This window comes from Bradyrhizobium sp. USDA 4506, from assembly GCF_054058795.1.
The window spans coordinates 802,807-918,149 of sequence record NZ_JBSSBM010000002.1 but is presented as its reverse complement, the minus strand read 5'-3'; the positions used below and the strand labels follow the sequence as shown (position 1 = coordinate 918,149).

97 protein-coding genes and 3 pseudogenes (2 of these 100 only partly in view) are annotated in these 115,343 nt (G+C 65.0%); 41 read left to right on the top strand and 59 right to left on the bottom strand.

Annotated features, from left to right (window positions below):
* From ACVIHF_RS06635 to ACVIHF_RS06625, 3 genes are all read right to left on the bottom strand, one after another.
* On the bottom strand, positions 1-504 hold the 5' portion of the coding sequence (locus ACVIHF_RS06635) for a TetR/AcrR family transcriptional regulator (RefSeq protein ID WP_026192475.1). Its footprint begins 198 nt before the window's first position; the window shows 504 of its 702 coding nt (coding positions 1-504); the start codon lies at positions 502-504; its stop codon lies beyond the left edge, outside the window.
* A gap of 64 nt (positions 505-568) precedes the next feature.
* Complete coding sequence (locus tag ACVIHF_RS06630; protein ID WP_253609675.1) at positions 569-1,159, bottom strand: thiamine pyrophosphate-dependent enzyme; 591 nt, start codon at positions 1,157-1,159, stop codon at positions 569-571.
* Positions 1,156-1,689, bottom strand: coding sequence for a thiamine pyrophosphate-binding protein (locus ACVIHF_RS06625; protein ID WP_018270486.1), 534 nt, complete (start codon positions 1,687-1,689; stop codon positions 1,156-1,158). Before ACVIHF_RS06625 ends, ACVIHF_RS06630 begins: the two co-directional genes overlap by 4 nt.
* 204 nt (positions 1,690-1,893) lie before the next feature.
* Between ACVIHF_RS06625 and ACVIHF_RS06620 the strand changes: the two genes are divergently transcribed.
* Both ACVIHF_RS06620 and rocD read left to right on the top strand, forming a co-directional pair.
* Positions 1,894-3,117: a cytochrome P450 gene (locus tag ACVIHF_RS06620; protein ID WP_253609676.1), complete on the top strand. Its 1,224-nt coding sequence runs from the start codon at positions 1,894-1,896 to the stop codon at positions 3,115-3,117.
* A 125-nt stretch (positions 3,118-3,242) separates the two neighbouring features.
* Positions 3,243-4,457 carry an ornithine--oxo-acid transaminase gene (gene rocD, locus ACVIHF_RS06615; RefSeq protein ID WP_253610069.1) on the top strand — a complete coding sequence of 405 codons (1,215 nt, stop codon included), beginning with the start codon at positions 3,243-3,245 and terminating at the stop codon, positions 4,455-4,457.
* A gap of 522 nt (positions 4,458-4,979) precedes the next feature.
* Here rocD and ACVIHF_RS06610 read toward each other — a convergent pair.
* Complete coding sequence (locus ACVIHF_RS06610) at positions 4,980-5,435, bottom strand: hypothetical protein (RefSeq protein ID WP_253609677.1); 456 nt, start codon at positions 5,433-5,435, stop codon at positions 4,980-4,982.
* 51 nt (positions 5,436-5,486) lie between these two features.
* Here ACVIHF_RS06610 and ACVIHF_RS06605 point away from each other — a divergent pair, with 51 nt between their 5' ends.
* Together ACVIHF_RS06605 and ACVIHF_RS06600 are read left to right on the top strand one after the other, a co-directional pair.
* Positions 5,487-6,413, top strand: coding sequence for a Spy/CpxP family protein refolding chaperone (locus ACVIHF_RS06605; RefSeq protein ID WP_253609678.1), 927 nt, complete (start codon positions 5,487-5,489; stop codon positions 6,411-6,413).
* Positions 6,414-6,542: 129 nt separating this feature from the next.
* The gene (locus ACVIHF_RS06600; RefSeq protein WP_028331847.1) at positions 6,543-7,235 is read left to right on the top strand and encodes a potassium channel family protein; all 693 of its coding nucleotides are present in this window, start codon (positions 6,543-6,545) and stop codon (positions 7,233-7,235) included.
* A gap of 46 nt (positions 7,236-7,281) precedes the next feature.
* Here ACVIHF_RS06600 and ACVIHF_RS06595 read toward each other — a convergent pair whose 3' ends face one another.
* The 9 genes from ACVIHF_RS06595 to ACVIHF_RS06555 form a co-directional block, all read right to left on the bottom strand.
* Positions 7,282-8,145 carry a sugar phosphate isomerase/epimerase family protein gene (locus ACVIHF_RS06595; RefSeq protein WP_253609679.1) on the bottom strand — a complete coding sequence of 288 codons (864 nt, stop codon included), beginning with the start codon at positions 8,143-8,145 and terminating at the stop codon, positions 7,282-7,284.
* Positions 8,145-9,338 carry a dihydrodipicolinate synthase family protein gene (locus ACVIHF_RS06590; protein ID WP_253609680.1) on the bottom strand — a complete coding sequence of 398 codons (1,194 nt, stop codon included), beginning with the start codon at positions 9,336-9,338 and terminating at the stop codon, positions 8,145-8,147. The genes ACVIHF_RS06595 and ACVIHF_RS06590 overlap by 1 nt, the downstream gene beginning before the upstream one ends.
* Positions 9,339-9,352: 14 nt before the next feature.
* The gene (locus ACVIHF_RS06585; RefSeq protein WP_253609681.1) at positions 9,353-10,504 is read right to left on the bottom strand and encodes a Gfo/Idh/MocA family protein; all 1,152 of its coding nucleotides are present in this window, start codon (positions 10,502-10,504) and stop codon (positions 9,353-9,355) included.
* The gene (locus tag ACVIHF_RS06580) at positions 10,501-11,907 is read right to left on the bottom strand and encodes a hypothetical protein (RefSeq protein WP_253609682.1); all 1,407 of its coding nucleotides are present in this window, start codon (positions 11,905-11,907) and stop codon (positions 10,501-10,503) included. The genes ACVIHF_RS06585 and ACVIHF_RS06580 overlap by 4 nt, the downstream gene beginning before the upstream one ends.
* 14 nt (positions 11,908-11,921) lie before the next feature.
* Positions 11,922-12,767, bottom strand: a complete 846-nt coding sequence (locus ACVIHF_RS06575) for an ABC transporter ATP-binding protein (protein ID WP_253609683.1) — start codon at positions 12,765-12,767, stop codon at positions 11,922-11,924.
* A gap of 124 nt (positions 12,768-12,891) precedes the next feature.
* Positions 12,892-13,887 carry an ABC transporter substrate-binding protein gene (locus ACVIHF_RS06570; protein WP_253609684.1) on the bottom strand — a complete coding sequence of 332 codons (996 nt, stop codon included), beginning with the start codon at positions 13,885-13,887 and terminating at the stop codon, positions 12,892-12,894.
* A 173-nt stretch (positions 13,888-14,060) separates the two neighbouring features.
* Positions 14,061-14,870 carry an ABC transporter permease gene (locus ACVIHF_RS06565; protein ID WP_057017593.1) on the bottom strand — a complete coding sequence of 270 codons (810 nt, stop codon included), beginning with the start codon at positions 14,868-14,870 and terminating at the stop codon, positions 14,061-14,063.
* Between the two features lie 264 nt (positions 14,871-15,134).
* Positions 15,135-15,791, bottom strand: coding sequence for a TetR/AcrR family transcriptional regulator (locus ACVIHF_RS06560; RefSeq protein WP_253609685.1), 657 nt, complete (start codon positions 15,789-15,791; stop codon positions 15,135-15,137).
* 254 nt (positions 15,792-16,045) lie between these two features.
* Positions 16,046-16,894, bottom strand: a complete 849-nt coding sequence (locus ACVIHF_RS06555; protein WP_253609686.1) for a VOC family protein — start codon at positions 16,892-16,894, stop codon at positions 16,046-16,048.
* A gap of 226 nt (positions 16,895-17,120) precedes the next feature.
* Between ACVIHF_RS06555 and ACVIHF_RS06550 the strand changes: the two genes are divergently transcribed.
* Positions 17,121-18,014 (top strand): sugar kinase, encoded by an 894-nt coding sequence (locus ACVIHF_RS06550; RefSeq protein ID WP_018270479.1) that lies wholly within the window; start codon positions 17,121-17,123, stop codon positions 18,012-18,014.
* A 22-nt stretch (positions 18,015-18,036) separates the two neighbouring features.
* Entirely contained in the window at positions 18,037-18,996 is a 960-nt protein-coding gene (gene rbsK, locus ACVIHF_RS06545) for a ribokinase (protein WP_253609687.1), read from the top strand.
* Here the strand turns inward: rbsK and ACVIHF_RS06540 are convergent.
* Positions 18,966-19,952 (bottom strand): annotated as a pseudogene (locus ACVIHF_RS06540) (IS30 family transposase); the annotation flags it as partial. The gene rbsK and the pseudogene ACVIHF_RS06540 overlap by 31 nt on opposite strands.
* 160 nt (positions 19,953-20,112) lie before the next feature.
* On the bottom strand, positions 20,113-21,336 hold the full coding sequence (locus tag ACVIHF_RS06535) for an NAD(P)/FAD-dependent oxidoreductase (protein WP_253609688.1): 1,224 nt from the start codon (positions 21,334-21,336) through the stop codon (positions 20,113-20,115).
* Positions 21,337-21,593: 257 nt separating this feature from the next.
* Between ACVIHF_RS06535 and ACVIHF_RS06530 the strand changes: the two genes are divergently transcribed.
* Positions 21,594-22,388: an enoyl-CoA hydratase/isomerase family protein gene (locus ACVIHF_RS06530; protein WP_253609689.1), complete on the top strand. Its 795-nt coding sequence runs from the start codon at positions 21,594-21,596 to the stop codon at positions 22,386-22,388.
* A gap of 8 nt (positions 22,389-22,396) precedes the next feature.
* Here ACVIHF_RS06530 and ACVIHF_RS06525 read toward each other — a convergent pair whose 3' ends face one another.
* The 4 genes from ACVIHF_RS06525 to ACVIHF_RS06510 all read right to left on the bottom strand — a co-directional run bounded on the left by ACVIHF_RS06525 (position 22,397) and on the right by ACVIHF_RS06510 (position 27,208).
* Complete coding sequence (locus ACVIHF_RS06525; RefSeq protein WP_028331861.1) at positions 22,397-23,737, bottom strand: TRAP transporter large permease; 1,341 nt, start codon at positions 23,735-23,737, stop codon at positions 22,397-22,399.
* Positions 23,734-24,318: a TRAP transporter small permease gene (locus ACVIHF_RS06520; protein WP_225160774.1), complete on the bottom strand. Its 585-nt coding sequence runs from the start codon at positions 24,316-24,318 to the stop codon at positions 23,734-23,736. Before ACVIHF_RS06520 ends, ACVIHF_RS06525 begins: the two co-directional genes overlap by 4 nt.
* Positions 24,319-24,342: 24 nt before the next feature.
* Entirely contained in the window at positions 24,343-25,344 is a 1,002-nt protein-coding gene (locus ACVIHF_RS06515) for a TRAP transporter substrate-binding protein (RefSeq protein ID WP_225649176.1), read from the bottom strand.
* Positions 25,345-25,504: 160 nt separating this feature from the next.
* Positions 25,505-27,208 carry an IlvD/Edd family dehydratase gene (locus ACVIHF_RS06510; protein ID WP_253609690.1) on the bottom strand — a complete coding sequence of 568 codons (1,704 nt, stop codon included), beginning with the start codon at positions 27,206-27,208 and terminating at the stop codon, positions 25,505-25,507.
* 172 nt (positions 27,209-27,380) lie between these two features.
* Between ACVIHF_RS06510 and ACVIHF_RS06505 the strand changes: the two genes are divergently transcribed.
* Positions 27,381-28,073, top strand: coding sequence for a GntR family transcriptional regulator (locus tag ACVIHF_RS06505; protein WP_057017495.1), 693 nt, complete (start codon positions 27,381-27,383; stop codon positions 28,071-28,073).
* A gap of 34 nt (positions 28,074-28,107) precedes the next feature.
* Positions 28,108-28,674, top strand: coding sequence for an invasion associated locus B family protein (locus ACVIHF_RS06500; protein WP_253609691.1), 567 nt, complete (start codon positions 28,108-28,110; stop codon positions 28,672-28,674).
* Here the strand turns inward: ACVIHF_RS06500 and ACVIHF_RS06495 are convergent, their stop codons facing one another.
* A complete protein-coding gene (locus tag ACVIHF_RS06495) occupies positions 28,675-29,496 on the bottom strand; it encodes an NAD-dependent epimerase/dehydratase family protein (protein ID WP_050384739.1) in 822 nt (273 codons plus the stop codon). It lies immediately after the preceding gene.
* Positions 29,497-29,609: 113 nt separating this feature from the next.
* On the opposite strand from ACVIHF_RS06495, the gene ACVIHF_RS06490 reads away from it, so the two are divergent.
* Complete coding sequence (locus ACVIHF_RS06490; RefSeq protein ID WP_253609692.1) at positions 29,610-30,572, top strand: SMP-30/gluconolactonase/LRE family protein; 963 nt, start codon at positions 29,610-29,612, stop codon at positions 30,570-30,572.
* A 213-nt stretch (positions 30,573-30,785) separates the two neighbouring features.
* Here the strand turns inward: ACVIHF_RS06490 and ACVIHF_RS06485 are convergent.
* Together ACVIHF_RS06485 and ACVIHF_RS06480 are read right to left on the bottom strand one after the other, a co-directional pair.
* A pseudogene (locus ACVIHF_RS06485) lies at positions 30,786-32,220 on the bottom strand (aldehyde dehydrogenase family protein).
* A gap of 180 nt (positions 32,221-32,400) precedes the next feature.
* Entirely contained in the window at positions 32,401-34,767 is a 2,367-nt protein-coding gene (locus ACVIHF_RS06480) for a transketolase (protein WP_253609693.1), read from the bottom strand.
* Between the two features lie 131 nt (positions 34,768-34,898).
* Between ACVIHF_RS06480 and ACVIHF_RS06475 the strand changes: the two genes are divergently transcribed.
* Positions 34,899-35,360, top strand: coding sequence for an Lrp/AsnC family transcriptional regulator (locus ACVIHF_RS06475; RefSeq protein WP_016841346.1), 462 nt, complete (start codon positions 34,899-34,901; stop codon positions 35,358-35,360).
* A 740-nt stretch (positions 35,361-36,100) separates the two neighbouring features.
* Here ACVIHF_RS06475 and ACVIHF_RS06470 read toward each other — a convergent pair.
* Positions 36,101-37,273 (bottom strand): fumarylacetoacetate hydrolase family protein, encoded by a 1,173-nt coding sequence (locus ACVIHF_RS06470; protein WP_229190791.1) that lies wholly within the window; start codon positions 37,271-37,273, stop codon positions 36,101-36,103.
* Between the two features lie 247 nt (positions 37,274-37,520).
* Between ACVIHF_RS06470 and ppk2 the strand changes: the two genes are divergently transcribed.
* From ppk2 to ACVIHF_RS06455, 3 genes are all read left to right on the top strand, one after another.
* Complete coding sequence (gene ppk2 / locus ACVIHF_RS06465; RefSeq protein WP_253610070.1) at positions 37,521-38,384, top strand: polyphosphate kinase 2; 864 nt, start codon at positions 37,521-37,523, stop codon at positions 38,382-38,384.
* Positions 38,385-38,537: 153 nt separating this feature from the next.
* Positions 38,538-38,960, top strand: coding sequence for a DUF6294 family protein (locus ACVIHF_RS06460; protein WP_028331873.1), 423 nt, complete (start codon positions 38,538-38,540; stop codon positions 38,958-38,960).
* A gap of 173 nt (positions 38,961-39,133) precedes the next feature.
* Positions 39,134-40,012, top strand: coding sequence for a transporter substrate-binding domain-containing protein (locus ACVIHF_RS06455; RefSeq protein ID WP_253609694.1), 879 nt, complete (start codon positions 39,134-39,136; stop codon positions 40,010-40,012).
* A 162-nt stretch (positions 40,013-40,174) separates the two neighbouring features.
* Here the strand turns inward: ACVIHF_RS06455 and ACVIHF_RS06450 are convergent, their stop codons facing one another.
* The 9 genes and pseudogenes from ACVIHF_RS06450 to ACVIHF_RS06410 form a co-directional block, all read right to left on the bottom strand.
* The gene (locus ACVIHF_RS06450; RefSeq protein ID WP_074128493.1) at positions 40,175-40,843 is read right to left on the bottom strand and encodes an amino acid ABC transporter permease; all 669 of its coding nucleotides are present in this window, start codon (positions 40,841-40,843) and stop codon (positions 40,175-40,177) included.
* Between the two features lie 58 nt (positions 40,844-40,901).
* Positions 40,902-42,161: an NAD(P)/FAD-dependent oxidoreductase gene (locus tag ACVIHF_RS06445; protein ID WP_253609695.1), complete on the bottom strand. Its 1,260-nt coding sequence runs from the start codon at positions 42,159-42,161 to the stop codon at positions 40,902-40,904.
* A gap of 4 nt (positions 42,162-42,165) precedes the next feature.
* Entirely contained in the window at positions 42,166-42,924 is a 759-nt protein-coding gene (locus ACVIHF_RS06440; RefSeq protein WP_253609696.1) for an SDR family NAD(P)-dependent oxidoreductase, read from the bottom strand.
* 107 nt (positions 42,925-43,031) lie between these two features.
* Entirely contained in the window at positions 43,032-43,643 is a 612-nt protein-coding gene (locus ACVIHF_RS06435; RefSeq protein WP_456791871.1) for a zinc-binding dehydrogenase, read from the bottom strand.
* Positions 43,644-43,770: 127 nt separating this feature from the next.
* Positions 43,771-44,085: pseudogene (locus ACVIHF_RS06430) on the bottom strand (alcohol dehydrogenase catalytic domain-containing protein); the annotation flags it as partial.
* 147 nt (positions 44,086-44,232) lie between these two features.
* The gene (locus ACVIHF_RS06425) at positions 44,233-48,120 is read right to left on the bottom strand and encodes an autotransporter domain-containing protein (RefSeq protein ID WP_456791870.1); all 3,888 of its coding nucleotides are present in this window, start codon (positions 48,118-48,120) and stop codon (positions 44,233-44,235) included.
* Positions 48,121-48,366: 246 nt separating this feature from the next.
* Entirely contained in the window at positions 48,367-49,311 is a 945-nt protein-coding gene (locus ACVIHF_RS06420) for a DMT family transporter (protein ID WP_253590479.1), read from the bottom strand.
* 276 nt (positions 49,312-49,587) lie between these two features.
* On the bottom strand, positions 49,588-50,427 hold the full coding sequence (locus ACVIHF_RS06415) for an aldo/keto reductase (protein WP_253609699.1): 840 nt from the start codon (positions 50,425-50,427) through the stop codon (positions 49,588-49,590).
* 266 nt (positions 50,428-50,693) lie between these two features.
* Positions 50,694-52,178 (bottom strand): aldehyde dehydrogenase family protein, encoded by a 1,485-nt coding sequence (locus ACVIHF_RS06410; protein ID WP_253610071.1) that lies wholly within the window; start codon positions 52,176-52,178, stop codon positions 50,694-50,696.
* Positions 52,179-52,295: 117 nt separating this feature from the next.
* Here ACVIHF_RS06410 and ACVIHF_RS06405 point away from each other — a divergent pair, with 117 nt between their 5' ends.
* A complete protein-coding gene (locus tag ACVIHF_RS06405) occupies positions 52,296-53,381 on the top strand; it encodes a substrate-binding domain-containing protein (protein WP_225163543.1) in 1,086 nt (361 codons plus the stop codon).
* A 93-nt stretch (positions 53,382-53,474) separates the two neighbouring features.
* Here ACVIHF_RS06405 and ACVIHF_RS06400 read toward each other — a convergent pair whose 3' ends face one another.
* The 6 genes from ACVIHF_RS06400 to ACVIHF_RS06375 all read right to left on the bottom strand — a co-directional run bounded on the left by ACVIHF_RS06400 (position 53,475) and on the right by ACVIHF_RS06375 (position 59,447).
* Positions 53,475-54,374, bottom strand: coding sequence for an SMP-30/gluconolactonase/LRE family protein (locus tag ACVIHF_RS06400; protein ID WP_253609700.1), 900 nt, complete (start codon positions 54,372-54,374; stop codon positions 53,475-53,477).
* A 194-nt stretch (positions 54,375-54,568) separates the two neighbouring features.
* Positions 54,569-54,994 carry a globin family protein gene (locus ACVIHF_RS06395; protein ID WP_076827212.1) on the bottom strand — a complete coding sequence of 142 codons (426 nt, stop codon included), beginning with the start codon at positions 54,992-54,994 and terminating at the stop codon, positions 54,569-54,571.
* A 115-nt stretch (positions 54,995-55,109) separates the two neighbouring features.
* A complete protein-coding gene (locus tag ACVIHF_RS06390) occupies positions 55,110-55,904 on the bottom strand; it encodes an ABC transporter ATP-binding protein (RefSeq protein ID WP_253609701.1) in 795 nt (264 codons plus the stop codon).
* A 10-nt stretch (positions 55,905-55,914) separates the two neighbouring features.
* Positions 55,915-56,817 carry a nitrate ABC transporter permease gene (gene ntrB, locus ACVIHF_RS06385; protein WP_076827017.1) on the bottom strand — a complete coding sequence of 301 codons (903 nt, stop codon included), beginning with the start codon at positions 56,815-56,817 and terminating at the stop codon, positions 55,915-55,917.
* 61 nt (positions 56,818-56,878) lie between these two features.
* Positions 56,879-58,189, bottom strand: a complete 1,311-nt coding sequence (locus ACVIHF_RS06380) for a CmpA/NrtA family ABC transporter substrate-binding protein (RefSeq protein ID WP_253609702.1) — start codon at positions 58,187-58,189, stop codon at positions 56,879-56,881.
* Positions 58,190-58,532: 343 nt separating this feature from the next.
* A complete protein-coding gene (locus ACVIHF_RS06375) occupies positions 58,533-59,447 on the bottom strand; it encodes an intradiol ring-cleavage dioxygenase (RefSeq protein WP_253609703.1) in 915 nt (304 codons plus the stop codon).
* 169 nt (positions 59,448-59,616) lie between these two features.
* Between ACVIHF_RS06375 and ACVIHF_RS06370 the strand changes: the two genes are divergently transcribed.
* The 3 genes from ACVIHF_RS06370 to ACVIHF_RS06360 all read left to right on the top strand — a co-directional run bounded on the left by ACVIHF_RS06370 (position 59,617) and on the right by ACVIHF_RS06360 (position 63,990).
* Positions 59,617-60,891: a serine hydrolase domain-containing protein gene (locus ACVIHF_RS06370; protein ID WP_253609704.1), complete on the top strand. Its 1,275-nt coding sequence runs from the start codon at positions 59,617-59,619 to the stop codon at positions 60,889-60,891.
* A 234-nt stretch (positions 60,892-61,125) separates the two neighbouring features.
* Entirely contained in the window at positions 61,126-62,583 is a 1,458-nt protein-coding gene (locus ACVIHF_RS06365) for a sensor histidine kinase (RefSeq protein WP_253610072.1), read from the top strand.
* An 87-nt stretch (positions 62,584-62,670) separates the two neighbouring features.
* On the top strand, positions 62,671-63,990 hold the full coding sequence (locus tag ACVIHF_RS06360; protein ID WP_253609705.1) for a dicarboxylate/amino acid:cation symporter: 1,320 nt from the start codon (positions 62,671-62,673) through the stop codon (positions 63,988-63,990).
* Between the two features lie 51 nt (positions 63,991-64,041).
* Here ACVIHF_RS06360 and ACVIHF_RS06355 read toward each other — a convergent pair whose 3' ends face one another.
* Positions 64,042-64,356, bottom strand: coding sequence for a hypothetical protein (locus ACVIHF_RS06355; RefSeq protein ID WP_253609706.1), 315 nt, complete (start codon positions 64,354-64,356; stop codon positions 64,042-64,044).
* Positions 64,357-64,921: 565 nt separating this feature from the next.
* On the opposite strand from ACVIHF_RS06355, the gene ACVIHF_RS06350 reads away from it, so the two are divergent.
* Positions 64,922-65,317: a helix-turn-helix domain-containing protein gene (locus ACVIHF_RS06350; protein WP_016844123.1), complete on the top strand. Its 396-nt coding sequence runs from the start codon at positions 64,922-64,924 to the stop codon at positions 65,315-65,317.
* Between the two features lie 522 nt (positions 65,318-65,839).
* Positions 65,840-66,172 carry a hypothetical protein gene (locus ACVIHF_RS06345; protein WP_253609707.1) on the top strand — a complete coding sequence of 111 codons (333 nt, stop codon included), beginning with the start codon at positions 65,840-65,842 and terminating at the stop codon, positions 66,170-66,172.
* Positions 66,173-66,211: 39 nt separating this feature from the next.
* Here the strand turns inward: ACVIHF_RS06345 and ACVIHF_RS06340 are convergent, their stop codons facing one another.
* The 8 genes from ACVIHF_RS06340 to ACVIHF_RS06305 all read right to left on the bottom strand — a co-directional run bounded on the left by ACVIHF_RS06340 (position 66,212) and on the right by ACVIHF_RS06305 (position 75,214).
* Positions 66,212-67,294, bottom strand: a complete 1,083-nt coding sequence (locus ACVIHF_RS06340) for an isocitrate/isopropylmalate dehydrogenase family protein (protein WP_253609708.1) — start codon at positions 67,292-67,294, stop codon at positions 66,212-66,214.
* 109 nt (positions 67,295-67,403) lie between these two features.
* Entirely contained in the window at positions 67,404-68,474 is a 1,071-nt protein-coding gene (locus ACVIHF_RS06335) for an alcohol dehydrogenase (protein WP_028334327.1), read from the bottom strand.
* An 84-nt stretch (positions 68,475-68,558) separates the two neighbouring features.
* On the bottom strand, positions 68,559-69,527 hold the full coding sequence (locus tag ACVIHF_RS06330) for an ABC transporter ATP-binding protein (protein WP_253609709.1): 969 nt from the start codon (positions 69,525-69,527) through the stop codon (positions 68,559-68,561).
* Positions 69,524-70,510 carry an ABC transporter ATP-binding protein gene (locus ACVIHF_RS06325; protein ID WP_253609710.1) on the bottom strand — a complete coding sequence of 329 codons (987 nt, stop codon included), beginning with the start codon at positions 70,508-70,510 and terminating at the stop codon, positions 69,524-69,526. Before ACVIHF_RS06325 ends, ACVIHF_RS06330 begins: the two co-directional genes overlap by 4 nt.
* A complete protein-coding gene (locus ACVIHF_RS06320) occupies positions 70,507-71,379 on the bottom strand; it encodes an ABC transporter permease (RefSeq protein WP_456791869.1) in 873 nt (290 codons plus the stop codon). Before ACVIHF_RS06320 ends, ACVIHF_RS06325 begins: the two co-directional genes overlap by 4 nt.
* Complete coding sequence (locus ACVIHF_RS06315; protein ID WP_253609712.1) at positions 71,366-72,316, bottom strand: ABC transporter permease; 951 nt, start codon at positions 72,314-72,316, stop codon at positions 71,366-71,368. The genes ACVIHF_RS06320 and ACVIHF_RS06315 overlap by 14 nt, the downstream gene beginning before the upstream one ends.
* A 6-nt stretch (positions 72,317-72,322) precedes the next feature.
* Positions 72,323-73,864, bottom strand: a complete 1,542-nt coding sequence (locus ACVIHF_RS06310) for an ABC transporter substrate-binding protein (protein ID WP_456781277.1) — start codon at positions 73,862-73,864, stop codon at positions 72,323-72,325.
* A 117-nt stretch (positions 73,865-73,981) separates the two neighbouring features.
* Positions 73,982-75,214 carry a CaiB/BaiF CoA transferase family protein gene (locus tag ACVIHF_RS06305; protein ID WP_253609714.1) on the bottom strand — a complete coding sequence of 411 codons (1,233 nt, stop codon included), beginning with the start codon at positions 75,212-75,214 and terminating at the stop codon, positions 73,982-73,984.
* 153 nt (positions 75,215-75,367) lie between these two features.
* Here ACVIHF_RS06305 and glgA point away from each other — a divergent pair, with 153 nt between their 5' ends.
* Entirely contained in the window at positions 75,368-76,795 is a 1,428-nt protein-coding gene (gene glgA / locus ACVIHF_RS06300) for a glycogen synthase GlgA (protein ID WP_253609715.1), read from the top strand.
* A 180-nt stretch (positions 76,796-76,975) separates the two neighbouring features.
* Complete coding sequence (locus tag ACVIHF_RS06295; protein ID WP_176936872.1) at positions 76,976-78,034, top strand: class I SAM-dependent methyltransferase; 1,059 nt, start codon at positions 76,976-76,978, stop codon at positions 78,032-78,034.
* Positions 78,035-78,145: 111 nt separating this feature from the next.
* Here ACVIHF_RS06295 and ACVIHF_RS06290 read toward each other — a convergent pair whose 3' ends face one another.
* The 5 genes from ACVIHF_RS06290 to ACVIHF_RS06270 all read right to left on the bottom strand — a co-directional run bounded on the left by ACVIHF_RS06290 (position 78,146) and on the right by ACVIHF_RS06270 (position 86,065).
* Entirely contained in the window at positions 78,146-79,777 is a 1,632-nt protein-coding gene (locus tag ACVIHF_RS06290) for a L,D-transpeptidase (RefSeq protein WP_253609716.1), read from the bottom strand.
* A 264-nt stretch (positions 79,778-80,041) separates the two neighbouring features.
* Positions 80,042-81,280, bottom strand: coding sequence for an MFS transporter (locus ACVIHF_RS06285; RefSeq protein ID WP_253609717.1), 1,239 nt, complete (start codon positions 81,278-81,280; stop codon positions 80,042-80,044).
* 88 nt (positions 81,281-81,368) lie between these two features.
* On the bottom strand, positions 81,369-81,968 hold the full coding sequence (locus tag ACVIHF_RS06280; RefSeq protein WP_253609718.1) for a PRC-barrel domain-containing protein: 600 nt from the start codon (positions 81,966-81,968) through the stop codon (positions 81,369-81,371).
* 47 nt (positions 81,969-82,015) lie between these two features.
* Entirely contained in the window at positions 82,016-84,217 is a 2,202-nt protein-coding gene (locus ACVIHF_RS06275; RefSeq protein ID WP_253609719.1) for an amylo-alpha-1,6-glucosidase, read from the bottom strand.
* 84 nt (positions 84,218-84,301) lie between these two features.
* Entirely contained in the window at positions 84,302-86,065 is a 1,764-nt protein-coding gene (locus ACVIHF_RS06270; RefSeq protein ID WP_076827043.1) for an ABC transporter ATP-binding protein, read from the bottom strand.
* Positions 86,066-86,378: 313 nt separating this feature from the next.
* Here ACVIHF_RS06270 and ACVIHF_RS06265 point away from each other — a divergent pair, with 313 nt between their 5' ends.
* The 6 genes from ACVIHF_RS06265 to ACVIHF_RS06240 all read left to right on the top strand — a co-directional run bounded on the left by ACVIHF_RS06265 (position 86,379) and on the right by ACVIHF_RS06240 (position 92,332).
* A complete protein-coding gene (locus tag ACVIHF_RS06265; RefSeq protein ID WP_057017535.1) occupies positions 86,379-87,446 on the top strand; it encodes a glycosyltransferase family 4 protein in 1,068 nt (355 codons plus the stop codon).
* Positions 87,447-87,749: 303 nt separating this feature from the next.
* Positions 87,750-89,003: an ABC transporter substrate-binding protein gene (locus tag ACVIHF_RS06260; RefSeq protein WP_253609720.1), complete on the top strand. Its 1,254-nt coding sequence runs from the start codon at positions 87,750-87,752 to the stop codon at positions 89,001-89,003.
* A gap of 16 nt (positions 89,004-89,019) precedes the next feature.
* Complete coding sequence (locus tag ACVIHF_RS06255; protein WP_028334343.1) at positions 89,020-89,889, top strand: branched-chain amino acid ABC transporter permease; 870 nt, start codon at positions 89,020-89,022, stop codon at positions 89,887-89,889.
* Positions 89,889-90,875, top strand: a complete 987-nt coding sequence (locus ACVIHF_RS06250; RefSeq protein WP_057017537.1) for a branched-chain amino acid ABC transporter permease — start codon at positions 89,889-89,891, stop codon at positions 90,873-90,875. The genes ACVIHF_RS06255 and ACVIHF_RS06250 overlap by 1 nt, the downstream gene beginning before the upstream one ends.
* Before the next feature lie 10 nt (positions 90,876-90,885).
* Complete coding sequence (locus tag ACVIHF_RS06245; RefSeq protein WP_253609721.1) at positions 90,886-91,635, top strand: ABC transporter ATP-binding protein; 750 nt, start codon at positions 90,886-90,888, stop codon at positions 91,633-91,635.
* Positions 91,628-92,332: an ABC transporter ATP-binding protein gene (locus ACVIHF_RS06240; RefSeq protein WP_253609722.1), complete on the top strand. Its 705-nt coding sequence runs from the start codon at positions 91,628-91,630 to the stop codon at positions 92,330-92,332. The genes ACVIHF_RS06245 and ACVIHF_RS06240 overlap by 8 nt, the downstream gene beginning before the upstream one ends.
* Before the next feature lie 250 nt (positions 92,333-92,582).
* Here ACVIHF_RS06240 and ACVIHF_RS06235 read toward each other — a convergent pair whose 3' ends face one another.
* Both ACVIHF_RS06235 and ACVIHF_RS06230 read right to left on the bottom strand, forming a co-directional pair.
* Positions 92,583-94,526 carry an alkyl/aryl-sulfatase gene (locus tag ACVIHF_RS06235; protein ID WP_456791868.1) on the bottom strand — a complete coding sequence of 648 codons (1,944 nt, stop codon included), beginning with the start codon at positions 94,524-94,526 and terminating at the stop codon, positions 92,583-92,585.
* Between the two features lie 49 nt (positions 94,527-94,575).
* On the bottom strand, positions 94,576-96,390 hold the full coding sequence (locus ACVIHF_RS06230; RefSeq protein ID WP_253609724.1) for a flavin-containing monooxygenase: 1,815 nt from the start codon (positions 96,388-96,390) through the stop codon (positions 94,576-94,578).
* A 123-nt stretch (positions 96,391-96,513) separates the two neighbouring features.
* Here ACVIHF_RS06230 and ACVIHF_RS06225 point away from each other — a divergent pair, with 123 nt between their 5' ends.
* A complete protein-coding gene (locus ACVIHF_RS06225) occupies positions 96,514-97,302 on the top strand; it encodes an IclR family transcriptional regulator (protein WP_253609725.1) in 789 nt (262 codons plus the stop codon).
* A gap of 209 nt (positions 97,303-97,511) precedes the next feature.
* On the opposite strand, the gene ACVIHF_RS06220 is transcribed toward ACVIHF_RS06225, so the two are convergent.
* From ACVIHF_RS06220 to ACVIHF_RS06205, 4 genes are all read right to left on the bottom strand, one after another.
* Entirely contained in the window at positions 97,512-98,615 is a 1,104-nt protein-coding gene (locus ACVIHF_RS06220) for an ABC transporter ATP-binding protein (protein ID WP_253587484.1), read from the bottom strand.
* A gap of 15 nt (positions 98,616-98,630) precedes the next feature.
* Positions 98,631-99,656, bottom strand: a complete 1,026-nt coding sequence (locus tag ACVIHF_RS06215; RefSeq protein ID WP_229162364.1) for an ABC transporter substrate-binding protein — start codon at positions 99,654-99,656, stop codon at positions 98,631-98,633.
* A 23-nt stretch (positions 99,657-99,679) separates the two neighbouring features.
* Positions 99,680-101,422 carry an ABC transporter permease gene (locus ACVIHF_RS06210; RefSeq protein WP_310882136.1) on the bottom strand — a complete coding sequence of 581 codons (1,743 nt, stop codon included), beginning with the start codon at positions 101,420-101,422 and terminating at the stop codon, positions 99,680-99,682.
* Positions 101,423-102,033: 611 nt separating this feature from the next.
* Positions 102,034-102,396 (bottom strand): darcynin family protein, encoded by a 363-nt coding sequence (locus ACVIHF_RS06205; RefSeq protein WP_253609727.1) that lies wholly within the window; start codon positions 102,394-102,396, stop codon positions 102,034-102,036.
* 140 nt (positions 102,397-102,536) lie between these two features.
* On the opposite strand from ACVIHF_RS06205, the gene ACVIHF_RS06200 reads away from it, so the two are divergent.
* The 9 genes from ACVIHF_RS06200 to soxA all read left to right on the top strand — a co-directional run bounded on the left by ACVIHF_RS06200 (position 102,537) and on the right by soxA (position 110,735).
* A complete protein-coding gene (locus ACVIHF_RS06200) occupies positions 102,537-103,097 on the top strand; it encodes a TetR family transcriptional regulator (RefSeq protein ID WP_253609728.1) in 561 nt (186 codons plus the stop codon).
* Positions 103,098-103,198: 101 nt separating this feature from the next.
* A complete protein-coding gene (locus ACVIHF_RS06195; RefSeq protein WP_253609729.1) occupies positions 103,199-104,596 on the top strand; it encodes an MFS transporter in 1,398 nt (465 codons plus the stop codon).
* A gap of 153 nt (positions 104,597-104,749) precedes the next feature.
* Positions 104,750-105,199 (top strand): (2Fe-2S)-binding protein, encoded by a 450-nt coding sequence (locus tag ACVIHF_RS06190; protein ID WP_016846497.1) that lies wholly within the window; start codon positions 104,750-104,752, stop codon positions 105,197-105,199.
* Positions 105,200-105,209: 10 nt separating this feature from the next.
* On the top strand, positions 105,210-107,396 hold the full coding sequence (locus ACVIHF_RS06185; protein ID WP_456791867.1) for a molybdopterin cofactor-binding domain-containing protein: 2,187 nt from the start codon (positions 105,210-105,212) through the stop codon (positions 107,394-107,396).
* 57 nt (positions 107,397-107,453) lie between these two features.
* Positions 107,454-108,725, top strand: a complete 1,272-nt coding sequence (locus ACVIHF_RS06180) for an NAD(P)/FAD-dependent oxidoreductase (RefSeq protein ID WP_456791866.1) — start codon at positions 107,454-107,456, stop codon at positions 108,723-108,725.
* Between the two features lie 13 nt (positions 108,726-108,738).
* A complete protein-coding gene (gene soxX, locus ACVIHF_RS06175) occupies positions 108,739-109,167 on the top strand; it encodes a sulfur oxidation c-type cytochrome SoxX (RefSeq protein ID WP_253610073.1) in 429 nt (142 codons plus the stop codon).
* A 13-nt stretch (positions 109,168-109,180) separates the two neighbouring features.
* Entirely contained in the window at positions 109,181-109,645 is a 465-nt protein-coding gene (locus tag ACVIHF_RS06170) for a SoxY-related AACIE arm protein (protein ID WP_253609732.1), read from the top strand.
* Complete coding sequence (gene soxZ / locus ACVIHF_RS06165) at positions 109,645-109,965, top strand: thiosulfate oxidation carrier complex protein SoxZ (protein ID WP_076827071.1); 321 nt, start codon at positions 109,645-109,647, stop codon at positions 109,963-109,965. Before ACVIHF_RS06170 ends, soxZ begins: the two co-directional genes overlap by 1 nt.
* The gene (gene soxA / locus ACVIHF_RS06160) at positions 109,962-110,735 is read left to right on the top strand and encodes a sulfur oxidation c-type cytochrome SoxA (protein WP_253609733.1); all 774 of its coding nucleotides are present in this window, start codon (positions 109,962-109,964) and stop codon (positions 110,733-110,735) included. Before soxZ ends, soxA begins: the two co-directional genes overlap by 4 nt.
* 120 nt (positions 110,736-110,855) lie before the next feature.
* On the opposite strand, the gene ACVIHF_RS06155 is transcribed toward soxA, so the two are convergent.
* A complete protein-coding gene (locus ACVIHF_RS06155) occupies positions 110,856-111,629 on the bottom strand; it encodes a ferredoxin--NADP reductase (protein WP_141341369.1) in 774 nt (257 codons plus the stop codon).
* A 146-nt stretch (positions 111,630-111,775) separates the two neighbouring features.
* On the opposite strand from ACVIHF_RS06155, the gene ACVIHF_RS06150 reads away from it, so the two are divergent.
* The 3 genes from ACVIHF_RS06150 to ACVIHF_RS06140 all read left to right on the top strand — a co-directional run.
* The gene (locus ACVIHF_RS06150) at positions 111,776-112,972 is read left to right on the top strand and encodes an amidohydrolase family protein (protein ID WP_253609734.1); all 1,197 of its coding nucleotides are present in this window, start codon (positions 111,776-111,778) and stop codon (positions 112,970-112,972) included.
* Positions 112,973-113,358: 386 nt separating this feature from the next.
* A complete protein-coding gene (locus tag ACVIHF_RS06145; RefSeq protein ID WP_168857886.1) occupies positions 113,359-114,759 on the top strand; it encodes a selenium-binding protein SBP56-related protein in 1,401 nt (466 codons plus the stop codon).
* 102 nt (positions 114,760-114,861) lie between these two features.
* On the top strand, positions 114,862-115,343 hold the 5' portion of the coding sequence (locus ACVIHF_RS06140) for a hypothetical protein (RefSeq protein WP_253609735.1). It continues 187 nt past the right edge of the window; 482 of the gene's 669 nt are visible here — the first part of the coding sequence; the start codon lies at positions 114,862-114,864; the stop codon falls past the right edge of the window.

The window sequence follows — 115,343 nt, the reverse complement described above, 5'->3', positions numbered from 1 at the left end:
GTGCGCAAACCAGAATAGGTTGAGCGGCTCGTCGCCGATCTTCGTGGCCTCGCCGGCGGCGATCGCCCGCTCGAGCGAGGCGGCGAAGGTCGGGCCGATCAGCTTGCCGACCTTGTCGTAGAGCAGGCGCGCAAACTCGCCGTCGTCGAGATGGCTCGTCACCATCAGCCGCATGCGCTGCGCCTCTTCCTGGTCCGGCGCATCACGCAGCTGCATGAAGTGACCGACCATGCCTTGCACCAGTTCCACAAGCGTCGCGGTCGAGGGCTCCTGCCCGAGCAGATGCGCGAGATCGGGATCCGCCTCGCACTCCTCGGCAAGGATCTCGGCATAGAGCGCCGCCTTGGACGGGAAGTGCTTGAACAGCAGCCCTTCCGAAATGGCAGCCGCGGCCGCCACGCTCTTTGTCGTGGTGCCGGCAAAGCCGTTGCGGGCGAAGCACCGCTTTGCGGCGCTCAGGATCAACTGACGCCGCAAGTCACTCGTCATGCGTAAGGTAGACATTTGGGTCGTGAGTAATCACTCACTTTACCAAAAGTCAAGGTTCTATTGCACCGCGAAAGCCACTTTAAATAGGAGTGTGGCCGATCGACCCTCTGATGCGGTTCACGAGGTAGGTGCCATCGCGGCTGGACAGCACGCGCTCCAGATTGGCCCCGTCGATCTTCGCGCTGGCGAACCGTGGCCCCGCCGTAACGTCTTGCAAAGACGAGGCAAAAGCCTCGACCTCAGCCATCGTGCTGATCGCCCGGCTTTCCCCGATTCCGCAGGCTTTGGCAACACCCACGAGGTCGGCGGTTCCGCCGGTGTGGCTGGCCTGGCCGCCGGTCTCGCCGTAAGCCTCATTGTCCAGCACAATGATCGAGAGATTTTTGGGCTGCTGCAGGCCGACGGTGGCGAGGCTTCCCATCCCCATCAGCATCTCGCCGTCGCCGGTGATCACGACGACCGGCAGCGTCGGCTGGGCCAGCGCGAGGCCGAGCCCGATCATCACGGCGCCGCCCATGCCACCCCAGAGATAAAAGTTGCGGTCGTGGTCGCCGGCAGCGGCGATGTCATAGGTCGAGGCGCCGAGGCCGCCGACGGCGAACGCGCCCTTGCGATCTTTCAGCAGTTCGGAAACGACGGCACGGCGGTCGAGGAGATTGGCTTTGCTCATTTGGTGAAGACCTTTGCCCCGATCAGGCGCTGCGACAGCAGGACGGCGGTTGGCGTGCAGGCGTTATAGGCCTGCGCTGCGCCGGCCTCGACGACTTCGCGGACCTCTTCAGGGTGCGAGGCGCGCAGCACCTTGATCCCGGACAATTCGAGAATCCCTTGCGTGTTCGAGCCCATCGGCACCTGCCAGGGATTGAACTCGCCCCATTCGCCGCGCATCGTCACCAGCGTGAGGAACGGCAAGCGGAAGATCTGAACCAGCGACAGCATGTTGATGCAATTGCCGACCCCGCTCGACTGCATCAGCAGCACACCGCGCTGGCCGCCGGCCCAGGCGCCCGCGAGCAGCGCCACGCCCTCCTCCTCGGTGGTCAGCGCAATGCCGCGCATCGAGGACGACCCCAGCACCCGCTCGATCAGCTCTGAATGGCCGGCGTCGGGCACGTAGGGCACCTGACGCACCTCGAAGCGCTGCAATATCGAGAAGATCTCCTCGGGCCAGGAGGCCGCAGTGTCGGCACGGGCATGCATTGGCGTTTCCGGTCTTGTTGTTTGGTCGCGACTGTAGAGGGGCGCGCGCGCTTCATCAAAGCGCAAAACCGCATATGGCTCTGCGATTTGCTCGCACCACGCGACGCCCCGGCGCGCTGTTCCCGGCCCCAGCAAATTGTGTTGCGCGGCCGCCGCCCGCGGCTTACGATAGTTGCAAATGAAACTAATTGGGTTGGATGCGCCATGAACGGACACGCGCGCGAGCTGGCTGACGGCTTCGACCTCGAGAAGCTGACGCCGGAGTTCTATGCCGACCCCTACCCGACCTATCGCGCGTTGCGCGAGAGCGCGCCGGTCAAGCGGCTGCCGAACGGCTGCTATTTTCTCACCCGCTACGACGACCTCATCGCCGCCTACAAGAACACCAAGGCATTCTCCTCCGACAAGAAGAAGGAGTTCTTGCCGAAATACGGCAACTCGCTGCTCTACGAGCATCACACGACCAGCCTCGTCTTCAACGATCCGCCGGCGCATACCCGCGTGCGGCGGCTGATCATGGGCGCATTGTCGCCGCGGGCGATCGCCGGCATGGAGCCTGACCTGATCGCGCTGGTCGACAGCCTGCTCGACCGGATCGAGACCCGCGACCGCTTCGAGCTGATCGGCGACTTCGCCTCGGCCATTCCGGTCGAGGTGATCGGCAATCTGCTCGACGTGCCGCACGACGAACGCGAGCCGCTGCGTGACTGGTCGCTGGCGATCCTGGGCGCGCTGGAGCCGGTGATCGGCAAGGAGGCGTTCGACCGCGGCAACAATGCGGTGAAGGATTTCCTCGCCTATCTCGAAACGCTGGTTGAACGCCGCCGCAAGAAGCCGGGCAATCCCGAACGCGACGTGCTGACAAGGCTGATCCAGGGTGAGGACAATGGCGAGCGGCTGACCGCGAAGGAATTGCTGCACAACTGCATCTTCCTGCTCAACGCCGGCCACGAAACCACGACCAATCTGATCGGCAACGGGCTGGTGACGCTCAGCCAAAATCCGGATCAGAAGCAACGGCTGATCGCGCAACCCGAACTCATCAAGACCGCGGTCGAGGAGATGCTGCGCTACGAAAGCTCGAACCAGCTCGGCAACCGCATGATCGTGGAAGAGACCGAGCTCGGCGGCATCAAGCTGCCGGCGGGCACGCTGGTCACGCTGTGCATCGGCGCGGCCAACCGCGACCCCGCGCAATTCCCCAACCCCGAAGCTTTCGACGTCGCGCGCACACCGAACCGCCACCTCGCCTTCGGCACCGGCGCGCATCAATGCGCCGGCATGGCGCTGGCGCGCCTCGAAGGCGCCATCGCGATCTCGCGGTTCCTCAAACGCTTGCCGAACTACGCGCTCGACGGCGCGCCGGTGCGCGGCGGGCGGGTGCGCTTCCGCGGCTTCCTCAGCGTGCCCTGCAGCATCAGCGCATAAGACGACACATTGTCGCCTGCGAATTTGGCTGGCGACACACTTCCCTGTGGAGGAACTGATGCCCAAATCAACTGCAGGCACGATTTGATGTAGTCTCTCGTACGCTGCAGCGGGAGTGACGCATGATGAATGCATCGGTCACTGATTTCCTCGCAACCGAAGCGCAGTTCGGCACCTACAACTATGAGCCGATCGGGGTCGTGCTGTCGCGCGGCGAAGGCGTCTGGGTCTGGGATACCGATGGCAACCGCTATCTCGACTGCCTCTCCGCCTATTCGGCGGTGAGCCAGGGCCACTGTCATCCGAAGATCCTCGCAGCCATGATCGAGCAGGCGCAGCGGCTGACGCTGACCTCGCGCGCCTTCCACAACGACCAGCTTGCTCCCTTCTACCGCGAGCTCGCGGAGCTGACTGGCTCGCACAAGGTGCTGCCGATGAACAGCGGCGCCGAGGCGGTGGAGAGCGCGATCAAGTCGGTGCGCAAATGGGCCTATGAGGTCAAGGACGTGCCGGACGGGCAGGCCGAGATCATCGTCTGCGCCAATAATTTCCACGGACGCACGCTCGGCATCGTCGGCTTCTCGACCGACCCCGGCTCGCGCGATCATTTCGGCCCGTTCGCGCCGGGCTTCAAGATCATCCCGTTCGGCGATGCCGCCGCGCTCGCGCAGGCGATCACGCCGAACACCGCGGCCTTTCTGGTCGAGCCGATCCAAGGCGAAGCCGGCGTCGTGATTCCTCCGCCAGGCTATTTCGCCCGCGTGCGCGAGCTGTGCACCACGCATAATGTGATGCTTGTGCTCGACGAGATTCAGACCGGGCTCGGCCGCACCGGCAAGCTGCTCGCCGAGCAGCACGAAGGGATCGAGGCCGACGTGACGCTGCTCGGCAAGGCGCTGTCGGGCGGCTTCTATCCGGTGTCGGCGGTGCTTTCCAACAACGCCGTGCTCGGCACGCTGCGGCCCGGCCAGCACGGCTCGACCTTCGGCGGCAATCCGCTGGCCTGCGCGGTGGCGCGGGCGGCGCTGCGCGTGCTGATCGACGAGGGAATGATCGAGAACGCCGCGCAACAGGGCGCCCGCTTTCTCGCCGGATTGCAGGACATCCGCGCCAACGTGATCCGCGAGGTGCGCGGGCGCGGGCTGATGTTGGCGATCGAGCTGCATCCCGAAGCCGGCGGCGCCCGTCGCTATTGCCTGGCGCTGCAGGCGCGCGGCATCCTCGCCAAGGACACCCATGAGCACACCATCCGGATCGCTCCGCCGCTGGTGATCACGGGCGATCAGGTCGACTGGGCGACGGAGCGGATCGCGGCGACCCTCACGCAGGACGTTTCCTGACGGTTCCCCTCGCCGGAAGACCGTAACGCCGGCCGTAGCCACAACGAACGAATCCGACGTCGGTGCGTTAAAGTACTGCGGGCGACTGTTGAACGGAGAGCTAAGCTCATGCTTTCCCGCAGCGCTTTGCTTGTTGTCTTTTTGATTGGCAGCTCGATGCTCGTGGCGCACGGCGGCGCGTCCGCCCAGCCACACGGAAAGGGTCCACCGGCGGCAAGGCCGGCTGCACCGGCCGCAATGGCGCGTCCCGCCCCGATGGTACACGCCGCCCCTCCCGCGATGGCCAGGCCGCCCGCAATGGCGAGACCGCCTGCAATGGCGCGGCCACCCGCGATGGCACGGCCGGCAGCACCCGCGTTCCACGCCCCGCAGCGACCGGCGATGGCGCCGCGCCCGACCCCGCATTTCGCCGCCCCGTCTGTGCGCCAGGCCCCCCATATCGCCGCGCCGCGTGTCGCAACGCCACGCCCCGAATTCCGTCGAGGAGCACCGCAGCGCCAGGCTCCGCATATCGCGGCGCCATCACGTCCGAGCCCACCGTCGCGCTTGAGCGAGCGGCCGTCGCCGACGGAGCGCGTTCAACAGCGCGCGCAGCAGCAGCAGCAAATGATCCAGCAACGCCAGCAGGCGGCGCAGCAGCGGCAGCGTGACGCGCTCTCGCGCCAGACCACCGAGCGGCAAACCCGGATCGATCGCCTGCAGCAACGCGTGCAGCAACTGCAGTCGCAAAAGGTCCAAGGCGCACGCGCGCAACGCGTCCATGACCGTGCCCTGCAGGCGCAGAGCCGTCTGTTGCAGCGCGAGCAGCGTGCGCAGCAGGCCGACGTTGCCCGCCAGCAGAGATTGGCGCCGGCAGCAACGGTTGGAGCCGCGGTCGCGACCACAGCCGCGACGCAGGCGGCGCAGCGCGAGCGGTTTGCCGCGCACTTCCGCGAGCAGGCAGGCGCGCAAGGCCAGGCAGGGCTTGCGGCGCGCCAAGGCGGCTGGGCGCCCCGACATGCCTGGCGACGCGGCAGCCACGCGGCCTTCGTGGCGTGGCTTGGGCCGGTGTTCTGGCCCTACGCCTATTCGGACATCTTTGACTACACGTTCTGGTCCTATGCCTACGAGCCCGGCTATTGGGCCTACGCCTATGACGACTTCGTCGACACCGTGTTCTGGGACACCAACAGTCCCTACTCCGCCTATGCCAGCATCAATCCTGGCGACTATCCGGCGACCGCGGGCCGCGATCGGTCCCGTCAGCGCACCGACACGAGCCCGCAGGCAGTCAAGCAGCTCTGCGGCGAACCGGACAAGGGCGTCACGGCCTGGCCGCTTGCCGACATCGCGCGGGCGGTACGGCCGGACCAGCAGCAGCGCGCCCTGCTCGACGAGTTGAAGACATCAGCGGCAAAGGCCGCCGATATCTTCAAGGACTCCTGCACGGACAGCTATGCCATGACGCCCACCGGCCGCTTGCGGTCGATGGAGAACCGCATCAGCGCGACACTCGAGGCGATCAAGATCGTGCGGCCTGCGCTGGAGAATTTCTACAGCTCGCTCAGCGACGAGCAACAGGCCCGCTTCAATGCGCTTGGTCCGCACGTCGGCGAGCGTTCGCCGCAGCAACAGGAGGCGACCGCGCAAGCCGGCAATTGCGGCGATTCGAAATCCGACCTGGCCCACCTGCCGATCAACCGGATCGCGGCCTCGCTTCATCCGGCGGGCAAGCAGAAGGAGGCGCTCGACCGCCTGAGCGATGCGACCACAAAAGCCATCGCGGACCTGCAGGCGGCCTGCCCGAACGACGTGCCGCTGACACCGGTCGGCCGGCTGGAGGCGATGCAGCACCGCCTCGAGGCCATGCAGAAGGCCGCGAAGCTGATCGAGCCTGCACTGGACGAGTTCTATACGATGCTGAGCAGCGAGCAGAAAGCCCGCTTCAACACGCTGCAGCGGGTCGCGAGCCCCTGAGACGGCCGGACAGCGCTCTGGATCGCCGGGCGCGCCACAGAATGCCAGTCCCCCATCTTGCCTTTGCGGCCGGCGCGCAGCAATGTCTGGTACCGGCATCCCGATGCAATGCCGAATGACGGGGCGGGAATGAAGCGCGGCTGGATGAGCACTGGCGAGCTACGCGAGCGCTGGGGCGATTCCTTGTTGACGGTGCTCACTGTCCTGCTCCTGGTCATGATTTTCGTGGTGGCGCCGTTGCAGGCGTTGGGGCTGTTCGAGTTCCAGATTTTTGAGCTCCTGCTCGCGCTGGTCCTGGTCGGCGGCGTCTTCCTGATGTCAGGCAGCACGCTGGCGGTCGTCACGATGCTGGTCGCGCTCGTCATGATCGTCACGGGCGGGATCCTGAGACTACGCTCACCTTCAATTTTCGATCTCAACCTGTTCGCCGCATCCTGGCTGCTCGTCGGCCTCACCATGGCCGTGACGGTGGCGCGCGCGACGTTCGCGCCAGGCCGCGTCACCTATCACCGTGTGATCGGCGCGGTCCTGCTCTATCTCACGGTCGCCGTGATCTTCGCGGCGCTCTACACCTTTGTCGGTACGCTGAGGCCCGATGCATTTCCCGGCATGAAGGTGGAAGACAGCCCGACATTGGCAAGCCGCGTCCTCTATTTCAGCTTCGCCACGCTCACGACGACAGGTTATGGCGACGTCGCTCCGTTGCATCCGATCGCGCGGAGCCTGTGCAATCTCGAGGCGATCTTCGGCCAGCTCTATCCGGCAACGCTGCTGGCGCGCCTCGTCACGCTGGAGATCGAGCACCGCAACGAAGAGTCGTAATGAGGCACGAGGCGCGCATGCGGCGCCGTGCCCACCTGACGGTGTCCTAGACCACCGTCCGGTGCCGCTCGATGCAGGTTCGCAGCACTTCGTCCAGCGGACGGCCCCACCAGGCATTCGAGAAGATCTCGATCTCCGAATAGCCGTCAAAGCCCTGCGCCTCGACGGCGGCGCGCACCGATCTGATGTCGATGACGCCGTCGCCCATCATGCCGCGGTCGTTGAGGATGTCCTTGGTCGGCACCAGCCAGTCGCAGACATGGAACGCGAGCAGGCGACCCTGGCCGGCGCGTGCGATCTGGCTCATCAACTCCGGATCCCACCAGATGTGATAGACGTCGAGCGCGACGCCGATCGCGCCGGTTCTGTCGGGATCGAGCGCGTCGCAGATATCGAGCGCATGCTTCGTGGTGTTCACGCAGGCGCGGTCGGCGGCATAGGCCGGATGCAGCGGCTCGATCGCAAGCGGCAGCTTGGCCTGCTTCGCATAGTCCAGCATCTCGGCGATGCCGTCATGCACCTGCGATCGCGCCAATGCGATATCCTTGGACGCGGCGCTGCCTGGCCGTGAATATTGCGGCAGGCCGCCGACCACCAGCACGATGCAGGAGGCGCCTAGTGCCGCCGCCTCGTCGACAGCACGGCGGTTGTCGTCGCGCGCCTCGCTGCGATGCGCGCCATCTGCCGTGAACATGCCGCCGCGGCAATAACCCGACAGATCGAGCCCGGCATCCCTGACCGCACGGACGGCGCGGTCGAGGCCGACGGCTGCGACCTGGTCGCGCCAGGGATCGATGGCTCGGATGCCATGGCGCGCGCAGGCCTCGACGATGGCGAGGAGATCGCCCTGCTTGCTGACGGTCGCCGTGTTCAGCGACAGCCAGCGATGATCGTTGGAGAAGTCGCGCATCAGGCGTCGATGCCACGGGTGGCCAGGATCGTCGTCATCCGGCGCGTCGCGAGCTCCGGATTGGCGAGCAGACCGGCCTTGTCGGCGAGCCGGAACAGCTCGGCAAGATGCAAGGTCGAGCGCGCGCTCTCCTGCCCGCCGACCATGGTGAAGTGATCCTGGTGCCCGTTGAGATAGGCCATGAACACGATGCCCGTCTTGTAGAAGCGGGTTGGCGCCTTGAAGATGTGGCGCGACAGCGGCACCGTGGGTCCGAGCACGTCGTGGAAGCCGGCCTCATCGTCCGCGGCGAGCCGCGACAGCGCATAGGACGCCGCCGGCGCGATGGCATCGAAAATGCCGAGCAGCGCGTGGGAAAACCCCTTGTCGTCGCCGGCGATCAATTCGGCATAGTTGAAGTCGTCGCCGGTGTACATTTTGACCCGCGGATCGAGCCGGCGCCGCATGTCGATCTCGCGCTGCTTGTCGAGCAGCGAGACCTTGACGCCATCGACATTGGCCGCATTGGCGTTGATGATCGCAACCGCCGTATCCATCGCCTTGTCGAGATCGGCCGTGCCCCAGTAACCTGATAGCGCCGGATCGAACATGTCGCCGAGCCAATGGATGATCACGGGCTCACGAACCTGCGACAGTACACGGTCGTAGACCCTGGCGTAGTCCTCCGCGCTCTTGCCGAGCTTTGCCAATGCGCGCGAGGCCATCAGGATGATGCGGCCACCGGCCTTCTCCACTGCCGCGATCTGCTCCTCATAGGCACGGATCACATCGTCGATCGACCTGGCGTCCTCGACGGTGAGATGGTCGGTGCCGGCGCCGGAGAACACCAGCGCGTTGCCCTTGGCCTTCGCCGCCTTCACCGAGCGCTGGATCAGTTCGAGCGAGGTCGCCCAGTCCAGCCCCATGCCGCGCTGCGCGGTGTCCATGGCTTCGGCGACGCCGAGGCCGAGGTCCCAGACATGCTCACGGAACGCGATCGTCTTGTCCCAGTCGATCGCCGCGGCCAGCCAGGGATCGACGTCGGCGCGCGGATCGGCGACCACATGCGCGGCCGAGAATGCCACGCGGTTCAGCGTACCCTCGAGCTTCGCCGGAAAGGTCCGCGACGCCGCGAGGCGATAGGTCTCGAGCCCGCCGCCAGCGATCGGCAGTTTCAGCGACAACGATGATGGCGGCAGGACTGGCTTGTTCATGGCAAGGTCCTTTCTCAGACTGATATCGGGGCGACGTCGATCCAGCGCCGCTCCTTCCAGCTCTTCAGCGCGCATTCGGCGAGCTGCACGCCCTTGGCGCCTTCGAGCAGGGTGTATTTGTAGGGCGCGTCCTCGCAGACATGGCGGATGAACATCTCCCACTGTTCCTTGAAGCCGTTGTCGTAGACGACGTTCTCAGGCAGCTTCTGCCAGTCGGCATAGAAATCATGCATCCGCTTCTCGTCCGGATTCCACACCGGCCGCGGCGTCGCCTGGCGTGCCTGGATCACGCAGTCGGTCAGGCCCGCCACCGCCGAGCCATGGGTGCCGTCGACCTGGAAGGTGACGAGGTCGTCGCGGTAGACACGCGTCACCCAGCTCATGTTGATGTGCGCAATGACGCCGCCCTTCAGGCGGAAGGTGGCGTAGGCGGAATCATCGGCGGTCGCCTGGTATTTCTTGCCCTTCTCGTCATAGCGTTCGGGGATGTCAGTCGTGCCGAGGCAGGTCACGCTCTCGACTTCGCCGAACAGATTGTCGAGCACGTAGCGCCAGTGGCAGACCATGTCCAAAATAATCCCGCCGCCGTCCTCGGCGCGGTAGTTCCACGACGGCCGCTGCGCTTCCTGCCAGCCGCCCTCGAACACCCAATAGCCGAACTCGCCGCGCACCGAGAGCATGCGGCCGAAGAAGCCGGAATCGCGCAGGAACGCGAGCTTCTTCAGGCCCGGCAGGAACAGCTTGTCCTGCACCGTGCCGTGCTTGAGGCCCCTGGCATTGGCGAGCTTCACGACCGCAACGGCCTCCTCGAGGTTGATCGCGATCGGCTTCTCGCAATAGACATGCTTGCCGGCATTGATCGCCTTGGTCAGCAGCGAGGGCCGCGCCTGCGTGGTCGCGGCGTCGAAGAACACGGTGTCGCCCTTGTCCGCGAGCGCGCGATCGAGATCGGTGGTGTGTCGTTCGATGCTGTAGCGTTTTGCCAACGCGCCGACCTTCTCGGCGTCGCGGCCGACCAGGATCGGATCGGGCATGACGCGGTCGCCGTTCGCAAGCTGCACGCCACCCTGCTCGCGGATCGCGACGATCGAGCGGATCAGATGCTGGTTGAGCCCCATCCGGCCGGTGACGCCGTTCATGATCAGGCCGAGGCGTTTGGTCGTCATACTGCTTGCTCCTGCGAAACGCGTGGTGTTGGCCGTTTGAGCGGCTGCATGGTGGACCAGTCCGGATGGATCGAACTGGCAAAGCCCGGCGCGGCGGCGATCGATCCCGTCAGCAGATCGCCGTCATGGATCGCGAGGCGGACCTTGCTGCCCGCGGGCGTGTAGAGATCGGGATGCGCGGTGAAGAAGGCGTCGGCCTCGTCAGCCGGGGTGTCGGCAAAGCCATCGACATAATGATGTCCGTTGCGCTCGGCGTGGGTGACGCCGATCAGCGCCCCGAGCGCGAGGTCCTGCTGCACGCCGAGCCCGGCCTGGCAGGTCAGGTCCTCGCCGCTGATGAAATACCCGCCGCTCTCAGCGTTCCACGCCGCCGCGCGGGTGGCGTTGATGATGGACTTGTAGATGCCCTTGCAGGATTTCGAGGAGATGCCGCGATAGCCGAGCACGCGGGCCTGCGGGAATGCGTCATAGGAATCGTCGGCTTCGTCGATGATGAAGCCGTACGCCGCCAGTTTCCCGAGCGGCGAGGCTCTTGTGATATCGCGCGGCATCGGCTGCTCGATATAGAGCAGGTTTGCCCTGATCGGCTGCAGCGCCGCGTCATGGTCGAGCCGGTCGACCAGCGCGTTCACCGCGGCAAGGTCGGCATATTGCTCGTTGGCATCGAGCGTGATCCTGGTGGCGTAAGGCAGCTTTGCGAGCTCGCAGCCGATCCGTGCCAGCCGCGCCGCGTCATGCGCCGGATCGCCGTTCAGCTTGAGCTTGAAATAGCGCGCACCGGCGTTCTCGTTGCGGTCGGCGACGCCGCCCTCCCCTTCAACCTTGTCGTCCATTCCGACCGTGTGCCTGACGGCGACACGCTCGAGCCGCTTGCGCGTCGACAGGAACCGCGCGATCGCGGCATCGTCAATATCAGGCGTCAGCCGCGCATCGATGCCGGCGATATTGCCGGCCATGCCGTCGAAGAAATTCGCGCCGGCGGCGCGCAGCAGCGCATCCAGGATCGCCTTGTCAATCTCGGCCGGACCGAAGCCGGCTGCAAGCGGCGGAATGTCTTCGGCAGCGCAGGCCGCAACCTGCGGGCCGATACGTTCGGCATGGAGGCCAAACGCGGTCTCAAACCCCTTGTTCGCCAGATAGAGCTCACGTGCAATCGCAAGCGAGCGGCGAAGTCCGTCGAGCGACTGCGCTTCGGTCAGATGCGGCCGCTTGTCGAACCATTTCGGCGCCAGCATCTCGGCGCTGGCGCCGGTGGCGCGGCCCTTGCCTTCCACCTCGATCTCGACCTGCACGAACAACTGCGTCGACGCGGTGATTGTCACCGCGCCGAAGCGGAACGGCCGGGCGAATACCAGCGGCCGTTCGAAGAACGCGATATCGTTGACTTTGAGGCGAAGCGGCATTGAAGGCTCGGGTGTTAGTCCAGCGACCCTTGTGAGAAGAAATGCTTCCGGATCCGCTGCACCAGTTCGTTGAAGACGGGATCGGACATCGTCTCGAGCGAGCGCGGCCGCGGCATCGGCACGTCGTAGATCGCGGCGATCGCGCCGGGCCGCTCGGTCATCACAAGCACGCGGTCGGCGAGGAACACGGCTTCCGGGATCGAATGCGTGATCAATAGAACCGTCTTGCCGGTCTCGCGCTGGATCCGCATCAATTCGACATTCATCCGCTCGCGCGTCATGGCGTCGAGCGCGCCGAACGGCTCGTCCATCAGCATGATCTTGGGGTCGTGCACCAGCGCGCGGCAGATCGAGGCGCGCTGCTGCATGCCGCCGGAAAGCTGCCAGGGCAGCTTCTTCTCGAAGCCTTCGAGCCCGACCAGCTTCAGCAGGTCCCTGGCGCGGGTGAGATGCTTGTCCCGCGGCAGCTGCTTCATGTCGATCGGCAGCATCACGTTGGAGAGGATGTTGCGCCACGGCAGCAGCAGCGCGTTCTGGAACACGATGCCGACATTGCCGTGCGGCCTGATCACCGGCTCGCCGTCGACCAGCACTTCGCCCGTCGTCGGTGGCAGCAGGCCCGAGATCATCTTGAGCAGCGTGGACTTGCCGCAGCCGGACGGCCCGACCACGACAAAGAACTCGCCGTCGTTGATGGTGAAGTCGAGCGGCCGCAGCGACGGCACATCGCCGTCGCGCGACCGGTAGGTCTTCGACACGCCGGACAGTTTGATACCCGGCGTGGCTCCCGCCGCGCGGTCCGACACCAGGCGAAGATGCGCTGCGGGCAGAACATTGGCTGGTTTGGTTGCGGGATTCATTCTGCCGAATCCACTGGGATGTAGAATGCTGTCATTCCGGGATGGTCCGAAGGACCAGACCCGGAATCTCGAGATTCCGGGGTCGATGCTTTGCATCGCCCCGGAATGACGGTGTTTGTTGCGCTCACGAGTCGCCCTTCGGCAGATAGTCGTTGGTGTAGAACGCCTTCGGATTGGCCTTGGCCTTGGCGTCGAGGCCGCCATACTCGACCATCAAATTGACCGACTCGGTCATGTTCTGGTCGGTGACCTGGAACGGCCGCTTAGTCCTGGTCTCCGGCGTGCGATAGAGCGGGATCGTCAGCTCGAAGCCTTGCGTCAACGTGTCGATCTTGCCGCCCTTCGGGTTGGCGTCGAGGATCGACTGCGCAGCGGCCTTGGGGTCCTTCTCCGCGGCTTCCACCGCCTTTGTCGTCGCCGACATGAAGCGGCGGACCAGGTCCGCATTGGCCCTCACATAGTCGGAGTTCGCGATGATGCCCGACGACACCATGTTGATGCCGTAGTCGGCGAACTTGATCGGATAGACGTCCTTGCCGGTGGCGTCCTTGATCTTCATCGACTGGTCCATGACGTAGCCGAGCAGCAGGTCGGCCTGGCCGTTGATCACGGCGTTGAGCTTGGTCTGGCCGTCGCCAGCGACGGTGTTGAAATCGCTTTCCTTCAGGCCGGTCTTCTTCAGAAACAGCGGCCAGATCTGCGTCATCGAATCCGCCGGCGTGATCGCGACCGTCTTGCCCTTGATGTCCTCCGGCTTCCTGATGTTCTTGTCGGCAAGGCTCATCGCCGACATCGGGCTGGTCTGCAGCAGCACGCCGGTGGCGATCACGGGCGCGCCCTTCACCGCGGCGCGCATCATGGTGGGCACGTCGACATAGCCGAAATCGGCGGTCTTGGCGGCCACCGCCTGCGTGGTCGCGGCCGAGCCGCGGCCTTCCTGGATCTCAAGGTCGATGCCTTCGGCGGCATAGATGCCCTTGGCCTTGCCGTAATAGAACGGCGCGTGCTCGCCATAGACATACCAGTTCAGCATCAGCACGACCTTGTCGGCCGCGGATGCAGGGGCCACCGCAAGCGCGGTCCAGGCCAGCGTGGCAATGACAGCAGTGATCAATCGCATCGGATATTCCTCCCGTCGTCCTCTTTCGTCATTGCGAGCCACCCGGTCGGCGCGAAGCGCCGCCGGATGACAGGCTCCGTGAAGCAATCCATTGTGAAGCAGGTGGAGAAATGGATTGCTTCGTCGCTGTCGCTCCTCGCAATGACGTTTGCTGTTGTTCCTGTACACAAATCTTAGGAAGCAAAAATGATGTCGTCGCGCTGGCTGACGTGCCAGGGGATCACCAGCCGCTCGATGCGGTCGACGATCCAGAACAGGATGACGCCGAGCAGCGCGAGGATCACCAGCGCCGCGAACATTGTCGGCAGATCGAAGGTGCCGATCGAGCGCTGCATCACATAGCCGATGCCGGAATTGGAGCCGACGAACTCGCCGACGACGGCGCCGACCACGGCGAGCGTCACCGAGACTTTCAGGCCGGAAAAGATCGCGGGCATCGCGTGCGGCAGGTTGACCGCGCGGAACACCTGGAAGCGGCTGCCCTGCATCGCGCGCGCCAGATCGACCATATCAGGGTCGACCGACTTGAAGCCCTGCACCGCCGAGACCACCACGGGGAAGAAGCCGAGCAGGAACGCGGAGATCACCTTGGGGATGATGCCGAAGCCGAACCACACCACGAACAGCGGCGCGATCGCGATCTTCGGCACGGATTGGGAGAACACCAGCAGCGGATAGACGTAGCTCTCGATCGTCTTCGAGCCCGCGATCAGCATCGCAACGGGAATGCCGAACAGCGCCGAGAGCAGGAAGCCGCAGATCGTGGCATAGGTGGTCGGCCAGGACTGCCGCAGCAGTTCCGGCCAGTCGCTCCACAGCACCGCGACGACGTCGCCGGGCGAGGGAATTTGGTAGGCGGGAATATGGAACAAGCGGATCGCGAGGTCCCAGGCCGCCACGATGACGACCAAAAACAGGAACGGACGTACCCACGCCGCATTCAGCACCTTCGACAGGCCCGAAGGGCTCTTTGCCTCCGCCACGTCACGCTCCCTTTGCAGTCTCTCTGTTCGTTCAGAAATTAACCCGTTGGATAAATACTGTCCAGCCCCAAGCGCGCGGCAAAATCGCGCCGAAATACGCAACTTTCGTCAGGCGAGAATTTTTGTCGGATGAGACTTCGTAGCTGTGTAGCCCGGATGAAGCGCAGCGAAATCCGGGACCGGACTATCCGGGACTGAGCTGTCCCGGATTGCGCTCCGCTCCATCCGGGCTACGGGCATCAGTAATGAGCGCGAACGTGCGCCTCACACAACCCGGTGTTCCGCCGTGCGCAGCACCGGCATCGCCCCGCCGAATGCCGCGGTGGACTTGCCGGTCAGCGCCGCCAGCACCAGCGCGGTCATGTGCTCGAGGCGCTCGTCGCGGGCGTCCTTCTTCAAGAGGTCGCGGCCGAAGATCACGCTCAGCGTGGCGCTGTTGGAGAGATAGAAGAATGCGAGCCCGGCGATCGAGATGTAGAGCTGCACCGGATCGACCGCGACGCGGAAATCGCCGCTCTCGACCCCGCGCGTCACCACGGTGCGGATCATCTCGACAAAGGGCGAGTGCATCGACTTGACCTTGGTCGAACGCTTCAGGTGTTTTGCCTTGGCGAGGTTTTCCGTGTTCAGCAGTGCCAGGAACTCGGGGTTACGCAGAAAATAGTTCCACGTGAAGTCGATCAGGCGCCCGATCGCCTCGGGCGGATCGAGATGCTCGAGATCGAGGGTGCGCTCCTCGGCGCGGATCTTCTCATAGGCGCCTTCCAGCACCTCAAGATAAAGATCCTCCTTGTTGCCGACGTGATAGTACAGCATGCGCTTGTTGGCGTCGGCGTTGGCCGCGATGCGGTCGACCCGCGCGCCGGCGAGGCCATGGGCGGCGAATTCCTGCTTGGCGGCCTCGAGAATCCGCAGCCGCATCCCCTGGGGGTCGCGCTGCCATCTCTGTATTCGCTTTGCCTTGGCCAAATCGATCGCCCGGTGATGCTGGGTTGGTGAATGTAGCATGACGCGCGACGTTTGAGAACGAATGTTGTCGTGATGCTCGCGCGGGAATATTTGTCGCAGGCGCCCTCTTCGTCATTCCCCGGTGCGCAAACGCGCACCTGAGGGCGTGCCACCGGGTCGCGCGACGCACGCTGCCGGGACGATGCGCGGATGAAACGCGGCCCAGCCTAGTCTGGCTTTCCTTGCGACGGCTGCACCAGCAGCGTCGGCACACCGCACGTGCCGTTCCGCACCGTCATCACGCGCGTGCCGGGCCTGCGGCCGTTACGGACCTCGGAGACGTCGACGCCAGCGGCAATCAGCCGCGCACGTGTGGCATCGATGTCGGCGACGCGCCAACAGATGCCGCGCAGCCGGTCCGGCGCGTCCGTCTCCGATTTGCCCGGCCGGTGCGTGACCTCGACGACGAGGTCGCCGCAGCGAAAGAACATCAGCCGGCCCCACTCCGGATGCGATCGGTCGAGCGCCATGTCGAGCCCGAGCCGCGCGCCATAGAGCGCGGCGGCGCGTTCCGGATCGGCGGTCGAAACCACCACGTGATCCATCGCGGTGATCGAGGCCGGCGTGGTGCGGACCGACAACGGCCGCTCCTGCTCGCGCTCCAGGAAGAACATGCGTACGCCCCGTGTCGCATCGGTCGCGGCCCGCGTGCGCTTCCACGACAGCGTGGCTCCACTGGTGTCGTCGCGGCTCTCCATCTCCGCGACGGGTTCGGGCTTCAGCGTCAGCCGGTCGAGCCGGCGGTGTGTCCTGGCGATATCGCTGGTGCGGAAGCAGAGGCTCGCAAGCCCCTCGCCCTGGGTGGCAAGCGCGCTGCGGACGCGCTGGGCTGCATCGTCGTCGCCGTGCGGCGCCACCAATTCCAGCGTGGTGTTGTCGAGCGTGAACAGCGTGCGGTCCGCGCCGCCGCCGCGGTAGCGCCAGGACGGCGTCCGCGCGAACAGCGTCTCGTAGGCGGCGCTGGCAGCAGCGATGTCGCTGGTCAGGACGACGACGTGATCGAGACCGGTGATCATGGCCGCAACCTCCCCGAATCTGCCGTCATTGTGTTTCTCCCTTAACCCAACCCGGAACCACGGACTGCCGCCGGCCGTTATGCCGCATGCCAGAACGGCCCGGCGCAGCCATCATCTCTACCTGTAAACCAGGCAGGGTTGCGAATATTTTCAGCGATCTCGGCCGACCAGCAATGCTAGTCTGGAACCGCCGGCCGGGACCACACCAAGCCACGACGGAAAGCGAATGCAGGCTCTCTTCATCGGACAGACCTATATCGACGTCACCTTCATCACAGATCACATGCCCGTCGGCGACGAAAAGCACGTCGCCGACGCCTATGCGGTGTCGTTCGGCGGCAACGCCGTGACCGCGGCGTTCTGCTGCGCCAAGCTCGGCGTCCCGCCGGACCTGATCGCCACCATGGCCAATGACTGGCTGGGACGGATGTTCTGGGACATGGCCGACAGGTACGGCATCTCGTTCCACCCCCGCAAGGTCAACTCCTCCTCGCTGTCCTTCATCATGCCGAACGACGGCAAGCGCGCCATCGTCCGCTGCCGCGACGACCAGCACATCCATCCTTTTCCGCTGCTGAACATCAAGGGCTGCCGCGCGCTGCACATCGACGGCCACCAGCCGGACGCCGCGATCCATTATGCGAAGCTGTGCCGCGAGGATGGCATCCTGACCTCGCTCGACGGCGGCGGCCTGCGCACCAACACCCACGAGCTGCTCGCATTCATCGACATTGCGATCGTCGCCGAACGCCTGTGCGAGCAGATGGACAAGACGCCGGAACAGATGCTCGACTATCTCAAGAGCCGGGGCTGCAAGGTCGGCGGCGTCACCATGGGCGAGCGCGGCCTGCTCTGGTATGACGAGGCCGGCACAGTGCGCACGCTGCCGGCCTTCCCGATCCCGCGCGCGCGTGTGATCGATACCAACGGCGCCGGCGACGTCTTCCACGGCGCCTACATCTACTCTTACCTTTCAAACCCGAGCAAAGGCTGGCATGAGCATTTCAAGTTCGCGCGCGCAGCCTCGACCTTCAAGATCCAGAAGCTCGGCAACGAGGCCGGCCTGCCGACGCTGGCGGATATCGCGGCGGTCAAGCAGGAGTTTCGCGCCGAGGCTTGATAGGGGTGAATGGGGCTAGGCCATGGGGCGCGTCTTCGTCGCCGGCAGCATCAATATGGACGTGGTGGCGACCGCCGAGCGCCATCCGCGGATCGGCGAAACCGTGGCAGGCGAGGCCGTGCTCTATTTTCCCGGCGGCAAGGGCGCCAACCAGGCGGTGGCTTCGGCCAAGCTCGGCGTACCGACCACGCTGATCGGCCGGCTCGGCACCGATGCATTCGGCAAGGAGCTGCGAACGTTCCTTGCCGCGCAAGGCGTCGATCTCACCTTCGTCAAGGACACCGACGGCACGCATTCAGGCACGGCGATCATCACGCTCGCCAACGCCGACAACACGATCGTCGTCGTGCCGGGCGCCAACGGGCTGGTCGAGGCCGATGATGTCGCGGCCCCCGTCCTCGCGAGGGGTGACGTCGCGGTCAGCCAGTTCGAGATCCCGCTGCCGGCGATCGCTGCCTTCTTCCGACGCGCCCGCGCCGTCGGCGCCACCACGATCCTCAATCCGGCACCGGCAAAACAGGCCGACAAGGCTCTGCTCGATCTCGTCGACATCCTCGTTCTGAACGAGACCGAACTCGGCTACCTGACCGGCACGGAGCTGCGCGACAGCGACACGCCGGAGCGCTTCTCCGAGGCGGCCCGGGCGTTGGGGCAAGGCAAGATCGTCTGCGTCACGCTCGGAAAGCGCGGCGTGCTGGCGCTGGTCGAGCACCAACCGCTGCTCGTGCCGGGACGCGAGGTCAAGGCCGTCGACACCACGGGAGCCGGCGATTGCTTCGTCGGCGCCCTCGCCTCACAGCTCGCCATCGGCAAGCCGCTCGGCGACGCACTGGCCTACGCCAACGCCGCCGCCTCGATTTGCGTGCAACGGATGGGAGCCGCGCCGTCGATGCCGACGGCGGATGAGGTGGAGGACGCTCTCTCCCCTCGTCGTCCCGGAGAAGGCCGGGAGGTGGATTCACATTCGAAGTGCAACACTTGAGCAAAGGACTCGGCAGGCGTGCGGTAGTCAAGGCATTTGCGCGGGGTGTTGTTGTAGGCGGCGATGAACTGGCGGAACCTGGCGGTCGAGAGGGTGACGAGATCCGTCTTGCGGGGAATAAAGCGGCGCATCCTGCCGATGGCGTTCTCGATGCCACCCTTCTGCCAGGGGGCATGGGGATCGCAGAAGAAGGTCGCGATCGAGAGGCGGTGCAGCGCCAGGTGACCGGCGAACTCGGTGCCGTTGTCGAAGGTAACGCTCTGGCGCAGCTCTTGTGGAAGGGGCGCGAAGAAGCCCACGAGATGGCGGGCGACACCGCGCGCGACCTTGCTGGCAAGGCGGATGCCGAGCAGCAGCCGCGAGGTGCGCTCGTGCACGGCCAGCACGGCCTGACCGTATTTCGAGAACATCATCAGGTCGGCCTCCCAGTGTCCGGGCACGCTGCGGTCGGCCGCTTCGAGCGGCCGATTTGCCAAGGGTACACGGCCTTCGATGAAGCTTGCGGGGCTGCCGCCCCGCTTGCCGCGGCAGCCGCGCTTGCTCTTGGCGCGCGGCAGATAGCGCCGCCAGTTGAAGTCCGTGGTGCGCCTGAGTTGGCCATAGATGAAGCGGTAGATGGTCTCGTGGGAGATCACCTTGCGCCCGTGCTCGCGGGCCAGCCGGCCAGCGACCTGCTCGGGCGACCAGCCGCGGCGAAGGCGTTGCAACACCGCGCGGCGCAGGCCGGGCTCCCGTTCGAGGCGTCCGCCCGTCCAGCGCCGCGCTCGCATCTGGTGCTGGGCATAGCTCGGCGTGTAGCCGACCTGGCTCCCCCGATTGCGCCTCAGTTCCCGAGAGACCGTTGATGGCGAGCGATCCAGAGCTGCCGCGATTTGCCGGACCGAGCTGCCATTGGCCGATAGGCAGGCAATCTCGCATCGGTCGTCCAGAGAGAGCTGCTTGTAAGTCCGCCCCATGGCAACACCTCCTCAAGGAAGTGTTGCACTTCGTTTGTGAACTCAGGGGACCCATAACCACCGGCCACAGTTTGGGGGGCACACGCGTGGCAACTGCGTTCGTCTCCGCCAACGACTGCCGCGGAGTATGGGTCCCGGCTTTCGCCGGGACGACGCTTGCTTATATTTGCGCCAGCGCACTCTTCAGGTCGAAGCTCGCATCCACCGCCTGCTCCGGCGTGATCGAGCCGCCGGCGCCGAGCAGCCGGCGGCCGAACATGTGATCGCCGGCGCGGTTGACCGACTCGATGCCGAGCAGTTTGTCGCCGCGATAGCAGAACGCCGAGAACGCCCCCTGCGCGCGGTCGCCGCGCACCACGACGCGGTCGTAGCCGGTGGTGAGACCCGCCATCTGCAGCTTGTCGGGGCCCTGGTCGCTCCAGAACCACGGCAGGCCGTCGTAGACCTCGGTCTTGCCGGTCAGCCGCGACGCCACGCAGCGCGCATGGTCGGTCGCATTCTGCACCGACTCGAGCCGCAGCGAGCCGCCGAAGCGTTTGCTGGTGTAGAGCGCGCAATCGCCGATCGCGGAGACATTCGGATCGGCGGTCAACAGATGCTCGTCGACGATGATGCCGGATGCCACCGGCAGCCCGGCCTCCGCCGCAAGCTCGACATTCGGCAGCACGCCGACGCCGACCACGACGAGATCGGCCGGGATATGCGTGCCGTTGCTCAGGCTGACACCGGTAACCTTGCCGCCATCGGCCTCGATCGCCGTGACCTGCACCCCGAGGTGAATCCGTATGCCGGCGGCGCTGTGCCGGGATTGCGAGAACTCGGAAATCTCCGCGGTCACCGCCCGCGCCATCACGCGAGAGGCGAGCTCGACCACGTCGACCTCGAGGCCCTTGGCCCGCGCGGTGGCGGCGAATTCGAGCCCGATGAAGCCCGCACCGATCACCACGACGCGCATGCCGGGCGCGATCAAGTCGCGCAGCGCCTGGCTCTCATCCAGGATGCGCAGGTAGCGGACTGCGTCGAGCTTGGCGTTGGGGATATCGAGCAGCCGGTTCCGCGCACCGGTCGCGAACACCAGATGGCCATAGTCGAGCGATGTGCCGGAGGCGAGCGTCACCTTCCGCGCATTGCGGTCGATCGCATGGGCGCGATCGGTGATCAGCTCGATCTTGTTGTCCTGGTAGAACTTGTCGGGCCGGAACATCAGGGTCTCGGGCCCGCCGGTCCCCTTCAGATAGGCCTTCGACAGCGGCGGCCGCTGATACGGCAAATGGCCTTCGTCATTGATCAGGGCGATGCGCTCGGCAAAGCCGGCCTGGCGCAACGACGCCGCGAGCTGGAAGCCGGCGTGTCCGGCGCCGACGATGATGACCGAGCCTGTCATCGGAACAACCCAAATACGCGCGAGCAGGAGCGACCCATGCCGTTTCCTCTTGTCGATGTTAGCTTGCTTGCCCCGTCCCCACAGCGCTCGTGTCTGCGTACCGAAGGCGCGTGCCATTTGGCCTCATGGCTCGCACCGATGCAAGGGGGTCCCAGGCGATTCCGGGCGCACCCGCGGCCCCCGGGCGCCGGGCCGGATTGCCACGGCTCCCGCCAAGGCCTTAAATGTCCGGAACCAACTAGCCCAAGGTCTTCAATATGCCAGCACCCGCCCCCTCCGCCAACGATCCCGCCTTGCTCCGTATCGACGGCGCCATCGCGACCATCACGCTGAACCGGCCGGCCGCGTTCAACGCGATCGACATGACGATCGCCAAGAAGCTCGAGCAGCTCGGCGCCGAGGTCGAAGCCAACAAGAATGTCCGCGTGCTGGTCATCGAGGGCGAAGGCCGCGCCTTCTGCGCCGGCGGCGATCTGCAGACCATCGGCGCAGCGACCGAAGCCAACAATGTCGCCCCCGTGGTCGGCGAGATGCTTCACCACTACCATGCCTTCATCGAGACGGTCCGGCGGATGCCGAAGATCGTTCTATCCAGCGTGCATGGTTCGGCGGCCGGCGCCGGCATGGGCCTCGCGTTCGTGACCGACCTTTGTATCGCCGCGGACGATGCCCGCTTCACGCCCGCCTATGCCAAGATCGGCGTGTCGCCGGATGGCGGCAGCACGGTCGGCATCGTCGGCACGGTCGGGACCCGTCGCGCGCTGCAGATTTTCCTCGCCGAGGATGGCTTCACCGCGCAGCAAGCCTATGAATGGGGTCTCGTCGTCAAGACCGTCCCCGCGGCCGAGCTGAAGGCAGCGACGCGGCAGCTCGCCGAGCGCCTGGCGCAGAATCCGCCCGCCGCAATCGCGGGGACCAAATCACTGGTCTATCAGGCCGCCACCACGCCGACCAATCAGCAGCTCGACGCCGAGGAACACAAGATCATCACGGCGATGCATACCGACGATTTCCGCGTCGCCGTGAAGAAGTTCACCAGCAAGTCGAAGTAGAGGTTTGGCTAGTTCGGGCAAATGTACCCCGTGCCGCCGGGTGCCTTGAAGCAGCCGACCGATTCCGGGATCACCTGCTTGGGCAGCCACAGCACGACCTTCGGAAAATAGATCGTGAAGCAGATCGTGACCAGGAACACGACATAGATCGGCAACGCCGCCCGCAACGCTTTTGCAAAACTGATGCCGACGAATTTCGAGGCCATCAGCAGCACGAGCCCGTAGGGCGGCGTGATCAGGCCGAATGCCAGCGTTGCGATCAGCACCACGCCCATATGCACGCCGTTGATGTCGCCGGCCTGGGTCAAGGCGTTGACCAGCGGCATGAAGATGATGATGGTCGGCACCGGCTCGATGAAGTCGCCGACCACGGTGAACAACAGCACCATCAAGAGCATGATGAGGTGCGGATCGTTACCGGCGATCGAGGTGATCCAGTCGGCGATGTAGATCGCGCCGCGCAGATAGGCCAGCATCCAGCCGAACGCGTTCGCCGCGCCGATCGTGATCAGCGGCAGCGAGAAGATCAGGCCCGCCAGACAGAAATCGTACGGGATCTTCTTCAGGTGCCCGCGGTTCAGCGCCGGAATCACCACGACGATGATGTAGGCGACCGCGACCACCCCGGCCTCGGTCGGCGTGAACCAGCCGGTCAGGATGCCGCCCAGCAGGATCACCGGGATCATCATCGGCAGCGCCGCGTCACCGGCGGCGAACGCAACCTGGCGCAGCGGCGCGCGCGGCTTGCGCAGGCCCGAGGGACCGAAGAAGTAGCAATAAATCATCAGCCCGAAGCCGATCATCAGCCCGGGGACCACACCGGCCATGAACAGCCCGGCGATCGAGACATTGCCGACCGCGCCATAGACCACTGCCGTGATGCTCGGCGGCACCAGCGCTGCGATCGTCGACGCCGAGGCGATGATCGCGGCGATGAAGGCCGGCTCATACCCTTCCCGCCGCATCGGCCCGCCGAGCGCCCGGCTCATGACCGCGACATCGGCGGTGGTCGAGCCCGACATCTCCGAGAAGAACATGCTGAAGACGACGACGACCTGCGACAGCCCGCCCCTGATATGACCGACCAGAGAGACCGACAGATTGGCGATGCGGACCACGACATTTGCCGAGCTCATGAGCTCGCCGACCAGCAGGAAGAACGGGATCGCAAGCAGCGCCTCGGAATCGACGCCGTCGAAGATCTTCTGGATGATCGCCGCCAGCGAGACGTCTGATAGCACTGCGCCGACGAACACGCCGGCCATCAGTGAGAACGGCACCGGCACGCCGAGATAGCCGAAGAACAGGAAGCAGAACGACATCAGCGCAAGCACGACCGGTGCGCTCACGGCTGCACTCCCGTCGTCGCGCGGGTATCGATCGCAGGAATCGGAAGGTCGTCATCCGGCGGCTCCGGATGGTCGAAGCCATTGCGGATCCCGTTGACGAGCTGCTCGACCGTGAACAGGCCGATCAGGATGCCAGACAGCGGAATCACCGCATAGAGCGAGGCGATCGGCGTACCCGACGGCAGGCGGAAGCTGCCGAAGCCTCGCAGGTAATTTTGATAGCCGTACCAGACCAGGCAGAAGGCGACGCCCAGCACCACCAGACGGATGACGATCTCGACGAACAGCCGCGACCTGCCATGCAGCGCTTCGGAGATCGCGGTGAGATAGAGATGGTCGTTGCGCCGTGTCGCGACCGCGGCCCCGATGAAGATCGCGTAGATGAACAGCGTCGAGGTCACCTCCTGCAGCCACAGCCAGGGATGACCGATGGTGCGGGTGACGATATCGGCGGTCACCGACAGCGAGAAGCCGAAGCACAGCAAGCCGCACAGCATCATCAGGATCAGCTCGAGCCGGTCGAGCGCCCGCCATTTCAGATGCCGCTGCCGTTGCAGCACCAGTGTGTCGGCGATGGCCATGCTCGCGCTCCCCGTCGACCCGGGCTAGTTGATCGCGCGGATCAAATTCTTGATCTTCTCCGCATGCGGCCCGAGATCCTTGGCGAGCTTGTCGAGATAGGGATCGGCGATCGCGGTAAAGCTCTTCTTGTCCACATCCTCGACCACCTTGACGCCGAACGATTTCAGTTTCGCAGCCGCGTTCTTCTCCAATTCGAACGCCTTCGCCGGCTCCTTGGCGCTGACCTCGGCGGCCGCCGTCGTCACCCAGGTCTTCTGCTCGGCTGAGAGGCTCTGCCACAGCTTGTCGCTGACGAACAGCAGCGCATTGTTGGCCTCGTGCTCGGTCATCGAGAGCACCGGCGCGACTTCATAGTGCTTATTGACGAGGTAAACGTTCACGCTGTTTTCCGCCGCATCGACGACGCCGGTCTGCAATGACGTGTACACGCTGCCGAACGGCATATGGACGGTTTGCGCCGCGTAAGCCGGGAAGATCGTGTCTTCCGTAGCCGTCGCCTGAACGCGAATCTTTACACCCTTGAGGTCGCCGACGTTGTGGATTTCCTTCCTCGCATAGATGCTTCTCACACCTTGGCTGCCCGTCGCGATGACATGAAGGCCTTGCGACGTGTCGTCGATCATAGCCTTGATCGCATCGATCACCTTCGGATCGGCAAGCGCCTTGACCACGTGGTTGGCGTCGCGGAACAGGAAGTGCAGCGACATCACACCGGCCTGCGGCGAGATGGTTGCAGTGTTCGCCGACGAGATGATGGCGAATTCAATGTCTCCGGATTTCACAAGCTGCAGCAGCTGCGGCTCCTGGCCGAGCTGCGCACCGGGATACTGGTCGACGATCATGGTCCCCTTGCTCAATTCCTTGAGCTTGGCGGAGAACATGTCGTAGGCGACGCTATAACCGGTATTGAGCTGCTGATCGTGCGCGAAGCGGAAGTGCTTTACCTCCTGCGCGCCGGCGCCCGCGGACAGCAGCAGCGCTGCCGCGGCCATGGCAATCCCGACGATCCTGGCTGAATAGCCCATCGCAACGTTCCCCCTGTTCTTGATTGAGGGGATCATCCCACCAGTCGCGCGGGATTGTCAATAAAACAGGAGAAACGAGCCGCCTGCGGGTATCATTGAGTGCCGCAACGCAGAAATTATCGACAATTCGACCGCCGGGCCGAACGACACCGGCGACTTGCTACTTGCCCTTGGCGCGCATGAAGTCGAAATCGCAGCCTTCGTCGGCCTGCAGGATGGTGTCGTTGAAGAGATGCGCGTAGCCGCGCTTGGCCCAATCGGGCGAACCGGCCGGCGCGAGCGCGTCGCGGCGCTTCTGCAATTCGGCCTCGTCGACCAAAAGATCGATGCTGCGCTTGGCGACATCGAGCCGGATCATGTCGCCGTTCCGCACCAGCCCGAGCGGACCGCCGACCGCGGATTCCGGCGTGATGTGCAGCACGATGGTGCCGAACGCGGTGCCGCTCATTCGCGCATCGGAGATGCGGACCATGTCCTTCACGCCGGCGCGCGCCAGTTTCTTCGGGATCGGCAGGTAACCTGCCTCCGGCATGCCCGGCGCGCCCTTCGGGCCGGCATTGCGCAGCACCAACACGTCGTCGGCGGTCACATCGAGCGCGGGATCGTCGACCCGCAGCGTCATGTCCTCGACCGATTCGAACACCACGGCGCGGCCGGTGTGCTGCAATAGTTTCGGGCTCGCCGCCGACTGCTTGATAACGGCGCCGCGCGGCGCGAGATTGCCGTGCAGGATCGCCATCGCGCCTTCGGATTTGATCGGGTTCGCCTTGGAGCGGATCGCGTCCTGCCCCGGCACATCCTCGGCATTGGCGACGACCTCGCGCAAGGTCTGGCCGGTGATGGTTTTGGCATCGAGATCGATGAGGTCGCCGAGCTGCGCCATCAGCTTCGGCACGCCACCGGCGTGATGGAAATGCTCCATGTAGTGTTCGCCCGACGGCTTGAGGTCGACCAGCACGGGGACCTCGCGGCCGAGCTTGTCGAACGCCTCGAGGTCGATCCTGTGCGGCGAGCGGTTGGCGATCGCCGTGAGGTGGATCAGCCCGTTAGTCGAACCGCCGATCGCCTGCATGACGACCTGGGCGTTGCGGAACGAGGATGGCGTCAGGATCTCGCTCGGCTTCGGTCCCTTGGTCTTCGCCATCTCGGCGGCGACGCGGCCGCTGGCCTCGGCGGAACGGAAGCGTTCGGCATGGGGCGCCGGGATCGTCGCGCTCATCGGCAGCGACAGGCCGAGCGCCTCGGTGATGCAGGCCATGGTGGAGGCAGTGCCCATCACCATGCAGGTGCCGACCGAGGGCGCGAGGCGGCCGTTCACCGCCTCGATCTCGTTGTCGTCGATCTCGCCGGCGCGATACTTGCCCCACAGCCGGCGGCAGTCCGTGCAGGCGCCGAGCACCTCGCCCTTGTGATGGCCGACGACCATGGGCCCGACCGGAATCACCACCGTCGGCAGATCGGCGCTGATCGCAGCCATGATCTGCGCCGGCAAGGTCTTGTCGCAACCGCCGATCACGATCACCGCATCCATCGGCTGGGCGCGGATCATTTCCTCGGTATCCATCGCCATCAGGTTGCGCAGATACATCGAGGTCGGGTGCGCAAAGCTCTCCGCGATCGAGATGGTCGGGAACACGAACGGCATCGCGCCCGACAGCATCACGCCGCGCTTCACGGCCTCGATGATCTGCGGCACGTTGCCGTGGCAGGGATTGTAGTCGCTGTAGGTGTTGGTGATGCCGACGATCGGGCGATTGAGCGCATCGTCAGAATAGCCCATCGCCTTGATGAACGCCTTGCGCAGGAACAGCGAGAAGCCGGCGTCACCATAGCTTGTCAGTCCCTTGCGAAGTCCGTCGGCCATTTTCTTCTCGTCCCGTGGTTGTTCGGCCGCACTTAAGGAGCGGCAGGAATTATTGTCAATATGAGATAATCCGGTCGCGGCGGGTGGCTGGTCTGCGGCAAAATCGCCCCCATTATTGACAATAACCGTGGCGCTATGCTGACCTCAGGCACCGATCCAAAGCCGAGAGCGCATGACAGCCGAGCCCACATTGCCCGAACTCCAGGCCCCCTCGCGCGAGGAGGAACAGGCGGAGGTGATCCGCCGGCTGGAGGAGGACATCATCTTCGGCCGCTTCGCACCCGGTTTGCGGCTGGTCGAGGATAACCTGATGCAGCGCTATGGCGCGAGCCGGCATTTCGTCCGCCAGGCGCTGTTCCAGCTCGAGCGCCAGGGCATCGTGCTGCGCGAGAAGAATGTCGGCGCTACGGTACGGTTCTATTCGGCCGAGGAAGTGCGGCAGATCTATGAGGTGCGCGAGATGTTGACGCGCCAGGCCGCGCTGATGATCGCCCTGCCCGCGCCGCAAAGCCTGATCGACCAGTTGAGCGAACTGCAACGGCACTACTGCATCAAGGCCGAGGCGCAGGACATGCGCGGCATTCACGAGACCAACGATGCATTCCACCTCGCGCTGTTCTCCGCCTGTGGCAATCCTTACCTCGTCCGCTCATTGCAGGACTACATGAACCTGACACTGCCGATGCGCGCCAAGAATCTCGCCGACAGCGAGGGCCTCGCATTGTCGCGCCGCCAGCACGAATTGATGATCGAGCTCTTGAAGGGCCGCGACAGCTGGGCGCTGGCGCAGCTTTGCGTCGATCACATGCAGTACAGCAAGGCGGATTATCTCGTCCGCATCTCCAACGACAAAAAGCCGCAATAGCGCGATACGCGGCCTCCTCGTGAAGGAGACCGCGATGCGCTATGTGGCTATATTCCTTGGATCGCTGGCCGTGCAGCTTGCGCTCGGCGGCGTTGGCGAAGCGGCCGATCCGCGCGCGACGCAGCTCACCTACGAGCCCTGGACCAAGACGTGCCTGACAGAGGCGAGCTGCTTCGTCGGCGCAGCCGCGCGCGGTCGGTGCTCGCCATCGGGCGGCACACTCAGCGTCTCGCCGCAGAGCAGCAAGCGCGCGATCGTGAGCGCCAATGTCGGAACGCGGACCATGCTGGAAGGCACGATCAGCCTCCGCATCGATCAGGACGAGCCGATCCAGATCGCGAGGCCGCATTGCTACACGCTCGGCTGCGGCGGCACGCTCGAGGCCGACGGCGAAATGATCGAGCGGCTGAAGCACGCGCAGACGATCGCTGTCGAAGCCAAGAACCTCACCGGGCAGACCATAAGCCTCGCCTTTCCCCTCACGCACTTCGCCGAGACCTTTGACGGGCCCGGCAGCCCGCCCAAGACATCCGGGCAAGGTTCGAAGGAGGCGCAGCAGCACACCGAATCCGTGAAGCAACTGCCGCAATGCGAGGATTGATCACTTCTTCCAGTCGATCACCCTCTCCTTGTCGCCGTCGAACTCCATGCTGCAGAACGCGCCGCCCTGGTAATAGTCGCCGACCGGATCCGGCGGCAGCTTGGCCTGCTCGGCCATCGCGTGCTCGCGGAAATCTTCAGCCCTTCCGGTCGGACGATAGCCGAGATCGTAGGCGCGGTGATTGTCCCACCACGAGCGCTCATTGTAGGACGCGCCGTACAGCACCTCGAAATGGATGTCGGGATGCTCGAGCCCGATGCGGCAGAGCTGGACGAGGTCTTCCGGCTTGAGCCAGATCGAGAGCCTGCGGTGGTCGAGCGGCGCCTCACCGAAATTGCCGATCCGGAGGCACGTGACCTTGATGCCGTGCTTGTCGGCATAGAGCGCGCCGACGCCTTCGCCGAACACCTTGCTCACACCATAACGACTATCCGGCCGCGCGGTGACGTCGGTGCCGATGCGGTGATGACGCGGATAGAACCCGACCGCGTGATTGGACGAGGCGAAGATCACGCGCTTGACGCCCTTTTTGCGCGCCGCCTCGAACAGATTGTAGCAGCCGATGATGTTGGACTGCAGGATCGCGTCCCAGGGTCCTTCCACCGAATAGCCGCCGAAATGCAGGATGCCGTCGACGCCCTCGCAGATCGCCTCGACCTGCGCAAGGTCGGCGAGATCGGCCGCCTTGAACTTTTCGTTGCTGCCGAGATCGGAGGGCTGCTTGATATCGCTCAGCAGGAGATCCGGATAGATCGGCGGCAGCAGCTTGCGCAGGCTCGTTCCGATTCCCCCCGATGCGCCCGTCATCAATATGCGTGGCATGCCGTCCCTCTTCTTTCCTGATTGCTGCGATCGAATTGCGGTCGCAGGCCGACAATGATAGCAAACCAGGCGCTCAAGGAAACACCATCGAAACACAACAACGAGAACAGCAAATGTCCGATGTTCATTCCGCCGGCTGGCGTCCCGCGACCTGCTATCCCGATCCCGCGATCCGCGCGCTCGATCCGCGCTTCGAGAAATACTGGCTGAAACTCTCCGCCGTCGAGCGCATCGCGACCGGCCTGCGCTGGGCCGAAGGTCCGGTGTGGTTCGGCGACGGCCGCTATCTGTTGTGCAGCGACATCCCGAACCAGCGCATCCTCAAATGGGAGGAAGAGACCGGCGCGGTCAGCATCTTCCGCAAGCCGTCGAACTTCGCCAACGGCAACACCCGCGACCGCCAGGGCCGGCTGATCACCTGCGAGCATGGCGGCCGCCGCGTGGTGCGCACCGAATATGACGGGTCGATTACGGTGCTGATCGATTCCTACGGCGGCAAGCGGCTGAACTCGCCGAACGACGTCGTGGTGAAATCCGACGGCTCGATCTGGTTCACCGATCCGATCTTCGGCCTGCTCGGCAACTACGAAGGCTACAAGGCCGATCCCGAGATCGAGCCCAACGTCTACCGGCTCGATCCCGCAACCCGCGAGGCCACCATCGTCGCCGAGGGCGTGCTGGGACCGAACGGGCTGTGCTTCTCGCCGGACGAGAAGATCCTCTACGTCGTGGAATCCCGCGGCGAACCGAACCGCAAGATCCTCGCCTATGACGTCGCAGCCGACGGCAAGACGATCTCCAACAAGCGCGTCTTCATCGACGCCGGCCCGGGCACGCCCGACGGCATGCGCTGCGACATCGACGGCAATCTGTGGTGCGGCTGGGGCATGGGTGATCCCGAACTCGACGGCGTCGTCGTGTTCGCGCCCGACGGCGTCATGATCGGCCGCATCGCGCTGCCGGAGCGCTGCGCCAACCTCTGCTTCGGCGGCGTCAAGCGCAACCGCCTGTTCATGGCGGCGAGCCAGTCGATCTATGCGCTCTACGTCAACACCCAAGGCGCGCTCGGCGGCTAGCCCGGCCGTCATTGCGAGGAGCGAAGCGACGAAGCAATCCATCTGTCCGCCCGTGAGGAGAGATGGATTGCTTCGCTTCGCTCGCAATGACGGCGAGACTGCAACCTTCATCTTCGCAAGATTCGCACTCTGCAAGACCTTGCGCCCCCAAAATGGCTGACGCCGGAGCAGTTGCCTGCCCCGGCGCCAGAATGTTGTCTCTCGTGGCTCGGCTTACGCGGCGTTGTAGCCGGCGACCGCCTTGGCCTCGAGATATTCTTCCAGACCGTAGCGGCCCCACTCGCGGCCGTTGCCGGACTGCTTGTAGCCACCGAACGGTGCGGTGCGCTCGTTCGGCACGCCCTGCAGGTTGACGTTGCCGGCGCGGATCTGGCGGCCGACGCGGCGCGCGGTTTCCACGGTGTCGGCGGAGACGTAACCGGCGAGACCATACGGCGTGTCGTTGGCGATCTTCACCGCGTCGGCTTCGTCCTTGGCGCCGAGGATGGTCAGCACCGGTCCGAAGATCTCTTCGCGGGCGATCGTCATGTCGTTGGTGACGTCGGCGAAGATGGTCGGACGGACATAGAAGCCCTTGTTGACGCCCTCGGGCAGGCCCGGGCCGCCGGCGACGAGCGTTGCGCCCTCGTCGATGCCCTTCTGGATCAGCGCCTGGATCTTGTCCCACTGGCCGCGGTTGACCACCGGACCGATCGTGGTGCCGTCGGCACGCGGATCGCCCGCCTTGGTCTTGTCGGCGACGCCCTTCGCGATGGCGGCCACTTCCTTCATCTTGGAGAGCGGCACGATCATGCGCGACGGCGCGTTGCAGGACTGGCCCGAGTTGTTGAACATGTGCATCACGCCGCCGGTCACCGCCTTGGTCAGGTCGGCACCGTCGAGGATCACGTTCGGCGACTTGCCGCCGAGCTCCTGGCTGACGCGCTTCACGGTCGGGGCCGCACGCTTGGCGACGTCGACGCCGGCGCGGGTCGAACCGGTGAACGAGATCATGTCGATGTCCGGGTGCTCGCTCATCGCCGCACCTACCTCCGGGCCGAGGCCGTTGAGCAGGTTGAACACGCCCTTCGGCACGCCCGGCTTCATGGAGGATTTCCGCGAAGATCAGCGCCGAGGTCGGGGTGAACTCCGACGGCTTCAGGATCATGGTGCAACCGGCGGCGAGCGCGGGCGCGACCTTGCAGGCGATCTGGTTCAGCGGCCAGTTCCAGGGGGTGATCATGCCGACGACGCCGACCGGCTCGCGCACGATCACGGCGGTGCCCATGGTCTCCTCGAACTCGTACTTCTTCAGCACTTCGAGGGTGTTCATGAGGTGGCCAAGGCCGGCGCCGGCCTGCAGCTTCTCGGCCATCGGCAACGGCGCGCCCATTTCGTCGGAGACGGCCGCGCCGATCTCCTTCATGCGGCCCTTGTAGACCTCGACGATCTTGGTGAGCAGCGCGACGCGCTCCTCGCGGCTGGTCCGGGAAAAGGTCTCGAAGGCGCGCTTGGCGGCGGCGACTGCCTTGTCGACATCGGCCTTGGAGCCGAGCGCAATCTCATACATCGCTTCTTCGGTTGCCGGATTGACGACCGGGGTGGACTTGCCTTTGACGACGGGATCGACCCAGGCGCCGTCGATGTAGAATTGCATGCGATTGACCATCGGAAACCTCTTGTACGGGGCGTATGGAATGGGGAACGAAAGCGTTCGGCAGGCATCCTTGCACGAAAGCCCGGCGAATTGAACCCGCCATATGCGGGACGCGGCTCGTGCGCGTCCGCGAGATATAAGGGCCGAGCCGCACGTGTGGCAAGGCTCCTTCGCACTCCCCTTCCGGTGATGCTACACCGCCATCTTGCGATGCCGCACCGGGGCGCCGACCGAGACGCTTTCCGCCGCGTCGATGATGGCGTTGGCGTCGATGCCGTAGTGGCGGTAGAGGTCGCTGATCGTGCCGGTCTGGCCGAAATGCTCGACACCGAGCGCCTCGACACGGTGGCCGCGCACGCTGCCGAGCCAGCCGAGCGTTGCCGGATGGCCGTCGATCACGGTCACAATGCCGCAGTCGCGGCCGAGCGGCGCCAGCATGCGCTCGATATGACTCAAATGCTGCGCGCCGCGGCGGTCGCGGCGCAAATTCCGCGCGGCGGACCAACCCGCGTAGAGCCGGTCGGCGGAGGTGACCGCCAGCAGACCGACGTCGCGGTGGCTCTCGCCGATCAGGCCGACCGCCTCGATCGCCTCCGGCGCGACGGTGCCGGTATACGCAATGACGATGTCGCAGTTCGGGCCCGGCTTGCGCATCCAATAGGCGCCGTCGGTGATGTCGCGCTGCAGGTCCGGGGTCATGATCCGTTGCGGCTGCTCCAGCGTACGGGTCGAGAGTCGCAAGTAAACCGAACCACCCTCGGCACCCTCGCGCTGCATGTGGCCAAAGCCCCAGCCCATGATCACGGCAAGTTCATCGACGAAGGCCGGATCGAACGAGGCGAGCCCGTCCTGCCCGATCCCGATCAAGGGCGTCTTGATCGACTGATGCGCGCCGCCTTCCGGCGCCAGCGAGATGCCCGACGGCGTCGCCGCCACCATGAAGCGGGCATCCTGGTAGCAGGCATAGTTCAGCGCATCGAGGCCGCGTTCGATGAAGGGATCGTACAGCGTGCCGACCGGCAACAGCCGCGCGCCGTTGATCTGGTGCGACAGGCCGAGCGCCGACAGCATGATGAACAGATTCATCTCGGCGATGCCGAGCTCGAGGTGCTGTCCCTTCGGCGAATATTCCCAGGTGTAGGCGGACGGGATCTTCTCCTGCCGGAACAAGTCGTGGTTCTCCGCCTTCGCGAACAGGCCGCGGCGGTTGACCCAGGCGCCGAGATTGGTCGACACGGTGACATCGGGCGATGCGGTGACGATGCGCGAGGCGAGTTCGCTATCGCCGCGCGCCAGTTCGTGCAGCACGAGACCAAAACCCTGTTGCGTCGACATCTGCGCCGAGGCCTTGAAGGCCAGCCGTTCCGGCACGTCGATTTCTGGCGCCGACAGGCGGCGGCGCCCCTCGCGGTTGAACGGCGCCTCGGCCAGGAAGGCCTCGAGCTTCGCAGGCTCCTGCGAAAGGCCCTCGAACTTGTCCCACTCGTGGCCGGGGCGGATATTCTGCGCGGCGCGCCACTTCTCCATCTGGGCGACCGTCATCAGGCCGGCGTGGTTGTCCTTGTGGCCCTGCATCGGCAGGCCGACACCCTTGATGGTATAGGCGATGAAGCAGACCGGCCGATCATGGTCGATCGCCTCGAAGGCCTCGATCATGCTCGCCATATCGTGGCCGCCGAGGTTCGACATCAGCGCCAGCAACTCGTCATCGCTGCGGCGCTCGATCAGCGCCGACACCTCACCCTGGTCGCCAATGTCGTCGCGCAGATGCTTGCGGAACGCGGCGCCGCCCTGAAAGCAGAGCGCGGCGTACATCTGGTTCGGGCAGTTGTCGATCCAGCGCCGCAGCGCCTCGCCGCCGGGCTCGGCGAACGCCTCGAGCATCAGCTTGCCGTACTTCACGATCACCACGTCCCAGCCGAAGTTGCGGAACATGGTCTCGAACTTGGCCCACAGCCCCTCGCGCACCACGGCGTCGAGCGACTGCCTGTTGTAGTCGACCACCCACCAGGTGTTGCGCAGGCCGTGCTTCCAGCCTTCGAGCAACGCCTCGAAGATGTTGCCCTCGTCCATCTCGGCGTCGCCGACCAGCGCGATCATGCGGCCCTCAGGCCGGTCCTGCAGCCAGCCGTGCGCCTTGACGTAATCCTGCACCAGCGAGGCGAACAGCGTCTGCGCGACGCCGAGGCCGACCGAGCCGGTCGAGAAGTCGACGTCGTCGCTGTCCTTGGTGCGCGAGGGGTAGGACTGCGCGCCCTTGTAGCCGCGAAAATTCTCCAGCTTGTCGCGGGTCTGGTGGCCGAACAGATACTGGATGGCGTGGAACACCGGGCTCGCATGCGGCTTCACCGCGACGCGGTCCTGCGGGCGCAACACCGAGAAATAAAGCGCCGACATGATGTTGGCGAGCGAGGCCGACGAGGCCTGGTGGCCGCCGACCTTCAACCCGTCGGTAGAGGGCCGCACGTGATTGGCGTGATGGATGGTCCACGAGGACAGCCACAGCACCTTGCGGGCCAGGGCGGACAGCATGTCGAGGCGTTCAGGCGCGATTCCCATGGCAATGCTCCGGGCGATACGCCGGAATGTTACTGCCGCAGGCGTCGGCGAAAATCTCAATTCCACGCGACAGCACAGGAAAAATTGGGATAAATTCCCACGATCCAACTTCAACTGACGAGTTCATCCCAATGCCTGCCCTCGATGCCATCGACCGCAAGATCCTGAGTCTGCTCCAGACCGACAGCCGCATGACCATGCAGGAACTCGCCGACAAGGTCGGGTTGTCGGTGTCGCCTTGCCACCGCCGGGTCAAGCTGCTCGAGGAGCGCGGCGTGATCTCTCGCTACATCGCAACCGTCGACCAGAAGTCGATCGGGCTGCACGTCTCCGTCTTCATCTCGATCAAGCTGGCGCGGCAGAAGGAGGAAGACCTCAACCGCTTCGCGCGCGCGATCTCGAAATGGGACGAGGTGCTCGAATGCTACCTGATGACCGGCAACCGCGACTATCTGCTGCGCGTCGTCGCCGCCGACCTTTCCTCCTACGAGGCATTCCTGAAGAACAAGCTGACCCGGCTCGACGGCATCGCCTCCATCGAGTCGAGCTTTGCGCTGAGCCAGGTGAAGTATTCGACGGCGTTGCCGGTGTGAGGGCGTTGGTTGGTCACTCGAATGACGCCAACCCCACAGTGTCGTCCCGGCGAAGGCCGGGACCCATACGCCGCAGCAGTTGTTGTGAGAGGGACTCGCCGTTGCAGCATCGCTTAACAATTTGTATTTGGGGTTATGGGTCCCTGCTTTCGCAGGGACGACACTGAGTGTGTGAATCGTCCGAGCTTTGCATCTCGTTCCGTTTTGCAAAAGAGGCTTGCGCCGTCGGGCAACTCAGTGATTGCCGCTGGCGCCCTGCCCGGCTGGACGGCCTCGCCGCGACAACCAGGCTACGGCGCGATCCATATCCCAATCACGATGATGGCCAGTGAGACGGCAATGACCAGCATATCGGTGGTGAGCCAATCGGGCATTCCGTTTGATGGCTGCTCGCTCATGTCCGCGATTCCTTCTGTTCGCGTCGAGCCAATATGCTGGAGCGGACCGGCGCGAACGAGGATGAACTGGTTCACATAAAGCTAGGAAAAAGCGGCAAATTCCGCGTGTTTTAGCGCGCGCAAGTTGCGCCACACGGTCGATCTGCCGCGCAGGTTTCTGAACATGTTCGGCAACGCCGCCGCTTCGGCACAGTCACCATCGTCGTCGTTCAACGCGCTGCGAGAGGCGGCTGAACGTCACCGGATTGTCGGCGCAACCCGGCGCCGACCTGCCGCCACGCGACAGGCCGCACACGGCCGACGAAGCGGCCGAGGTGTGGACTCGCCGCCCCGTCCTGATCCTCACAGCACCTTGCGCTGTGCGAGGTTCTTCATCAGCGCACCGACGCCGAAGGTCCAGGGCTCGCATTCGTCGCTATTGCGCATCCGGTTGACCAGCTTGCCGAGCTGCGGTGCGGCGATGGTCACGATGTCGTCGCGCTTGTGGGTAAAGCCCTCGCCCTTGGCATCGCGATCCTTGACCGGCGCGAACATCGTGCCGAGGAACAGCGCAAATCCATCAGGATATTGATGCACGGGGCCGATGGTCTGGGCGACCAGATCGGTCGGGTCGCGGCTGATCTTGCTGATCGAGGAATGGCCCTCGAGCACGAAGCCGTCTGCGCCAGTCACGGTCAGGCCGACATCCATCTTCCTGACATCGTCGAGCGAGAAGGTCTGGTCGAATAGCCGGAGCAGCGGGCCGATCGCGCAGGAAGCGTTGTTGTCCTTGGCCTTCGACAGCAACAGCGCCGAGCGCCCCTCGAAGTCGCGCAGATTGACGTCGTTGCCCAGCGCGGCGCCGACGATCTTGCCGGCGGCGGAGACAACAAGCACGACCTCCGGCTCCGGATTATTCCAGGTCGACTTCGGATGCAGCCCGGCATCCATGCCTGATCCGACCGAGGACAGCGTCGGCGCCTTGGTGAACACTTCGGCGTCGGGACCGATGCCGACCTCGAGATACTGGCTCCAGGCATTCTGATCGATCAGCACCTGCTTCAGTTTCATCGCCTGCTCGGAGCCGGGCTTCAGCTTGGAGAGATCGTCGCCGACCAGGCGCACCACTTCCTTGCGGATCGCGTCCGCCGAGGACGGATTGCCGCGCGCCCGCTCCTCGATCACGCGCTCCAGCATCGAGATCGCGAAGGTGACGCCGGCGGCCTTCAGCACCTGGAGATCGACCGGCGCCAGCAGATGCGGCCTGGCCTTGTCGCGGCCGTCGGGCGGGGTGTTGGCGAGGATCGCCTCGAAATCGCCGATCCGCTCGCCGCCCGTGGCGCGCAGCGCGGCCGCGGGATCGCTTTCCTCGCAGAGCGCGCTCACCGTCGGGAACCGCGCCGTGACATCGAACACACCGTCTGCCCGCACCGCGACGACGGCCGGCCCGCCGGCCTGCGGCAACCAGACCCGCCCGACCAGCGTGCCGGCGGTGCCGTCCTCCGGCAGGACGTCTTTTGGCGTGAGCGAAATCATCGGCACATCTCCCTTTTTGGTTTTGTCGGCTTGTTAGCACAGTCCGCCCGGCGGCGTGAAACAGCGGTCACGGCATTGTCATAGAGGGGTAACATCGCCCGTCAATGCTGCCGTCCGATCCATCTAACACACTGAAAGACGGACCTTCATGACGACCTCAGCCCTCACCGACGAAGCCTCCCGGGATGAAGCCTTGCGGGACGAAGCCTTGCGGGATGAAGCCTTGCGCGCCCGCATCCATCAGGAGATGGCCGACAGCCTCGACGAGGAACTCGAGCTCGAGCTCGACGACATGAGGCTCGACGAGCTCGACCATGACGGCGCCGCCGGCAGGCCGTCGATCGACCGCAAGTTCTATTTCCGCGAATTGCTGCGGCTGCAGGGCGAACTGGTCAAGCTGCAGGATTGGGTGCAGCACGAGAAGAAGAAGGTCGTCGTGCTGTTCGAGGGCCGCGATTCCGCCGGCAAGGGCGGCGTGATCAAGCGCATCACCCAGCGGCTCAACCCGCGGGTCTGCCGGATCGCGGCGCTGCCGGCGCCGAACGAGCGCGAGCGCACGCAATGGTACTTCCAGCGCTATGTCTCGCATCTGCCGGCCGGCGGCGAGATCGTGCTGTTCGACCGCAGCTGGTACAACCGCGCCGGCGTCGAGAAGGTGATGGGGTTCTGCAGCGACGAGCAGTATGAGGAATTCTTCAACTCGGTGCCGGAATTCGAGCGCATGCTGATCCGCTCCGGCACCGTCCTCCTGAAATACTGGTTCTCGATCACCGACGAGGAACAGGCGTTCCGCTTCTCGATGCGGATCCAGGATCCGCTGAAGCAGTGGAAGCTGAGCCCGATGGACGTCGAGGCGCGGACCCGCTGGGAGCTCTACACCAAGGCCAAGGAAACGATGCTGGAACGCACGCACCTGCAGGACTCGCCGTGGTGGATCGTCGATGCAGTCGACAAGAAGCGCGCCCGGCTCAACTGCATCTCGCATCTCTTGAGCCAGATCCCCTATCAGGCGGTCACCCACCAGCCGGTGGTGCTGCCGCCGCGGGTGCGCAACCCGGACTATCACCGCGGCCCGATCCCGCAGGAGATGTACGTGCCGGGACGATATTGATTCTGGGCACGAGCACGCTCTGTCCTCCCCCGCTTACGGGGGAGGATCACTAAATCGCGATTGCAGATTGTGAGGCAGCTCACTGGTCCTTTTGCGCCCTCCCTTTAAACCAGAGGTTGCTCGCAATTCGCGGGCTAGAAGGAGGCGTACGCTATGTTGAAAGAACATCTTGAAAGCAAAAGCTCGGCGACCGACCAGCCAGAAAGCTATAAGGGTGTTGCGACACATGCTATCCAAACCCTTGACCTTAGTTGGAGCGCGCCTATTCGTTACGGCGATTGCAAGCTGTCCGGCTTCTTGAACGGCACCCTGAACAACGGCCCCACTCTCAGGCTTCGTTCTGACGGAACAGCAGAATTGCTGGCAAAATTTTTCTCGACCGACGACGGTGATGTTTGGGTTATCGATCGTCTCGTTCTTTTGGACATTCACGGGACGGTGCTTTTTCAATTTCCACACCTTTCAAGCCCAGAAACCCAGACAGACAACCAAGTGCTCGATTGGGTAGCCGAACTGAGCTTCCCCGCCGTTTTCTTTTCTTCGGTCACAGGGGCGAACATGACCTATCGTTGCTAACCCCTAAGGGCGCGGTTCGCGGCTTATTCGACCTCCCCCACAAGCGGGAGAGGTGAAGTCCGGCACGTAGGCGACCGCGCCCTCGCCTTGCCTACCAATGGTGCAGACGCGCGCACTTGCTGGCACCGGGTACCGACGCTAGGCTTCCCCCGATCTGGTGCAGGGAGGCCCGCTTGACTCAATCCGACGACATCAAAATCTCCGAAGATCGCCGCGACGCGCTGCGCTATGCGCTCGGGATCGGCGGCGGCGCGGCGCTCGCGGCCGCGATGGCAACGCCGGCCTCGGCGCAGACGCCGGCCGACAACACGCTGGATCGCATCCGGGCCAACAAGGTGCTGCGGATCGCGGTGCTGCCGGGCGAGCTGCCCTATTTCAACAAGGACCTTGCCTCGGGCACCTGGTCCGGCTTCTCGATCGAGATGGCCAACGATCTGGCCAAACTGCTCGACGTCAAGCTGGAATATGTCGAGTCGACCTACGGCAATTCAATCCTCGATCTGCAGGCCAACAAGATCGACCTCGGCTTCGCGCTCAACCCGACGCCGCAGCGCGCGCTGGTGGTCGATTTCACCAATCTGGTGTTCCCGCATCCGTTCGGCGCGATGCTGAAGAAGGGGCTGGAAGCCAAGACCTGGGCCGACATCAACAAGCCCGAGGTCAAGATCGCTGTCGACGTCGGCTCGGCCAACGAGGCGGTGGCGCGCCGCTTTGCGCCGAACGCCACCATCAAGTCGCTGAAGTCGCGCGACGAGGTGATGCTGGAAATGTCGTCGGGTCGCGTCGACTGCGTGGTCAACGCGCTGGTGCTCGGGCTGACCGCGATCGCCAAGAATCCGAACCTCGGCACCTACAAGATCCTGGCCTCGCCGTCGGTGACGATCGCGAGCGGCACGGCGGTACGGCGCGAAGCCGACAAGCGCTGGCGCGATTTTCTCTCGGTTTGGATCGACTACAACCGCGGCATCGGCCAGATGCGCGAATGGTTCGTCAAGGGCCTCGGCCTTGCCGGCGTCAAGCCCGAGGATGTACCGGTGGAGTTGAGTATCTGAGGCGATTGCCGAGACGGCAGTGATCTCCCTCTCCCGCTTGCGGGGAGGGCCGGGGTGGGGGTGTCGCCACAAGCGACACCCTATGTATGGAGAGAGCCCCCACCCGGATCGCATCTAACGATGCGATCCGACCTCCCCCGCAAGCGGGAGAGGTCAAGCAACTCACACCTTGTCGTAGGTCAGCCCGCGCTCCAGCCGCCTGGCCACCAGCGTCGACGGGAACAGGATCGCGAAATAGATCAGCGCCACGATGGTGTAGACCTCGAGCGGCCGGTAGGTGTCGGCGTTGATCAAGGTCGCGTTGTAGACGAGATCGGGTACCGCGATGATCGAGACCAGCGAGGTGTTCTTGAGCTGCGTGACCGACTGGTTGACATAGGGCGCCATCATCGGCTTCAGCGCCTGCGGCAGGATCACGAGCCGCATCAGGCGCCAGCCGCGGAAGCCGAGCGCCTTCGCCGCGTCCCACTGCCCGACCGGCACGCTCTCGATCGAGCCGCGCACGATCTCGGCATAGAACGCGCCGCCATAGAGCGACAGCACGCTGACGGCGGCGACATGCGCCGGGATGTTGACGCCGATCACCACCGGAAACGCATAGTAGAACCAGATGATCTGCACCAGCAGCGGCGTGCAGCGGAATGTCTCGATATAGGCGATCAGGAGCCAGTCGATCACCGGAATGCGCCGCAGCCGCAGCATGCCGACGATCAGGCCGATCAAGGTCCCGAGGATGATGGTGCCGATGGTGTAGGCGATGGTCCAGCCGAGCCCGAGCCAGAACAGATGGCTGTACTTGGCAAGGATGCCGAAATCCCAGACGTAGTTCATCCTGCCCCTCGGTTGCCGCGCGCTTGATCGCCAAACATTGCAGGCGGCCTCGCGCAAGTCACGCGATATACCGGCCGGGCGAAAATGCCTTGACCTCAAACGGCGGCGCATCGCCCGCGATCATCGCCGCAATTGCGGCGCCCGTTCCGGGGCCGGTGGTGAAGCCGATATGCTGGTTGCCGAAGGCGAGCCAGAGTCCGCGATGCCGCGGCGCCTTACCGATCATCGGCAGGCTGTCGGGCAGCGTCGGCCGCGCGCCGCGCCAGCGCTCGCCGACCGCATCGCCGAATTCGACCACGCTGCGCGCCATCGGCACCACCGCCTCGAGCTGCGAAAAATTCGACGGCGCGTCGCGCGCGGTGAGCTCGACGCCGCTGGTGACGCGAACGCCCTGCTCCATCGGCGTCATCAGAAAGCCGCCCTCCGCATCATGGATCGGCCGCAGCAATTTGCGTGCCGGGTTCGGCACGAAATGCTGATGATAGCCGCGCTCGAACGCCAGCGGCACGCGATAGCCGAGCGGCTGCAGCAGCTCGGCCGACCACGGCCCGAGCGCGACCACGACATGGCGCGCGGCGATCTCGCCGTCGGCGAGCTGCACGCGCCAGCCGTCGCCGTGCGGCTCGATCCGCCGGATTCCGGATTGCCTGATCGTGCCCCCGCCAGCGGCGAACATCTGCGCGTAGGCCTTGACCACTGCGCCGGGTGAATCGACCGATGCCGTCTGCGTGTGCAGCAGGCCGACGCTATAGGCAGGAATGATGTTGGGCTCGAGCGCGGAGATCGCCTGCCGATCAAGCACCTCGCTCCGGATGCCGAACTCGGCGAGCGCTGCCTGCTCAGCCTGGGCGGCGGCGAGCCCGTCGCTGCGCCAGGCCTTGAGCCAGCCGGTTTCGCGGATGCGATGGCCGGCGCCGGCCTGCACGATCCAGTCGCGATGCAGCTTCAGCGAGGTCCTGATCAGGCCGTGCAGCGCGGCGGCGCGCGGTTTGGTCTGCGACGGCGTTGCCGCCGCGAGGAAGCGGATCACCCAGCCGGTATTGGCGAGCGCCCACGCAATGTTCCAGCGCAGCGCCGGATGCGCGTTGGTCAGATATTTCGGCAGGTTCTTCAGCAGCGACGGCGTATTGAGCGGCAGGATCGAGCCCGAGGAGATGATGCCGGCATTGCCGTAGGAGGTTTCGCTGCCGGGCTCGCGGCGATCGACGACGACGACGGAGAGCCCGCGCTGTTGCGCGGCGAGGCCCGCCGAGACGCCGACCATGCCGGCACCGAGCACCGCAACATCGACCTGCTCTGTTGGTTCGCCCTCGCTCATGGCGTCACATCAAGGTCAGGCCGCCATCGACCGGCAGCGTCGCGCCAGTGACGTGGCTTGCTTCCGGCGACAGCAGGAAGGCGACGACGGCCGCGACCTCGTCGGCCTCGGCCAGCCGCTGCATCGGATTGGCCTTTGCGACGCTCTCCCAGGTCGCGGTATCAAGCGCGCCGAACAGGCCGGGATCCTTGCGGGTGTAGCCCGGCATCACGGCGTTGGCGGTGGCGCCTGACGCGGCGAGCTCGATCGCGAGCGACTTCACCAGCACCTCGAGCGCGGCCTTCGCGGCGGCCGATGCCGGATAGGTGGCGCCGGGCACGAAGCGATGCGGCCCGAAGCTCGACACCGCGACGACGCGGCCTTGCGCGCTGCGCGTGAGGTCGGACAGCGCCGCCGCCGCGATTTCATGGAAGGCCGCCGCCATCACCGCGAAGGCGCGCTCCAGCGCCTCGCGCGGCAGGCCGGCGAACTCGCGCCGGTCGGCAAAGCCCGCGGCGTGCACGATGCTGTCGATCGGCCCGAACGCGGCCCGCGTTGCCGCGACCAGCGCGGTGCCGGCGCCGGCCTTGGCGAGATCGCCGGTGCTGACCTCGACCCTTGCGCCCTTGCCGCGGCATTCCTCCGCAACCGAATTCAGCCGCGCGAGGCCGACGGCGGTGGTGCCCTGTCCGTGCAGCATCAGGGATTGAGCGGGGCCGGCGAGCCGGCGCGCGACTGCGGCGCCGATGCCGGAGCCGCCTCCGGTGATGATCGAAATTCGCATGAGGTGCGTGCTGTCAGTGCGATACGAGACAGCGAACTATAGGTTCGGCGTCACGAAATGCAAACCGCGCCCCTCGCCGTCAGTTTACCGCCGCGTTCAACGCCAAATCAGCGCCACGGTTCGACCAGGATCTTGGTGTGCGCCTCGGGATTGGCGAGATCGGCAAACGCCTGCGCGACGCCGTCGATGCCGACGCGGCCAGTGACCAGCGAGGCGGCATCCACCTTGCCTTCCGCGATCAGGCGCAGCGAATAGGCAAATTCCTCGGGCGTGTAGCCGAGCACATATTGGACGTTGAGCTCCTTGATGATGCCGAGCATCGGCTCGGACTTGTCGGTCTCCATGCAGACGCCGACCACGACGACACGGGCGCTGCGCGGGGCGCCCTCGAACACCTGCTGCAGCACGCCGGGCACGCCGACGCATTCGAAAATCAGCGCGGGCTTCAGCGGCGGCAGCAGCGCCTGCATCGGCGGCCGCGCCGCCTTCTCCGCGTCGGTCATCTGGGCGTGCTCGGCCCAGCTCGCATAGGGCTGCGTCTTGGCGGGATCGACCACCACATCGGCGCCCATCTTCTCGGCGAGCAGGCGCCGCGCCGGCGAATAATCGGCAGCAACGATCGGTCCAAGCCCCCTGATCTTCAGCGCCGCAATCACCGCCAGCCCGACCGGTCCGCAGCCGATCACCAGCGGCACCTCGCCGCCCTGGATGTTGGCCATCGCCACCCGCATGCACGCCGACCGCAAGCGGCTCGGTGAGCGCGGCGTGCTCGGCCGCAAGCCCGTTCGGCACTTCGAGCAGCAGCGGCTCGCTGAGCAGCATCTGCTCGGCATAGCCGCCGAGATAATCGTTGGAATAGCCGATGCCCTTCGGGCCCTCCGGCGTCAGCAGCGCCGGCAGCGAGCACACTTTCGTCCCGGGCTTCAGCTTGCGCGTCGTGTTCGGGCCGTAGTCGAGGACCTCGCAGCAGAACTCATGGCCGAACACGACGTCGCGCGACAGATCCATCGGCGTGCGACCGGGCAGGAACTTGCTCAGCTCCACCATGCGGTGGGCATGCTTGCGTGCGTGCAGATCGGAACCGCAGATGCCGCAGGCGAGCGATTTGACCAGCACCTGGCCGGCGCCGGGCTTCGGCTCGGGCACCCGGTCGACGACCATCTCGCCGTTCCTGAAGATCGCTGCGCGCATATTCCCTCCCGCGTGGGTTTTGTCCCACTCATTTTGATGCGTATTTCGTCTCGCGAAATGCTGTCGCGGATCAAGTCCGGGACAAGCTTTCGCCGCAGGAGGCTATAGCACGGAGGGTCACCACGTATAGCGCATAACGCCCTTGCCGGCGTAAGACTGTGTCACGTTGGAGAATTCGCCCTCGAAGGTCGCAGCCGCCGACCAGCCGTTGCGCCACTTCAGCTCGGCGGAGGCCGTGGTCAGCGCCGAGTCGCTGGCCTGCGCCGCGCCGTTGACCACGAAGGCCGCGCCGGGCAGCGTCTGGAACACCGCACCAACGGTGCGGTCCGGATTGAAGTCATGCGCCCAGGCGACGCGGCCGCGCAGCGTCACGATGCCGCCGTCGACCGCGAACGACTTGTCGGCGCGCAGGCCGAGTTCGCTCCTGACGTCGGTGACGCTCTTCGCTGCATAATTCAGCGCGAAGGCGCCGCCGCCGGAGGCCACGCTTTCCGCATAGGCCGGCAGCTCGAAGCTCGTGAACTGCGCCGCGGCGTAAGGCGTCAGCCCGATCCACGGCGTGGCAGTGCGATAGCCGCCCTCGAGCCGGCCAGACCAGGCATTGGCATTGAAGTTGGCGCGCAGGTGATCGGCGCCGGCCGCGGTGACGATGCGATCGGTGGTGACATCCTGCCAGCCATAGGCGAGCGCCGCGCTTAAGTACGCGGCGCCGACGCTGTGGCGAACGAATGCGCCGGCCTGGAACAGATCGGAGCGACCCCAGCCGAGACCGTTGACGCTGAAGCTGGTGGCGCCGCCGGCGAGCGCAAAGCCGGCAATGGTGTTCGGCGAGAAGCGGTAGTCGGCGCCAACCGCGGTGCCATAGAGGCTGCTGCTGGTGTTGTTCGAGCCCAGCACCGCATTGCCGCTGGTGGTCTGCGAGCCGCCATAGCCCGCCGCCCATACGCTCCAGCGCTGCTCGAAATCGACCAGCCGCGGCGGCGCCTTGGTGTAGATCGCGGCCAGCGCATCGCGCGGCTCGCTCTGGCGCGCCGCATAGGCGAGCGGCATGCTCTTCTCGGCGAACGGCGTCGCCCCCGCGCCGCCGCCAAACCCACCATCGCGCCCGGCGACGAACGGATCGGTCAGCAGACCGAGGAACAGGCCCATCGCGTTGAACGTCGCCTGCTGCGAACCGGTCGCGCCCTCGCCCGAGGCCTGCGTCAAGCCGGCCGGCGACAGCCCGGCGAACACCGCGTTGATACCGCCATTGGCGTTGAAGAAGTTCTGCAGTGTGGCGGCGACGTTCTGCTGATTGACGTTCAGCTTCGACTTCGCGCCGTAATCGAGCGTGAAGTTCAGATAGGTGTTGCTCGCGTCATAGCCGAGCGTCGCGACGAGGTTCGACGGCAGCCCGGTTGAATCGACACCGGCGAACGTGCCGTTGCGGCCGCCGGCCGCCGACAGGATGGTGTATTGCTTGGCAATCGTACTGCCGGCGGCGACGCTGACGCCGACCGATCCGGCCAGCTTCGCACTGCCGCTCACCTTGGCCAAGGTGGACGCCGTCGAATTGAGCCCGACGAGGTACAGTGCCCCCGACTGGAAGGCGAGGTTGCCCGCCACGTTCAGGGATGTGCCTGGTGTCGCGTTGCCGGGCATCAGGATGCCGCCGCTTGCAATCGTCGTGTTGCCGACGGTGCCGATGCCGGAGAGCGCGCCGCCGGCATTCACCGTGGTGAGGCTCGACGAGGCGATCGAGCCGTCGACCTGCAGAATGCCGCCATTGACGACGGTGGTGCCGGTGTAGGTATTGGTGCCCGACAGGGTCAGCCTGCCGCTGCCGGTCTTTTCAAAATTCGCCGGACCGGTGCGACCGCCGCCGAAACAGCCACAGATATGGAATGGGTTCAACGGATCGAAGTCGGCAAGCACGCCGCTGAGCGTCGTCGAGAGATTATTGCTGCCAACGGCGAGGGTGTTGCCTGAGCCGATATAATAGAAGCCGGAGCCTGCGATCGAACCCGCGGTGATGCGCCCGTCGCCGTTCAGCCCCGTGCTGAGCGAGAAATCGACCAGTCCGGTGCCGTTGGTGATGAACTGTGCGTTGCCGCCGGTCGCGTTGTTGAAGAACTTAATGGTACTGCCGGCTTCAGTGGTAATGGTGGCGTCGCCCGCGGTAGCGAACGCCGTGAAGATGTGTTGGCTGCCGGCCTGGTTGTCGATAATCGCATTGCCCGCGGTGGCATAGGCATCGAACTGGAGAACGCCGCCAGCCCGATTGACGATCGTCGCGTTGGCCGCGGTCGGCGCCTCCACCGGGTTGATACCGACAGATCCGAAATAGAGCACGCCGCTGTTGTCGAAACTGGCGTTCGCCGCCGTGCTGTTCTGAAAAAAGGCGACCTGACCGCCCGCGAGCGTAACGATGGTTGCCGAAGCCGCAGATGAGGACTCGAAAAACTGCGTCGAGCCGCCATTGGTGCCGTTGGTGATGGTGGCCTGCCCTGCATTGGTGTGGCCCAGAAACACCGCGGCGCCGCCGTTGGAGTTGTCGATCACGGCCTTGGCGGCCGTGCTGGTGTCGGAGCCGCCGGGAGGACCAAACGCGTCGCCGAACACCACAGTGCCGCCGTTGGTGTTGGTGAACCTGGCGTTGCTGGCAGAACTGGTGTCGCGGAACACTGTGAGCGCACCATTGGTGTTGCTCACGGTGGCATTGCCAGCGGTGCTGCTGTCGCGAAACTCCGTGATGCCGAAATTCTGGTTGACGATCGTCGCCGTCGACGCCGTGGTGGAATTGTAGAACGTCGTGGTGGCGATCCCGTTGAAGCCGTCGTTGACGATCTTGGTGATGCCCGCGGTGTTGGCATTCACGATGTCGAACTTGCCGTCGACGGCGACCTCGCCGACGATTGAAGCGGTGTGGCTGGCGTCGCCGAGTTGCAATGTCGCGCAATCGCAGATCGTGGTGCCGCCGGTGTAGGTGTTGGTGCCGAGCAGCACCACGCGGCCGAGGCCGCCTGAATTATCCAGCACGGTCAGCTTGCCGGGGCCGTTGCCGTCGGCGATGTTGCCGGCGATCGTGAGCGTGACGCCATTGGCATCGATCGCGCTGCCGATGGCCGACGTATTGATCTTGAAGTTGTTGGCGAAGGTCAGGTTGCTGAGGCCGTCGGCCTGAAACGAGGCATTGTCGAGCGTGACGGTGCCTGACCCGACCGAACTGTTGTTGCTGACGACAACGGTCGTATCGACCACCAGCGTGCCGCCGGAATAGGTGTTGGCGCCGGAGAGCTGCACATTGGAGAATCCGGACGCGGACGAGTCGATCAGGCGCAGAACCCCGGCGCCGACGCCGTCGGCGATCACGCCCTGGAGATTGACCTGGGCGCCGTTCGCATCGACCGTGCCGCCGGCCGCATTGACCGCGATGTTGTTGGCGAAGGCGACGCTCGAGACCGTCGGCGACTGCATCTGGAACGTGCCGCCATTGAGCGTGATGGCGCCGGTGCCGACCGAATCCGCATTCGTCACCTGCACGGTTCCGGCGGAGATCAGCGTGCCGCCGGAATAGGCATTGGTGCCCGCGAGCACCAGCGTGCTGTTGCCGAGCTGCTGCACCATCGCCGGACCGCCAATGCCGTCGGTGAGGTTGGCGTTGATCGTGATGGTCTGGCCGTTGTTGGCCTGGTTGATCAGGCCGCCGGTCGGCCCGGACAGGCTGAAGCCAACCGGGTTGCCATTGATCGTGTAGGATTGCGAATTGGCGGTGAAGGTCCAGGACCCCGGCAGCATCAAGCCGGGCCCGATGGTGACCGTCGCCGATCCCGATGAATCGAAAATGGCTGACTGGTTCGGGAGGATCGGTGGCGCGCCGGCCGACGTGGTCGACCAGTTGGTCGGGAGTTCGTAGACATCGGTGCTCGTCGAGCTGCCCGTGCCGCCCCAGGTGTAGCTTTGCGCTTGTGCCGAGCCGGTCGGCAACGCGATTGCGCTGGTCAGGGCGCAGAGTGCCAAGGCCATCGCAGCGCGAGACGACCGACCGCCTGACAGGAAAAAGAACGAACCAAAATGCACGTACCCGACCCCCAAACGCTCTGCGGCGCTCTTGGGGCTAGGGTTAGCACGCGGCGAACCGTGAGGTTGCCGATCGTTTCCGAAATCCGGTGATTCAGCGATCCGAGATCAAAGATTTCGGCCCGACTGTTGTACCCGCGCAACGCTAGTTGAAGCCGGCTTCGCAACCGACGCACGATTTCGTCCGGACGCTCAGGCGTTCGGCGACGGCTCGCTGGCCACGGTCAGCAGCTGCGACCGTCGGACGCGCTCGCGATGCGCGGTGTAGAGGCCTGAGGCGACGATGAAGCCGGCGCCGAGAATGGTCCAACGGTCGGGCACTTCGCCGAAGATCATGAAGCCGAGGATGCTGACCCACAGCAGCTGCGTGTAGGAGAACGGCGCGAGCACCGAGGCATCGCCATAGCGGAACGCCAGCACCACGATCCACTGTCCGACGGTGGACGCAACGCCGATCAGGATGCCGAACATGATGTCGTGCCAGCTCGGCGTGACCCAGACGAACGGCACCAGCGCGCTGACGATGGCGACGCCGACGATCGACGAATAGGTCATCACGGTGATCGGGCGCTCGCTGCCGCTCATCATGCGCGTCAGGATCAACGTGGCCGCCCACGCCAGCGCCGAGACGATCGGAAAGATCGCGGCGGGATGGAAGGCACTGGTGCCCGGCCGCAGGATGATGAACACGCCGGCGAGGCCGACCGCGGTCGCGATCCAGCGTCGCATGCCGACCCTCTCACCGAGGAAAGCGATCGACAGCGCGGTGACGAACAGCGGCGAGACGAAGCTGGTGGCGGAGGCTTCGGCGATCGGCAGGAAGCCGAGCCCCGTGATGAAGATCAGCGAGGAGCCGAGCAGCGCGGCGCCGCGCAGCACGTGCAGGCCGGGACGGCTGCTGCGCAGCGCGAACAGCGGCGAGCCTGGCAGCATCGCCGGCGTCATGATCATCGCAAACACCAGGAAGCGGATCCAGGCGATCTCGATCGAGGGCAGCGTGGAGGAGAGATATTTTGCCGTGACGTCGGAGGTGCCCAGGAACACGGTCGACAGCAGGATCAGCGCGATGCCCTTGAACGGCCGGTCGGTGCGGGCGGGCGCCTTGCTTGTCGCTGCGGGCGCGGTCTTTGCGGGCAATGAAAGGGGAACGCTGTCCAGCCTGGCGGCCACGGCTGCGGGGGGCGGTGTCACGGCAATCTCGAAGGCAAAATAAGGGGAATCTGCTGCTCGTACAAAACGCCAATTCCGCGGCGAGAACAATGCCCGAAAACGGGACTCCGATATGCACCAGCGCGCGCGACCGCCCGCCGCAGCCTGTGTGCGGCCGCGACTGCAACAGTTTGTTAAGAACTGTGTGGAGCGGAGCAGCGTGAATCCCGCGAATTGCGAGGCCAAGCCACGAAACTTTCCAGTTCAGAGCATCGGCAGCGAGCGTGGCTTCGGCCCGCGCGGGAACGCGGCATCGAGCGCGGCGAGTTCATCGCCGCTCAGCTTCAGAGTTCCCGCCACCGCATTCTCCGCCGCGTGTTCCGCGTTCGATGCCTTCGGAATCGCGAGCACCGACGGCAGCCGCGTGAGGAAGCTGAGCGCCACCTGGCGCGGCGTTGCCTTGTGCGCCTGCGCGATCGATTGCAGCGCCGCGCCGGCCCTGCTCGACGGCGAGGGAAAATCATTGTGACCGAACGGCGAGTAGGCGACGACGGCGACGCCGTGCTGCTCGCACCAGGTAATCACGGCGTGCTCGATGGCGCGCTCCTGCAGATGGTAGAGCACCTGGTTGCACGCGATCTTGCCTTCACCCGCGACATCGAGCAGTTCGTCGAGATCCTCGGTGTCGAAATTGCTGACGCCCCAGGACCGGATCTTGCCCGCGGCGATCAATTCGTCGAACGCCGCGACCGTCTCGGCAAGCGGAGTGGTTCCGCGCCAGTGCAGCAGATAGCAATCGAGGCGATCGGTCTTCAGCCGCTTCAGCGAGCGCTCGCAGGCGGTGATGGTGCCGCGCCGCGAGGCGTTGCTCGGCAAGACCTTCGAGACCAGGAACAGCTCGTCGCGCCGGCCTGACATCGCATCCGCGATCACAAGCTCGGCGTCGCCGTACATCTCGGCGGTGTCGATATGCGTCATGCCGGCATCGATGCCGCGCTTCAGCGCAGCGACGGCCGCCTTGCGATCACCGCGATCGAGATACCAGGTGCCCTGCCCGATCACCGAGACCTGCGGGCCGTTGTCGCCGAATTTTTTTGTCTGCACGATCGCCTCGTTCTGCGTAGTTCCCTTGTGGCTCCGCGCAGGACGATAAAGCATACCGACGACCATGTCTCCACATCGTCATCCCGGCGATATCTCCACATCGTCGTCCCGGCGAAGGCCGGGACCCATACTCCGCAGCAGTCGTCGTTGGCGGGACTCGCCATTCCACCCGTTGTGCAACAACAGATATTCGTGGTTATGGGTCCCGGCCTTCGCCGGGACGACAGCTGTATTGTGACGCGCGCTCTCGCGTCTCTCGACGCGCATCAAACGTTGAGGTTCATCCACACCGCCTTAGGCTCGGTAAAATTGTCGAGCGCGGCGGTGCCGTGCTCGCGGCCAAGGCCGGAGTCGCGCTCGCCGCCCCACGGCAACCGCACATCGGTGTAGCCATAGGTGTTGATCCACACCGTGCCGGCGCGGGCCTTTTTGGCGAAGCGCTGCACGCGGCCCATATCCGCGCTCCAGACGCCGGCAGCGAGGCTGTAGGCGGTGCCGTTGGCGATGCGCAGCGCATCGGCCTCGTCCTTGAACTTGATCACGCTGACGACGGGGCCAAAGATCTCCTCCTGCGAGATACGCATCTCGTGCGCGACGTTGGCGAACACCGCGGGACTGATGAAATAGCCGCGGTCACCGACCCGCGCGCCGCCGGTGGCCAGCAGCGCGCCCTCATGTTTGCCGATCTCGACATAATCGAGGATCGAGCGCATCTGCTTCTCGGAGATGACGGGCCCGAGCGCGGTGGCGCGATCGGCCGGATCGCCGATCCGCAACGCCTCGGCGCGGGCGACCAGACGCTCGACCACCTCGTCATAGGCATTCTCCTGCACCAGCACGCGCGAGCCGGCCGAGCAGACCTGCCCGGCATTGAAGAAGATGCCGGCAGCCGCGGCCTTGGCAGCGGCTTCGAGATTGGCATCGTCGAAGATCACATTGGCGGACTTGCCGCCGAGCTCGAGCGAGACCCGTTTGAAGTTGCCGGCGGCGCCCTTCATGATGCCGCGGCCGACGCCGGGCGAGCCGGTGAACGTCACCTTGTCGACATCGGGATGATTGACCAGCGCGTCGCCGACGACGCGACCGGGCCCGGTCACGATGTTGAGCACGCCCTTCGGCAAACCGGCCTCGAGCGCGAGCTCGCCGATGCGCAGCGCCGACAACGAGGTCAGCTCGGCCGGCTTCATCACCACCGTGCAGCCGCAGGCGAGCGCCGGCGCGAGCTTCCACATGCCGATCATCAGCGGGAAATTCCACGGCACGATCGCGGCGACCACGCCGACCGGCTCGCGCACCGTATAGGTCAACGCGTCGTCGCGCGCCGAGACCACATCGCCGCTGATCTTGTCGGCCCAGCCGGCGTAATAGGTCAGCGTGTCGATGGCGGCCGGAAAATCCTGGCGCAGCACACCCGCAATCGGCTTGCCGGCATCGAGGCTTTCGAGCGCGACAATCTCGTCGGCATGCTGCTTCAGCAGTTCAGCCCATCGGAGCAGAATGTGACCACGTTCGGCCGCGCGCATGGTGCGCCACGGCCCCTCGAAGGCGCGGCGGGCAGCCGCCACGGCACGGTCGACATCGGCCTCATTGCCTTCGGCGACGGCAGCGATCACCTGCTCGGTGGCGGGATTGAGCGACTTGAAGGTATTTCCGGACAACGAACGGACGCGGGCGCCGTCGATCAGCAGCAATTCGTCCCTGATGGTCGGGGCGCGGCGGGCGTCACGCTCATAGTCATATGCAACGGACATCATATTTCCTCCTGGTGTTGTCACTCAACCTAGGAGGCTTTGATCAGCAGTAAATATGATATCTTGTGCCTATTGGCATGCCAAGATATGAAGTCTATTTCATAAGTGGTAACCACGATGCTGCAGATCGAGATCGAGACCGTCTGGCGCTTTCGGAAAGAGGACAGCCCGCAGACCGCGGTCGTGATGCTCGGCATCCTCAACGAGATCAGGAAGACCGGAAAGATCACCAGCGCCGCCAGTGACGCGCAGCTGTCGTATCGTCATGTCTGGAACCTGATCGAGCAATGGACCGAGTTCTTCGGCGTTCCGCTGGTTGAGACCCATCGCGGCAAGGGCTCGAAGCTGACGCCATTCGGCGAGAAGCTGGTGTGGGCCGGCGAGCGCATGCAGGCGCGGCTCGGGCTGCAGCTCGAGAACCTCGCGCAGGAACTGGTCACCGAGATCAAGCCGTTTCTCGAGCAGCGACCGTCGGTGATCCGGGTCCATGCCAGCCACGGCTTTGCGGTGTCCAAGCTGCGCGAATTCCTTGACCGCGCGGGCGGCGTCGGCGTCGATCTGCGCTATGTCAGCAACCAGAACTCGCTGGTCTCGCTGGCGCAGGGCGCCTGCGATCTCTCCGGCGTGCACCTGCCGCGCGGCGAATTGCGGGCGCAGGGCATCAAGGCCTGCCGCGAATGGCTCGACCCGCGCGAGGACCGCGTCATCAATTTCGTGACGCGCGAGATGGGCCTGATGGTCAAGCGCGGCAACCCGCTGAAGATCACGACGCTGAAGGACCTGGTCGAGCGCAAGGCCCGTTTCGTCAACCGCGACCACGATTCCGGCACGCGGCTGCTGTTCGATCAATTGCTGGCGCTGCACAAGATCCCGGAAGGGCGGATCAACGGCGCCCAGCACATGGAATTCACCCATGCGGCGGTCGCCGCCTATGTCGCGAGCGGCATGGCGGATGCGAGCTTCGGCGTCGAGGCCGCGGCGCGGCAGTTCGGGCTCGATTTCATCCGCCTGCTCACGGAAGATTATTTCTTCGTCTGCAAGCGCGCCTTCCTCGAGACCGAGCCGATGCAGCGCGTGCTCGACATCATGAAGAGCAGCGAGTTCCACAAGGCGGTGGGCGCCCTTCCCGGTTATGTCGCCTCCAACACCGGCGCCGTCAGCGGGGTGAAGGAGTTTCTCGAGAAGCTGCATTCCGACCGCTGATCAGGCAGACCCCGGCAACGGCCGACCTGATGGCCGTCGATCCTTCGGGCCTGCGCCAGGTGCGATGACGATGGTCGACAGTCAGGAAGATATCTAGCCGAGCCCGCTGATGTCGGCGACCAGCACCGAGCCAGTCACCGATTCCGTGATGTAGAGGCGGTCGCGGTCGGCGCCGCCGATGGCGACATTGGTGCAGCTCGGCCCGGCGCAGGACTTGATCCGCGCGATACACTCGCCGTTCGGCGCAAACACGAAGACATGGCCGAGCGAGGCGTGCGCGACGAACAGCCGACCGGCGGCGTCCATCGTCATGCCGTCGGGCCCGCTCGGGCCGAACAGCGAGCAGAAGCGGCCGACCTTGGAGACGCTGCCGTCCTTCATGAACGGCGCGCGCCAGACCGCATTGTCGCGCGTCATGGCGACGAACAGCACCGCCTCGTGCGGATCGAGCACCAGGCCGTTCGGGCTGATGCCGGTGTCGATCAGACAGTCGAGCGCTCCGTTCACCCGCAGCCGATAGACGCGGCCGGTCGGATCGTGCAGCCCGGTCTGGCCCTGATCGGTAAAATAGATGTCACCGTTCGATGCGATGTGCAGGTCGTTGCAGCCGCGGAACGATTCCGAATTGCGCGAGCGCAGCAGGGGCGTGACCTCGCCCGACCTGGCGTCGAGTTCCATCAACCCGTGCCGATAGTCGGCGATCAGGATGCGGCCCATCGCATCGATCTTCAGCCCGTTCGGCCAGCCGTCATACTCGGCAACCTGCGACCACGACTTGTCCGGCGCGATCCTGAAGATGCGGCCGAACGGAATGTCGACGATGTAGAGATTGCCGTCGGCATCGAACGACGGTCCCTCGATGAAGCAGTCGGTCACCGCGCCCGGGCGGTTGGCGTCAGCCCATTCGCTCGCCATCCCGCGGCGGAATTCCGCCGGCACGGCGGAGAAGATTTCAGTCGCGATCAGTTTCGGCGGCGTTTCCAGGAACATCATTGTTGGTTCACCCGTTGGCGGAACGGGGCGAACCATAGAGAAGATTGCTGGCGCCGTCGAATACCCCAAAGCCCACCACGTCATTGCGAGCGAAGCGAAGCAATCCATCCTCCATGCGTGGCAAGATGGATTGCTTCGTCACTTCGTTCCTCGCAATGACGGTTGGACAGCCGTCCTGTGCTTACGACGTTTTCCTATTCAGCCGGCTGCGCCGGGCCATAGGCTTCCGAGATCATGTAGCCGGACAGCGTGCCGTACGCCGCGGTCCACGCGGCGGCGACGTCAGGTGTCCAGGCTTCGCCGAGCCCCTTCTCCAGCGTCCACAACAACGCGCCGCCGACCACCGGATAATGCTCGGGCTTGGCGCCGTAGCTGACATGCCGCTTGGCCAGCGCACTCGCGGCCGGCAGGATCGTGTCGAGATTGCTCAGCCCATTCACGACGACGGCAAGCGTCGTCATCAATTTCTTGCGCTGCTCCTTCATGTCGACCGGAAACATCGCCTTCACGGCGGGCGCGACTTCGAACAAGCGGTCGTAGAAAATGACCGCGGCCTGCTCCGAGATCGGCGCGACCTTGCCAAAGCTGTCCTGAACCAGCTTGATTTGGGCCGGATTCATCTCAATTCTCCTCGGTCATGAAATGAGTTCTGAAACGATTTTTCAAAACGCGAGCATTGGTAACCGAAGCCGGCGTTCCGGTTCAAAGCGGAAACGCTTGCCGTCGACGTGATCATCACGCCGCCTCGACGAAGCTGTGGCGCTCATAGAGGAATTCGAGCACGTGCTGCCGGCACTTCAGATAGCCCTGGTTGGTCGCGAGCTCGAGCCGCTTGCGCGGCCGCGCCAACGGCACCTCGAGCACCTCGCCGATCCGCGCGCTCGGGCCGTTGGTCATCATCACGATGCGGTCCGACAGCAGCACGGCCTCGTCGACGTCGTGGGTGATCATCAGGATGGTGTTGCCGAGCTTCTGGTGCAGCGCCATCACCGAATCCTGCAGATGCGCGCGGGTCAGCGCGTCGAGCGCGCCGAACGGCTCGTCCAGCAGCAGCACTTTCGGCTCCATCGCGAGCGCACGCGCGATGCCGACGCGCTGCTTCATGCCGCCCGAGATCTCGCTCGGCCGCTTGTCCTTGGCATGCGCCATTTGCACGAGGCTGAGATTGTGCATCACCCAGGCGTCGCGCTCGGCCTTGCTCTTGGTCCTTGCAAACACCTTGTCGACGCCGAGCTTGACGTTCTCGTAGACGGTGAGCCACGGCAGCAGGCTGTGGTTCTGGAACACCACGGCCCGATCCGGTCCCGGCGAATTGACCTCGCGGTTCTCCAGCAGCACGCCGCCATTGGTGGCGCCGGTGAGGCCGGCGACGATGTTGAGCAGGGTCGACTTGCCGCAACCGGAATGGCCGATGATCGAGACGTATTCACCCTTCTCGATCGTCAGGTTGATATCCTTCAGCACCTCCGTGGTGGCATTGCCGCGGGTGAAGGTCTTGTCGATGTGATCGAGCTTCAGATAGGCCTTCATGACTTCCTCCTCAGTTCGCCGCCGTGCCGCGGGTCACCACTTTGCCGAGGCCCGCAATGAGCCGGTCGAGCACGAAGCCGATGATGCCGACATAGAACAGCGCCAGGATGATTTCGCTGATGTGCGAGGAATTCCACGCATCCCAGATGAAGAAGCCGATGCCGACGCCGCCGATCAGCATTTCCGCGGCGACGATCGCGAGCCAGGACAGGCCGATGCCGATGCGCAGGCCGGTGAACATGTAGGGCGCGGCCGCCGGGATCATGATCTTGGTGAAGAACTCCAGCGGATTGAGCTGCACGACGGCCGCGACGTTGCGGTAGTCCTGCGGGATGTTGCGGATGCCGACCGCGGTGTTGATGATGATCGGCCACACCGAGGTGATGAAGATCACGAAGATCGCCGAGGGCTGGCCGTCGCGGAATGCGGCCAGCGACAGCGGCAGCCAGGCGAGCGGCGGGATGGTGCGCAGCACCTGGAACAGCGGATCGAGCCCGCGCATCGCCCAGACCGACTGTCCGACCAGCGTGCCGAGCGCGATGCCCGCGATGGCCGCGAGCGAATAGCCGTAGGCGACGCGCTGCAGGCTGGCGGAGAGATGCCAGAACAGGCCCTTGTCGATGCCGCCATTATCAAAGAACGGATCGAGGATCAGCTCCTTGGTATCTTTGAACACTTTCGACGGCGGCGGCAGGCTGGAGCCGGCGCGCCGGCAGATCAGCTCCCACACCACCAGCAGCAGCGCGACCACGATCAGCGGCGGCACCACGCGCGCCGCGGTCTCCTTCGCCATCCTGGCGTAGGTCTCGGCGCGCGGCGCGCGCTTCGGCGTCATGGTCACGACCGGCGCCGCGGCAGCGGCCGGCGGGATCGCGACCGCCGACACTTCGGTCTTCATGGCAGGCATCGACATTGAACGAAAATCTCCATGGTCAAAAAAAGGAGAGCCGCACTGCTCGCGCGGCTCGCTCAAATCAGACGTCAACACGCTTGATGGACAACGACTTCAGATAGGCCGCGGGATCGGCGGGATCGAACACCTTGCCGTCGAAGAAGGTCTCCTTGCCGCGCGAGGTCGAGGCCGGAATGTCGGACACGCCAAGCTCCTTGGCGGCCTCCTTCCAGAGATCCTCGCGGTTCACCTTGGCGATCAGCGCCTTGGTGTCGAAGCCTGCCTCGTACTTGCCCCAACGGATGTCTTCCGTGAGGAACCAGAGGTCGTGGCTCTGATAGGGATAGGAAGCGTTGTCGCTCCAGAACCGCATCTGCTGCGGCGAATTCTCGACCACGCGGCCGGTGCCGTAGTCGAACTTGCCCTTCATGCGGTCGGTGATGTCCTCGACCGGGCAGTTGATCCACTGCCGCTTAGCGCAGATCGCCGCGGTCTCCTCGCGGTTCTCCGCCTTCTCGCACCACTGCTGGGCTTCCATGACAGCCATCAGCAGCGCCTTCGCGGCCTTCGGATTCTTGTCGACCCAGGCGGCGCGCAGGCCGAACGATTTCTCCGGATGCTTGTCCCAGAGCTCGCCGGTCGTGATCGCGGTATAGCCGATCTCCTGATGTATCAGTTGCAGATTCCACGGCTCGCAGACGCAGAAGCAGTCCATCGTGCCGACCTTCATGTTGGCCACCATCTGCGGCGGCGGCACCACGATGGTCTCGATGTCCTTGTCGGGATCGATGCCGCCAGCGGCGAGCCAGTAGCGGATCCACAGATCATGCGTGCCGCCCGGGAAAGTCATCGCGGCCTTCACCGCCTTGCCGGAGGCCTTCTTCTTCTCCAGCGCCGCCTTGAACGGCGCGGTGTCGATGCCGACCTTGAGATCGGCATATTCCTTGGCGACCGAGATGCACTGGCCGTTCAAATTGAGCCGCGCCATGATGTACATCGGCGTCGGCTGATTGTTCTGCGTTACCTTGCCGGCCGAGATCAGATACGGCATCGGGGTCAGGATATGCGCGCCGTCGATGCCGTTGCCCTCGGAGCCGAGCACGAGGTTGTCGCGCGTGGTGCCCCACGAGGCCTGTTTCTGCACCTCGACATCGGGCATGCCGTATTTGGCGAAGATGCCCTTCTCCTTGGCGACGAACAACGGCGAGGCATCGGTCAGCGCAATGAAGCCGAGCTTGGCAGCCTTCACTTCCGGACCGGCGCCCTGCGCGAATGCACCTGCGGGAAAGTTGAGCTTGGCCGCGGCGAGCAGCGCGGCGGCGCCGCTGCTTGCCTTGAGTAGCTGACGGCGGCTGAGGCCGCGGCTTGGCGGCTTGTCGGTGGGCTTGGTCATCGGTCGTCCTTTGCGTCGTTGCGTTGCGGTGTTGCGTCAGTGCGTCGAGCGCCGCCCTTCGGATGGCGACGCGCGCAGGGCGCAAAAAGGCGTGCACCGGGAAGGCCCCGGTCTGGCGGCGTCAGAAATCCGATGGGGTAGCCTCGAGGGACGGCTTCAATGGCGTCGGCTAATGATTATTCAAGCCTTGTGCCAACCTACCGCAGCGCGAAAATGGATTTCGCTGCAAAGCCTTGCGCAACATGTCGCAGCGCGCGCGAGTTTTCCGCGCGCTGCCAAAACTTGCGATTCGCCCAATCTTTGTGCGGCGCACAAGAGTTGAGCAGAAACGTTCAGAAACCGATCAGGCGTCCTCGGTGACCTTGGTGCCGAGCGGCGCGGGCGCCATTCCGCCGCCGGGCTTCACACGGAATTCGTAGGTCATCAGGCTCCACGGCCCATCCGATCGCTGGCCATCGGGCATGACAGGATCGGTGCGGCGCTCGACCTTGGCGATCAATTCATCCTTCACGCCGAACACGACGTCGGAATCGATGTACTTGTCGCCCTCGACGAAGACATGCGTGATCAGAGGCTCGTAGCCCTTGGCGTTGACCAGGAAGTGCACATGCGCCGGCCGCATCGGGTGACGGTTGGTCTGCGTGATCATCTGCCCGACCGGGCCGTCGGTCGGGATCGGATAGCTGCACGGCACGATGGTGCGGAAGAAGAAGCGGCCGTCGGCATCGGTGATGAAGCGCGCCCGCGACGACGGACCTTCGGTGGCATAGCTCGGCTTCTGCGAGTCATAGAATCCGTCATCGTCCGCGTGCCAGATATCGACCGGCACATTGGCCAGCGGCTTGCCGTCAAGGTCGGTGACGCGGCTCTGCACGAACATGCGCTCGCCCGGCAGGCTTGCCGAGATGTCGGTGCCGTGCGGCGTCACCTTGTGCTCGCCGACATAGAACGGGCCGAGCACGGTGGTCTCGGTCGCGCCGTCGCGATCGCGATGGTTGACCGCATCGACCAGCATCGACACGCCGAGCACGTCGGACAGCAGGATGAACTCCTGGCGGATGTCGGTGCACTTCTGCCCGGTACGGGTCAGGAAGCCGATCGCCTGGTCCCATTCCTCGAAGGTGAGATCGGTCCTGCGCACATAATCGTGCAGCGACTTCACCAATTCCTGCAGCAGGAACTTGGCCCGCGGATCGGGTGTCTGGTCGAAGCTGCGGATGACGGCGGCGGTGAGCTCGGTTTCGTTGAACTGGGTCATCTCGGCGTTTCCCTTGACGGATACCTTGGCAGATACTTTGGGCCCCTTCGGGGGCGCGATTGCAGGGGCGACGGTACACCACCAGCTCAATGCCGGTAAGCGGCAGCGGATTGGTGCAGCAGACACTTTTCGGCTATCAAGGCTGCCTTGCAAGCCGGAGAAACGCCTGATGCTAGCCCCCACGCCTGCCTCGCCCGAATCCGCGGGAATGTCGACCACTGCCCTCAACCGCCTCGAAGCGCATCTGAAGAGCCGCTACATCGATGCCGGCCGTTTTCCTGGCACGCAGGTCCTGATCTATCGCCGCGGCAAGATCGTGCATTCCAAGGTCCAGGGCTTTGCCGATCTCGAGCGCAAGGCGCCGGTCAAGGACGACACCATCTTCCGCATCTATTCGATGACCAAGCCGATCACATCAGTCGCCTTCATGATGCTGGTCGAGGAAGGCAAGGTCGCGCTCGATGAGCCGGTCGCGAAATATATTCCGGAATGGAAGAACCTCGGCGTATTCGTCGCCGGCACCGCGCCCGCCTTCCTGACCCGCCCACCGACGCGGCCGATGCAGATCGTCGACCTCTTGCGCCACACTTCGGGCCTCACTTACGGCTTCCAGCAGCGCTCCAATGTCGACGCGGCCTATCGCGAGAAGAAGATCGGCGAGGTCATCAAGGCCGGCACGCTCGACGGCATGATCGAGGATCTGGCGAAGATCCCGCTGGAATTTTCGCCGGGCGAAGCCTGGAACTACTCGGTCTCGACCGACGTGCTCGGCTATCTCGTCGGCAAGATCTCAGGTGTGCCGTTCGAGCAATTCCTGAAGGAGCGTATCTTCAAGCCGCTCGGCATGAACGACACGGATTTCTTCGTACCGGCCGACAAGGCGCATCGGTTTGCCGCCTGCTATTCCGCCGATCCGCAGGGCGGCTTCAACCCGCTCGCCGCCGAGCGCAAGGGCACGCTGACGCTGCAGGACGATCCGACCACCAGCTCGTTCCTGGCGCCGCCTTCGCTGATCTCGGGCGGCGGCGGACTGTGCTCGACCGCGGCCGACTACCTGACCTTCTGCCGGGCGCTGCTCAATGGCGGCGAGCTCGGCGGCGTCAGGCTGCTCGGCCCGAAGACGCTGAAGCTGATGACCTCGAACCATCTGCCCGGCGGCGTAGATCTGCCGGCGATGTCGCGCTCGATGTTCGCCGAAGCCGCCTATAACGGCATCGGCTTCGGCCTCGGCTTCGCCGTCACCATGCACCCGGCGCAGACGCTGATCGCCGGCAGCCCGGGCGAATTCAACTGGGGCGGCGCCGCGACGACGTCGTTCTTCATCGACCCGGCCGAGGAGCTGATCACGATTTTCATGACCCAGGTGCTGCCGTCGAGCGCCTATCCGTTGCGGCGCGAGCTGCGCACCATGGTCTACGCCGCGATCACCGAGAGCAATCTCTGACATGACGTCATTCCGCGGCGCACACTCCTCGTTCGAGCATGATCCTTTCGGAAAACCGCTTCACACTTTTCCGGATCATGCTTTGGGCGCCGCGGAACCTTTCTGATATAAAACTATTTCCTTTGGCGAATTTTTCCCGCCTCCCCTAAGCTCGCAGCGAATGGGCACCGACCCGGGGACTTCGTGCCGAAACTGACATTGCCAGTCCGTCTCGCGCTTCTGGTCGCGGGAACGATGTTGCCGCTGATCATTTTCGCGGTCGGGATCGCCTTCCACAATTATCAGCGGGATCGCCAGGCCGCCACGCAGCGCGTGCTGGAGACGGCGCGCAGCATCCGCCTGCTGCTCGATGCGGAAATGCAGCGCATGACCGGCGGGCTGCAAGTGCTGGCCCTGACCAACTCGCTGCGCAACAGCGACTTCGACAATTTCCGCCGCGTCGCGATCGGCTTCATCGACCAGTACGGCAAGGATGGCGTGGTGCTGGTGGCGGACCGCGCCGGTCGCCAGGTATTCTCCTCGCTGACGCCGGACACTGCGAGCCTGCCGCCGCGCAACAATCTCGAGATCCTCGAGAAGGTGTTCGCGACGCGGCAGCCGCAATACTCCAACCTGTTCTTCGGCGCGGTGAAGCAGCGGCTGATCATCACCGTCGAGGTACCGGTGATGCGCGACGGCGAGGTGCTCTACGACATCTCCTTCAGCCCGCCGATCGAGGTGTTCCAGGCCATCATCGAGAAGCAACGCCTCAACCAGGACTGGACCATCTCGATCTTCGACAGCGACGGCGTCAACCTCGCGCGGGTGCCAAATCCGCAGGCGACCATCGGCCAGCGCGCCTCGCCATCGTTGTTTGCCGAGATGTTCCGCCGCGGCGAGGCGACGCTGCCGACCGTCTCGCTGGAGGGCGTGGCGCTGATCACCGGTTTCACCCGGTCGCGCGTCACCGGCTGGACCGTCGCCGCGGGGATCGCGGAGAACTCGCTGGTGGCGCCCCTGTGGCGCTCGCTGGCGATCACCAGCGTGATCGGCGGCGTCCTGCTGCTGGTCGGGCTCGGCTTTGCGGTGCGGATGGCAACCACGATCGCGCGCGGCGAGATGCTGCACGACCTGCTGATCGAAGAGCTCAACCACCGCGTCAAGAACACACTGGCGATCCTGCAATCGATCGCCACGCAGACCTTCCGCAGCGCAAGCCGCGCCGAGCGCGACAAGTTCGAGGGGCGGCTCGGCGCGCTGGCCGAGGCGCACAATCTGCTCTCCACCGACAAATGGCAGGGCTCCGACTTCCAGGACGTCGTCAGCCGCGTGCTGCGGCCCTACCTCTTGAACACGTCCGCGCGGGTCAGGATGTTCGGCCCCCGCGTGCCGCTGTCGCCCCGGCTTGCCTTGGTGCTGTCGATGATCCTGCACGAGATGGCGACCAACGCCGCCAAATATGGCGCACTGTCCAACGACACCGGCACGGTGACGCTGGATTGGGAAATCCTCAACGAGAGCCCCGGACCGAAGCTACGGATGATCTGGACCGAAACCGGCGGCCCACAGGTCACCGCGCCGGTCCAGCGCGGCTTCGGCTCCCGGCTGATCGAGCGCAGTGCCCGCGACCAGCTCGGCGGCGAGGCCACCGTGGATTTCCTGCCCCACGGCGTCGTCTACACCGTGACCAGCACCCTCGAAATCGACGGCTGACCCGGCAGGAGTGGCCGATCCTGCGACATCTTGGCACGCAAGTTGCTAAGATTGGCGGGTTCGGCCGGCCAGAAACAGGGGGAAGTCATGTCGACCATCGCAGCGGAAGCGACAGTTGCGCGCAAGCCGCTTTACACATCGCTGTTCGTGCAGGTGCTTGTCGCGCTGCTGCTCGGCATCCTCATCGGCATGGCCGCGCCCGATTTCGCGATCGGGTTGAAGATATTCAGCGATGCCTTCCTGAAGCTGATCTCGATGATCGTGGCGCCGATCGTGTTCTGCGTCGTCGTGCACGGCATCGCGGGTGCCGGCGACCTCAAGAAGGTCGGCCGGGTCGGCGTCAAGGCACTGGTCTATTTCGAGACGATGACGACGGTCGCGCTCGTGGTCGGACTGCTGCTCGCCTATCTGTTCGGCCCCGGCCACGGCATGAACATCGATACCTCGACGCTGGATGCCAAGGCCCTCGGCAACTATGCCAGCAACGCGCAGAAGCTGAAGGGCGAAGGCATCGGCAGCTTCCTGCTCAACATCATCCCGACCACCTCGTTCGACGCACTGTCGCGCAACGACGTGCTGCAGGTGTTGTTCTTCGCCATCATCTTCGGCGTCAGCCTGGCACTGGTCGGCGGCGAGAAGGGCGAGAAAATCTCCTCCTTCATCGACGCGGTCTCGACCGTGCTGTTCCGCGCCATGGGCCTGATCGTGCGCTTCGCTCCGATCGGCGTGCTCGGCGCCGTCGCCTATACGGTCGGCAAATACGGCGTCGGTTCGCTGAAGCAGCTGCTGTCGCTGGTCGCGCTGTTCTACGTGTCGGTCGCGATCTTCGTGCTCGGCGTGCTTGGCGCCGTGATGGCGCTCGCCGGCATCAACATCCTCAAGTTCCTCGGCTACCTGCGCGAGGAGCTGATGATCGTGGTCGCCACGGCATCGTCCGACGCGGTGCTGCCGCAGGTGATGCGCAAGCTGGAGCGTTTCGGCGTCAAGGATTCGGTGGTCGGCCTCGTGATCCCGACCGGCTATTCCTTCAACCTCGATGCCTTCTCGATCTACCTGACGCTCGCGGTCGTGTTCATCGCGCAGGCGACCAACACGCCGCTGTCGTTCGGCGACCTGATGCTGGTGCTCGGCGTGTCGCTGATCACCTCGAAGGGTGCGCATGGCGTGCCCGGCTCGGCGATCGTCATCCTGGCGGCGACGCTCAACGCCGTGCCGAGCATCCCGGCGATTGGCCTCGTGCTGGTGCTCTCGATCGACTGGTTCATCGGCATGGCGCGCGCAGTCGGCAATTTGATCGGCAACTGCGTGGCCACCGTCGTGGTCGCGGCATGGGAAGGTGACCTCGACCGCGACAAGGCCCGTCGCGTGCTCGAAGGCGCCGAGGCGGTTGACGTGACTGCGGGCTGAGCCGCGCGTCCCAAGCCGAGCGGCGTCCCGCGCGTGGCGCGGGGCGCTGACTTACTTGATCAGCCTCAAATACGGCGGAAGTTGCCGGCCCGTCGATTGTTCCAGCACGGGCTCATCCGAAGCGATCATGTCACAGAGGGCCTTCAGCTCGGAATCCGTCACCTTGTGGAGCTCCATCCGAAGCTCGAGGATGGCGAGGGACAACAGCCGTGCCGTCTCCGTGTTCGCCCGGTCGGTCAGGAACGCCTGACATTCCTCCAGCGTTGCAAGCAGCGCCAGCAACCGTTCTTCCGTGTTTGCGACCGGCATATCTTCAACTCCCGAAGCCGCGAGGTAGAGTCGAGGCATTCCCCTCTTTCGCTTCATTGGCCCCTCCCGCCAGAGTTCGCCGGCTTGTCGTAGGCACACATTTGTTCCAGATGATTGAGAACTTTTGGGCAATTGTCCAGCAACATTCCGAAAGCCTGACTTGGACTTACGTCAAACTCTTGCAAATCGGATGATTCAGTCAAGCACCCGCCAGCCACCTCTCGACCTCAGGCTGCACTAGCTGGGGTTGCATCCGTGCAACGACGCCCGTACAATATAGTGGCCCGTAGAACTACGGGCGCTGTGCATTGACGCCTATTATGCATGTGCGCAAAATCTGTGTCGATCAAACTCGCGCTAGTTGTGGTTTGGTCAATATTTTGCCAAATGTAGAGGGCGGGGTGTCGACAGACACCTTGGCGCGGTCGACTTCAGGTAGTCGACCGAGTTGGTACTAGGGTGTTTCCAATGCGCTTTTGCGGTTGGATACCATCCCGCGATCTTCCTGGATTTCGTGGTTCCGACGAACTGGCGATCCACTCGAGCTTAACGCGGTACATCATGAACGTGTCCCTGACCCAGCCGGGCCAGGGATTCTCGATTTGAAGGACGGGTCACAAGAATGAACAGATCAGCAGCAAAGAAGATGAAGCAGCGCAGTGCCGGCAAGCCGGACATTGAGTTGGGCAAGCGGATTCGCCTGCGCCGTGTCGAGCAAAAGATCTCGCAGGCCGAACTCGGCGACAAGCTTGGCGTCAGCTTCCAGCAGGTTCAAAAGTACGAGAAGGGCGTCAACCGTGTCGGCGCTGCCCGCCTTCAGCAGATCGCGACGGCGCTGGATGTGCCGGTCACCTTCTTCTACGACGGCGACAATAAGGCCCGCGAAGTCGAGAGCCTGCTGTTCCTCGACAGCGCGTTCAGCCTCCGGTTGCTGCGCGCCTACAGCAAGATCAAGGATCAGACGGTGCAACGTCAGCTGGTGTCGCTGATGGAATCGATCGCCGCCAACGAAGACTGAGCGCAGATCGGGTCGCGTCACCGCGAACGCGATCCCACCACACCGCAACGGCCGGTCACCGGCCGCTGCGGCTGCACACGCCGGTCGGGCCAGGAAGACGTCGAAGCGCTGCCATCGCCGATGGCGGCGCTTTTTCTTGAGGCGCTTCTGTCTTTCAAGATTTTGTGATCCAGGCGGATAGCTTCAATACCCGCCGGATGCACGGTCATGAAGCGGCGACGAGCATCGCGCCATGATCTCACCGCTCCACGTGAGCATGATCTTCGCGCAGGTAGCCGCGCATGCGCGTCGCTCTTTTCAGCTCGCGCTTCGACTGCCCATCTCGCGCAGCGCATGCGCGCGCAATGCGTCGCTATTCTGTCGCGCGGCCAATTGTCGCCCGCACATCAGGCGACCTCATAACTCCCGCATTTCCTCAGTTGAACCGGCGCCGCCAGAACCAAGTGCACGAGCCTGTCTTTTTTGTCGCAGCAACGAAGTGGCCCGCATGGACGTTCTCAGGCTTCAACCAAGGAGATCTCGATGAATATCAAGCTTGCCGTTATTGGACTCGCCGCGCTTGGAAGCGCAGCGTTGATGTCCGGCGCGGCATCCGCGATGCCCAACGGGCTTCCGCAAGCCGGTCACATCGCGGGCGAAACGTCCAATGTCGACAAGGTGCGTCAGGTCTGCGATCGCTGGGGCCGCTGCTATTGGCGACCGGGCGCATACGGCTACTACGGACCGCGCCATCACGGATGGCATCATCGTCCGCAATTCCACCATCGCCCGCATCATTACGGGCACCGCCCTCATCACGGCGGACATCAGGGTGGCCATCACGGCGGCGGACACCACGGCGGACACCATCGCTAATCATCAGCGAGGGGGCTTCGGCCCCCTCACCCTTCCGCGCTAGAGCGCTGCCAGCACCGCCTTCGCGACATCGGTCGTGCCGTTGCTGCCGCCGAACTCAAACGGCTTGATGCCGTCGGCGTAGACCTTGTCGACCGCGCGCTCGATCCGCTCGCCGGCCTCGGCGGCGCTTTCGAGTCCATGCTTGTCGGCGAGCCAGTCCAGCATCATCGCGGCCGACAGGATCATCGCGGTCGGATTGGCCTTGCCCTGCCCCATGATGTCGGGCGCCGTGCCATGACACGGCTGAAACACCGCGTAGCGGTCGCCGATGTCGGCTGACGGCGCCATGCCCATGCCGCCGATCAGACCGGCGGTGAGATCGGACAGGATGTCGCCGAACATGTTCTCGGTCACCATGACGTCGAAGTCCCACGGACGCTTCACCAGCGCAGCCGCGGCCGCATCGATGTAGAGGTGGTCGGCCCTGACGTCGGGATGACACTTCGCAGTCTCATCGAAGATGTTCCGGAAGAATGCGAACGCCTTGAACACGTTCGCCTTGTCGACGCAGGTCAGCCCGCCATTGACCTTGCCGCGCGCCTTGCGGCGTTCGGCGAGCCGGAACGAGAACTCGAACAGCCGCTCAGAGGTGTGGCGCGTGATCACCATCGTCTCGCGCGCCTCGCTGTCGGTGACGACGCCCTTGCCCATCGAGGCGAACAGGCCCTCGGTCGATTCCCTGATCACGACGAGGTCGATGCCCTTCTGGTCGGCGCCGACGATCGTGCTCGATACACCGGGGATCAACCGCGCGGGCCGCACGCCGGCATAGAGATCGAAGATCATGCGCAACTCGATCTGCGGCGCGATCTCGGTGTTGTCGGGGTAGCGCACCGACGGCAGGCCGCAGGCTCCGAGCAGGATCGCGTCGGCCTCCTCGCACAGCCGGATCGTGCTCTCCGGCATCGACTTGCCGGTTTCCTTGTAATGGCCCGCGCCGGCCGGCGCCTCGGTGAAGCGAAATTTGAGACCGGCCGACGCCTCGATCTTGCGCAGCACGTCGAGCGCCGGCGCCATCACTTCGGGGCCGATGCCGTCGCCACCGAGGACGGCGATGTGAAGTGCGTTGTTGGCGGACATGAGAATCTCCGGAGCTCAACAGTCATTCCGGGGCGATGCGAAGCATCGAACCCGGAATCTCGAGATTCCGGGTTCACGCTTCGCGTGCCCCGGAATGGCGGAAGGGAGACTACGGCGTCAGCACCGCGCGGCCGACCAGCTGGCCCTTCTGCAGATTTGTCAGCGCTTCGTTCGCCTTTGCCAGCGGCATCGGCGTGACCGGGATCGCCGGAATCTTCTTGGTCCGCACGAGGTCGAGCAGCTCCTGGGTCTCGCGCAGATTGCCGACATAGCTGCCCTGGATGGTGACCGCCTTGATCGGGATCAGCGGCAGCGCCCAGGGCGCGCCGCCGCCGAACAGGCCGACGATCACGAGCTTGCCGCCCTTGGTCAGGCAGTCGAAGCCGAGTTGCGAGGTCTGGGCGTTGCCGACCAGATCGATCGCGGCACGGATCGGCTGGCCGGCCTTCTTGACAAGCTGTTCCAGCGCGTCGGGCGCCTTGCCGTCGACGGTCGCGAGCGCACCCGCGGCCTCGGCCGCCTCGCGCTTCCTGGCGTCGATATCGACCACGATCGCTCCCTTGCCGCCCATCGCCTTCAGCAGCGAGAGCGCCATCAGCCCGAGACCGCCGGCGCCGAAGATCACGATCGGTGTGTCGAGATCCTTCTCGACCTTCTTCAGCGCGCTGTAGGTCGTGACACCGGAGCAGGCATAGGGCGCGGCCGTGACGGGATCGAGCCCCTTGAGGTTGAGCAGATACTTCGGATGCGGCACCGTCATGTGGTCGGCGTAGCCGCCGTCGCAATAGACACCGAGCGCATTCGGCTTGATTGCGCACATGTTCTCGTCGCCGCCGAGGCAGGTCGGGCACTTGCCGCAGCCGAGCCAGGGATAGGCCAGCGCGACATCGCCGACCTTGAGGCCGCCCTTGTCGGCGTCCTTGACGTCGGGCCCGAAGGCCACGATCTCGCCGACCGTCTCATGGCCCATCGTGCGCGGCAGCGAGACGCCGCGATCCTTCAGCGACAGCGGCTTGCGGCCGTGGCCGAGATCATAGCCGCCCTCCCAGATGTGCAGATCGCTGTGGCAGACGCCGGCGGCCTTGACCTTGATCAGCACCTGCGTGCCGGACGGCTGCGGCGTCGGCTGATCGACCTCCTTCAAGGGGGCGTTGAAATCGACGACCTGGAAACTCTTCATCGCTGTTCTCCCGTAGCTTGTTCTTGCGGCGGACCTTGCCACGCCTGCCCGTCCGGGACAAACGCGGTGTCGGCCTCCGGATATTTAGATCAGGGGATGATGGCAAGCCGCGAACTGGCCGGGCGCAACCACACGCAGTTCCGGCACTTCGCTGGCGCAGCGCGTGTCGGCCCGGGGGCAGCGGGTGCGGAAACGGCAGCCGGAGGGCGGCGCAATCGGCGACGGCGGCTCGCCGACCGGCACGCTTTGGGTCGGACGGACATCCGGATCCGGCACCGGGATCGCCTCGATCAGCAGCGCGGTATAGGGATGCGCCGGCCGTGCAAACAACTGCTCCGACGGGCCGACCTCGCAGAGCCGGCCGAGATACATCACCGCGACGCGATCTGAGACCGCCTTCACCACGGCGAGGTCGTGGGCGATGAACAGCAGGGTCAGGCCGTAGCGCGCCTTCATCTCCTCCAGCAGATTGAGGATCTGGGCGCGGATCGAGACATCGAGCGCGGACACCGGCTCGTCGCAGATCACGAATTCCGGATTGAGCACCAGCGAGCGGGCGATGCAGATGCGCTGGCATTGTCCGCCGGAGAATTCATGCGGCAGGCGTCCGCTCACCAGCGCCGGATCGAGGCCGACCGCCGACAGCACGTCACTGACGCGCCGCCGGCGTTCCTCGGGATCCTTGACGCCCGCGATCACCAGCGGCTCGGCGACGATGTCGCCAATCCGCCGCCGCGGATTGAGCGAGGCAATCGGGTCCTGGAAGATCAGCTGCACGCGCCGGCGCATCTTGCGCAGTGGCTCGCCCTTCAGCGTGGTCAGATCGTGCCCATCGAACAGCACCTTGCCGGAGACGGCCTGGCGCAGCTGCAGCACCGCGCGGCCGAGGGTGGACTTGCCGCAGCCGGATTCGCCGACCAGCCCCAGCGTCTCGCCGCGCGCGATCTCGAGGCTGACATCGGAGACGGCATGGATGGTCTTGCCTCCCACCGAATATTCGACGACGAGGTTTTCCACCTTCATCAGCGGATCGGGTGCTGCCTGCAGCATCATGCGCGGATCCCCGCGGTGATCGGATGGAAGCAGGCGTAGAGATGCTCCGGGGTTTCGGCCCGGCTGAGCTGCGGCTTCTCCGCGCCGCAGCGCTCCGCGGAATAGCGGCAGCGCGGCGAAAACGAGCAGCCCTTGAGCGGCCGGGTCGGATCGGGCGGCCGCCCCGAAATCGCCGGCAGCGGCGTATGCGGCGCGACGTCGAGCTTCGGCAACGCGGCGAGCAGCGCCTCGGTGTAGGGCATCCGCATCTGCTTGAACAATGCCGGCGTCGGCGCGCGTTCGACGACGCGCCCGGCATACATCACCGCGACCTCGTCGGTGCGGCCGGCGACCACGCCGAGGTCATGCGTGATGATGATCATCGCCATGTGACGGCGCTGCTGCTCGCGCGCCAACAGATCGAGGATCTGCGCCTGGATCGTGACGTCGAGCGCGGTGGTCGGCTCGTCCGCGATCAGGAGCTGTGGCTCGCAGGACAGTGCCACCGCAATCGCGACGCGCTGGCGCATGCCACCGGAGAGCTGGTGCGGATATTGCGCGAGGCGCTGCTCGGGCGCGGGAATGCCGACCGCCGCCAACAGTTCGATGCTGCGCTGCCGGGCCTCGGCAAGATCGAGCTCGAGATGTTCCACAATGGTCTCGATCAGCTGGGTGCCGATGGTCAGCACCGGATTGAGCGAGGTCATCGGGTCCTGGAACACGATCGCCAGCGAGCGGCCGCGCAGCTTGCGCAATTTCTCGGCCGGGAGTTTCGTCAGGTCCTGCCCGTCGAACATCACGCGGCCGGACAGTTTCGCCTTCTTGGGCAACAGCTGCAGGATCGCGCGCGACAGCATGGTCTTGCCGCACCCGGACTCGCCGACGATGCCGAGCGTCCTGCCGGCGCCGACGGCGAGATCGACATGATCCACCGCCCGCAGATTGCCGCGCGGCGTCGGCAGGTCGACCACCGCATTCTCGACCGAGAGCAGCGTCCGGCTCATAGCGCCCCCTGCCTGGGATCGGTCAGCGCACGCATCGTATCGCCGATCAGGTTGAACGAGAGCACGGTCAGGAACATCGCGATCGCCGGAATGAAGGCGAGCCGCGGCGCCACCTCGAGGCTCTCACGCCCCTCCCCGATCATGCTGCCCCAGCTCGAGATCGGCGGCGGCACGCCGAGGCCGAGGAACGACAGCGAGCCCTCGACCACGATGGTGACGGCGACGCCAAGCAGAAAGAAGGCGAGCAGCGGCAGCATCACATTGGGCAGCAGCTCGCGCAGCAGGATGCGCGCATGCGTGGCGCCGAGCGCCTGCGCCGCGATGACGAATTCGCGCCGCGCCAGCGACAAGGTCGCCGCCCGCGCCACCCGCATGAAGGCGGGAATGCCGAGCACACCGAGGATGCAGGTCAGATTGAAGATCGACTGGCCGAGATAGGCGGTGACCGCAAGCGCCAGGATCAGCGGCGGGAACGCCAGCAGCACGTCCATGCTGCCGACCACGAAGGATTCGAAACGGCCGCGGAAATAGCCCCCGAGCATGCCGAGCGCGCCGCCGATCGTGACACCGATCATCGGTGCGCAGAGACCGACGATCAGCGAGATGCGCGCGCCATAGATCAGCCGCGACAGCTCGTCACGGCCGAGACCGTCGGTGCCGAGCCAATGCTCGGCGGAGATCGGCGCCCGCCGCTCCAGCATGTCCATGTCGGTCGGGCTCGGCAGCGGCAGCAGGTCGGCAAAGATCGCGACCGCGAACACCAGCGCCATCCAGCCGATCGCGATCCAGAACAGCATGCCGAGCCCGCGGCGGCGCCGGACCGGCGTCGCACCGGCCTCTTCCTCGAGGCTGAGCTCAAGCGTGGCCATGGCGGATCCTTGGGTCGAGAAGGGCGTAGAGCATGTCGACGACGAAGTTCATGATCACGAAGCCCGCGGCAACCAGCAGCACCACGCCCTGCAGGATGATCAGATCGCGGGTATAGATCGCGCCGACCAGGAGGCGGCCGATCCCCGGCAAGGCGAAGATCGACTCGACGATGACGGCGCCACCGATCAGGCGGCCGATATTGATGCCGGTGATGGTGACGAGCGTCAGCGACGACGGCTTCAGCGCGTGCACGAACAGGATGCGCGACGGCTTGAGGCCCTTCGCCTTGGCGAGCGCGATGTAGTCCTCCTGCAGCGCCGCGATCATGTCGGAGCGCAGCACGCGCATGATGCCCGGCCATTCCGCAAGCCCGAGCGTCAGCGCCGGCAGCACCATGAAGCGCAGATTGGCGACCGGGTCCTCGGTGAACGGCACATAGCCGGTCGCCGGCAGCAGGCGCAGCTCGACCGCAAACAGATAGATCAGCAGGATCGCGGACAGGAAGGTCGGCACCGACAGCATGCCGAAGGCCGAGCCGGTCATGAAGCGGTCGAACGCGCTGCCGGCCCTTGCCGCGCAGGCGATCGCGAGCGGCACGCCGATCGCAAGCCCGATCAGCTCGGCCAGGATCATCAGCTCGAACGAGACCGGGATGCGTTCGCTGACGGCCTGCAACACGGTCTGCCCGGTGCGGAAGGACCGTCCGAAATCACCCTGCAGGATGTGCCACAGCCAGCCGAGATAGCGCAGCCAGATCGGCTGATCGAGCCCCATGTCGTGACGCAGGGCCGCGACGTTCTCCGGCGTCGCCTGGTCGCCGAGGATCACATAGGCCACATCGCCGGGCAACAGCGAGGCGATCACGAAAGTCAGGACCGAGACCGCGATCAGCACCGGTACCAGGTACAGGAGCCTGCGCGCGACGAAGAACAGCATGAAAGGCTATTCCTTCCAGGCGTCGGAGACGTCGAGCACCCCGTTGAACATCTTCGGCACGCCCTTCACCTTCGCGCTCGAGATTGCGTAGTAGGTGTTCTGGAAAGTCCAGAACCAGATTGCTTCCTTGTTGATCAGGCGGCTGATCGCGCAATAGTCCTCGGTGCGCTGGGCGACGTCGGCCGTGGTCCGCGCATGCTCCAGCAACCGGTCCAGCTCTGGATTGGAGTAGTTCGCGAGCGCCACCGGGCTGCCGGTGTGGAAATTGGCGTACATCTGCGGATCGGGATCGGCGAGATCGACGATGCGCCACGGCGTGAGCTGGAACTGGCGCATGAAGGCGCGCGGCGGAATGGTTGCCTGATCGACCTGCTCGATCTCCATGTTGGCGCCGATGCGCTTCCAGAATTGCTGCAGCACCTGGCCGCCGGTGCGGCCGCGCGGCGTCGCCGTGACCAGCATCTTGAATTCGACCGGCTTGCCGTAATCCTTGATCAACGCCTTGGCCTTTTCGACATCGTAGGGCAGCGCGCCGTCATCCTTGCACTTCACCCAGGACCCGTCGCCGTAGGGATTGCTGGCCGGTCGCGCCAGGCCATTGGTAATCGCCTGCGACATCTTCGTGCGGTCGAGCGCCATCACCAGCGCCTGACGCACGCGCACGTCGTCGAACGGCGGGACCTTGGTGTTGAAGGCAGCGACTGCAGCCCCCGAGCCTTCATAGGTATGCACGGTCAGGCTCGTGTCCTTGCGCGCCCTGATGATGTTGTCGGCATCGGCTTCGTCGTCCCAGATGATGTCGGCCTCGCCCGATTGCAGCGAGGCAAAGCGCGACTGTGCATCCGGCAAGGGCTTCAGGACGATGCGGTCGAGATACGGCTTGCCCTTGTTCCAGTAGTCCGGGTTCTTCTCGAGCACCATGCGGTCGCCGGCGGTCCAGGACTTCAGGATGTAGGGACCGGTGCCGACCGGGTTGCGGTTGTAGTCGTCGCCCTTGGTCTTCCATGCGGTCGGCGACTGCATGACGTTGTTGGAGCTTTGAATGGTCTGCGTCGCCGGGAAGTTCACGGCCGGGTCGCTGAAATTATAGACCACCGTCAGGTCGTCGACCGGGTTCACGCTGATGATGTTCGTGATGTAGAAGGCGCAACGGCATTTGTTGGCGGGATCCTTCTGGCGGTCGAAATTCTCCTTCACAGCCTTCGCGTTGAATGGCGTGCCGTCATGGAATTTGACGCCTGGCCGCAGCTTGATGGTCCAGGTCTTGAAGTCTTCCGAATGCTCCCATGACAGCGCGAGCTTCGGCTTCACCTCGCCCTTGTCGTCGAGTGTGGTCAGCGTGTCGAAGATTGCGGCCGCCGCGGTATTGGCTGAGGTGTCGTAGACGCCGACCTTGAGCGGGTCGAAGCCGGGAATGTCGAGTTCCTGGCCAACGTTGAGCGTGCCGCCCAGCTTCTGCGCATTGGCCGATGCAGCGAATGCCGCGGCACTGAATCCCGCCACAAGAAATATGCGCGCAACGGCGTGCGCGCGCCCGACCAGCTTCATCAATGCTCCCTCCCAGGTGGGCGACGTCCGGTGTTCCGGATCGTCGTCTGTTGGGCGGCAGATTGTCCGGAATCGCCGCGCGCGACAAGACCGTAATGCGGATGAAAAGCCGCAGGCTTAATGACGCGCCGTCTTTGCCGGTTGCGCCGCGAAGCCTGCGATCTGATCCTCGGAGAGCCCGATCTCCTTCAGATAGGACAGCGTGTGCTCGCCGAGCGTCGACATCCGCTTGCGCGCACCGACCGCAGCGCCGGACATGCGGAACGGCAGATTGAGCACCTTGAAGCTGCCGCCGCCGTCCGCAACGTCGGCCAGCGCGCCGCGATGGGCGATTTGCGGATCGGCGAGCGCCTCGCGCACGGTGCGATAGGCCGATGACGGCACGCCATATTCATTGAGTGCGGCAAGGCAGGCCTGCGTGCTGACCGAGCTCGACCACGCCTCCACGCCCTCCATCAGGCCCGCCCAGTTCTCCCGCCGATCGGAATATTTGGCGAAGCGCGGATCGGACACCCAATCGGGACGACCGATCACCTGCATCAGGTTCTGGAACGTCTTCTCGCTGGCGATCGCCACCATCACGTAGCCGTCGGTGGTCTCGATCGGGCCGAACATCGGGCGCTGGGTTTGCTTCACCTCGAATTGCGACCATTGCAACTCGTTCAGGGTCAGGCTCAGCATCGATTCCAGCATCGAGACGTCGATATGCTGGCCCTTGCCGCTGGCGGCGCGCTGGTAGAGCGCCGCCGAGATCGCACCGAATGCGTAAACGCCGGTCAGCACGTCGGCGTGATAAATGCCGCAATAGTCCGGCCGGCTGCGGCCCGGCTGATAGGCGAGATGAGCCATCTCGTAGCCCGAGGCGGCATGGATCACCGGCGCATAGGCCGGCAATTCCGCCGACGGGCCGGTCTGGCCGTAGCCGGAGATCGAGCAAAAGATCAGCTTCGGATTGATGTCGCGGATAGAGGCATAGTCGAGCTTCAGCCGCCGCATCACGCCGGGACGGAAATTCTCCACCAGCACGTCGGCGGTGGCGATCAGCCGGCGCACGGCTTCGACGCCGGCCGGCGACTTCAGGTCGAGCACCAGGCTGTTCTTGCCTATATTGAGCTGGCCGAACGCCGTCGAGCAATTGTTGCGCACCGGCGGCCGCGTCCGCATCGTCTCGCCCTCGGCGGGCTCGATCTTGATCACCTCGGCGCCCATGTCGGCGAGCATCCGCGTGCAGTGAGGTCCGGCGATCGTGGTCGAAAAATCGAGTACGCGAAGGCCGTCGAAGCTCCGTGTCAAATTCCCCTCATCGTCAGCGGCTATGGTCGTCGGCAAGGCTTCCTCCACCTTCGTCATCGGTTGTTCGGCGTCGCGTGACCCTAAAGTGAGCCGCCCTGGCAGGAAAGCGTCTCGTCCAGACCGGGAGCGCGGGCCGTCTTGCATTTTACTCAAAGGCAGATTGGACCCGATCTTGCATAGCCCTCTCACGGGCTGGAACGAGGGCGCTTGTTGAAGGTCTTATTCGTCACGACGGAGATGGACGATTTCGTCCGCGTGGGCGGGCTCGCCGCCGTTTCCGCTGCCCTTCCGCGGGCGCTCCGCCCGTGGAGCGACGTCAGGATCATGCTTCCCGGCTACCGGGGTGTGGTCGAACAGTTCACGCATATTGAAATCGTAGGGCAATGCCGAGCGCTCGCCGAGATGCCGGCCTGCACGCTCGGGCGTGCGTCGACCAGGGACGGACTTCCGGTCTACGTGCTGCTGTGCCCACAACTCTACGAGAGGCCGGGCAATCCCTATGGCGATGAGTCCGGCCGCGACTGGCCCGACAACGACATCCGCTTCGGCCGCTTTGCCTCCGCCGCTGCCGAACTTGCAGCCGGGATGCTGGACAAGAATTGGGCAGCGGACCTTGTACACGCCAACGACTGGCAGGCCGCGCTCACACCGGCCTACCTCGCCTGGCGCGGCGCGCGGATCCCCTCGATCCTGACCATCCACAATCTCGCCTATCAGGGCCTGTTTCCGAAGGACTCGCTGCGACGGATCGGCGCACCGGAAAGCTCATTCCACATCGACGGGCTGGAGTTCTACGACAAGCTCTCCTTCCTCAAGGGCGGCCTCGTCTACGCCTCGCATCTGACCACGGTCAGCGCGACCTATGCCAGGGAGATCACGACCGCAGAGCTCGGCTGCGGCCTGGAAGGCCTGCTCCGGGTGCGCTCCGATGCCGACCAGCTGACCGGCATCCTGAACGGCATCGACGAAAGCTGGGACCCGCGCCACTGCGCGCAGCTCGCACAGCCGTTCGGCTCCGGCGACTGGAAGGGCAAGCAGGCCAACGCCGACTATGTCCGCCGTCAGTTCGGCCTTGCGGTCTCGCGCGGGCCGATCTTTGGCCTCGTCGCCCGCCTCGTGCATCAGAAAGGCGTCGACCTCGTGCTGTCGGCCGCCGACGAGATCGTCAGGGACGGCGGACAGATCGTCGTCACCGGCAGCGGCGAGCCGGCCATCGAGGATGCGCTGGTGGCCGCGCATCGCCGCCGACCCGATGCGATCGGCGTGATCATCGGCTTCAACGATGGGCAGGCGCGCCGGATCTTCGCCGGCAGCGATTTCACCCTGATGCCGTCGCGCTTCGAGCCCTGCGGCCTCAGCCAGATGTATGCGCAGCGCTTCGGCTCGCTGCCGATCGGCCACCAGACCGGCGGGCTTGCGGAAACCATCGCCGACGGCGAGACCGGCTTCCTGTTCGCGCAGCCGTCGGCGGAATCCTTCCTCGGCGGCGTCAGGCGCGCCTTCGACGCCTACCGCGCCAAGGACCGGCTCAACGCCATGCGCTCCAGCGCGATGGCCAAGTCCTACAGCTGGGACCTGTCGGCCGCCTGCTATGGTGCGCTGTACAAAAGGCTGATCATGCCGCGCGTGATGGCGTAGGCGGCTCGCCTCGCGGGCTTGTGAAGCCCGGCGGTTGTGGGATCCCACCGGCCCGGTAACAATCGGGTCATTGCACCGAACCTTTCAGGCAATCACGTCGCCACACGGCTGGACGACGACGCATGCGTGAAATTGCGAATGATGACTTTTGGCCAAACGCGATTGCGATGGAGGAACATCATGGACGTCAACGAAGAGCGCCTCAATTCATTCATGGGAAAGATGATCGGCGATGTCGGCGCGGCGATGAATGCCTCGTTGATGCTGCTGGGCGACAAGCTCGGGCTGTACAGGGCCCTCGCGCAGGGCGGGCCGATGAATGCCGCGGCCCTGGCCAAGGCAACGGGAACGGCCGAGCGCTACATCCAGGAGTGGCTGTCGGCGCAGGCGGCCTCCGGCTACATCGAGTACGACAAGGCATCCGGAAAATTCTCGATGCTGCCCGAGCAGGCGCTCGCGCTGGCCGACGAGGACAGCCCGGTCTTCCTCGGCGCCGTCGGAAGCCTGGTCGGCGCGACCTTTCTCGATGAGCCAAAAATTACCGACGCCTTCAAGACCGGCAAAGGCGTCGGCTGGAACAGGCGCAGCGAGTGCCTGTTCTGCGGCACCGCCCGCTTCTTCCGCACCAGCTACAAGCACTATCTGGTGCAGGAATGGCTGCCGGCGCTCGAGGGCGTCGTCGACAAGCTGAAGAAAGGCGCCGTCGTCGCCGACGTCGGCTGCGGGCACGGCGTCTCGACGCGATTGATGGCGGAGGCGTTTCCGAAATCAACCTTCTACGGCTTCGACTATCACGACGGCTCGATCGAGGCGGCGCGGAAGTCCGCGCGGGAGGCGGGATTGTCGGACCGCGTTCATTTCGAAACGCATTCCGCCAAGACATTCCCGGCCAAGGGCTATGACCTGGTGTGCTTCTTCGACTGCCTGCACGACATGGGCGATCCGGTCGGCGCCCTTAAGCACACCCGCTCCACCCTCGCCGACGACGGCACCTGCATGCTGATCGAGCCGTTCGCCAACGACCGGCTGGAGGACAACCTCAATCCGATCGGGCGCGTCTACTACGCCGCCTCGACGATGATCTGCACGCCGGCGTCGCTGGACCAGGAGGTCGGGCTCGCGCTCGGCGCGCAGGCAGGAGAGGCAAGACTGCGCGAGGTGGCGCGCCAAGGCGGCTTCTCGCGGTTCCGCCGCGCCGCGGAGACGCCGTTCAACCTGATCCTGGAAGCCCGCCCGTAAGATGGGCAACCGCACAATGCGATTGGGCGGCGGCATCACGCCGCCGCCCAACGCTGCAATGCCGATCTGACGCCGCGGCCGCTCGTTGCGGCCTGCGTCCTCGACGCTCCGTTACCAGTCCTGTTGCGATTGCCAGAAGTACTGGCCGCCGCGCCGGCGCGGATTGGCCGCTTGCGGATTGCCGTAAATCTGGGGATTGCCGTACTGGGGATTGCTGTATTGGGGACTGCCATACGGGGTGCCGTATTGGGTGCCCGATTGGGGATTCCAGCTGCGCTGAGAGAAGAAGCCGAAACCGTCGTCGTCCCTGCTCGCAACCATGTCGTCGGTCATCATGGGCCGGGTCGGCTTGCGTGTGATGAAACCGCCCTGGGGCTGGTTGCTCAGAACCGCGACGAACTCGGTGCGATAGTTGGTCTCGGCGCTCAATGGCTCGTCCGAGATGATGATCGAAGAGCGCGCAACGGCGGTCGGCGCGATGCGATCCAGCACATCCTGCGGGATGGTGACACGATCGAGCGCATTCCTGGCGTTGTCGCCATCGTCGATCGACACCTCGGTCCAGCGCAGGCCGCCGGCGTCGTTGCGCGCCATCGCCGTGTAGATGTGCGTGCCGATCGGTTTGTCCGGATCGCGGATGGTTACGGGAACCTCGATGCTCGAGTCGAACACCTCGCCGCCATCAGCCCATGGCTTGTGGGTGTTGCGCCGGACGTAAAGCTTCTGCGTCGCGCGGCTGATGTAGACGGACACCGGCTCCAGCGCGAGCTTCGCCTCGGTCGCCGCCTTCTGGGTATCCGCCTTCTTGGTCTCGGCCGCCTTGGCGGCGTCCTTGGCGGCGGCTGCGGCGTCGAGCTTCGGCTTGGCGTCGCCCTGGGCGGCCTCGAACTGCGTGGTCGCTTCGGCGGCCTTGGCCACCGCCTTCTGCTTCAGATCCTCGGCGCGCGCCTTGGCCTGGTCGGTCTTGGCCGCAGCGAGCGTCTTGTCGGCCAACGCAACCGCAGCGTCGGCACGGGTCTTGATCTGCTGCAATTTGCGCAGCGACGCAGGCGTGAACAGTGCGGCCTCCTTGGTCGCGGCTATCGAAACCTTCTTCGCCTCGTCGGCTGCCTTTGCGGCATCCGCGGCCTCGCGGCCGAGCTTCTCGGCGCGCGCTGGCGCCGCCGCAATGGCTTGCGCGTTCGGCACGAACAGCGCCGGATGGGTGAAATCGATCGGGGCCGGATCGTTCGGCGCGATGATCACCCGCATGCCGATCCTGGTCTTGTCGAACAGCTTCTCGGCAAAATCGTAGGGCATCCGCACGCAGCCGTGGGAGGCCGCATATCCCGGCAGCGGTCCGCCATGCAGCGCGATGCCGTTCCAGGTGATGCGCTGCATGTTGGGCATCCAGGCATCGTCATAGAGGGTCGAGTGGTGGTCCTTGTCCTTCTCGATCAGCGCAAAGACGCCGGCCGGCGTCTCGCGTCCCTTGACACCGCTCGACACCGGCGCCCGGTAGATCCAGCCCTCGGCGTCGTAGAGCGTCACCTTCTGGGCCTTGATCGACACGATCGCCATGATCGGCTCGCCGGCGGTGCGCGGCGCGGTCGCCTCGACGGCTGCCGCGGGACGCTGCTCTTTCGCCGCGACGCCGCCGGTCAGTGACGCAAGTGTGACCATCGCTGCGAAAGTCACAAAGGCGGGTTGGCCCCAACGCCGCATCGCTCCGGTGGTTTGCGCCGTCGTCGTTCGATGTACCATGCCGCTCCTCGGTCGAAATGCCTGCCCGCGCTCCGTCAATCCCGTACCAGACCGCGATTTTGGATTGATTAATCGCCGCCACGGTCCAACGCGCGAACTCGCTCCTGGGGACCATCGGACTCGTTCCAGCAGCAAATCACTTATGTATTCACTCATATATGACGGCACATGCAGGAGAAAGGGTGCCGCGCAGCAAAACCGGCCGGTAGCCGCATCCCGGGTCTGGTCGGTGGCAGCCAATGGTGCCGCGGTTGCGCCCTGCCATCATGCCGTCCGCCGCGTCTCCGGCATCACCAGCCAGATCACGAACAGCCCGAATGCGGCGATCCCGGCCAGCCCCATGAAGGCGGTGCTGCTGCCGAGCTTGTCGCTGACATAGCCGGCCAGCACCGTGCTGAGCGACGCGCCAATGCCGACTGCGGTGCCGACAATGCCCTGCGCCAGGTTGAAATGGCCGCTGCCGAAGGCGATGTCGGCCACGATCAGCGGCACCATTACGCTGAAGATCGCCGCGGTGATGCCGTCGAAAATCTGCACCATGACCAGCACATAGGGGTCACGCACCGTCGCGAACAACAGGCCGCGGATCGCCAGCGCGGCGAATGCGATCAACAGCAGCGGCCGCCGCCCCCAGGCCTGGGCCTTGCGGCCGACCGACGGCGAGGACAGCGCGACGATCGCCTGCGGCACAATGATGCAGGCCGCGATCAGAACCGGCGCCCATTGGCTCGACCGGGTCGTCACCACGCCCGCCATCAGGGGCAGCATCGCGGCATTGGCGAGCTGGAACAGCATCATCGCGCCGGCGAAGATCAAGAGCGGCCGCTGCCGCACCAGGCCGGCGACGCTGGTGGCGCGCTTGTCGGGGACTTCCCGTTTCACCTCGCCATGGGCCTGCGCGATGTCGATCTCGCGCTCGCGGATCCGGGCCAGCGACAACAGCGTCGGGATCGCCAGGATGAAGGTGACGAGGAACACCGAGCGGCTCGACAGCAGATAGCCGCAGGCGCCCATCAGTGCTGCGGCCGAGCCGCTGCCGAGCGAGGCGAAGCGCGCATTGCGGCCGAGCCGCTCGCCGATCGCAAGCGGCCCGACCAGGCCGAGGCTGATCGCGGCGATCGCCGGACCGAGCACGCAGCTCGCGAGCGCGTGCAGCGTCGCGGCGAGCGTCACCACGGGAAAGATCGGCCAGAGCGCGTAGGCCAGCGCGCTGGCGCCGATCGCGGCCACCGCACAGCCCGCAACGACCCGCTCGGAGCGCGCCGCATCGACGATCGCTCCGCCGGGCATCTGGCCCAAGAGTCCGATAATGCCGCCGATCGAGAGCACGAAGCCGATCTCGACCTGGGTCCATTTCTGCGTCGTCAGATAGACCGCGACGAACGGGCCGAAGCCGGTCTGCACGTCGGCCAGGAAGAAGATGAACCAGTCGAGCCCGCGCTGGCTTTCCCGCGACGGCCCGCGCGGTTCCTCCGGAGTGGGCTGATCGGGAGCAATTGACACAACGTTGGTGCTGCCGGCTGATCGCTCGCCACGATCGTCGCCAACCGTCTCTAAAGAAGAGTTCGGACGCGCGACCAGCTCTACCCCCCTAATGTTCGTAATCCCATGGATGCAGGCTCCCCGCCGCACCCAGCACGATCAGCGGCGTATCTTCCTTGTACTCGGGCGCAGCGCTCACCTGCTGCTTGTTGAGGTCCAGCGTGATGCTGTCGCTCTTGCTGGAAACACCGGCGAAACGCAGCGCGTTCCAATCGACCACGATCTTGCGGCTGCCGACGCCGAGGAAGCCGCCGAAATCGATCACTGCGGCGCGGACCTTGCCGTCGCGGTCGACAATGACGTCGACGATACGGCCCATGTTCTCATTGGCGGAACTGCGAACGTCGCGCCCGAGAATGCCGTGCGCATCGCGCGCGCCGATCACGGTCACCGACGGCGGCGGCGACGGTTCCTTGGACGGTTCCTTGGACGATTCCTTTGAGGGCTCCTTCGCCTGCTCCTTCGGCGTCGCAGAGGCTGCTGGCGGCGCCTGGGCTGCCGGCGGCGCAGGAGTTGCTGGCGTTGCTGGCGGCGCCTGCACGGCCGGCGGCGATGGTGCAGGCGCCGGCGCTTCGTCGTCGGCGGCGCGGGCACCCGCGCATGTCAGCAGCGCCGCTGCGACCAGCATCATCGTAATCCTCGGACGCATCTTACTCTCCCCGCGATTTCCGGCGCACGCATGCCGCGCGACGACGCTCAATGCGTCAGTACGATCGACACCTGGATCTGGCCGCGTGTGCGCAACACTTCCAGCGACACCTCGTCGTCATGGCGGCGCAGCCTCAGATCGACACTGGAAGCGCCGAGCCTGAGGTCGCGCAGCACCACGTCGTTGAGGAACTCCGGCAGCCGCGGATCGCGCAAACGAATCTCGCCGCGCGCGGTGTCGAACTCGAGGCCAAGCGCAGCCTCTAGCAGCGTGAACGGCGTCGCGCTCGCCCAGGCCTGCGGTGCACAGGCCACGGGATAGAGCACCGGGCCGCGCCGGCGCTCGCGGCGGAAGCCGCAGAACAGCTCCGGCAGTCGCCGCAGTTCCATATAGCTCGCGGCGTCGAACAGGCCCTTGAACAGATGCGCGACCGAATGCTTGAGGCCGTAGCGGGCAAATCCGAGCGCGATCAGCGCATTGTCATGCGGCCAGATCGAGCCGTCGTGATAGGACATCGGGTTGTAGCGCACTTCGCCCGCGGCGACGGTGCGGATGCCCCAGCCCGAAAAGAACTTCTGACTCATCAGGTCGGCGGCGACCCGTCGCGCGCGGTCTTCCCGCACCATGCCGGAAAACAATGTCTGGCCGGCATTCGAGGTGCGCACCTTGCACGGCTGCTTGGCGCCGTCGAGCGCGACCGCATAGGTGCCGATCTCCTCGCACCAGAATGCTTCCTCGAACCGCTCGCGCAGCCGCTCGGCCTCGGCTTCCAGCTTCGCAGCCTTGTCGGCAAAGCCGAGTTTGCGCGCCGCGCGCGCGGCAAGCTGCTTGCCGGCAAACACGTAGCCCTGCACTTCCGCCAGCGCGATATTGCCCTCGGCAAGCGTACCGTCTGCGTGGAAGATGGCGTCGAACGAATCCTTCCAGCCTTGATTGCGCAGCCCCTCCTCGGTGGCGCGCTGATATTCGACAAAGCCGTCACGGTCGGGATCGCCCGGGCCGTCGATCCATTGCAAGCCGGCCTCGACCGCCGGCCACAGCTCGCGCAGCGTCTCCAAATCGCCGGTGCGCTCCAGATAGAGCCCGGCGAGCAGCACGAACAGCGGAGTCGAATCGACGCTGCCATAATAATGCGCGAACGGCACCTCACGAAGCGCGGCCATCTCGCCGCCGCGCATCTCGTGCAGGATCTTGCCTGGCGCGGCATCGGCCAGCGGATCGACCGCCTTGGCCTGGAACAGCGCGAGCCGCTTCAGCACGCCCTTGGCGATCCGCGGATCGACCCACAGCATCTGCAACGCGGTGATCAGCCCGTCGCGGCCGAACGTCGTCGAATACCAGGGAATGCCGGCATAGGGGTAACGGCCCTGCGGCGTCTCGGTCATCAGCATGTTGAGGTCGGCCATCGCCTGGCACAGCACCTCGTTGAAGATGTTGTTCGAGGTCTCGATGCTGGCTGCGCCGGCCGACGACGTCCGCATCTCGCGGCGATGCGCCAGCAGGCCGCGGAAGAACGGCACCGGCTTCTGCATGATCGGCTTGTTGCAGGAGACCGCGACGAACAGCGACGTGACTTGCCCGGGCTCGAGATCGAAATGATAGGTCGCCGCGTTGACCGACAGCCGCGTCGGCCGCGGATCGAAATGCAGCGCGGTGATCCGCGTCTGCTCGTCGAGGCCGCAATATTCCAGCACCACGTCGGTCGGGCCGAGCAGCTTGCTCGAGCCGATGCCACGCCGCGGCCGGCGCTCGCCGCGCACCTCGAACAGATCGGCAAAGTCATTGTCGAACAGCAGCGTGAGATCGAAGCTCGCGGCATGGTCGCCGTGATTCTGCAGGCCGATGCGCTGATAGGCCGTGCCGCGCCACAGGAAGATCGAGCGCACGATGTGCAGCGTGTCCTTCGGCAGCGTGAGGCGGTCGTCGCGATAGACGTCGGAATTGGTAAGGTCGACCGTCAGCGCCGAATTGTCGTCGCGCATGTTGGAGCCGAGCAGGAGCGGCTGCACGTCCTCCAGCACCATTTCCAGCCGCGCCAGGTAGCGGGTGTCGGCGTTGAACAGGCCGTCCGGCCCGCCGGCCGAGGCGCCGATGTCGCCATGGCTGTCGAGCACGATGAAGGTGTCGTCATGCTTGAGCGAGCGCCGCGGCCGCGCCGCGGGCCCGGTCATCGGAATGTAGAACGGCGATTCGGCGACGTGCTCCGTGATGCGAGCGGTGATGATCTGCGTAACGACGTCAGCTGCCATCTGAACCTCTGGCGACTTTGCTTGGCCCGTATCCTGGTTCGAACGAACGCACCGGAACGCACAAACGCACTTGACGACGCGGGGTCAGGCCGCGCTGGTGGAAAGGCGGCCCATCTCGCGCGCGACCAGGTCGCGGTAGGGGCCCCTTCCCTTCACGAGGATATCGGGCGGACCGTCCTCGACGATCCGGCCGCCCTGCAGCACAAGCACGCGGTCGAAGCTGCGCAGCGTCGCGAGGCGGTGCGCGATCGCGACCACGGTACGCCCGCGCATCAGCCGCGACAACGCTTCGCGGATCGCCTCCTCGGAATCGGCATCGAGCGCCGCGGTGGCCTCGTCGAGCAGCAGGATCGGCGCATCCTTCAGGAAGGCGCGCGCGATCGCGATGCGCTGGCGCTGGCCGCCGGAGACCTTGACGCCGCGATCGCCGACGATGGTGTTCATGCCCTCGGGCAAAGTTTCGATGAAGTCGCAGCGCGCCGCGATCGCCGCCCGCAGCACCTCGTCGTCGGTGGCGTCCGGCCGGCCGTAGCGGATGTTCTCCAGGATCGAACGGTGGAACAGCGAGATATCCTGCGGCACCACCGAGATTGCGGCGCGCAGGCTTTGCTGCGTGACGCGCGAGATGTCCTGGCCGTCGACGGTGATGTTGCCCTGCTCGACGTCGTAGAAGCGCTGCAGAAGGGTAAACAGTGTTGACTTGCCTCCGCCGGAGTGGCCGACCAGGCCGACCCGCTGGCCGGGCTGGATGCGCAGGCTGAAGCGCTCGAACACCTGCAGGCCGCCGGGATAGCGGAACGAGACATTGTTGAAGGCGATTGCCGCGCCGCTCTTCACCAGCGCCTCGGCCTCCGGATGGTCCTTCAGCTCGTGCGGCTGCAGCAGCGTCGCCAGCGCCTCAGTCAGCCGCGCGACATGCTGGGTGACGTCGACCAGCGCGACCGCGAGATCGCGGGTGGCGCTGAGGATCGAGATGCCGAGCGTGCAGACCAGCACGACATCGCCGGTGGTCGCCGCGCCCTGCTGCCAGAGACTGAGCGCCCAGGCCAGCATCGCGATGGTCAGGATGACGGTCACGCCGGCGTGAATGAGACGAAGCTTCTCGAGGTAGCGCAGGGAACGGCCACGCGCGACGAGTTCCCGATTGACGGTCGCATCGAAGCGTTCGTGCTCATAGCCGAGGCCGCAGAACGCGCGTACCAGCGGCAGGTTGTTGATGACGTCGACCATTTCGCCGTCCACGGCGGCCGCCCTGTTGGCGAAATCGTCATGCAGCGGCCGGCCGGCGGCGGCGATGCGGAACATGGCCACCACCATGGTTCCGGCGATCAGGATCAGCACTGCTGACATTGTCACGCTGACTGTTCCAACCAAGGCGATCGCCGCGAAGGTCGCGATGCAGGGCGGCAACACGTTCCATACGAACATATTCTCGACGGTGAACACCGCGTTCGAGGTCGCCGTGATCCGGCTGGTCAGCATGCCCGGCAGCCGGTCCGTGAAATAGCTCGGCGCGTGGCCGGTGAGATGGCGGAACATGTCGCGGCGAAGATCGCCGGTGACGCTGACAAAGGTGTAGCTCGCGGTCCAGCTCGCGATCCGCCACAGGAAGTTGTCGGCTGCAATCAGTGACATGAGCAGAGCGAATGCCAGCCATACGCCGTTCGCGGCCGACGGCCCTGCCGACAGCGCATCGACCAGATTCTTCACGCCGTATTGCGTGCCTACCGAGCAGGCAACCGCCGCAACAACGGCTGACAAAATCACAACATGCGACGGCAGACGCCGGCGCAGATAGCGCAACACAAAGGGAAACGGACGATGCGCGTATCCTGACAGATGGTCCATGACGTCCTGCAAAGCTGTTGAAGGTGAACGAGAAAATTCTAGTCGAAGCTCTCGCGCACGATGACGTGAAGGGCGGCGGTGGGATTCCTTGATGCAGCCATCACTGCGCAACAATTTTGCAACGCTGGCATAGGCAAAACCGTGTTGGAGCGTGATGGCATCAGCAAGACCACAGTGTGATGGAAGAAAGAAGCGGCAGATCTCCCACATCTAAGGAACCTCGCACGTGCGAGAACGTTCCCGTCTTTGGCATGTCGGTGCCATCTGAGGGCTGAGGGTAGTTCATTCCACATTACAAACAGGAGACGGAGAGATGCGCATCGCGCAGGTTGCCCCGCTGACGGAGGCTGTTCCCCCCAAGCTCTACGGCGGCACCGAACGGGTCGTGCACTGGCTGACCGAAGAACTTGTAACACTTGGACATGACGTGACGTTGTTCGCCAGTGGCGATTCTCAAACCTCCGCGAAGCTCGATGCGACCTGGCCGAAGGCACTGCGGCTCGACGGCTCGGTCCGCGATCCCAATGCGCTCCACATGGTGATGCTGGAACGCGTGCGGCAGAAGGCCGACGACGAGGAGTTCGACTTCCTGCACTGCCATCTCGACTATTATCCGTGGTCGCTGTTCGCGCGGCAGCCGACGCCGTTCGTCACCACCTTGCACGGACGGCTCGACCTGCCGGAACATCAGCCGGTCTTCAACACCTTCTCGAAGATTCCGGTGATCTCGATCTCCAACGCGCAGCGGCGGCCGGTGCCGCAGGCGCATTGGGTGCGCACCATCCATCACGGCCTACCGGAGAATCTGCTGACGCCGCAACCGGCGAAGCCGTCCTATCTCGCGGTACTCGGGCGCATCGCGCCGGAGAAAGGCGTCGATCGCGCGATCAAGATCGCAACCCGCTGCGGCATTCCGCTGAGGATCGCGGCTAAGGTGGATCGTGCCGACCAGGAATATTACGATGAGTTGATCAAGCCGCTGATCACCAGCAACCCGTTGGTCGAGTTCATCGGCGAAATCAGCGACCGCGAGAAGCCGGATTTTCTCAGCGGCGCGATCGGGCTCCTGGTTCCGATCGACTGGCCGGAGCCGTTCGGCCTCGTGATGATCGAAGCGATGGCCTGCGGCACGCCCGTCATCGCCTATAACCGCGGCTCGGTGCCGGAGATCATCGAGGATGGCCTGACCGGCTTCATCGTCGAGGACGAGATCAGTGCGATCTCCTCCGTCGGCCGCCTAGGAACGCTCAATCGCGACGCGATCCGCAAGCAGTTCGAGACCCGCTTCACCGCGCGGCGCATGGCGCTCGACTATCTCGCCGCCTTCCGCGGCCTGATGGAAGCCGAGCCGCGCTTCAAGCTGGTGGCCAGCGCAGAGTAGCAGTTGCAGCGGCCGATCGAATGATCCGGCGGGCCGGCCGGCACCATCCGTGCCGGTCCGTCGGGTCGTTCGATTGTCAATAATACCGTCGTGCGCGGCGGCAACTCTCACGCAGCAAAACACTACGCATGCCCGCGTCGCACGATTGCTGCGACGCACCAGCGATGACAGGTTTCCCCATCAGTTCGGCTGATATCGCCTTTGCGAATGCCGAATTACGTGCTCTTATGCGCCGCGCTTGAGCAAAAAATAATAAGCGAGCGGACGGAGCAACCGTGCCGTGATCGCGCAGGGGGGAACGCCATGACAGGGGACCGCAAGCCGTCGGCCATTAATAATGCCGCACCGACCAAAGCCTCACAAAACAAGCTGAACCGCCGCAAGTTCCTCGCCAAGACCGGCGGCGTGCTGGCGGCAGGCGCGTTCGGCGCCGTTCCGCTGCGCGGCTGGGCGGCCGATCCGATCAACATCGGCGCGCTCTATCCGACCACCGGCAGCATGGCGCAGATCGGCGTCGGCTGCGTGGCTGCGGCCAAGCTCGCGGTCGACATGGTCAACGAGGCCGGCGGCATCAAGTCGCTCGGCGGCGCCAAGCTCAACCTCATCGTCTCGGACGTGCAGAGCGACACCACGGTGACGCGCACCGAAACCGACCGCCTGATCACGGGCAACAAGCTGTCGGCGATCCATGGCTGCTATGCCAGCGCGCTGACCTTGATCGCGAGCGAAGTCTGTGAACGGGCGAAGGTCCCGATCATCACCGGATCGAGCTCCGACCAGCTCAACAAGGGGCGCACCTACACCTTCACGCCGTTCGCACGCGCCTCGCAGTTTGCCAAGGCCCAGCTGCAGATGGCCAAGCTGGTCAGTAAGCAGGCCAAGGTCGCCGTCATTTTCGAGAACACCGCGTTCGGCACCTCGACATCGAACGGGCTGAAGGAGCTGGCGCCGGGCGAAGGCGTCGAGATCGTGATGTTCGAGCCCTACTCGGCCGGCTTCACCGACGCGAGCCCGCTGATCAACAAGGTCAAGGCCTCCGGCGCCAACACGCTGTTCTCACTGTCCTATCTCAACGACCTCATCCTGATCGTGCGCACCGTGAAGCAGGTCGGGCTCAACATTGCGATCAACGGCGGCTCCGGCGGCTTCGTGATGCCGGACTTCTACAAGAATGTCGGCAATGCCGCCGAGGGCCTGCAGGGCGTTGCGCACTGGAACCACGACGTCAGCGACGACGCGCAGAAGGTGAATGTCGAATTCAAGAAGCGCACCGGCGAGTTCGCGTTCGAATATGCCGGCGGCCTGGTCGCGCAGACCTTCATGCTGGCCGACGCGCTGGAGCGCGCCGCCTCCGCCGATCCCAAGAAGGTGCGCGAGGCGCTCTCGACGCTCGATGTTTCCTCGGGCTTCGCTGCGATGGCGCCGGGCGGCAAGGTGAAGTTCGGGCCGGACGGCAAGAACGTTTACGGCCGCCCGGTCGGCGTGCAGTGGCAAAACACCGATCTCGTCAGCGTCTTCCCGAAAGAAGACGCCCGCGCCCCGCTGATGAAGACCTGAACCGCGGTCGCATCGCATGTGGGAGACACTAGCCCAGGCCGTGATCAACGGCCTGCTCATCGGCGGCATCTACGCGCTTGTCAGCATCGGCGTCACGCTGATCTTCGGCGTGGTCAAGATCGTCAACTTCGCCCAGGGCGAGTTCGTGATGATCGGGATGTATATCTCGTTCTTCCTCGCCACCCAGTTCGGCATCGATCCGCTGGTCTCGCTCGTGGTCTCGATGCCGGTGCTGTTCCTCGCCGGCGTCCTGATCCAGCATTTCCTGATCCGCAGGGTGCTGGGGCCGAACGACATGCCGCAGATCTTCCTGACCTTCGCGCTGTCGCTGTTGCTGCTCAATCTCTCGCTGATGTTGTTCAGCGCCAACTACCGCACCGTCCACACGTCCTATTCGGATGCGGCGTGGCATATCGGCGGGCTGTACATCCCGGTGGCGAAACTGATCGCCTTCGCGGTCGCGATGGCGCTGAGCGGGCTGCTGTGGGTATTCCTGCACACCACCGATCTCGGCCGCGCCATGCGCGCCGCGTCGCAGAACCGCGACGTCGCGATGCTGATGGGGATCAATCCCAACCGCGTGTTCGCGGTCGCGTTCGGCACCGCGCTGGCGCTCGCGGGCGCCGCCGGCTCGCTGCTGATGCCGTTCTATTCAGCCTATCCGTTTGTCGGCCAGGTGTTTGTGCTGATGGCGTTCGTCGCCGTGGTGATGGGCACGCTCGGCAATGTGATGGGCGCGCTGATCGCAAGCCTGATGATGGGCGTCGCGGAATCGCTCGGCATCCAGTTCGTCGGCGCCGATTCCGGCCTGATCGTGGTGTTTGCGCTGCTGCTGCTGACGCTTGCCTTCAGGCCGAGCGGGCTCGGCGCCAGGAGGGGCCGGTGATGCAGACGTCCAGCAACATGAAATGGCTGTGGCTCGCGATCGGGGCCGTCGTCATGCTCGCCTTGCCCCAGCTCGTCACCTCCTCGTTCGCGATCGACATCTTCATCCGCATCCTGCTGTTCTCCTTCATCGGCGTCGCCTGGAACCTGATGGGCGGCTACGCCAAGCAGCTGTCGCTCGGCCACGCCGCCTATTTCGGGCTCGGCGCCTACACCTCCACCATCATGCAGGTGAACTACGGCATCTCGCCCTGGATCGGGATGATCGCGGGCGGCGTGGTCGCGATGCTCGCAAGCCTGCCGATCGGCTGGCTCTGCTTCCGTCTGCGCGGCCCCTATTTCACCATCGCCACCATTGCGACCGCCCAGGTGCTGATGCTGATCTTCCTCAAGTTCCGCGACTTCGCCTGGGGCGCCGAAGGCACCACGATCCCGAACCTCGGCAGTGCGCCGTTGATGATGCAGTTCGAGGAAAAGTCGTCGTACTATTACGTCGTGCTCGGCCTGCTCGTGGTCGGGCTGTGGATCACCCACAGAATCGAGAAATCCTGGATCGGCTACTATCTCGTCGCGATCGGCGAGGATGAGGACGCCGCCGAGGCGGTCGGCGTCAACGCGCCGAAGGTCAAGCGCGACATCTACATGATCAGCGCGTTCCTGACCGCGCTCGCCGGCACCTTCTACACGCAATACATCTACTTCATCGATCCCGCGACCGCGTTCAGCTTCAACGTCTCGATCGAGGCGGCGCTGGTGTCGATCGTCGGCGGCATCGGCACGCTGTGGGGACCGGTGATCGGCACCGTGCTGCTTGAGACCACCTCGGCGCTGCTGCAAAGCTGGCTCGGCAGCTCGGTCGGCGGCATCCAGCTCACGGTCTACAGCCTGATCCTAATGGCTGTCATCCTGTGGCGGCCGACCGGACTGATCGGGTTCGCGACCGACATCTATCACCGCACCGCCCGGCGCAAGCCGGCGCGCGCCTGAGGTCGTCGCGATGGCAGAAGCACTGGTCATCAAGGGTCTCAGCAAGCGCTTTGGCGGCCTGCGCGCCGTGCAGGACGTCAGCTTCACGGTGCAGGAGAACGAGACGGTCGCGCTGATCGGGCCGAACGGCGCCGGCAAGACCACGAGCTTTCATTTGATCACGGGATTTCATCGGCCGGATTCCGGCTCGGTGCTCGCCTTCGGTCATGAGATCGTGGGGCTCAAGCCGCATGATGTCTGCGCGCTGGGCCTTGCCCGCACCTTCCAGGTGGCAAAGCCGTTCGGCGCGATGACCGTGCTCGCCAATGTGATGACCGGCGCGTTCCTGCGCGACCGGCATATCGCGGCCGCGCGCAACAAGGCGCTCGAGGCGATCGAGTTCGTCGGCCTCTCCGCCAAAGAGCAGACCCCGGCCAAGGACCTCACCACCATCGACCAGCGCCGGCTGGAAATGGCCCGCGCGCTGGCAACGCAGCCAAAGATCCTGCTGCTCGACGAGGTGATGGCCGGACTCAACCCGGCCGAGATCGACCAGGCGGTGGCGCTGGTGAAGAAGCTCTCCGCCAGCGGCCTCACCATCGTGATCGTCGAGCATGTGATGCGCGCGATCATGGCGGTGGCTCGCCACATCGTGGTGCTCGACCACGGCCAGAAGATCGCCGAGGGCGCGCCGAAGGAGATCGTGGAGAATCCGGAAGTGATCCGCGCCTATCTCGGCTCCTATGTGCATCCGCCGGCGCAGGGAGACGCCCATGCTTGAGCTCTCGCGCGTCAGCGCCAGCTACGGCTCGGTCCCTGCCATCACCGATGTCAGCATCTCCATTGGCGAGGGCGAAGCCGTCGGCCTGTTAGGTGCCAACGGTGCCGGCAAGAGCACGACGCTGCGCGCCGTCTCCGGCCTCGTCAAGCTGTTCGGCGGCAAGGTCACGTTCGACGGCGTCGACCTCGCCACGCTGCCGCCCTACCGGATCCCCGAGCTCGGCATCGCGCATGTGCCGGAAGGCCGCCAGGTGTTCCCGGAAATGACGGTGCAGGAGAATCTCGAGATCGGCGCCTACACGCCGAAGGCCAAGGCGGATCGCGCGCGCACGATGGAGCTCGTCTACAGCATCTTCCCGCGGCTCGCCGACCGCAGGAAACAGCTCGCCGGCACCATGAGCGGCGGCGAGCAGCAGATGGTCGCGGTCGGCCGCGGGCTGATGCTGAAGCCCCGCCTTCTGATGCTGGACGAGCCCTCGCTCGGCCTCGCGCCCGTCATGACCGACGTGACCTTCGAGAAGATCGGCGAGATCCACAAAATGGGCACCGCGATCCTCTTGGTCGAGCAGAATGTCAGCCGCGCGCTGTCGCTGGTGCAGCGCGCCTATGTGCTGGAAAGCGGCAACGTGATCATGCAGGGCACCAGCGCCGAGCTCGCGGGCAACAAGCAGGTACAGGCGGCGTATCTCGGGATTTGAGATAGCGGGCGGCAATTCCCTGTCATTGCGAGCGAAGCGAAGCAATCCATACCTCCGCTTGTGGAGAGGTGGATTGCTTCGTCGCTCCGCTCCTCGCAATGACGCCTTGCCCGCTTGCAGTCATCCCGTCATCCTGAGGTGCGAGCGCAGCGAGCCTCGAAGGATGCACGGCCACCAGCCGGGCTGTCGCCCTTCGAGACGCCGCTGCGCGGCTCCTCAGGGTGACGGTCGTTGTTCTGTATGTGCGGCTCTACGTCACCGCCGCCCGCTTCGGCTCGACGATCTCGAACATCCGCGGGAATTCGTCCATCAGTGCCATCAATTCACCGAGCCGCTGTGGCTCGCCTGATGCCTTGATCCTTCCGGCACCGACGGCGTCCGGAAACGTGGTCCGCTTGGCGATGACCTCGTCCAGCACGCTGCGCGCCAGCGTGAAGCTCGCCTGCGCATCGGCCGCCTGCGCACCCCTAACGTAGGTCAGGGCTGAATTCTCGAGATTGAGCACGAAGGTCTCGCCGGTATCGGTGAAGCTCCAGTTCAGCACGATGCGCTTGCCCTCGGCCTTGGGGCCGTTGAGGCGGATGCCGAGCACGTCCCAGAGCTGCTCGGTGCGCAGCGCAGCCAGCGTCTCGCGCGGCATCGGCGACCTCGGCGGTACCTTCGGCATGCCCTGCCGCAGTTCCTGCGCGCCGAACAGATAGGCGTTGCGCCAGGTCGAGCTTTCCGCGGCATAGCCGAGCTGCTCGAACGTGTCGGCGAGGAGCGAACGCGCGGCCTGATTATCAGGCTCGGCGAACACGAGATGGCTGACGGCCTGCGCCACGAAGCGGAATTCGCCGTTGGCAAAATCCGCCGCGGCGCGTTTCAGGATCGCGTCGGCGCCGCCCATATACTCGACATATTTCTTGCCGGCCTCGACCGGCGGTAGCGGATCGAGGTTGACCGGATTGGCGTCGTACCAGCCGAGATATTTCTGGTAGATCGCCTTCACATTGTGCCTGATGTGGCCGTAGTAGCCGCGGCCGTGCCAGGCGCCCTCCAGACTCTGCGGCAGGCGGATCGTCTCGGCGATCTCGGCCGCGTTGAGGCCGTGGTTCATCAGCCGGATGGTCTGATCATGGGCGTATTTGTAGAGGTCGCGCTGCTCGCGGATCATGGCGTCGATCCGCTCCCGCCCCCACACCGGCCAGTGGTGCTGGCCGCACATCGCTTCGGCCATACCGCCCCACATTTGCAGCGCCTCGCCGAGATATTTCGACCAGGCCAGCGCATCGCGTACATCGGCGCCGCGGAACGGCAGCAGATTGTGGAAGTTGTGGGTGCAATTTTCGGCGAGGTTCAACAGCTTGTAGCGCGAGATGAAGAAATGCATCTCCGCCGGCGCTTCGCTGTTCGGCGCCATCTGGAATTCGAACCCGACGCCGTCGATCACGCGCTTGTCGCCGGTGGCGATGATCAAATCGGTCGGCCGCAGCAGCGCCACGCCGCCTGCCGCCATGGTCTTGCCGAGACCGCAATCGACATGCCCGCGCACGCCCTTGGCGAGGAACGGCCCGAACTGGTATTGCGCACGGCGCAGCATCGCCGGCCCAGCGATGATGTTCTCGGAGACCGCGTGCTCCATGAAAAAGTTCGGCGCGATGATCGGTACGTCCGCCGCCAGCATGGCGTCGTCGAGCACGCCGCGCGCGCCGCCCCAGTGGTCGGTGTGTGTATGCGTGAAGATCACGGCGGCAACCGGCCGCTTGCCGCGATGCTGGAAGTACAGCTCCATCGCGGCGCGCGCGCCCTCGATCGAGGTCAGCGTGTCGACCACGATGACGCCCGTGTCACCCTCGATGAGCGTCATGTTGGCGATGTCGAGGCCGCGCACCTGGTAGACACCCGGCACCACCTCGAACAGGCCGTGATGCATGTTGAGCCGCGACTGCCGCCACAGGCTCGGATCGACGGTCGCGGGCGCTTTCTCCGCTGACAGGAATCCGTAAGGCTCGAGACTCCAGACCACCCTGCCCTGGGCCGAGGTGACGCGTGCGTTCTCGATGGTGCCGAGAAAGCCCCGCGCGGCGTCGTCGAAATCCCTGGTGTCGGCAAACGGCAGCGCCTTCAGCGTCGCCGCGTGCTGCGCGATGACCGGCGCGGATGCTGCCTTCGGACCTTCATGCGACGCTTCACCTGCGGTTGGCTGGGTCATTACTTAAGCACTCCTCGTTTGGCGAACATCAGTTTCGATCGCGCTCCCCTCAGCGGAATTGCACGCCCTCGAACTGGCCGCTGCGGCGCCAGCCGTCGATATATTTGAAGTAGGCCAGCGCGCCCGACGGATGGCCGACATTGAGCTTTGCAGCGGGACCCGGCTCGCGCCCCTCATTGTTGTAGTAACCGGGCGTGCAATCCGGTCCGCCGATCATCCGCCCGACGCCAGTCAGCAGCAGCTCGACCCAGCGATCCTCGGCTTCCTTGCTGACCTCGATTTCCTTGAAGCCGTTGTCCTGCGCGTGGCCGACCATCAGCGCGATGGTCCGCGCCGCTTCCGTCAGGTTGTGCGGCACGTTGGAGATCAGATTGGCGCCCTGGGTCGGCTGCACGAAGAACGCGTTGGGGAAGCCGTGCACGTGGATGCCGTGCTTGGTACGCATGCCCTCGGCCCAGTGCTCCGACAGCTTGACGCCGTCGCGGCCGGTCAGATCGAAGCCCGCGCGCCGCTTGTACTCGGTACCGACCTCAAAGCCGGACGCATAGATGATGCAGTCGAGCGCGTATTCCTTGCCCGCAACGACGATCCCGTTCTCGGTGATCTCCTCGACGCCCTTGCCGTCGGTATCGACCAGATGGGTGCCCGGCGTATTGAACGCCTGCAGATAGGCGTCGTGGAAGCATGGCCGCTTGCAGAGCTGGCCGTACCAGGCCTTGAGATTCCTGGCAGTGTGGGCATCGCGGACGATGGAGTCGACTCGGTTGCGGATTTCCTCCATCTTCTCGAAGTCGGAATCCTCGAATGCGGCCCGCATGTTCTCCACGCTTCGCTGCTCGCGCGGCAGCAGCATGATCTTGGCGCGGATCCGCTTCGACAGGTCGGTCCAGCCGTCCTGCACCAGATCTTCCTCGGCCGATCCGCCGGCCTGGTTGGCGGTGAAATTCTCCAGCCAGCGCTGTTGCCAGCCCGGCGTCGCGATCTCGGCAAACCAGTCGGGATCGATCGGCCCATTGCCGCGCACGTCGACCGACGATGGCGTGCGCTGGAATACGTAGAGCTCCTTGCAGGCGCGCGCGAGGTGGGGAATGCATTGCACCGAGGTCGCGCCGGTGCCGATGATGCCGACGCGCTTGTCGGCAAGCCTCTCCATCAGCGCGCCCGCAGGGTTACCGCCGGTGTAGTCGTAATCCCAGCGGCTGGTGTGGAACGAGTGGCCCTTGAAGCGCTCGATGCCGGGAATGCCGGGCAGCTTCGGCACGTGCAGCGGGCCGGTGCCGATGCCGACATATTGCGCGGTGAACGCGTCGCCCCGCGTGGTGCGGATGATCCAGCGCGATTGCGCCGTGTCCCAATCGAGGCTCGTCACCTCGGTGTGGAACAGCGCATTGTCGTAGAGATTGAATTGCCTCCCGATCCGCTGGCAGTGCGCGAGGATCTCCGGCGCATGCGCGTATTTCTCGGACGGCATGTGGCCGGTCTCTTCGAGCAGCGGCATGTAGACCATCGAGGCCGTATCGCATTGCGCGCCGGGATACCGGTTCCAGTACCACGTGCCGCCGAAATCGCCGCCCTTCTCGACAATGCGGACGTCCTTGATGCCGGCCTCGGTCAGCCGCGCCGCGGTGGCGAGCCCGGCGAAACCGCCGCCGATAAAGACGAAGGTGACGTGATCGGTCTTCGGCGCGCGCTCAACGACCGGCGTGTAGGGATCGTCGAGATAATGCGCGAGCTGGCCCTTGATCTGGAGATACTGGTCATTGCCGTCGGGACGCAGCCGCTTGTTGCGCTCCTCCTGATACTTCAGGCGCAGCCTCTCCTTGTCGATCGCGGCGCGCTTTGCGTCTCGGGCTTGCTCGGTCATCGGGAGGCGCCTCGCTCCAGCGGTTCCTTGTCCTTATTCCCCGCAGATAAACCGATATCGACACGATTTGCAAATTCATTCCGATATATTGACAAATCTGGCCATCTGAGACCAATATTCCGTATGACAGCATCTTCCCCTGCCGAGGTTCAGGCGGATCCGTCCTTTGCGACCACCCTGGCGCATGGCCTCGACGTGCTGGCGGCGTTTCGCCGTCATCCGGGCTCGCTGTCGAACGCCGAACTTGCGTTGCATACCGGCCTGTCGCGGCCGACGGTGTCGCGGCTGACCTACACGCTCGAGCAGCTCGGCTATCTCAGGCGCGACGCCAAGGGCCGCTTCGTGCTTGGGCTGGGCGCGCTCGCCGCCGCCTATCCTGTGTTGTCCGCGCTGAAGGTGCGTCAGCTGGCGCGTCCGCTGATGCGCGACTTCGCGACCTATGCCGGCGGCACGGTGTCGATCGCGATGCCGTTCGGCATCGACTTCATCTATGTCGAGACGCTGCGCACGACGGATACGGCGCCGCACGTGCCCGACGTCGGCTTTGTCAGCACGCTGGCGCCGACCGCGGTGGGGCGCGCCCTGCTGTCGCTGTTCACCGAGCAAGAGCTCGGCGCCTATGTCGCGCGCGTCAAGGCCGAGCGCCCCGACGAGTTCGACTACGTGCAGAAGCGCACGTTGCCCGACATCGAATTGTGCCGCGAGCGCGGCTTTGCCGTCTCGCTCGGCGAATGGCGGCGCGAGATCTTCGGCGTCGCCGCCCCGCTCTATCGCACGCCGACCGGCGAATGCCTGTCGGTCAATTGCGGCGTCCCCTCCTTCCGCTTCAGCGCCGAGCAGATCGAGCGCGAATGCGGCCCGCGCATCCTCGGACTAGCCCGCAGCATCCGCGCTCTGGTGGAGGAAGGCTAGCCCGAGAACCGGCGGCCGCCGCTTCACCTCGCCCCGCGTGCGGGGAGAGGTCGGAACGCATCGTTAGATGGGTTCCGGGTGAGGGGGAGCCTCCGCAAACGCAACTATCACTGTATTCGCGGAAGCAGCCCCTCATCCCACCCTCTCCCCGCGAAGAGCGGGGCGAGGGAGCCCAGCCCCTTCGCCACTCGACGCGACAATACCACGCTCTACTCATGCGATGCCGGCCCGCTGTCGCGATAGGCCCACAGGCATTCGCGCGGCAACGCGACCTGTGCCTCGACGCCGACCTGATGGCGCGCGGCGGTGCCGAGTTCGATCGCTTCCAGCCGCTTGCCGAACAGCTCGATGCCGTAGGCGGTCTGGGTGCCCTGATATCTGCGGTCGAGCACCTTTGCCGAGAACGTGTTGGCGCCGTCGGGCCGGCCGATCGCGATGTTCTCGGGCCGCAGCGCGATCCGCACTTTCTCGTCGGGCTTGAGCGCCTGGCACAGCGCGACCTCCCCTTGCCGGCCGTCACCGAAATCGACCACCCCATAGCGGCCATTGCATGTGACGAGCGTGCCCGCGAGCTCGTTGGTTGCGCCGGTGAAATTGGCGACGAACAGATCGGCCGGACGGTTGTAGATCACGTCGGGCGTGTCCATCTGCAATAGCTTGCCGTCGCGCATCACGCCGATCCGGTCGCCGAGCACGACCGCCTCGGCCTGGTCATGGGTGACGTAGAGCGCGGTCATCCCGGTCTGCTTGAGGATGACGCGAAGGTCGTCGCGCAGCCGCAGGCGCAGTTTGGCATCGAGGTTCGACAGCGGCTCGTCGAGCAGCAACAGTTGCGGCCGGTACACCATGCTGCGCGCCAGCGCGACGCGCTGCATCTGGCCGCCCGACAGCGCCACCACCGGCCGGTCGGCATAGTCGGACAGTCCGACCAGCGCCAGCGCCTCCTCGACCATGCGAGCAGCATCGGTGCGCCCGATCTTGCGGTGCTTCAGCGGATAGATCACGTTCTGCCGCACCGTCATATGAGGCCACACCGCATAGGACTGGAACACCATGCCGAGATCGCGCGAACGCGGCGGCACGAGGATGCCGCTTGCCGGCGAGGAGACCACCCGCCCGGAAATGCTGATCTCGCCGCCGGTCGGATGCTCGAGCCCGGCGACGCAGCGCAGCGTCGTGGTCTTGCCGCAGCCGGACGGCCCCAGCAGCACCACGATCTCGCCGGCCGGCACGCCAAAGCTGACGCCGTCGATGGCCGGGCGGCCGATCGAGAACTGCTTCCTGAGATCGGTGACTTCGAGCGTCGCCGTCATCGCTGCACCATCAGCCTATTGCCGGTAGCCAAACGTCTTGTCCCAGTCCGCGACCCACGCCGCATGCAGCTTCACATACTCGTCGAACTTCGGATACCAGAGCTTGACCACCTTTGGATCGAACCCCTCCGGATATGCCGGCGGCGCCTTCAGGGATGTGAGATTGCCGAGCTCCTTGATCATGAAGGTCTGCCCTTCCTTGGACAGACACCAGTTCAAGAACAGCTTTGCTGCATTGGGATGGGCTGCCGTCTTCGGAATGCCGGTCGCGTAGGGATTGACCGGAGCGCCTTCAGGCGGAAAGAAGATCTCGATCGGCGCGCCGTCCTTCTTCTTCTGGTAGATCACGTTGTAGAGCAGCGGCGCGATCGCGATCTCGCCGCGCACCAGCGCATCGGCCGTCGGCGCGCCGGAGGGATACAGCACCGGATGGGTCGCCGCCTGCTTGGCCCAATAGTCTTCGCCGAGCACCTGGCGCTCGAACATGATCCGCGTCCAGGTGGTGCCGCCGGACTGCGCGAACACCTGCCCGATCAATTTGTCATACTGCGGCTTGGTCAGGTCCATCCAGGATTTCGGCGGGTCCTTCACCAGCTCGGTGTTGTAGGCGATCGACCAGGCGATCGTCGCGCGCGGCCAGTATTTCGGCGAGATCAGCGCGTGCGGATCGTAATCGGCCGCGTTCGGCGGCGCGTAATCCTGGAACAGGTCTTCCAGCGGCTGCATCAGCGCGCGGTCGGAATGGTCGACGACGTCGGCGATCAGCTTGCCGGCCGCGGCCTCAGTCTTCACGCGGGTGATCAGCTGGCCGCCGGGCGCCCGGACCATCTCGACCTTGATCTCGGGAAAGCGCTTATTGAAGGCCTTGATGACCTGCTGCTCGATCTCGGCGAAGTTCGCGGTGTAGTAGACGAGCTTGCCTTCGGACTTGGCCGCCGCGATCAACTCCGCCGAGCCGAACTCCTGCGCCTGTGCCGCAGGCGCCAATGCAAGCGTCGCCACGCTTGCCAAGGCCAGTGTGGTGAAGGTTCGTCTATCCATCGCAATCCTCCCCTTATTCGTTGTTATCCGGTCCGCGCCACGTTGCCCTGCGCCGATCCGCGCGACAGCCAGTTTGCGCCGCCGATCAGGACACCGAGCAGCACGGTCTGCACCAGGCTGAAGGCCGCGGTCTTGCCGATATTGCCGCCCTCATAGTAGTCGAGCAGAAGCACCGACATCACCATGGTGTTGCTGGTGTAGAGGAACAGCGACGAGCCGAGCTCGCGGATCGCCAGCACGAACAGCAGCGTCATCGACGCCAGCACGCCCGGCCGCGCCAGCGGCAACACGATCGTCCTGATGGTGCCGAGCATGCCCTTGCCGCAGACCCAGGCCGCCTCCTCGAGCTCGCGGTGGATCTGCAGGAACGAGGTCGACAGCGCCTTCACGGTGTCCGGCATGAAGCGCGCAATGAAGGCGAGCGCGAGAATCCAGATCGTGCCGTAGAGCCCGCCCGGCACGCCGATCCAGGCCCAGAGATAGGCGACGCCGACCACCAGCCCGGGGATCGCGACCGGCAGGGTCGAGATCAGGTCGATGGCGCCGCGTCCGCTGACGCGGGTGCGATGGATGGTGTAGCCGATCGCAAAGGCGAGCGCGCCGCCGACAACGGCCGTGATGACGCCGACCTCGACCGCATTATAGATCGAGCGCATCGTCAACGGATTGTCGAAGATGCTCTCGAAATGCGTCAGCGAATATTGCCGCATGTCGAACAGGCTCGCGACGTCGCGGATGAACATGAACTTGCGGAACGCCGCGACGATCAGCGCCAGCGACGGCAGCACCACGACGATGAGGAGGTAGGCGATCCCGATCGCGAAGGTGAGCCAGCGCCATGGGCCGAGATCGAGGCTGCGCGGCCGGAACGCCTTGCCCGCGACGGTGGTATAGCTGCGTCCGCTCAGCAATTTCTGCTGCAGATAGACCAGGAGCCCCGTGACCACCATCAGGATGATCGCGACCGCAGCCGCGGTGTTGTAGAGCGGCGGCGACCAGTTGGTGAGCTTGAAGATGTAAGTGGTGAGCACGTTCAGGTTGGTCGGCGCGCCGAGCACGGCGGGGATGCCGTAGATGCCGAGCATCACGATGAAGGACAGCAGCATGCCCGAGACGATCGCCGGCATGATCAGCGGGAACGTCACCGTGAACAGGGTCGCGACCGGGCTCGCGCCGGAGATTTCCGCGGCCTCCTCCAGGCTCGGGTCCATGTTGCGCAGCGCCGACGAGGTGAACATGTAGACATAGGGCGCGTAGTAGATGCCGAACACGAACACCAGGCCCCACATCGAATAGAGATCGACGCGCAGGTCGGAGCCCATCCACTTGAACATCGTGTTGATCAAGCCGGTCTTCGGCGAACCGAGAATCGCCCAGGCCACCCCCGCGACCAGCGGCGGCGCGAACAGCGGCAGGATGCTCGCCGCGGCGATGAAGCCCTTGAACGGCGTGTTGGTGCGGACCACGATCCAGGAGAACAGGAGCCCGATCGCGACCGCGATCACCGTGCCGCCGCCGCAGGCAATCAGCGTGTTGAGCAGCGCTTCGGCGACGTTCGGATTGGCCAGCACGGCGAGGAAATTGGCGATCGACAAATGGCTCAGGCTGAGACGGATGCCGTCGACCACCGGATTGGTGTCGGTGAGCGCGCCGAGCAGCAGCATGAAGACAGGATAGATGACCAGGAAGGTCAGGATCGCCAGCAATGCCGCGACCCAGAGGCCGGTGAACGCGCGGCGGCGAGTTCCCTCGCTGGCGCTTCGCATGGCTTCGCTGCGCCGGTCGGCCTGTCCGTGCAATGCGCGTTCCCTCTTGCGGCCCGATCTGACGTCGGGCCTGCTTGTATACCAAGGTAGTCGATCGCGACTGTGACGCAAGCTATCCGAAAGTCGCTTCGGCGCGTTTCTGTGACGCACCATGGGAACACGAAATCGATTTATCGCGTTCGCACGCTGCATCCACCGCCGTCGTCCCGGCGAAGGCCGGGACCCATACTCCGCGGCGGATGTCTTGAACGGGACTCGTCGTTCCAGCACGCCCGACAAGCAGCATCGGTGGTTATGGGTCCCGGCCTGCGCCGGGACGACGATGCGGGTGGGGCGGAATTCGAGATGTCAAAACAGCCACTCGGTGTCATCACCCGCGCAAGCGAAAGCGGGTGATCCATCACTGACACCTCACTCCAAGGCATGGACGGCCTCCCGAATCGGACCAATCCAGCCAATGTTGATGTGTCAGCTATGTCTCCGAACACCCGTCAGTGATCTGTCCGGGCTGAACATCGAGCCGGGCGATGACAGATGTGGATGGGACGCAGTTGCGTCGCCACAGGCTGCCGGGACGCCGGCCCGGAACGATCCGGGCCGGCGTCGGCATCCTAGGCAAGGTAATTGCCTTCGAGCGCCGGCATGATGTCGAGCACTTCGAAATAGTGGTCCCAGAACCTCGTCTCGCGCAGGTGGTCGCAGAACCACGCCCAGGCCGAGAGGTCATCGGTCTCGCAGATCATGACGTCGGTCGCCCTGGTCGAGAAGGCCTCCGGCTCGAACCAGCGCACCTTCAGCTCCGGACGGCGCCGGAGCAAGGGAATGACTTCCTCGTGCAGGAAGGCGAGGCGCTGGTCGGTCTTCAGATCGAGCCAGTGCCGCGTGGTCTTGACCATGACGAAGATATGAAACCTATGCGGATCGTCCTCGTGCTCGGGAAGCACGGGGGACGAGGTCGTTTGCAGTGTCACCATTGATCGGTTCTCCTTTCACGGCCATAATGTGAGTAATTGCTCATATTCCACAACTCGCGTTTTGGGAGATGCCCGCCATGCCGGCGAAGCGGCGCACAAAGTCCCGCAAACAGCCGCTTCAGCAGCGTTCGCGGGAAACCGTGGCGGTGATTCTGGAAGCGGCGGCTCGCGTTCTGGAGGCGCGTGGGCTCGAGGGCTACAACACCAATGCGGTCGCCGAGCGCGGCGGGATCAGCGTCGGCTCGGTGTACCAGTACTTCCCGAACAAGGACGCGCTGACGCTGGCTTTGATCACGAGGTTCGAGGACGCGCTGCTGGCGAAAGTGCGGGATGCGGTCGCGGCATCCGAGGGCAAGAGCCTGACGGTATCGCTCAACCTGATCGTTCGGGCCCAGCTCGAGGCGCATGCCGAGCGGGCCCGGCTCAATCGCATTCTGGAGGCTGAGGAGGATCGCCTGCGCGCGGCGTCATCGGGCACGTCAGCGGCCGGCGAATTGAAGGAACTGGTCGCTGCCCTGCTGGCCCGGCATCGTCGTGAGATCGCAAGGCCAGTCGATGATGACGCCATCGAGGACTTGATCGTGATCAGCCGCGCCATGGTCGACCATGCGCTTCAAAACGACCTCTCGCAGGCTGCGGCCAGCCGCCGGGTGCTGCGCGCCATCGAAGGATATCTGTTCGGTCCGCGGCGGGACTTCTGACGCTTCCGGCAAGGCCGCTTCGCATACGCATCATGCAATGGCGCGGCTGGGGAGACGGGATGCCGGCGTAGTACATGGCGGCCCCGGAGACATTTTCAGGCATGCTCGAGAAGACCCCGACCACCGCGGCTGCGGCACCGATCACCGATGGTTTGCCTTGGGAGACCCGCCGCTGGGCGGTGGCGGCGATCTTCACGGCGCTGGCGATGGCCTCGCTCGATACCGCGATCGCCAATATCGCGCTGCCGGCGATCGCGAGCGATCTGCATGTCAGCCCTGCGGAAGTGGTCTGGGTCGTCAACGTCTATCAGATCGCGCTGGTCGCGACGCTGCTGCCGCTCGGCGCGCTCGGCGAGATCGTCGGCCACCAGCGAATCTATCTCGGCGGCCTTCTGCTGTTCACATTGGCGTCACTCGGCTGTGCCCTGGCGTGGTCGCTGCCGAGTCTGCTGGTTGCGCGCACCTTGCAGGGGCTCGGCGCCAGCGGCCTGATGAGCGTCAACACAGCGCTGGTGCGCTTCGTCTATCCGAGCCGGATGCACGGCCGCGGCTTCGGCCACAATGCGCTCGTGGTCGCGACCGCCTTCACGCTGGGGCCGACCATCGCCTCCGGAATCCTCGCGCTCGGCCCATGGCCCTGGCTGTTCGCCGTTAACATTCCCTTTGGCGTCGTCGCGTTGCTGATCGGCATGAAGACGCTGCCGACGACGCCGCGCGCCACCCACGCCTTCGATTTCGCCGGCGCGGCGCTGGCCTGCGCCTGTCTCGGCCTCTTCATCATCGGCATCGGCAGCGCCGCGCACAAGGCCGCGCCGGCGCTTGTCATCGCCGAGCTTGTCGGCGCCGTCCTGTTCGGATGGATCCTGACCCGGCGGCATGCCGACCATCCGGCGCCGATGCTGCCGATCGACCTGTTCCGGCGGCCGATCTTCGCGCTGTCCGCCGCGACCGCCGTCTGCTCGTTCGCTGTGCAGGGCCTCGCCTTCGTGTCGCTGCCGTTCTACTTCGAGGACATATTGCACCGCTCGCAGGTCGAGACCGGCTTCTTCATGACGCCCTGGCCGCTGGTGGTCGCCTTCATGGCGCCGATCGGCGGCCGGCTGTCGGACCGCTATCCGGCCGGCATTCTCGGCGGCATCGGCATGCTGCTGCTCGGACTTGGCATGGTGCTGCTCGCGACCCTGCCGGCCGAGCCCAACGTCGCCAACATCGTCTGGCGCACGATGATCTGCGGCATCGGCTTCGGCTTCTTCCAGACTCCCAACATGAAGGCGATCATGTCGAGCGCGCCGTCGCATCGCAGCGGCAGCGCCAGCGGCATCGTCGCGACCGCGCGGCTGACCGGGCAGACCACCGGCGCCGCCCTCGCCGCGCTCTGCTTTGCGCTGGCCGACCGCGAGGGCGCCACCGTGGCGCTGGCGCTGGGTGCCGGATTTGCCGCGCTCGGCAGCGTCATGAGCTTCCTGCGTTTGGCGGTCGCTTCACCGCAAAAGTCATGACAGGTATGCGGCGCGCACAGTCCGCGGCCAAACACCACAGCATCAACTTTCTTTCGCGCTGCGAGCGCATTTTCTTGATTTGAACCGTTCCAGTTTCAAGGCCAACATCGCACTGCAGTCCGGTCGGAGGATCGGACCATTCAGGGGATCGCGATGGCAAACCTCAAAATTAACGGCAAGACAATCACTGTAGACGTCGAGGACGATACGCCACTGTTGTGGGCAATCAGAGAGAACGTCGGACTCACAGGGACCAAATACGGCTGCGGCATCGCCCAATGCGGCGCCTGCACCGTGCATATCGACGGCGTCGCGATGCGCTCCTGCGGCGTCACGGTGAGCGAAGCGGCCGGCAAGGAAATCACCACGATCGAGGGTCTCGCGGCGGGCGGCGTGATGCACAAGGTGCAGCTCGCCTGGATCGCCAGCGACGTGCCGCAATGCGGCTATTGCCAGAGCGGCATGATCATGGCCGTCGCGGCGCTCTTGAAGGACAATCCGAAGCCGACCGACGACGACATCAACGACGCCATCACCAATATCTGCCGCTGCGGCACCTTCCAGCAGGTGCGCGAGGCGATCCATGCTGCCGCGAACGCATAAGGACGCAGCGATGAACCAGCACGTCATGCCAAAACTGAATCGCCGCGCCTTTGTGATCGGCACCGCAACCGCCGGCGCCGGCCTCGCGCTCGGCCTCGACCTGCCGTTCGGCGGCCCCGCCGTGGTGCGCGCGGCCGACGGCGCGCCTGAAGTCAACGCCTGGGTCGTGATCCGGCCCGACGACACCGTGGTGATCCGCATCGCCCGCTCCGAAATGGGCCAGGGCACGCTCACCGGCCTCGCCCAGCTCGTCGCCGAAGAACTGGAATGCGACTGGTCGAAGGTCACGACTGAATATCCGACGCCCGGCCAGAGCGTCGCCCGCAAGCGCGCCTGGGGCGACTTCTCGACCGGTGGCAGCCGCGGCATCCGCACCTCGCAGGACTATGTCCGCAAGGGCGGCGCCACCGCGCGCGTGATGCTGATCCAGGCCGCAGCCAACGAGTGGAAGGTGCCGGCCTCGGAGTGCAAGGTCTCTAACGGAGTCATCACCCACACGCCCTCGGGCAAGACGACGACCTACGGCAAGGTCGCGGAAGCCGCCGCCAAGCTCGAGCCGCCGGCCGACGTCAAGCTGAAGGACCCGAAGGACTGGACTATCGCCGGCAAGGGCCTGAAGCGGCTCGACACCGTCGACAAGACCACCGGCAAGATGGTCTACGGCATCGACGTCAAGCTGCCGGGCATGTTGAACGCCGCGATCAAGGATTGCCCGGTGTTCGGCGGCAAGGTGAAGAGCTTTGACGAGGCCAAGGTCGCCGGCATGAAAGGCGTCAAGAAGGTGGTGCAGGTCGGCGACAGCGCGGTTGCCGTCGTCGCCGACACCTGGTGGCACGCCAAGACCGCGCTGGATGCGCTGCCGATCGTCTGGGACGAAGGCCCCAACGCCAAGGTCTCCAGCGAGACGATCGCGACATGGCTCGCCGAAGGCCTCGACAATGCGCAGCCGGCCTATGTCGGCAACCAGAACGGCGACGCCAAGGCGGCGATCGCCAGCGCTGCCAAGAAGGTCGAGGCGGTCTACAGCTATCCCTACCAGAACCACGCCACGATGGAGCCGATGAACGCCACCGTGCTCTATACGCCTGACAAATGCGAGGTGTGGTGCGGCACGCAGAATGGCGAGGCGGCCTTCGCCGCGGCGCTCGAGGCCTCCGGCCTGCCGGCGGAGAAGGTCGACGTGCACAAGCTGATGCTCGGCGGCGGCTTCGGCCGGCGCGGCATGACCGACTATGTGCGGCAGGCGGTGGCGATCGCCAAGCAGATGCCGGGCACGCCGATCAAGCTGCTGTGGTCGCGCGAAGAGGACATGCAGCACGGCAAGTATCACCCGATCACGCAGTGCAAGCTGACCGGTGCGTTCGATGCCGACAACAACCTGGTCGCGCTGCACTACCGGCTGTCGGGTCAATCCATCCTGTTCTCGGTGCGCCCGGAAGCGCTGCAGAACGGCATGGACCCCGCCGCGTTCCAGGGCGTCGCGCAAACCGGCGAGGCCGCGATCGGCTATTCGGTGCCTAACCTGCTGGTCGAGCATTCGATGCGCAACCCGCACGTTCCACCGGGCTTCTGGCGCGGCGTCAACGTCAATCACAACGCGATCTACATGGAATGCTTCATGGACGAGCTGGCGCTGGCGGTCGGGCAGGACCCGCTCGAATTCCGCCGCAAGCTGATGGGCAAGCACCCCAAGCATCTCGCCGTGCTCAACGCCGTGGCCGAGAAGATCGGCTGGGGCACGCCGGCGCCGCAGGGCGTCTATCGCGGCATCGCGCAGGTAATGGGCTATGGCAGCTATGTTGCCGGCGCCGCCGAGATCTCGGTGACCGACGGCAGCAAGGTCAAGGTGCATCGCATCGTCGCCTCCACCGATCCCGGCTATGTCGTCAACCCGGCGCAGGTTGAGCGGCAGATCGCGGGCTCCTTCGTCTACGGCCTCAGCGCGCTGTTCTACGGCGGCTGCACCGTGAAGGACGGCCGCATCGAGCAGACCAATTTCGACACCTACAACTCGATGCGCATCAACGAGATGCCGAAGGTGGAATCGGTGATGGTGCCGAGCGGCGGATTCTGGGGCGGCGTCGGCGAGCCGACCATCGGCGTTGCGGCGCCGGCGGTGCTGAACGCCTATTTCGCCGCGACGGGAAAGCGCATCCGCAGCTTCCCGCTGCGCAACCAGAACATCAGCTTCGCCTGATCAAACCGGAAGGGGCGGCCCGACCGGCCGCCGCCTCCTTTTTTCGGATTCTCGTGCATGGCCGTCACGCGTCATCAGACGCGCAGGGATGTGATCCGCGGCGCCGCTGCCGTCGCAGCGGCCGCCTTGGCGCGTCCGGCGTTGGCGCAGGCGGCGCCGCGCATCGCGGTGATCGGCGGCGGCTTCGGCGGCGCGGCCTGCGCGCGGGCGCTGCGGCGGCTCGACACCAAGCTTCAGGTTACGCTGATCGAGCCGAACAGGACTTTCACCGCCTGCCCGTTCAGCAACGAGGTGATTGCAGGTCTGCGCGAGCTTGCCGCGCAGCAATTCACCTATGACAAGGTTGCGGCCGACGGCATCACGATTGCCGGACAGGCGGCGACGAAGGTCGACGCGCAGGCGCGCAGCATCGCGCTCGCTGATGGGACAACGCTGTCCTATGACCGGCTGGTGCTGGCCCCCGGCATCGACATGCGCTTCGACGCCCTCTCCGGCTATGACGAGGCAGCGGCCGAGAAGATGCCGCACGCCTGGAAGGCCGGCGAGCAAACCATGCTGCTGCGCAAGCAGCTTGAAGCCATGGACGATGGCGGCCTCGTCGTGATCGCGGTGCCGGCTGCGCCGCTGCGCTGTCCGCCCGCCCCTTACGAGCGCGCCAGCCTGATCGCGCATTATCTGAAGACGAACAAGCCGAAGTCGAAGATCCTGGTGCTCGACGCCAAGGACAATTACTCGCAGCAGAAGCTGTTCGAGAAGGCCTGGACGGAGCTCTATCCCGGCATGATCGAACGGATCGCGCTGTCGCAGGGCGGACGGGTGACGTCGGTCGATCCGGCGACGAATGAGATCGTCACCGACTTCGGCAATTACACCGCCGCCGTCGCCAATGTGATCCCGCCGCAAAGGGCCGGCCGCATCGCTGACATCGCCGGAGCAGCCGACCACACCGGCTGGTGCCCGATCGATCCCGTCACCTTTGCTTCAAGGCTCGTGCCCAACATCCACGTCATCGGTGATGCCGCGATCGCCGGCGGCATCCCGAAATCCGCCTCCGCGGCGGCAGCGCAAGGCCGCGCCTGCGCGGCCGCGATCGTGAGCGCGCTTGCCGGCAAGGCGCCGGAGACGCCGCGGCTGGATGGTGCCTGCTACAACACGGTCGCGCCGGGCTACGCCTTCTCGCTGAAGGGCATCTATCAGCCGAAGGAAGATCAGTACGCCGAGGCGGAGATCACCACGAGCCCGGTCGATGCGCCGCACGAGGTGCGCCAGCGCGAGGCAAATCAGGCGCTCGACTGGTTCAAGAGGATCACGGGAGATGCCTTTGGCTAGGCTCGCCCTCACAATGCTTCTCGCCGCGGGACTGTTCGCGGCCTGCTGGCCCGTCGGCGCCGAGGAGCTGCGATCCTACACCGTCGTGGGCGATGCGATTCCGGCCTCGCTGACGGGAACCAGGGGCGATGTGGCGCGCGGCCGCGCGCTGATCGTCGAGCGTTCCTCCACTTGCATCCTCTGTCACAGCGGCCCATTTCCCCAGCAGGCGTTCCAGGGCGACCTCGCGCCGAACCTTGCCGGAAGCGGCAGCCGCTGGTCGGAAGGACAGTTGCGGCTCCGCCTGGTCGATGCGTCGCATCTCAACGCGGCGACGATCATGCCGTCCTACTATCGGGTCGAAGGGCTCGTGCGGGTCGGCACCTCTTGGCGCGGCAAGCCGATCCTGTCGGCGGAGCAGATCGAGGATCTCGTGGCTTACTTGACGACACTGCGGAACTAGGACCAATCAATCGATGGCGAATTCGGACCACACCACACGCCGGACGTTTCTGAGCCTGACTGGCGGCGCCGCCGCGCTGGTGATCGTGCGCCCCCTGGACGCGACGCCGGCGATGCTGTCGGCCGCGATCCGCAATGTCGTCGGCGAGGCCGATGTGCACACCGGCAAGGTCAAGCTCGACATTCCGCCGCTGGTCGAGAACGGCAACACGGTGCCGATGACGGTCAGCGTCACCAGCCCGATGACGGCGGACGAGTATGTGAAGAGCATCCACGTCTTCAACGAGAAGAACCCGCAGCCGAACATCGGCAATTTCCATCTCGGGCCGCGCGCCGGGCGCGCCCAGGTGTCGACCCGCATCCGCCTCGCCGACAGCCAGAAGGTCACCGCCATCGCGCGGCTGTCCGACGACACGTTCTGGTCTGCAACCGCCGACGTCGTGGTGACGCTCGCTGCCTGCACCGAGGAGGCGATCTGATGCCGTCGGCCCTGATCAATGTCCCGGCCAAGGCCAAGCGCGGCAGCGTCATCGAGATCAAGACGCTGATGTCGCACATCATGGAGACCGGCTACCGCCACACGGCCTCGGGCAGCGTGGTGCCGCGCGACATCATCACGAGCTTCACTTGCCGCTTCAACGGCAAGGAAGTGTTCCGCGCCGATCTTTATCCTGCGATCGCGGCCAATCCGTTCATCACCTTCTTCACCACGGTGACCGAGAGCGGCAAGTTCGAATTCGAATGGATCGGCGACAAAGGGTTTTCGGAGACCGCGCAGGCTTCGATCACGGTCGAATGAGGATTGCGGTCTGCATCGCGCTGCTGACGGCGATGGCGGGCGCCGCGCTCGCGACCGAGATTCCGCGATCGGAACGCCGCTCCGGCTACAGCTTCATGAGCGCCGACACTAAGGCGATGCAGGACGAGGACACCGCCAATCCCGGCATGCTGTCCGTGCTCGACGGCGAGGCCTTGTGGACGCGCAAGGCCGGCACGGCAAACAAGGCCTGCGCCGACTGCCACAACGACGCCCGCGTCAGCATGAAGGGCGTGGCGGCGCACTATCCGGCCTTCGACAAGGCGCTGCAAAAGCCGGTCGACCTCGAGGGACGGATCAACCTCTGCCAGAGCAATCACCAGCAGGCCTCGCCTTTCGCCTACGAAAGCCGCGAGCTGCTGGCGCTGACCGCCTATGTCGCACGGCAATCGCGCGGCATGCCGATTACGGCCGGCGACGATCCGGAGCTCGCGCCGTTCGTCGAACAGGGCCATGCGCTGTTCATGCAGCGGCAGGGTCAGCTCAATCTCGGCTGCACCAATTGCCACGATGATAATTGGGACAAGAAGCTCGCGGGCAGCGCGATCACGCAAGGGCAGCCGACCGGCTATCCGCTGTACCGGCTGGAATGGCAGGCGCTCGGATCGCTGCAGCGACGGCTGCGCGCCTGCATCACCGGCATCCGCGCGCAGGCCTATGATTACGGCTCGCCCGAGCTGGTCGAGCTCGAGCTCTATCTGATGACGCGAGCGCGCGGCATGCCGGTCGAGACGCCGGCGGTCAGGCCTTGACTACACAGCTCCATCCGCGTCATTGCGAGGAGCGGAGCGACGAAGCAATCCATCCCTCCGCGCGCTGGGTAGCAATGGATTGCTTCGCTTCGCTCGCAATGACGGCGAAATGTGCGGGCTTCAGCGCTCGGCGAACGCCTTCTCGACCACGAACTGCGCGGGCTCGCCGTGATTGCCCTCGACGAAGCCGCGGCCGTTCAGCAACGTGCGGGTGTCGGCGACCAGCGCCGGCGAGCCGCAGATCATGACGCGGTCATGCGCGGCATCGAGCGCCGGCAGGCCGATGTCGGTGAACAGCTTGCCCGAGGTGATGAGGTCGGTGATGCGGCCGCGGTTATGGAACGGATCGCGCGTCACGGTCGGGTAGTAGATCAGCTGGTCGCGCACCAATTCGCCGATCAGTTCGTCCTGCGGCAGCTTCTCGGTGATCATCTCGCCATAGGCGAGCTCCTTGACGCGGCGGCAGCCGTGCAGCAGCACGACCTTCTCGAACCGGTCATAGGTCTCGGGATCCTTGATCACGCTGAGGAACGGCGCGAGGCCGGTGCCGGTGCCGACCAGATAGAGGTTGCGACCATCCTCGAGGTTGTCGATGACCAGCGTGCCGGTCGCCTTGCGGCTGACGATGATCTCGTCGCCTTCCTTGAGGTGCTGGAGGCGCGAGGTCAGCGGGCCGTCCGGAACCTTGATCGAGAAGAACTCCAGCGTGTCCTCGTAATTCGCGCTGGCGACGCTGTAGGCCCGCAGCAGCGGCTTCTCGCCGACCTTGAGCCCGATCATGGTGAACTCGCCGTTGCGGAAGCGGAACGACGGGTTGCGCGTGGTCTTGAAGGAGAACAGCGTGTCGGTCCAGTGGTGAACGCTGAGGACGCTTTCCTGGTTGAAATTGCTCATCGTCAGTTTCCTTGACGCGCGGGCCGGATCGGCGGCAAAATCATTTGTACACGATCGTTCGTATACAAATGAATAATCCAGCTTGATCCGGCCGTCAAGCCACGGGCACAATGGCCGGCGAAGGCGTTGAACCTAAAGGAAAAACCATGGCGCACGATGCACCCCAGGCGACCGGTCTGAGCAAGCTGGTGATCCGCAATATCGGGCTGTTGCTGTCGGGGGCCCTGGAAAAGCCGATCCTGGATGCCGACACCATCGTCGCCGAGAACGGCAAGATCACTGCGATCGGCCGCCTCAAGGACGTCGACACCGAAGGCGCCACCACCATCGTCGATGCCAATGGCACGACGGTCGCGCCCGGCCTGATCGACAGCCACGTCCACCCCGTCGCCGGCGACTGGACGCCGCGGCAGAACCAGATCAACTGGATCGACAGCTACCTGCATGGCGGCGTCACCACCATGATCTCCGCCGGCGAGGTGCACATGCCCGGGCGTCCGCGCGACGTCGTCGGGTTGAAGGCGATGGCGATCTTCGCACAGCGCGCGTTCTGGACGCTGCGACCGGGCGGCGTGAAGGTGCATGCCGGCGCGCCCGTGATCGAATGCGAGATGGTGGAGGACGACTTCAAGGAAATGGCCGCCGCCGGCGTCAAGCTGCTCGGAGAGGTCGGGCTCGGCGGCGTCAAGGATGGACCGACCGCGCGCAAGATGGTCGGCTGGGCGCGCAAGTACGGCATTCAGAGCACGATCCACACCGGCGGCCCGTCGATCCCGGGCTCCGGCCTGATCGACAAGGACGTGGTGCTGGAGGCCGACACCGACGTGGTCGGTCATATCAATGGCGGCCACACCGCCCTGCCCGACGACCAGATCCGCTGCATCTGCGAGGGCTGCAAGCGCGGGCTCGAGCTGGTGCATAACGGCAATGAGCGCTCGGCGCTGTTCACGCTGCGCACCGCGCGCGAGATGGGCGATTTGCACCGCGTCATCCTCGGCACCGACGCGCCCGCCGGCTCCGGCGTGCAGCCGCTCGGCATCTTGCGGATGGTCTCGCTCTTGTCCTCGCTCGGCGAGCTCCCGGCCGAGCTGGCGTTCTGCCTGGCGACCGGCAACACCGCGCGGATGCGCGAGCTCGATTGCGGCCTGATCGAGGTCGGCCGCTCGGCCGATTTCGTGTTGATGGACAAGGCGCAGCATTCACCGGGCAAGAACATCCTGGAGAGCGTTCAGCTCGGCGATCTCCCGGGCATCGGCATGACCATCATCGACGGCATCGTCCGCACCCAGCGCAGCCGCAACACGCCGCCCGCGGGCAAGGTGCCGGAGGTGGTGGCGAAGTGACGTGCACCAAGGCCGTTGCGCGGCGGTGACGGGGTGAACAGCGGTGCAACATATCCGGTGTCGCCCCGGCGAAGGCCGGGACGACACTGAGCGTTTGGTGCCACTCGTGAGCCAAACATTCACTTGCTCTCAGGCTGATGTGCTGGATCGGTTGCTCAACCCCTTGAGCAGGCTGCCAGATCGCGCGCCCGGCGGCGCGCGGCTTTGCCGCGCCGGCGCCGTCACCGAACCTTGTTTTCAGCTGTCACCGTTGAGGTGTAGTCTGCCCGCAAGCGAACCTTAGCCGGCAGCACTCGCAAGAGGCATTTTTCGATCCGGATTTAAGTTCTTGCTGCTGCATGCCGCCGTGCCGTGTCGATCCACATCACACAATCAGGAGGCAGCCGATGACGATGAGGCCAGATCCTACGTTCCACGCCTCGCCGAAGCTCGCGATGGAAGCGCCGGCCGAGAGCTTTGCCTACACCGTGCTGCTCAGTCCGGATTTCTCGAAGCCGGACGCACTCGCGGTGATCGACGTCAAGCCCGGCTCCCCAACCTACAGCAAGATCGTCCATACGGTGACGATGCCCAACAAGGGCGACGAGTTCCACCATTTCGGCTGGAACGCCTGCTCGTCGGCGCTGTCCCCGCTGGCCGGACACGCCTTCCTCGAGCGTCGCTACCTCATCATCCCCGGCATGCGATCCTCCCGGATCTATATCGTCGACACCAAGCCGGACCCGACGCAAGCGAAGATCCACAAGATCATCGAGCCCGAGGAAATCTTCAAGAAGACCGGCTACTCGCGGCCGCACACCATCCACTGCGGGCCGGAGGGCATCTATGTCAGCACGCTCGGCGGGAGCGGCAAGGACGGCACCGACGGACCGCCCGGCATCTTCATCATGGACTGCGAGACATTCGAGGTGCTCGGCCGGTGGGAGATCGATCGTGGCCCGCAGACCAAGCATTATGACTTCTGGTGGAACCTGCCGCGCGACTACATGGTGAGCAGCGAGTGGGCCCTGCCGCCGCAGTTCGAGAACGGCATCGTGCCGGAAGACCTGCTGTCGAACAAATACGGCCATCGGCTGCATTTCTGGGACCTGCGGGCCCGACGCAATGTCCAGACCATCGACCTCGGCGCCAATCATCAAATGGCGCTGGAGGTGCGTCCTGCGCACGATCCGGTTCGCGAACACGGCTTCGTTGGCGTCGTGGTCGATACCACGAACCTCGAGGGTTCGATCTGGACCTGGTGGCGCGAGGGCGGCAAGTTTCACATCGAGAAGACGGTGACGATCCCGCCCGAGCCCGCATCGAAAGACCAGCTGCCGCCGCTGTTGCAGGGTTTCGGCGCCGTACCTCCGCTGGTGACCGATATCGACTTGTCGATGGACGACAAGTTTCTCTACGTCGCCTGCTGGGGCACCGGCGAGATGCGCCAATACGACGTCAGCGATCCGCGCAAGCCGAAGCTCGCCGGATCGGTCCGCATCGGCGGCATCGTTCATCGCGCGCCTCACCCGAACGGACAGGCTTTTGCCGGCGGGCCGCAGATGGTCGAGATCAGCCGCGACGGCAAGCGGGTGTACTGGACCAATTCGCTCTACTCGACCTGGGACAACCAGTTCTATCCGCAAGGCATTCCCGGCGCCGAGGTGATGGCGAACGCAAGCCCGGGCGGAGGCCTCGAACTGGCGAAGGACTACTGGGTCAGCTTCCCCGACGGCTACCGGGCGCACCAGATCCGGCTCGATGGCGGTGACTGCTCCACCGACTCGTTCTGCTATCCGTCGGTCTAGAGCGTTTTCGAGCGAAGTGGGTACCGGTTCGCGTGAAGACAACGCGTCAAAACAAGAATCCAGAGCCCGTTCCGATTCGATCGGAACGGAAAAGGCCCTGACGTGAGCCCGGCCGACTGGACTCCGGCCTGGCTGTGGCTGGCGGTCATCGCGAGCGGCCTCTACCACGGGATCAACCCGGGCATGGGCTGGCCGCTCGCGGTTTCCGCGGGATTGATGCAGAGGAGCTCGCGCGCGCTGCTGACCGCGCTTGGCCCGCTCGCGATCGGTCATTTGCTGGCGATGCTGCTGGTGATCCTTCCGTTCGCGCTCTTGATCACCCTCGTCGAATGGCAGCGCACGATCCGGATCGGCGCGAGCCTGCTCGTCATCCTGTTCGGTGTCTATCGGCTGATCGACCGGCGCCATCCGCGGGCCCTGGTCCGGATACCGCCGACGCAACTCGCTTTGTGGTCGTTCGCGGTGGCGATCGCGCATGGCGCGGCGCTGATGCTGGTGCCGATCTATCTGGGGCTGTGCCGCGAGGCTGAAGCGGACCAAGGCCATGCGGCCGCCAACAGCCTGATCGACACCAGTCTCACGAT

Coding starts and splice junctions, on each gene's coding strand:
- ACVIHF_RS06630 (WP_253609675.1), bottom strand. CDS start 1,159: ATGAGCAAAGCCAATCTCCTCGACCGCCGTGCCGTCGTTTCCGAACTG.
- ACVIHF_RS06625 (WP_018270486.1), bottom strand. CDS start 1,689: ATGCATGCCCGTGCCGACACTGCGGCCTCCTGGCCCGAGGAGATCTTC.
- ACVIHF_RS06620 (WP_253609676.1), top strand. CDS start 1,894: ATGAACGGACACGCGCGCGAGCTGGCTGACGGCTTCGACCTCGAGAAG.
- rocD (WP_253610069.1), top strand. CDS start 3,243: ATGAATGCATCGGTCACTGATTTCCTCGCAACCGAAGCGCAGTTCGGC.
- ACVIHF_RS06600 (WP_028331847.1), top strand. CDS start 6,543: ATGAAGCGCGGCTGGATGAGCACTGGCGAGCTACGCGAGCGCTGGGGC.
- ACVIHF_RS06595 (WP_253609679.1), bottom strand. CDS start 8,145: ATGCGCGACTTCTCCAACGATCATCGCTGGCTGTCGCTGAACACGGCG.
- ACVIHF_RS06590 (WP_253609680.1), bottom strand. CDS start 9,338: ATGAACAAGCCAGTCCTGCCGCCATCATCGTTGTCGCTGAAACTGCCG.
- ACVIHF_RS06585 (WP_253609681.1), bottom strand. CDS start 10,504: ATGACGACCAAACGCCTCGGCCTGATCATGAACGGCGTCACCGGCCGG.
- ACVIHF_RS06580 (WP_253609682.1), bottom strand. CDS start 11,907: ATGCCGCTTCGCCTCAAAGTCAACGATATCGCGTTCTTCGAACGGCCG.
- ACVIHF_RS06575 (WP_253609683.1), bottom strand. CDS start 12,767: ATGAATCCCGCAACCAAACCAGCCAATGTTCTGCCCGCAGCGCATCTT.
- ACVIHF_RS06570 (WP_253609684.1), bottom strand. CDS start 13,887: ATGCGATTGATCACTGCTGTCATTGCCACGCTGGCCTGGACCGCGCTT.
- ACVIHF_RS06560 (WP_253609685.1), bottom strand. CDS start 15,791: ATGCGGCTGCGGATTCTCGAGGCCGCCAAGCAGGAATTCGCCGCCCAT.
- ACVIHF_RS06555 (WP_253609686.1), bottom strand. CDS start 16,894: ATGATCACCGGTCTCGATCACGTCGTCGTCCTGACCAGCGACATCGCT.
- ACVIHF_RS06550 (WP_018270479.1), top strand. CDS start 17,121: ATGCAGGCTCTCTTCATCGGACAGACCTATATCGACGTCACCTTCATC.
- rbsK (WP_253609687.1), top strand. CDS start 18,037: ATGGGGCGCGTCTTCGTCGCCGGCAGCATCAATATGGACGTGGTGGCG.
- ACVIHF_RS06535 (WP_253609688.1), bottom strand. CDS start 21,336: ATGACAGGCTCGGTCATCATCGTCGGCGCCGGACACGCCGGCTTCCAG.
- ACVIHF_RS06530 (WP_253609689.1), top strand. CDS start 21,594: ATGCCAGCACCCGCCCCCTCCGCCAACGATCCCGCCTTGCTCCGTATC.
- ACVIHF_RS06520 (WP_225160774.1), bottom strand. CDS start 24,318: ATGGCCATCGCCGACACACTGGTGCTGCAACGGCAGCGGCATCTGAAA.
- ACVIHF_RS06515 (WP_225649176.1), bottom strand. CDS start 25,344: ATGGGCTATTCAGCCAGGATCGTCGGGATTGCCATGGCCGCGGCAGCG.
- ACVIHF_RS06510 (WP_253609690.1), bottom strand. CDS start 27,208: ATGGCCGACGGACTTCGCAAGGGACTGACAAGCTATGGTGACGCCGGC.
- ACVIHF_RS06505 (WP_057017495.1), top strand. CDS start 27,381: ATGACAGCCGAGCCCACATTGCCCGAACTCCAGGCCCCCTCGCGCGAG.
- ACVIHF_RS06500 (WP_253609691.1), top strand. CDS start 28,108: ATGCGCTATGTGGCTATATTCCTTGGATCGCTGGCCGTGCAGCTTGCG.
- ACVIHF_RS06495 (WP_050384739.1), bottom strand. CDS start 29,496: ATGCCACGCATATTGATGACGGGCGCATCGGGGGGAATCGGAACGAGC.
- ACVIHF_RS06490 (WP_253609692.1), top strand. CDS start 29,610: ATGTCCGATGTTCATTCCGCCGGCTGGCGTCCCGCGACCTGCTATCCC.
- ACVIHF_RS06480 (WP_253609693.1), bottom strand. CDS start 34,767: ATGGGAATCGCGCCTGAACGCCTCGACATGCTGTCCGCCCTGGCCCGC.
- ACVIHF_RS06475 (WP_016841346.1), top strand. CDS start 34,899: ATGCCTGCCCTCGATGCCATCGACCGCAAGATCCTGAGTCTGCTCCAG.
- ACVIHF_RS06470 (WP_229190791.1), bottom strand. CDS start 37,273: ATGATTTCGCTCACGCCAAAAGACGTCCTGCCGGAGGACGGCACCGCC.
- ppk2 (WP_253610070.1), top strand. CDS start 37,521: ATGGCCGACAGCCTCGACGAGGAACTCGAGCTCGAGCTCGACGACATG.
- ACVIHF_RS06460 (WP_028331873.1), top strand. CDS start 38,538: ATGTTGAAAGAACATCTTGAAAGCAAAAGCTCGGCGACCGACCAGCCA.
- ACVIHF_RS06450 (WP_074128493.1), bottom strand. CDS start 40,843: ATGAACTACGTCTGGGATTTCGGCATCCTTGCCAAGTACAGCCATCTG.
- ACVIHF_RS06445 (WP_253609695.1), bottom strand. CDS start 42,161: ATGAGCGAGGGCGAACCAACAGAGCAGGTCGATGTTGCGGTGCTCGGT.
- ACVIHF_RS06440 (WP_253609696.1), bottom strand. CDS start 42,924: ATGCGAATTTCGATCATCACCGGAGGCGGCTCCGGCATCGGCGCCGCA.
- ACVIHF_RS06435 (WP_456791871.1), bottom strand. CDS start 43,643: ATGGCCAACATCCAGGGCGGCGAGGTGCCGCTGGTGATCGGCTGCGGA.
- ACVIHF_RS06425 (WP_456791870.1), bottom strand. CDS start 48,120: ATGGCCTTGGCACTCTGCGCCCTGACCAGCGCAATCGCGTTGCCGACC.
- ACVIHF_RS06410 (WP_253610071.1), bottom strand. CDS start 52,178: ATGTCCGTTGCATATGACTATGAGCGTGACGCCCGCCGCGCCCCGACC.
- ACVIHF_RS06405 (WP_225163543.1), top strand. CDS start 52,296: ATGCTGCAGATCGAGATCGAGACCGTCTGGCGCTTTCGGAAAGAGGAC.
- ACVIHF_RS06400 (WP_253609700.1), bottom strand. CDS start 54,374: ATGATGTTCCTGGAAACGCCGCCGAAACTGATCGCGACTGAAATCTTC.
- ACVIHF_RS06395 (WP_076827212.1), bottom strand. CDS start 54,994: ATGAATCCGGCCCAAATCAAGCTGGTTCAGGACAGCTTTGGCAAGGTC.
- ACVIHF_RS06390 (WP_253609701.1), bottom strand. CDS start 55,904: ATGAAGGCCTATCTGAAGCTCGATCACATCGACAAGACCTTCACCCGC.
- ntrB (WP_076827017.1), bottom strand. CDS start 56,817: ATGTCGATGCCTGCCATGAAGACCGAAGTGTCGGCGGTCGCGATCCCG.
- ACVIHF_RS06380 (WP_253609702.1), bottom strand. CDS start 58,189: ATGACCAAGCCCACCGACAAGCCGCCAAGCCGCGGCCTCAGCCGCCGT.
- ACVIHF_RS06375 (WP_253609703.1), bottom strand. CDS start 59,447: ATGACCCAGTTCAACGAAACCGAGCTCACCGCCGCCGTCATCCGCAGC.
- ACVIHF_RS06370 (WP_253609704.1), top strand. CDS start 59,617: ATGCTAGCCCCCACGCCTGCCTCGCCCGAATCCGCGGGAATGTCGACC.
- ACVIHF_RS06365 (WP_253610072.1), top strand. CDS start 61,126: ATGTTGCCGCTGATCATTTTCGCGGTCGGGATCGCCTTCCACAATTAT.
- ACVIHF_RS06360 (WP_253609705.1), top strand. CDS start 62,671: ATGTCGACCATCGCAGCGGAAGCGACAGTTGCGCGCAAGCCGCTTTAC.
- ACVIHF_RS06355 (WP_253609706.1), bottom strand. CDS start 64,356: ATGAAGCGAAAGAGGGGAATGCCTCGACTCTACCTCGCGGCTTCGGGA.
- ACVIHF_RS06350 (WP_016844123.1), top strand. CDS start 64,922: ATGAACAGATCAGCAGCAAAGAAGATGAAGCAGCGCAGTGCCGGCAAG.
- ACVIHF_RS06345 (WP_253609707.1), top strand. CDS start 65,840: ATGAATATCAAGCTTGCCGTTATTGGACTCGCCGCGCTTGGAAGCGCA.
- ACVIHF_RS06340 (WP_253609708.1), bottom strand. CDS start 67,294: ATGTCCGCCAACAACGCACTTCACATCGCCGTCCTCGGTGGCGACGGC.
- ACVIHF_RS06335 (WP_028334327.1), bottom strand. CDS start 68,474: ATGAAGAGTTTCCAGGTCGTCGATTTCAACGCCCCCTTGAAGGAGGTC.
- ACVIHF_RS06330 (WP_253609709.1), bottom strand. CDS start 69,527: ATGATGCTGCAGGCAGCACCCGATCCGCTGATGAAGGTGGAAAACCTC.
- ACVIHF_RS06325 (WP_253609710.1), bottom strand. CDS start 70,510: ATGAGCCGGACGCTGCTCTCGGTCGAGAATGCGGTGGTCGACCTGCCG.
- ACVIHF_RS06320 (WP_456791869.1), bottom strand. CDS start 71,379: ATGGCCACGCTTGAGCTCAGCCTCGAGGAAGAGGCCGGTGCGACGCCG.
- ACVIHF_RS06315 (WP_253609712.1), bottom strand. CDS start 72,316: ATGCTGTTCTTCGTCGCGCGCAGGCTCCTGTACCTGGTACCGGTGCTG.
- ACVIHF_RS06310 (WP_456781277.1), bottom strand. CDS start 73,864: ATGAAGCTGGTCGGGCGCGCGCACGCCGTTGCGCGCATATTTCTTGTG.
- ACVIHF_RS06305 (WP_253609714.1), bottom strand. CDS start 75,214: ATGACGAAGGTGGAGGAAGCCTTGCCGACGACCATAGCCGCTGACGAT.
- ACVIHF_RS06295 (WP_176936872.1), top strand. CDS start 76,976: ATGGACGTCAACGAAGAGCGCCTCAATTCATTCATGGGAAAGATGATC.
- ACVIHF_RS06290 (WP_253609716.1), bottom strand. CDS start 79,777: ATGGTACATCGAACGACGACGGCGCAAACCACCGGAGCGATGCGGCGT.
- ACVIHF_RS06280 (WP_253609718.1), bottom strand. CDS start 81,968: ATGCGTCCGAGGATTACGATGATGCTGGTCGCAGCGGCGCTGCTGACA.
- ACVIHF_RS06275 (WP_253609719.1), bottom strand. CDS start 84,217: ATGGCAGCTGACGTCGTTACGCAGATCATCACCGCTCGCATCACGGAG.
- ACVIHF_RS06270 (WP_076827043.1), bottom strand. CDS start 86,065: ATGGACCATCTGTCAGGATACGCGCATCGTCCGTTTCCCTTTGTGTTG.
- ACVIHF_RS06265 (WP_057017535.1), top strand. CDS start 86,379: ATGCGCATCGCGCAGGTTGCCCCGCTGACGGAGGCTGTTCCCCCCAAG.
- ACVIHF_RS06260 (WP_253609720.1), top strand. CDS start 87,750: ATGACAGGGGACCGCAAGCCGTCGGCCATTAATAATGCCGCACCGACC.
- ACVIHF_RS06255 (WP_028334343.1), top strand. CDS start 89,020: ATGTGGGAGACACTAGCCCAGGCCGTGATCAACGGCCTGCTCATCGGC.
- ACVIHF_RS06250 (WP_057017537.1), top strand. CDS start 89,889: ATGCAGACGTCCAGCAACATGAAATGGCTGTGGCTCGCGATCGGGGCC.
- ACVIHF_RS06245 (WP_253609721.1), top strand. CDS start 90,886: ATGGCAGAAGCACTGGTCATCAAGGGTCTCAGCAAGCGCTTTGGCGGC.
- ACVIHF_RS06240 (WP_253609722.1), top strand. CDS start 91,628: ATGCTTGAGCTCTCGCGCGTCAGCGCCAGCTACGGCTCGGTCCCTGCC.
- ACVIHF_RS06235 (WP_456791868.1), bottom strand. CDS start 94,526: ATGACCCAGCCAACCGCAGGTGAAGCGTCGCATGAAGGTCCGAAGGCA.
- ACVIHF_RS06230 (WP_253609724.1), bottom strand. CDS start 96,390: ATGACCGAGCAAGCCCGAGACGCAAAGCGCGCCGCGATCGACAAGGAG.
- ACVIHF_RS06225 (WP_253609725.1), top strand. CDS start 96,514: ATGACAGCATCTTCCCCTGCCGAGGTTCAGGCGGATCCGTCCTTTGCG.
- ACVIHF_RS06220 (WP_253587484.1), bottom strand. CDS start 98,615: ATGACGGCGACGCTCGAAGTCACCGATCTCAGGAAGCAGTTCTCGATC.
- ACVIHF_RS06215 (WP_229162364.1), bottom strand. CDS start 99,656: ATGGATAGACGAACCTTCACCACACTGGCCTTGGCAAGCGTGGCGACG.
- ACVIHF_RS06210 (WP_310882136.1), bottom strand. CDS start 101,422: ATGCGAAGCGCCAGCGAGGGAACTCGCCGCCGCGCGTTCACCGGCCTC.
- ACVIHF_RS06205 (WP_253609727.1), bottom strand. CDS start 102,396: ATGGTGACACTGCAAACGACCTCGTCCCCCGTGCTTCCCGAGCACGAG.
- ACVIHF_RS06195 (WP_253609729.1), top strand. CDS start 103,199: ATGCTCGAGAAGACCCCGACCACCGCGGCTGCGGCACCGATCACCGAT.
- ACVIHF_RS06190 (WP_016846497.1), top strand. CDS start 104,750: ATGGCAAACCTCAAAATTAACGGCAAGACAATCACTGTAGACGTCGAG.
- ACVIHF_RS06185 (WP_456791867.1), top strand. CDS start 105,210: ATGAACCAGCACGTCATGCCAAAACTGAATCGCCGCGCCTTTGTGATC.
- ACVIHF_RS06180 (WP_456791866.1), top strand. CDS start 107,454: ATGGCCGTCACGCGTCATCAGACGCGCAGGGATGTGATCCGCGGCGCC.
- soxX (WP_253610073.1), top strand. CDS start 108,739: ATGCTTCTCGCCGCGGGACTGTTCGCGGCCTGCTGGCCCGTCGGCGCC.
- ACVIHF_RS06170 (WP_253609732.1), top strand. CDS start 109,181: ATGGCGAATTCGGACCACACCACACGCCGGACGTTTCTGAGCCTGACT.
- soxZ (WP_076827071.1), top strand. CDS start 109,645: ATGCCGTCGGCCCTGATCAATGTCCCGGCCAAGGCCAAGCGCGGCAGC.
- soxA (WP_253609733.1), top strand. CDS start 109,962: ATGAGGATTGCGGTCTGCATCGCGCTGCTGACGGCGATGGCGGGCGCC.
- ACVIHF_RS06155 (WP_141341369.1), bottom strand. CDS start 111,629: ATGAGCAATTTCAACCAGGAAAGCGTCCTCAGCGTTCACCACTGGACC.
- ACVIHF_RS06150 (WP_253609734.1), top strand. CDS start 111,776: ATGGCGCACGATGCACCCCAGGCGACCGGTCTGAGCAAGCTGGTGATC.
- ACVIHF_RS06145 (WP_168857886.1), top strand. CDS start 113,359: ATGACGATGAGGCCAGATCCTACGTTCCACGCCTCGCCGAAGCTCGCG.